This window comes from Allobosea sp. GW821-FHT03A12 (genome assembly GCF_058986765.1).
Genome location: NZ_JBYSVZ010000003.1, coordinates 55,778 through 167,705 on the forward strand (window position 1 = coordinate 55,778; position 111,928 = coordinate 167,705).

Here is a 111,928-nt window from a genome sequence, read left to right on the forward strand (position 1 = left end):
ATGGTGCAGAGCCCGCCGGCGAGAGCTGGGAGCTGCGGCACGAGGCGGAGCGCAGCCTGGTACGGGCGGCCGGCCGTTTCCGGGCCGATAGCGGCGACCTGCTGGCCGAGCTCGCCGTCAATGGCGAGGGCATCGCGCTGCTGCCGCGCTTCATCGTCGCCGACGCGCTGGCCGCGGGACGTCTCGTGCCGGTGCTGGAGGCCTGGCGGCCGGAGGAGCTCTGGCTGACGCTCTACTATCCGCCTTATGAGCGCCTACCGCTGCGGGTCGCGACCTTTTCCGATTTCTTCGAGATCCATGTGACGCAGACGCATCCGCTCTAACGCGCCTGCGACCAGGTGGGGTTTGTTACCACCCGATTTTCGAACAACCCCCTGGCGAAGCCCGCAGTATCCACATCCGATTGAGTGGTTCTCGTGTTTCGGAATACAGTGCGGGAACGAACGGAGCTTCGTGACGCTCCGGTGCAAACGATCGTGCCTTTGTCCAAGACGCTCCCCAGCAAATGCCCTGGAATCGCCCTTCGGGCGAGGGGCAGATCAAACTGCAACCGCGCCTGCGCGTTTGATCCGCGACACCGTCGAGGCGGAGGATCGCAGGGATGACCGGGCGTGGACTGCATCATGTCACCGCAATCGCCACCAATGCGTCGTGCAATCTCGACTTCTATACGGGCGTGCTCGGCCTGCGCCTGGTGAAGCGGACCGTGACCCATGAGGATCCCGGCGCCTACCACTTGATCTATGGCGACGAGGAGGGCTCGCCCGGCAGCCGCTTGTCGTTCTTCTCCTGGGTGAGCGCGGTCGCGAGCGGGCGTCCGAGCAGCTCCGAATACGTTTCCTTCGCGGTGGCGCCGGAGGCGATCGGCTGGTGGGAGGCGCGGCTCGCCGCCTGCAAGGTGCCCACTCGGCACACGCGCACGTCGGATGGGCGCCCCAAGCTGATGCTGGAGGATCCCGACCGGATGCCGCTGGCCCTCATCGGCTCGGACCTCGCTCCCGCGACGATCTGGTCGCCGCCGGATATCCCCGAGGCCTTCGCTATCCGCGCGCTCCACGGCGTGACGCTGAGCCTGCGCGGGACGGAGCTCATGGCGCGGATTCTCACGGAGGTGCTGGGCTTTGCCGAAGTCGCGAATGCTGGCGAGCAGCTGATCTTCTCGGCGCATGGCGGCCCGGGCGGGCGGCTGTGCCTGCACCGGCGGCGCGAACGCTCGCGTCCCAGGCTAGGGGCCGGGGTAATCCATCACGTCGCGTTCCGCGCCAGGGACGAGGCCGATCTCGTCGCGATGGCGGGCAAGCTGCAGGAGACCTTCGGCATCGCCGCGAGCCCGGTCAAGGACCGCCATTATTTCCGGTCGATCTATTTCCGTGGCCCGGACGGCATCCTGATCGAGATCTCGACCGACGGCCCGGGGTTCCTGATCGACGAGACTCGCGAGAATCTGGGGACGCGCCTGATTTTCCCGCCGAGCCTGCAGGACCGGCAGGACGAGCTGCTACGCATCCTGCCGCCGCTCGACCGGGTCTTGGCGAGCTGAGCTGCCCGGCGCCGAGGGCCGGATCACGGTCTCGGCCGGCCTCGGGAGCGGTCGACGTCCCAGTTCTGAAAGTGCGAATGGCGCCCGGGAGGGGCGCCATAGATCTGGAGCAGTTCCGGCAAAAGTGCGAAGCGCTTTTGCATCCGGAATTGCGAAGAACAAAGTGGTAGAGCTTTGGAGGCGAGCCTGTGTTTGCCGGAAATGCTCTGGGCGTGGCTTTCAGGCTTATTTCACGAAAGCGTCGAGCTTGCCGTAATGCTCGGCCAGCAGATAATAGAAGGTCAGGCGCGACTTGGTCTTGTCGGCCTTCATATGGTCGCAGGTCGCCTTGATGGAGGCGTCGAGGTCGGCGCTCTTCAGGCCGAGTTTCTTCTTCAGGAAGTTCTCGCGGACGCGCTCGAGTTCGGCGGGGTCGGAGCAGGCGACATAGCGCGTATCGGGCTTGCCCATCACCAGCGCATAGGCCTTGCTCATGCCGGCGAAGGCGGCCTCGTTGACCGGCTTCTTGGCGAACTTCTTGACGTCGGCGAGATGATCCATCGGGTACCCCTCTGAAGACATATCGGTTCGTAGGCGTGCTGGACTCAGCGTTACGCCTTCGGAAACGATATCCGGCTTTTTTGCCGCAGGCGAGAGGCGCAGCCGCGAAAACTCCCGCGATTCCTCGGCGTTTCCGGGTTGCATCCGCGATATGGCAGACCGGCGCCCAGGGTTGTTGAAGCCAGCGCAGGCAAGTGCTGCGATGCAGCATTCCCTCGGAGGTCTTTCAGCCATGAAGCCGACGATCCTGATGGCGCCACGCATGCCGGCGCGCCTGCTCGCGCGCCTGGAGGAGCGGTACGAGGTGCTCGGACCGATGTCTCATTCCGCACCGGATGCGCTGCCGGCGGGAGCGGCCGCGGCGCGGGTGCTCCTGACGATAGGCAGCTGGAAAACGGATGCCGCCCTGATCGAGGCCTTGCCCAATCTCGGTCTCATCGCCTGCTACGGCACGGGCAATGAAGGGATCGAGAGGCCGGCCGCCAAGGCGCGTGGCATCCTGATCAGCAATGCCGCCGACGCCAATGCGACGAGCGTCGCCGAATTCGCTGTGGGATTGATGCTGGCGAGCGCCCGACAGATCGGTGCCGCCGAACGCTTCTTGCGAGCCGGCCGCTGGCAAGGCAATGCGATCGAGCGCATGGCGCATGTGCCGGGCTTGGCAGGGCGCAAGCTTGGAATTTTCGGGCTGGGCGCTATCGGCCAGCGCATTGCGACGCGTGCCGCGGCCTTCGACATGACGATCGGCTATCACAACCGCTCGCCACGGCCGGAGTTGCCCTATCAGTATCACGACAGCCTGCTCGGCCTCGCCAACTGGGCGGACATCCTGATGGTCTCGGTCCGCGCGAGCAGCGAGACGCGGCATGCGATCGATGCCGGGGTCCTGCGCGCTCTTGGCCCACAGGGCCATCTTGTCAACATATCGCGCGGGATTGCCGTCGATGAGGCAGCCCTGATCGAGGCCCTGGAGAACGGCACGATCGCGGGCGCGGCGCTCGATGTCTACGAGCACGAGCCTCTTGTCCCGGATCGGCTCAAGGCGCTGGAGAACGCGGTGCTGACGCCCCATATCGCGGCGAACGCCGAATCGGCGCAGATCGCGCAGCAGGAGTTGCTGCTTGCCAATCTGGAGGCATTTTTTGCTGGCCGGCCGCTGCTGTCGCCGGCTGCGATCTAGTTCAGCAGCGAAGGAGGTCGCGCCCCGCTTCAGCCGTCAGGGCATCACGACCACCGGCGTGCCCATGCGGACGCGGGCGTAGAGATCGATCACGTCGCTGTTGTGCATGCGGAAGCAGCCATAGGAGGCGGCGGTGCCGACCGAGCGCGGATTGTTGGTGCCGTGGATGGCGTATTGCCCGCCGGGGCCAAGGCCGATGACGCGCGCGCCCATCGGGTTGTTGGAGGCGCCGCCGGGGATCACGTCGGGCAGGCGCGGATTGTCGCGCTTGACTTCGGCCGGCGGGCTCCAGGCCGGGTCGACCTGGAGTTCCTCGACATATTTGACGCCGCGCCACTGCTTGCCGGCCTTGCCGACGGCGATGGTGTAGCGCAGCGCCTGGCCGGGGGCGGCGATGTAGTAGAGCTTGCGCTCGGCGGTCCGGATCAGGATCGTGCCGGGCTGGTAGCGATAATCGGGGAAGTCGACGACCTCGCGCGCCTGGGCGGGACGCACCATGAGCAGCATCAGCAGCGAGAGCGCAGCCGCGAGGATGAAATCGATCGGTCCGTGCCGGCCCGCCATGGCCTTCTCCCTGAGAAACGGAATGTTTCGGGAGCGGATTTGGGCTGATCGCCGGTGAATCGAGGGTTCAGCAGCATGGTGAACCCTGGATTCAGCATGAATCCGGGCTTAACCCGCGTCAGGCGATGGCGCTGCTCAGCGCAATCGCCGCCAGCAGCAGCGACAGCAAGGCGGCGAGGGCGAGGTCGATCGGACCGTGCGCGATGCTCATGACGGGATCCTCCGCGCGGCCTGCGATCCGATATCCGGCGGCGCTGCGCCCGTCATGACGGAACCGGCGGGTACGGTCCACGAACGACGATGGCCGGCGTGAACGGCCCGTTAAGCCCTTCTGCGGGGTTTGCGAAAAATACGCGGGAGGCGAAAATCAGGCCTTCTCGACCACCAGCGTCGCGCCATCGACCCGCACGACGCGGATCTCGGTGCCGGCGAGCAGTTCCGGGCCGGTGACGCGCCAGGAGGAATCGCCGACACGAATGCGGCCTTCCCCGCCGGTCATCGTCGCCTCCAGCCGGAAGACCTTGCCGATCAGCTGGCGGCCACGATCGTTCAGGCCCATCGCGATGTCCGGCTCCTCGCTGCGGTGGCGCGAGACCGCGCGGCCGATGAGGACGCAGGCAACGGCGAGCCCCGCGAAGACCAGCCAGGCGCCTTGCCAGGCGAGGCCGGTCAGCCCGACGACGGCGCCGGTCAGCAGTGCGGCAAGCCCGAGCCAGAGCAGGAAGACTCCCGGCGCCAGCATCTCGCCGCCGACCAGGACGAGCCCGATCACGATCCAGCCCCAGCCGCCGAAGGAGGCGAACCAGTCGAGCATGCTCAGCCCTCCGTGCGGCCTGCCGTCGGCACGGAGCCGGCGCGCCGGCTCGCCGCGGCATCCTCGCCGAACACGGCCTTGGTCAGCTGGGCGATGCCGCCGACGGTGCCGGCCAGCGCCGCAGCCTCGATCGGGACGATCACCACCTTGCTGTTATGGGCGCTCGCCATCGCTTTCAGCGCCTCGGTATAGCGCTCGGCGATCAGGAAGTTCGCCGCCTGGATGTTGCCGCGGCTGATCGCTTCGCTGACCATGGCGGTCGCATTGGCTTCGGCCTGGGCCAGACGCTCGCGCGCCTCGGCGTCGCGCAAGGCCGCTTCCTTGCGACCCTCGGCGGCGAGGATCTGCGATTGCTTCTGGCCTTCCGCCTTGAGAATCTCGGCTTGGCGCTGGCCCTCGGCCTCGAGCACGGCGGCGCGCTTCTCGCGCTCGGCCTTCATCTGCCGGTTCATCGCGCCGGCGATGTCGGCTGGCGGCAGGATGTCCCGGATCTCGATGCGCGTAACCTTGACGCCCCAGGGCGAGGCGGCGGCGTCCATGACCCGCAGCAGCCGCTCGTTGATCTCGTCGCGATGCGAGAGCAGCTGGTCGAGGTCCATCGAGCCGACCACGGTGCGGATATTGGTCATAGTCAGGACCATCAGCGCCTGGGCGAGATGGGAAACCTCGTAGCAGGCCCTGGCGGCGTCGAGCACCTGGTAGAAGGCGGCGGCGTCGATGCGCACGCCGGCATTGTCCTTGGTGATCGCTTCCTGCGAGGGAATGTCGAGCACCTGCTCCATCACATTCACCTTGTGGCCGATGCGCTCGATATAGGGCACGATCAGCCCGAGGCCGGCTCCCAGCGTGCGTGAATAGCGGCCGAAACGCTCGACCGTGTAGTTGTAGCCCTGCGGGATGGTGCGTACCCCGAGCGCGATCGTCAGGATCACCAGCGCGACCAGCGCGACGACGACGATGTCGAAGCCAGTAGGATTCATCTCAGCTCTCCGGCCCAGTCGGGGCGTTCGGTTCAAGCGTGCCTTTGCGAGCGTCTGATGACGGCTCGCGCGGCGGCTTGCCTTCGAGATAGCCGACGACCCGCCACATCATCGTACCGACGGTGTTGCACTCCTCGTCGCTGAGCACACCCATCATCGCCTCGATCCGGGCGGCGTGGATCGCCAGCGCCTTGCGGGTCAGGACCTCGCCCTCGCTGGTCAGCCAGAGCCGGCGCACGCGCCGGTCGGCCTCGTCGTTGCGGCGCTCGATCAGGCCGCGCCGCTCGAGCTCGGGCAGGAGCATGCTCATGGCGCTGCGGCCGACCAGGAGCTTCTCGGCGAGCTGCTGCTGGGTCAGGCCGGGCGTGCGGAAGACGTTGGCGAGCACGTCGTAATGCGCGAGCTGGATGCCGAGCGGCGCCAGCGCCTCGGAGAAGACCTTCTTCCAGAGCTGGTGCATGCGCGCCACCGCGAGCCAGTTCTTGAAACGCGGCAGGTCCCAGGGAAGCCGCGCGGTGCTCCCGCTCTCAGCTCCGGTTGCGGAAATCGGCTCTTGCATTTTGTTCATTGCTGAACATAATTGTTCAAGGCTGAACGAACAAGGTTTCCGATCATGCCCGGCACAGCGCTTCGCGTCATTCGTCCTCTCGTCCGCATCGGCAGTTTCATCGCCCCGCATGCGGCCGGGCGCGCCGCCTTCAAGCTCTTCTGTACCCCGCCGCGCCCGCCGGGACCACAGAGCCGGACCGGCAAGGCGATCGTCGCCGCCCGTTCCCGGCTGGAGCCGGCGATCAGGCAGGCGGTGTCCTACCCGTGCGGGACCGTCAGCACCTATCTGTTCGAACCTGAGCCCCGCTTGCAAGATGGCGATGCTCCGGCGCCGACGGTGATCCTGCTGCATGGCTGGAACAGCGAGGCGGCGTTCATGACCGCTTTCGTGCAGCCCTTGCTGGCGCAGGGTTTTCGCGTCGTCGCCTTCGACATGCCGGCGCATGGCGCCTCGACCGGGGCTGAGCTCAACATTCCGCTCGGAGTCGGCGCGCTCGCTGCCGTGGCGCGGGTCTTCGCGCCGGTGCATGCGATCGTGGCGCATTCCTTCGGCGGGGCGATCGCGCTAGCGGGCCTCGCCCGCAGCGTGCCGGGCCAGCCACGGGTCAAGGCGAATCGGCTCGCTCTGGTCGCGGCACCGTCCTCGGTCACCACGATCACCCGTAATTTCGGCGCGACGATCGGGCTGGGGCGCCGCGGCCAGGCGGCGCTGGAGCGCCGCATCCACAGCGTCGCCGGCAATCCGGTCGAGGCCTTCGAGGGCCGCGATCAATTGGAGGCGATCGGCCTGCCGACCCTGGTGATCCATGATCGGCAGGATCGCGAGCTGGATTTCCACCACGCGCAGGCGCTGGCGGCGGCAGGGCCGTTCGTGGCGCTGCAGGAGACGAGCGGGCTCGGCCACCGGCGGATACTGCAGGCGAAGCAGGTCGTGGAGGGCGTGACGCGCTTCGTGGTGGGGTAGCGCCCTACCTCACACCCAGCCCATCAACTCCCGGCGCACGACTGCCTCGATCACCTGCATGCCCTCCTCGGAATCGTTGAGGCAGGGCAGGTAGGCGAAGTCCTTGCCGCCATTGTGCAGGAAGATCTCGCGGTTCTCGCCGTCGAGTTCCTCAAGTGTCTCCAGGCAATCGGCCGAGAAGCCGGGCGCGACGATGGCGAGCGACTTGGTGCCGCCCTGCGCCAGCGCCTTGACCGTTTCGTCGGTATAGGGCTGCAGCCATTCGTCCGGCCCGAAGCGCGACTGGAAGGTCAGGCGGAAGCGCTCTTCGGAGAGGCCGAGCTTGTCGCGCAGCAGCCGGGCGGTGACGGCGCACTGGCAGTAATAGGGATCGCCCTTAAGCAGGTATTCCTTGGGCATGCCGTGCAGCGAGCAGAGGATCACCTCCGGCTCGAAGGAGAGCTTGGAGAGCGAGGCGCGGATCGAGGCAGCAACCGCGTCGATATAGGTCGGATCGGCGTAATAGGGATGGGCGACCCGCACGGTCGGCTGCCAGCGCATTTCCATCAGGGCGCGGAAGGCCTGGTCGCAGGCAGTCGCCGAGGTCGGCGCGGCATATTGCGGATAGAGCGGCACCAGGAGGATGCGGTCGCAGCCTTCCGCGAGCAGGGCCTTCAGGCGGCTCTTCACATCCGGCAAACCGTAGCGCATGGCCCAGTCGACGGTGATGCGGTCTCCGCCGACGCCCTTCAGCCGCTCGGCGAGCTTCTCGGTCTGCGCGCGCGTGATCGTCTTGAGCGGGCCTTCGTCACGCTCCTTGTTCCAGATCGTGGCGTAGTCCTTGCCCTTCCGGCTCGGCCGCGTCGACAGGATGATCAGGTTGAGGATCGGCCACCATTTCCAGCGCGGTTCCTCGATGACCCGGCGGTCGGAGAGGAACTCCTTGAGATAGGCCCGCATCGGCTTGTAGCTCGTGCCCTCGGGCGTGCCGAGGTTCATCAAGAGCACGCCGATGCGGCCGCTTTTGATGGTGGCGTGGTCGGGAGGCAAACTCGGCTTGAGGTTCATCACATCCGCTTTCGTTCGGCTGTGATTTAGACGAGTTACGGTTTTCGTCCAGTCGGGCCATACGGGGTGCGACACTGCGTGAGCAGGGGTCTCGCAAGCCGGCTAGGCTCTTGCTAGTCTTCGACCAAATCAAAACCGCAGGGGTTCGCGCCGATGACCAAGATGACCCGCCGCCACGCGTTCCGCGTTCTCGGCGCTCCCGCAGCCCTTGCCGCCACCGCGCCGGTCGCGAAGGCGCAGACGCCGCCGGCGAGCTTCACGCTGCTGCTGGTCAACGACATCTACAAGATGAGTGACGACAAGGGCAAAGGCGGCTTCGCCCGGGCGGCCGGCATCGCCAAGGCCGAGCGGGCGCGCGGCGTGCCGGTCCTGTTCTGCCATGCGGGCGACTGCTACTCGCCCTCGCTGATGTCGGGCTTCGACCAAGGCGCCCATATCGTCGCGATGCAGAACAAGATGGGCATCGACGTCTTCGTGCCTGGCAATCACGAGTTCGATTTCGGCAAGGAGAATTATCTCAAGCTCGCCGCGGCCCAGACCTATCCGACCTTCGCAGCGAATCTGCGCGATGCGGCCGGCAACCCGCTGCCGGGCCACAAGGATTCGCAGGTCTTCGAACTCGGCGGCATCAAGGTCGGCGTCATCGGCACGACCTTCGACCCGACGCCGCAGCTCTCCAATCCCGGCGACCTGAAATTCTCCTCGACCATGGAGGCGCTGCGGCGCGAGGCGCGCAAGCTGAAGGGCGAAGGCGCCGACATCCTCGTCGGCGTGGTGCATGCCGACCGGGCGATGGACTACGAGATCGTGCGCTCGCGCGTGGTCGACATCCTGCTCACCGGCCACGACCACGACCTCGCCATCGCCTATGACGGCAAAGTGGTCATGGTCGAGTCGAACGAGGAGGGCAATTACGTCACCGCGATCGACATCGCCGCCAAGGCGAGTGGCGAGGGCGCCAATCGCAAGGTCGAGTGGACGCCGACCTTCCGCGTCAACGACAGTCGCGCCGCGACGCCCGATCCCGAGGTCGCCGCTATCGTCAAGGGCTACGAGACCGAACTGTCGAAGGAGCTCGACATCGAGATCGGGACGCTCGGCGCTCCGCTCGATTCCCGTACCGGCGTGATCCGTACACAGGAGACCGCGATCGGCAACCTGATCGCCGATGCGATCAAGGCCGCGACGGGCGCGCAGCTCGCCATCACCAATGCCGGCGGCATCCGCGCCAACAAGCAGTATCCCGCCGGCCACAAGCTGACGCGGCGCGACGTGCTGAGCGAGCTGCCCTTCGGCAATGCGACTTCCATGGTCGAGATCACCGGCAAGGACGTGAAGGACGCGATCGAGAACGGCCTGCGCGATGCCCCGCAGGGTTCCGGCCGCTTCCCGGTTGTGTCCGGTTTGACCTTCGAGGCCGACCTCAAGCAGCCGCAGGGCTCGCGCGTCACCTCCGTCAAGGTCGACGGCAAGGAGATCGATCCGGCCGGGAAGTACACGGTCGCCACCAACAACTTCATGCTGACGGGCGGCGACGGCTACACCGCGCTTGGCCGCGGCAAGACGCTGATCGGCCTGACCGACGGCAAGCTGATGGCCAACGAGGTGATGGTCTATATCCGCCGCCTCGGCACGGTCGAAGCCAAGGTCGAGGGGCGGGCCGTCCTGAAGTGAGCGGCTTCAGCACGGCGCTCGCCGCTTTCCTGGCTGCGCCGGCCTCCGTGTCCTGGCGCGATCTTTCGGTCTTCCTCGACGGGACGGTGGCGCGCGCCTGCGCCGCCGTCGATGCCGAGCGCGCCGCTGGTCATGTCGTGGCGCCGGTACCGGAGCGCTTCCTGGCGGCGCTCGCCTTGACGCCGCTCGACGAGGTGCGTGTCGTCATCCTCGGCCAGGACCCGTATCCGACGCCCGGCCATGCCAACGGACTCGCCTTCTCCTATGTCGGGCCGCCACCACTGCCGCGTTCGCTGGTCAACATCTATAAGGAGCGGGCCGAGGACCTTGGCCTTATCGCGCCCGCCGGCGGCGATCTCTCTGCATGGGCGAAGCAGGGCGTGCTGCTGCTGAACACGGCGCTCACCGTGCGCGAGGGCGCGAGGCAGGCCGGCTCGCATCTCAAGCTCGGCTGGCGGGCGGTGACGGACGCGATCCTTGCGGCCGTCTCGGAGCAGCGGGCGCATGCCGTCTTCATGCTTTGGGGATTGCCAGCGCAGGCCAAGCGCCCCCTGATCGACGAGAGCAGGCATCTCGTCATCGCCAGCGCCCATCCCTCGCCGCTCTCGGCGCGGCGCGGCTTCTTTGGCTCGAAGCCGTTCAGCCAGGCGAACGACTGGCTGAAGGTGAAAGGGGAGGAGCCGCTCGACTGGTAGGCGCGGGATCCCCTCTCCTGGAAGAAGAGGGGCAGGGGTGAGGTGTTCGGACTGGAAACGTTGGCTTGAACTTAAGCGTGCGGTGAGCGCTCGCGGAACTGGTCAGGCCGCCTACACCTCACCCTACCCTCTCCTTCCAGGCGAGGGTTCCCCGCGCTCGTTCCGGCGAGGGCGAACTACCCCACCGGCCGCTCGTCGGCGATGACCTTGCCGTCGTTGGGCAGGGCGCCGAGCGGCAGCACCTCGACGGACCCCTTCAGCTTCGTCACCTGCTGCAGGGTCGATGAGACCGCGTCGACGAAGCCCTTCGGCTCGGCGTAGATCTCGGCCTTCAGCGTCATCGTGTCGAGCTCGTTGGCGCGGCCGATGACAAGCCGGAGTTTGGCGATTTCGCTGTGCCGGCGGGCGATCTCGGCGACCTGCTCGGGCCGCACGAACATGCCCTTGACCTTGGCCGTCTGGTCGGCGCGGCCGAGCCAGCCCTTGATCCGCTGGTTGGTGCGCCCGCTGGCGCTCGCTCTCGGCAGGATCGCGGTGAGGTCGCCGACGGCGAGGCGGATCTGCGGATGATGCGGGTCGAGATTGGTGACGACGATCTCGCCGACCTCGCCCTCCGCGACGGGATCGCCGGTGCCGGGGCGGACAATCTCGACGATCAGGTTCTCGTTCAGGACCATGCCGTCGCGGGCGCTGGTCTCATAGGCGATCAGCCCGATATCGGCGGTGGCGTAGAGCTGGTAGGCATTGATGCCGCGTTCGCGCACCCAGGCCTGCAGCGAAGGCGGGAAGGCCGCGCCCGAGACGATCGCGCGCTTCAGGCCGGAGATGTCGACGCCGCGGCTCTCGGCCGCCTCGATCAGCAGCTTCAGGAAGTCCGGCGTGCCGAGATAGGCGCTCGGTCGGTAGGCGCCGATCACCTCCATCTGCTGCTCGATATTGCCCGGGCCGGCCGGGATGACGGCGCAGCCGATGGCGCGCGCGGCCGAATCCATGACAAAGCCGCCTGGCGTCAGATGGTAGCCGAAGGTGTTGAGCACGACGTCTCCCTTGCGGAAGCCGGCAGCGTAAAGGCCGCGCGCCGTGCCCCAGGGATCGCTGCCCGCGCCTTCCGGCTCGAAGATCGGGCCCGGCGAGGTGAAAAGCCGGCCGAAGGAGCCGAGCGGTGCGCCGACGAAACCGCCGAAGGGCGGGCTGTCCTTGTGCAGCGCCGGCAGGTCGGCCTTGCGCAGCACTGGAAGCCTGGCCAGCGCGGCGCGGTCGGTGATCCCGGCGGGGTCGACGCCCCTGAGATGCGCGGCATAGCCCGGCGTCGCCAAGGCGGCGGCGAGCACGGCCGGCAGCCGGGCGAAGAGATCGGCCTCACGCTGTTCGGGCGGCCGGGTCTCGAGATCGTCGTAGTGCTCGCTCATCGCTCTTGCCCTTGAGGTCGCCTAACGGAAGACGCGCAGGATGCGCAGGAAATCGAGCAGCCCCATCAGGGAGGCTGCGACATAGGTCATCGCCGCCGCTCGCAGCACGCCGCGTGCCGCCGGCATGTCGTCGGGGTGGAGGTACTGGTCGTAGTCGAGGATCGGCAGCGCCTTGCCGAAGCTGGCGTCGAACTCGACTGGCAGCGTCAGCAGGTGCACGACGACACCGAGGCCGAGAAGAGCGACAACGGCGCCGAACTGGAACAGGCCGATCGCCGGAACGCGGGTGAAGATCAGCACGATCGGCACCGCGACCAGCACCACCATCGCGATCTTGTCGACCGTGCCGAGCAGGCGGGCGAGGCGGGTGCGCAGCGCAAAGAGCTGGCTGCCCTGTGCATGCTGGATGGCGTGCGCGACCTCATGGGCGGCGACCGCGACCGCCGTGATCGAGCGGCCGTCATGATTGCCCGGCGAGAGCCGCACGATGCGGGCATCGGGATCGTAATGGTCGCCGCCATCAGCCGTCGTCTCGACGGCCACCTTCTCCAGCCCGTAGCGGTCGAGCAGATGGCGCGCGAGCTCGCCCCCTGTGCCGGGCAGATCGGGCCTGTCGGCGGCGTGTCTGTCCATGACGTGGCGGACCCAGAATTGCGGACCGAGGATCAGCGCGAGGATCACGAGGGCGACGATGAGGTAGAGCATGGGCGGAAGAGATGCTCTGCCGAAACGGGCCGGACTATGACAGCCAGCGCTTGCGGCGCTTGTAGCTCTTGACCTCGCGGAAGGACTTCTTGTTGCCCTCGGCGACGCCCAGATAGAACTCCTTCACGTCCTCGTTCTCGCGCAGCATCTTCGCTTCGCCGTCCATGACGACGCGGCCGGTCTCCATGATGTAGCCATAGGTGGCGTAGCGCAGCGCCATGTTGGTGTTCTGCTCGGCGACGAGGAAGGAGACATCCTCCTTGTCGTTGAGCTGGCGGACGATTTCGAAGATTTCCTCGACGATCTGCGGCGCCAGCCCCATGGAGGGCTCGTCGAGCAGGATCATCTTCGGCTTGCTCATCATGGCGCGGCCGATGGCGCACATCTGCTGCTCGCCGCCGGAGGTGTAGCCGGCCTGCGAGTTGCGGCGCTGCTTCAGCCGTGGGAAGAGCTCGTAGATCCGCTCGAGATCGCGCTTGATCGCGGCATTGCCCTCGCGCCGGGTGAAGGCGCCGGTCAGCAGATTCTCCTCGATCGAGAGATGGCCGAAGCAGTGCCGGCCTTCCATCACCTGGATGCAGCCGCGGCGTACCAGCTCGTTCGGCGACATCTTGTCGACGCGCTCGCCGTCGAAGACGATCGAGCCCTTGGTGACCTCGCCGCGCTCGGCCTTGAGCAGGTTGGAGATCGCCTTCAGCGTCGTGGTCTTGCCGGCGCCGTTGGCGCCGAGGATGGCGACGATGCCCTTGCGCGGCACGGTCAGCGAGACGCCCTTCAGCACCAGGATGACGTGATCATAGATCACCTCGATATTGTTCAGCGACAGGATGGTGTCCGTCGCCGCGGCGGTGGCGGGCTTCTCGAGGGTGGCGGTCGACATGGAGCCTCCAATCCTTCTCCCCTCGGGGGAGAAGGTGGCCCGGCGTCAGCCGGGTCGGATGAGGGACGGACGGATGAGGCGGTGCAAGACTTCCCTCATCCGTCTGCTTCGCAGACACCTTCTCCCCCGGAGGGGAGAAGGATTGGCACTCGTCAGATCAGGACGACTTCTCGCAGGGCTCGGTGCGCTTGGGCCAATTGCCGGCCTTCTCGACATAGTCCTTGGCGTTGGCCTCGATCAGCGGCCGGACCTCGTCCTTCATCGGCTCGATCCAGTCGCCCTTCTGGGTCCACTTGGTGCCGTCCCATTCGGCGACATAGGCCTTGTGGTGGCCGGAATGGTCGGTGCAGCTGACCTTCACCGGCGAAGCGAAGCCGGCCATGCCGATCTCCTTGAGCCGGGCCTCGTCGATGTTCAGGTTCTCCAGACCGCGGCGCATGTCCTCGGGCGTGATCACCTTCTTGCCGGTCAGCTTCTGGGCGGTGCGGATCGCCTCGACGACGAGCATCGAATTGTAGACGCCGCGATTATAGAGGTTCTCGCCGACCTTCTCCTTCGGCGTCGTGCTCTTCCCCTTGTCCACGACATGCTTGAGGATGTCCTGGATCACCGGGAAGTTCTGGCCGGCCGCGTTGAAGTTCAGCGAGCGGTAGCCCTTGGCTTCGGCGCCGCCGGCGCGGGCGTCGTCGTCACCGCCGGCCCACCAGACGCCGACCAGCTTGTTGATCGGGAAGTTGTTCTTGATCGCTTCCTTCACTGCGGTCGGGTTCATCGCGCCCCAGCCCTGGTTGTAGAGGAAGTCCGGCCGGTCGCGGCGGATCGAGAGCCAGAGCGAGCCCTGGTTCTGCATGTCGGCTGCAGCGACGGGATAGAGCTTGAGCTCGAAGCCGTATTTCTTGGCGAGGCTCTCGAGCACCGGGATCGGCTCCTTGCCGAAGGGCGCGTCGAGATGGATCAGGCCGAGCTTCTTGCCCTTGAGCTTGTCCAGGCCGCCGAGCTCGTTGGCCATGTGCTTCACCATCAACGAGGCGCCGTCCCAATAGGTCAGCGGCGGGATGAAGACCCAGGGGAAGTTGGTGCCGTCGGCCGAGGCCGAGAGGCCATAGGCCATCGACAGGATCGGCAGCTTGTCGACATGGGCGCGCGGGATCGCGGCGAGCGTCGCGCCGGTCGACCACGGGCTGTAGACGATGGTCTTCGACTTCACCTGCTCGTAGCACTCGATCGACTTCTTGGTGTCGTAGCCGGTCTCGCACTCCTCGTAGATGATCTTGACGCCGTTCACGCCGCCGTCGCGCTCGTTGATCATCGAGATGTAGTCGCGCATGCCGTCGCCGATCGGGATGCCGGAGCCCGAGAACGGGCCGGTGCGATAGGCGTTGTTGGAGAAGTAGATCGTCTCCTGCGCATTGGCCGGGGCGGCGATCGCACCGGCGGCAAGAAGCGCGCCGAGCGCGACGCTCCTGATGATGCTGCTCTTTGTCATAGGCCTTCCTCCGTGGTTGCCGGGTCCGGCCGAGCCGTCCCGTCTTCGCTTGCCCGCCGCTTGAAGACCGCGGCAGGTCGTTATCCTTGGGTCCTGCTCCCCCGCCTCAATAGGGGAAGGGCCACGTCCGCAATTTCTGCTTCGCGATCTGCCAGAGGCGCGCCAGGCCATGCGGCTCGACGATCAGGAAGAGGATGATTAGCGCACCGACCAGCATGAAGGTGACGTGCTCGGCCGCTGCGCCGCCGATCGGCACGCCCAGCGCCGGCAGGCCGAACTTCAGCGCCGTCGGCAAGGCCGAGAGGAAGGCGGCGCCGAAGAATGAGCCGATCAGCGAACCCAGGCCGCCGATGATCACCATGAACAGGATGGTGAAGGAGAGGCGGATGGTGAAGACGTCGTTGGCCTCGCCGCCGCCGTACCAGAGGAAGATCATCATCGCCCCGGCGACCCCGGCGAAATAGGACGACACGGCGAAGGCGGTGAGCTTGGCGTTGAGCAGCTTGATGCCCATCAGCTCGGCGGCGATGTCCATGTCGCGCACCGCCATCCAGGAGCGCCCGAGCTTGCCGTGGACGATGTTGGAGGCGAACCAGGTCAGCACCACGACGAGTCCGAGGCAGACGAAATAGCGCGTCTCGGGCGTCGCGGCCGCTCCGGTGATCGGCAGCCCGAACAATGTGCGCTGCGGCACCTCGATCGCGCCGGAGGCGTTGTAGTTGAACAGCCAGGGCACGCGGACGAAGGCCCATTGCAGGAAGAACTGCGCGGCGAGCGTGGCGACGGCGAGATAGAAACCCTTGATCCGCAGTGAAGGCAGGCCGAACAGCACGCCGATCGCGGCTGAAAACAGTCCCGAGACCAGGATCAGGACGATGATGTTCACGCCCGGGAAGAAGGTGGTCAGCTTGTAGCAGGAATAGGCGCCGACACCCATGAAGGCAGCGGTGCCGAGCGAGATCAGCCCGGTATAGCCAGTGAGGATGTTGAGCCCGATCGCCGCCAGTGAAAGCACCAGGAACGGGATCATCACCGAGGCGATGAAGAAGTCGTTGCCGGTCAGCGGGATGCCGATGAAGGCGATCGCGAGGATGACGGCGATGCCGATCCGGTCCTGCCGGAGCGGGAACACGGCCATGTCGGCGGCGTAGGTGGATTTGTATTGGCCGGCTTCGCGGTAGAACACGGGTCAGCCTCTCAGATGCGTTCGATGATCTTGTCGCCGAACAGGCCTTGCGGCCGGAACAGCAGGAAGCCCAGCGCGATGAAGTAGGCGAGCCAGCTCTCGATGCCGCCGCCGATCAGGGGGCCCCAGTAGAACTCGCCGAGCTTCTCGCCGATGCCGATGATCAGCCCGCCGACGATGGCGCCGGGGATCGAGGTGAAGCCGCCGAGGATCAGCACCGGCAGCGCCTTCAGTGCCACGATCTCGAGCGCGAAGGAGACGTCCGAGCGCGCGCCCCACATGATGCCGGTGATCAGCGCGACGATGCCGGCGGTGAACCAGACGATCACCCAGATCTGGTTGAGCGAGATGCCGACCGAGAGCGCTGCCTTGTGGCTGTCGGCGACGGCCCGCAGCGCACGGCCGATGCGGGTGTACTGGAAGAACAGCGCCAGCACCGCGATCATCAGCGAGGCGATGATCGCGGCAGCGATGTCGATCTTCTGCAGCGAGACGATGCCGCCGAGAATCTTCAGGTCGATCGCGCCTTTCGGCAGATAGAGCTGCTCGGCGATCATCTGCTTGGGGTTGCCGCCGAAGATGGCTTCGCCGAAGCCGATCAGGAAATAGGTGATGCCGAAGGTCGCCATGAACAGGATGATGTCGGGCTGGTTGACCAGCGGGCGCAGCACCACGCGCTCGATCGTCACGGCCAGCGCGAACATCACGCCGAGCGTCAGGATCACGGCGAGGAAGGCCGGCACGCCCTTCTCGTAGAGGCCGACCAGCGTCAGCGCCGCGAACACCACCATGATGCCCTGGGCGAAGTTGAAGACGCCGGACGCCTTGAAGATCAGCACGAAGCCGAGCGCGATCAGCGCGTAGAGCACGCCGGAGACCAGGCCCTCCCAGATCGTCTGGGCGAGCAGGTCCGGCGCCTGGACCATCTGGTTGAACGGGTCGACGAAGATGGCGTGGATCGTGCCAGTCGGGTCGATACGGGCGCCGATCAGCGCGGCGGCGACGAGGCCGATCACGATGACGCCGGCCTTGATCCAGCCATTGGCGAGGAGATTGGGCGCGGGCTGCGCGGCGATGTCGCTCATGCGCTCATGTCCTTTGCGCTCATGTCCTTGCTTGCGGCGGCCATCAGTGCGCCACTCCGAGATAGGCGTCGATCACGCGCTGGTCGGCCTTGACCTCGGCCGGGGTGCCGTCGGCGATCTTGCGGCCGTATTCGAGCACGACGACGCGGTCGGAGAGGTCCATGACCACCCCCATGTCGTGCTCGATCAGGGCGATGGTCGTGCCGAACTGGTTGTTCACGTCGAGGATGAAGCGGCACATGTCCTCCTTCTCCTCGAGGTTCATGCCGGCCATCGGCTCGTCGAGCAGGAGGAGCTCCGGCTCCATGGCAAGGGCTCGGCCGAGCTCGACACGCTTCTGCAGGCCATAGGGCAATTTGCCGACCGGCAGCTTGCGGATGTGCTGGATCTGCAGGAAGTCGATGATGTCCTCGACCACCTTGCGGTGCTCGATCTCCTCGCTCATCGCCGGGCCGTGGCGCAACGCCTGCCAGAAGAAGCCCTTGCGCATCTTGAGGGTGCGCCCGGTCATGATGTTGTCGAGCGTGGACATGCCCTTGAACAAAGCGACGTTCTGGAAGGTGCGGGCGATGCCGGCGGCGGCGGCCTGGTGCGGCCTGACCTTGGCGCGGCGCACGCCCTTATAGGTGATGCGGCCTTCCTGCGGATGGTAGAAGCCGTTGATGCAGTTGAGCATCGAGGTCTTGCCGGCGCCGTTCGGGCCGATGATGGCGCGGATCTCGCCCTTGCGGATGTCGAAGGAGACGTCGGTGATCGCCTTCACCCCGCCGAAGCGCAGCGAGACGTTCTCGACCGAGAGCAGCACCTCGCCCTTGTGCGTGACCGGCGTGCCGGTGACGGCCATGGAATGCGCGTTCATGCCGCCTCCTTCGTCGCAGAGGTCGCTGCTGGAGCCGTGACCGGATAGATCTTCGCATCGGCGACCTTGACCGTCGCCGAGATCACGCCCTTGCGGCCGTCCTCGAAGGTGACTTCCGTAGAAATGTCAGCTTGGGTCGAGCCATCGTACAAAGCCTCGACCAGCGGGGCGTAGCGCTCGGCGATGAAGCCGCGCCGGACCTTCTGGGTGCGGGTGAGCTCGCCATCGTCGGCGTCGAGCTCCTTGTGCAGGATCAGGAAGCGCTTGATCTGGGCGCCGCCCATCATCGGCTCGGCCGCGAGAGAGCGGTTCACCTCGTCGACATGCTTGGCCATCATCTCGTAGACCTGCGGATGGCCGGCGAGCTCCTGATAGGAGGCGTAGACGACATTGTTGCGCTCGGCCCAGTTGCCGACGGCGGTCAGGTCGATGTTGAGCGCCACCGTCGCGTAGTCGCGGCCCTGGCCGAAGGCGACGACCTCCTTGATGTTCGGATAGAACTTCAGCTTGTTCTCGATGTATTTCGGCGGGAACAGCTCACCGGAGTTGAGCTTGCCGACGTCCTTGGCGCGGTCGATGATCTTGAGGTGGCCGCTCTCGTCGAAGAAGCCGGCATCGCCCGAGCGGACATAGCCGTCCTCGGTCATCGTCTCGGCGGTCTTCTCGTCGTCCTTGTAGTAGCCGCGGAAGATCGAGGGCGAGCGGTAGAGCACCTCGCCATTGTCGGCGATGCGGATCTCGACCTGCGGCGCCGGCTTGCCGACCGTGTCGGCCTTGATCTCGCCGTCCGGCTGCATGGTGATGTAGACGCCGGCCTCGGTCTGTCCGTAGAGCTGCTTCAGGTTGACGCCGATCGAGCGGTAGAAGCGGAAGAGCTCGGGGCCGATCGCCTCGCCGGCGGTGTAGCCGACCTTGATGTTGGTCAGGCCGAAGCGGTTGCGTAAGGGGGCGTAGATCAGGATGTCGCCGAGCTTGTAGAGCAGGCGGGCGCCGAGCGGCACGTTCTCGCCGTTCAGGATCTTCTCGCCATGCTGCTTGGCGACGCCGAGGAAGTAGTGGAAGACCTTCCGCATCAGCGAGCCGGCATCCTCCATGCGCACCATGGTCAGCGTCAGCATGGTCTCGAAGACGCGCGGCGGGGCGAAGGCATAGGTGGTGCCGATCTCGCGGCGGTCGTCGACGACGGTCTCGGGGCCTTCCGGGCAGTTGACGCAGAAGCCGGCGATGATCGCCTGCGCATAGGAGAAGACGTGGTCGCCGACCCAGGCGATCGGCAGATAGGCGATGATCTCGTCGTTCTCGTTCAACCCATCGAAGCTGCAGCCAATCTCGGCGGCGGTGATGACGTTGAAATGGGTGAGCATCACGCCCTTGGGCCGCCCTGTCGTGCCGGAGGTGTAGAGGATGATGGCGAGGTCGCCACTCGCGCCCTGTTCCATCTCGCGATCATGCGCGGCTGAAACGGCGGTGTCCTTGAGCGCGGCGCGCCCGGCCTCGATCACGTCGCTGATGTCGTGGAGCTTGGCGTGGTCATAGTCGCGCAAGCCGCGCGGTTCGTCATAGAGCATGTGGCGCAGGTTCGGCAGGCGTTCGACGACCGACAAGACCTTGTCGACCTGCTCCTGATCCTGCACGCAGGCGAAGACCGCTCCGGCATGGTCGAGCACATAGGCCATCTCGTCGGCGACGCTGTCGGCATAAACCGGCACCGGGATCGCGCCGAGCCATTGCGCCGCGGCCATCGACCAATAGAGGCGCGGCCGATTGTAGCCGACGATGGCGACCTTCTCGCCGCGCTTCAGGCCGAGCTGCTCGAAACCCCTTGCATAGGCGCGGACCTGCTCGGCGACCTCGGCCCAGGTCCAGGACTGCCAGATGCCGAGGTCCTTGTGCCGGAACGCGACACGCGCGCCGCGCTCCCGTGCATTGCGCAGCACGAGCTTGGGAAAGGTGTCCGCCTGGCCGGCGGCTGCGCTTGCCACGATCGTCGTCTCCACCCTGTCGCCCCGTCTGTCGCGGGTTTGCCGGGGCCCGAGGCCCTTGTGCGATCATGCAAGCTTTGCAGGTGGCTCGGCGCTGTGCAAGAAGCCACTTGACAGACAAGACGTGTTTGAGGCGCTATTGTCCCGCCGAGGTTCGACTTGGCCTTCAGCCCCGCGATCGGCCGGGCGGCACTTCCCGACATCGCAAGGCTAGCAGGCGCCCGGTTTTCACCGGGCTGGCGCAGTGTTTTCGGCTGCGCACGCAGGTTGATGGCTCGTTGCGAGGACCGGCCGATGCGTGCGCTTGCCTCGATCACGATCGCGATGCTGCTCGCTGTGGGAGCGACGCAGACACATGCGCATCGAGCGTTCGGCGGCTGGGACTACCCGTTTGAATGCTGCTCGGAGGCGGATTGCGCGCAGATCGATGTCAGCGAGGTGCGGGAGACCCCGGCCGGCTTCGTGGTGACGATCAGGCCGGGGCGGCATCCGATGTGGGTGACGGAGCGCCGCCAAACAGTTGTGCTCGAAATCCCCTATCAGAAGGCCCGCCTCTCGCCCGACGGCTTCTTCCATCTCTGCATGAACGATGCGGGGGAGCTGCTGTGTTTCTTCTCGCCGGGTGGGGGATCGTAGGCCGCCTTCAAAGCGGAGTGACCTGCCTGCCGATAGGGGCAGGCAGGCCACATTTTTCAGGGGACGCCGGCGTGCTGCGTCGAAAGCTCAGTCCTTCGGAAGCGGGCCTACGACCGGCTTGGCGTCGCCGAACATCGCGGGATCGATGCTGAGCTGGAAACGCTTGAAGCGCCAGCCGCCCTCGGTTTGCTTGACCAGGCAGTCGGCTCCAGCCGTGGCGATCGCCACCGGCCCCACCGCGACATTGACCTTGTGGATGTAGAAGCGATGGCGCGCGCCCTCGTCATGCGCCTCGATGAGGTGATTGCTCAGGAAATGGCGGACGCTGTCTTCCTTGCCTGCAGCGATGTGCTTGGCGATGAAGTCTTCCACCGCTTCCGGGCCGACGAAGTCGCCATAGGGGGCGACGAAGGCGCCGTCATTCGCGAAGAAGGAAGCGAAGCCCGGCGCGTCCTTGCCGTCGAGGCAAATATAGATCTGCGAGGACAGTTCCTGGATTTCGATCTTGTCTGCAGTCGTCAGTGTCATCGTGATGATCTCCCTGCTTTTGGATGATGTCAGGCGGATGCGAGGTGTCGCCGCAGCAGCGTGTTGAAAGGCGCGCCGATTTTCTGGACGGCATGCCCGGCTCCCGGCAGGCAGTGGCATTCGACCTGCAGCAGATCGGCGAGGCGCTGGCTGATGCCGTCGAAGGCCTCGCTCCAGCCGCCGGTGACGACGAGTTTGGGAAAGCGCGCATCCGCGACCGCACCGATCGGCACGTCGACGCGCCAGGGGCGCTCGGTGACCAGATTGACGGCGGCGGCCGCGACCGGCGGCGGCAGTGGCCGAGGCAGGGGCATGTCCATCTCCAGGGCGGCGAGGAAGCCGGTGACGAAGCCATGTCGATTGGCCGGGTCGGCCCTGGCCCAATGCGCCTTCATGGCCTGCGAGACGCGTCGCACGGCCGGAAGATCGCTCGCGAGCGCAAAGGCGGGCGGCTCGATCACGGTGAGCGACCGCACGAGATCGGGGCGCATGCCAGCGGCGTTCATGGCGATGACGCCACCCATCGACGTCCCGACGAGATGGGCGCCATCACCCAGCAGGGCGACGATATCGCCTGCGTCCTTGTGAACATCGACCGCAACGATCGGGGCGGTGTCGCCATAGCCGCGGCGGGTCATGATCGACAGGGCGAAGCTGTCGCTCAGCTCCTTCTGCTCGAGGAAGGCGGCGGCGCCGACCCCGAGACTGCCATGGACCATGACGATCCGGTCGCCGCGGTCTCCCCATTGTTCGACTGCGTAGAGCATGAAGCGGTCCTTTCTGGTCGTGCAGATTTGATGGGCCTGATCGAAGATCCGCGGGGGCGGGCGCACAGGCGCGATCGCCCGCTTTTGGGGTGTCAAGGACCCCAGAGCCGGTACTTCAGGGTGGCGAATACGGTGGTGCCTTTGGCGACCGTCGCGCTGTCGACGCCGTAGCGCGGCGTTCCGCCGGACGTGCGGGCCGAGAGTTCCTTGGTCGCCCAGACGCTCAGCGTTGCCGGGCCGAAATTGTAGCCGACCATCGCGCCGGCGGCCCAGATATCGTAGCGATTGAGGTTGATCGCGCCGCCATAGAACGGGCTCGAGCGATCCTTGCTGACCTGGCCGACATAGTAAGCCACCGGCCCCAGCGTCCAGTTGCCGATCGTCTTGGTGGCCGTAAACTCGGCATGCAGGACGTTGCCGCTGGTATAGTCCGTGATCGAATTGGCCGTGTTCATCTCCTGCGAGATGTTGGCGGTGAGATTCCAGCCGTCCTTGACGTAGGACAGCACGAGATTGGGCTGGAACGTCCACCAGGGCGCGCCGATATTGCCGAGCCCGTTCGCGCCGCCCCGCGTGCCGGTCGGCAACCAGATGCCGAGGCCTGCCTTGAGATAGAAGTCGCTATCGCCCAGTTTCCAGCTCAGGCCGACCGGGGCGATGAAGGTGTTGTGCAGGCCGCCTGGATTGGTATGGATCGGGGCGCCGACGCCAATTCTCATGGCAGGCTGGAAGATCGTCGCGTCGTAGGTCGCCCCGAACAGCGTCCAGCCGGGAACCCACATCAGGCCCAGCGCGCCGCCGGGAATCTCGACCGATGTCCGCCCGCCGGCTGCCGTGCTCGGCGCTCCCGGACCGACGAGAGAGCCCGAATTGTTCAGGACGTTGTTGAACATGTAGAGGCCGGGCGGCGGGGTCGCGGCGGATTGGCCGAGCACGATGCCCGGCTTTTGCGCCGCCCCGATATAGCCGGCCTCGAAGGCGCTGGCCGGCCAGGCCAGCGCGGCCGCTCCCGCAATCAGCGCGGCCGAAAATGCTCTCCGGAAAACCATGTCCCCTCCCGTTGCGGCTCTGCTCTGGAGCCGCGAGGGCAACGGCAGAGTTCATCCGCCGCATCATGGAGAGGGGAGGCGCCCGGACTATCGGAAGCGCGCAGAGCGCTATCGCCGACGCGAAAATCTTGCGAGCCGGCGCTGCGATTCAGGAGGTCTGCTTGGCGAGGACTGCGGATGGCTTGTGGCCGAACCGCTCCTTGAACTGGCTCGCGAAGTCTCCCAGGTGAACGAAGCCCCATTGCAGGGCGACATCCGTGACGGACACCGTGCCGGGCGGTGCCGAGGTCAGGACGGCATGCACGCGATCGAGCCGCTCCGCCCGCAGCCAGCGGCTGGGTGATACGCCCAGTTCCCGCTGGAAGCCGGCCTGCAGGCTGCGCAAGCTCAAGCCGCAATGCCGGGCGACCTGGCTCAGGCGCATGGGTCCGCCGATATGCGCGCGCATATGCTCCATGGCCCGGCGCAGCTGCGCCGAGCGTGCAGGCTGGGTCGCCGCCGAGATCGCGGCGCTGAAATTGTTCGACTGCGTGACCAGCAGCGACTCGATGATGAGTTCCTCGAGGCGGATGAACAGCTTGGGATGCGCGAGCCCGTCGCCGAGCAGCGACAGGCTCGCGGCCGCCTCCAGCAATTTGTGCCAGAAGGTCGGCGTATCGCGCAGGCCAAGCTCGAAATTGACCGGCGCCGCCCGCTCCACTCCGGCGAGGTCTGCGCAGAGGCGTTCGACCCGCCGCCGGTCGAGGCGCAGCAGGATCTGGTCGAAGGCCCCGTCGATATCGAGCTGGCATTCCTGATAAGGGCCCACGATCGAGCCCCGGCCCGGCTTGAGCTCCGCAGTCGAGGCACCATAACGAAAGCGCGCACTGCCCCGCAGCGGCAGTGTGACCAGGAAATGCCCGCCTTGCGGGATCTCCGGGACGACGGTGACATCGCTGCCATAGGAGAGTCGGCTCATCGAGAAGGAGCCGATAGGAACATGGTGGAGACGGGCTGCGAGTGCGGCCCCCCGTCCGTTCAGGTGAAGGCGATGGGGCCGTAGAGCCTTGCTGCAGCCGTCGATGACCTCGTCGGGATCATTGCTGGCGAGGATCAGATGCTCGCCGCCGAACAGGCGCTCGGCGACATAGGAGGCGGGCATGGTCATGGCTTCACTCCCCGGCCCATAATTTTGCTGTATAAATTAGCTTTGTATAAAAGTAATTTCAAGCGGGTGGCGTACGCCTGACCGCTCCAGATTGGAGGGTCGGGTTGACCGGGCAGGCCCAGCCTAAGCAATCGGCTGCGTGGCGCCCGGCCCGAGCGATCTTTGCACCATGACGCTGTCTGACCATTTGCCATGGCGATAGGCGACACCCGGCAGCAGCCCGACCCGGGCGAAGCCGAAGCGCTCGTGCAAGGCCAGCGAGGCGCTGTTCTCGGCGTCGATATAGCCGATCATCTGGCGAAAGCCGGCGGCGGCGCAGGCGTCGATCAGCGCCTGCATCAGGAGCCTCCCGATACCGCGGCCGAGATGCTCATGATGGACATAGATCGAGTGCTTCACCGTGAAGCGGTAGGCCGGCCGCTTGCGGAACAGCACGACATAGGCGTAACCGACGACCTCGCCGCCACGGGTCGCGACCAGATGCGGCAGCTTGCGGCTGCGCAGGTTCTTGCGCCGGTCTTTCAGATCGTCGGGCTGCGGCGTGCCGGTATCCTCGACGCCGGCCTCGATGCCGTGGCGAATATGCCGGCGATAGATCGCCAGCATCGGCTCGACATCGTCATCGCGGGAAGGGCGGATGATGATCGGTAGGTCACTCTGCATGCCTCGTCGCGACCCTCAGCCCTGCGCCTGCTCGCTGACGACATAGGTGTGCAGCCGCACCCGCCCCTCGGCATCGAATTCGCGATAGACGCCCTGGATCTCGACCTCGAAGCCGGGGAAGAGATTGAAGCAGGCCTCGAACATCTTGAGATAGTCGATCATCGGCTGGGCCCGCTCGGTCAATCGCTCGCCGGGAACGATGGTGGCGATGCCCGGCGGGTAGACGACGAAGGGCGTCGTCGCGATCCGGCCGGCGATGGCGTCGATCGGCAGATAGTCGACATCGTTGCGCGTCAGGCAGCGCGCCGCATCATGCGGCGACATCGCCATCTCCGGCAGATGCTCGGGCGAGAACTGCCGGTTCTGCAGGCCGCTGACGTCATGGTCGCGGAAGAAGCGGTGCATCTGCCCGCAAAGATCGCGTAGCCTGACGCCGGCATAGCGGCCTGGCCGGCGGCGGTAGAATTCAGGGATCGCCTCTTCCAGCAAGGCGTTGTCGTCGTGCAGCTTCTTGAAGGCGACGAGCCCGCTGATCAGCGTGCCGGCCTTGCTCGCCTCGACGCCCGGCGTCAGCAGGAAGAGCAGCGAGTTGAGGTCGTTCTTCTCGGCGACGATCCGGTTCTCGCGCAGGTACTGGGCGACGATCGGGGCCGGGATGCCATGCTCGGCGTAGGCACCGGTCTCGCGGTCGAAGCCGGGGGTCAGCAGGGTCAGCTTGTTGGGGTCCGTGATGGCGAAACCCGGCTCCATGCCGGTGAAGCCATGCCAGCCCGCATCCGGTGCGAGCTGCCAGTAGCCGGGGTTGCTGGCGAGCTGGTCGGTCGCGACCATCTCCCAGGCGACATCGTGGACGGCGCCCTCGCGCGAAGCGTCGGCGATGCTGACCCGGTCCGGCACGAAGGGCTCGAAAAACCAGCGCCGCTCGGGCCTCGTCTCCTTCTCCTCGAATTCGCGGCGCACCGCCCGGATCTTTTTGCGGAGCTCGATGCCGAGCCGGATCGTGTCGTCCCAGAGCACCTCGCCGGAGCGCCCCTTCATCATCTGCGCGCCGACATCGAGCGAGGCGAACAGCGGATAGAACGGCGAGGTCGAGGCGTACTGCATGAAGCTCTCGTTGAAGCGCCGGTGCTCGACCCGGCGCTTCTGGCCCTTGATGTGCCGGTCCTTGATGTGGATCTGCGAGGCCTGGCTGAAGCTCGCGAGCTGCTTGTGGGTCGATTGCGTCGCGATGATGCCGGGCGAGTCCGGTCCGAGGCCAGTCAGCCCCATGGCGAAGCGCCCGGCATAGAGCGGATGGAACTTCATGAAGCCGGCCCAGGCTTCGTCGAAGAGGATATACTCGCAGAGGTGCCCGATCTTATCGAGGATCATCTGGGCCGAGTGGATCGTGCCGTCATAGGTGCACTGCTCGACCACGGCGACGCGGAACGGGCGCGGCTTTGTCCAGGCCTCGGGATCCTTGACCAGCGGGTTCAGGCGGATGCGCTCGCGCAGCGCCTCCTCGTCGAAGCTCTCCCAGCGCATCGGGCCGATCAGGCCCAAGGCATTGCGCGCGGTCGGGATGTAGACGGGTATGCCGCCGGCGATCAGCAGCGCACCGTGATGGGCGGCCTTGTGGTTGTTGCGGTCGAACAGGACGAGGTCGCCATCGGTGACCAATGCTGCGAGTGCGACCTTGTTCGAGGTCGAAGTGCCATTCAGGACGAAATAGGTCTTCTCCGCCCCGAAGATCTGCGCCGCTTCCTTCTGTGCCTTCAGGGCAGGGCCCTCATGGGTCAGGAGGTCGCCGAGATCGAGTACGGAATTGTCGAGGTCGTCCCGGAACACCGCCTCGCCGAGATGCTCCATGAAGACGCGGCCGATCGGGCTGCGGCTGTAGAACACGCCGCCATTGTGGCCCGGACAGGTCCAGAGATGGTTGCCTTCCTCGGCATAGTCGACGAGCGCGCCGAAGAACGGCGTCTTCAGCGTCTCGGCATATTGCTTGAGACGGCTGATCAGGCTCTTGGCGATGAAGGGCGGGGTCTCCTCGGAGAGGAAGATGTAGCCGTCGATGAAGTCGAGCACCTCGACCGGCACGTCCTCGAAGCGCTTGCGGCGGATCAGGAGGATGATCGGGAAATCGAGGCCGCGCCGGCGCATCAGGTTGATCAGCGCGGCGGTCTTGCCTTCCAGGCCCTTCTTGCCCCAGTCGACCACCATGCAGCCGATCGCGGCGTCGGTCTGGACCGCGATCTCGGCATCCTCGAGCTTGCGCGCCTTGACCACCTCGAAGCCAGACCGCTCGATCTCCTCGATGATCTGGTTGAAGCGGATGCCTTCGAGATCCTCGGCATCGAAGTTCGGCGTCGCGAACAGGAAGGTGAAGCGCCTGAAATAGTCCATGCCGGCTCCGCTGGGCGTGAACCAGCAGCATTGGGCGATTTATGCGACAATTCGGCGACCATGGAGCCGGCTAGGTTCGGGCCGCGCCATCGCTCCATCCGTTGCCGCTGCCGGGCACAACCCCCGCCTTCTTTCGAAGTGGGGTCGCGCCCGGCCTATTCGTTCCGAGGCTGCCGTGCGCAGAGGCGATCAGAGCCGTTGGAGCAGGAAGGCTTCGGCGAAGCTCAGCTCGACCATGTCGCCGCGCTTCAGGCGACCCAGCTGGCTCTGAATGTCGGGATCGGCCACGACATTGGTCCGCGGCCCGGCCGGTCCGACATAGCTGACGATGTTCGTCGCCGGATCGAAGCTCTCGAATCGCGCCGTTACAGTCAGCGCCCGCACGACGAAGCGTTCCGGCAGGTTCTGGAAGGACGAGTCGGCCGAGGCCTCGGTGTAGATGATCGCCGGCTTGGCGCCTTTGCGAGCCCGCTTGACGTCGAGGATCACGCCCTCGACGCGGCGAACCTCGACCCGGTCGCCCGGGCGGAGATTCTCCAGGCTACCGAACACCTCGGGCACCGCGACGGGCCATGTCTGGCGGCCCTGCTTGACGACGACGCGGCGCCTTGCGGGATCGACGGAGGCGACCTCGACCTCCAACCGCTCGACCTCGACCGGCCCGACGCCGGCGACGATGACCGTCTGGCTGGTGACCGTCGGAGTGGTCGCGCAGCCTGCCAGAGCGAATGAAACTGCGGCGATTGCACTGATTTTCTTCAACATTGGACGTCTCCCTTTCGAACGCTGTCCGGTCTGAGATCGACTGCCGGTTGTCGGGATTCGGTCTGAAGATCGAGAAAATTGCGAATGGATGACTTCGCGGGTCCAAGAATAAAGGCCAACTTCCGCCACACGACAATAGGTCGTCGGCAGACGAATGCGGGTGAGTGCTGCGCTCTGTCTGTTTTGCCCTAGCCTTCGTAGCGCGCGAGGCGCTCCAGATCGAGAATTGTCACCTCGTTATGGCCGACCTTGATGAAGCCGAGCTCGGCGAGCCTGGCGAGGCTCTGATTGGCCATCTGCCGGGAGATGCCGGCGAGCAGGCCGAGCTCTTCCTGCGAGATCGTCAGCGTCCGGTCGTTGTTCGGATAGAGGATCGGGTTGAACAGCCAGGCGAGGTTGCGGGCGAGGCGCCCGGTCGCGCCCAGCATGCGGTCGTATTCGGCGAGGCCGATGAACTGGGCGAGGCGCTCGTTGAACTGGTGGACCAGGAAGCGGTTGAAGGCGGCCGAATGCTCGAATAGCCAGAGGAAAGTCTGGCGCCGCATCAGTGCGACCTTGCTCTCGCGCAGCGCGACGAGATCGTAGCGCCGCGCTTCGTTCTTGATGATCGTGCCCTCGCCGAACCAGGCGCCGCCGCGCAGTCCGGCGAGCGTCGCCGATTTGCCGCTGCGCGAGGTCGTGCTCATCTTCAGCAGCCCGTCGGCGACGCCGGTCCAGGATTCGAGCCGGTCGCCGACATGGCAGACATAGGCGCCTTTGCCATAGGTCTTGATGCTGGTGCCGCGCCTGGCTTCCTCGAACTCCTCCGGCGTGAGGTCGTTCGACCAGGCGGCGATGCGGCGCAGCTCGTCCTCGGAAATCAAGATTCGCCGGCCCCTCGCATGCGCTCGTCGCGCACTATGCGGCCCGATTCATCGCAAACTCAAGTCAAGCCGGCCATTGTGCCGCTTGCATCGATCCCCAGGCGCGCCGTGCGCCGCTGCTGCGAGGTGACCCTCGATTCCGGGCTCAGAACCGGATCGCCGCGGCGAGCGAGGCGAGCAGCAGGACGGCGAAGATCAGGTTGACGATGCGGTTGCTCCGGGGATCGCGGAACAGCCCCGTCAGGCCTGAGCCTGCGAGCAGCCAGGCGATATTAACGATGGCGATGACGAGGAAGAGCAGGCCGATCTTGAGGCCTGCATCAACAGCCGGTTGCTGCGGCAGCAGCGCGAAGCCGGAGAACAGTGCCGCCATCGCCGCATAGCCCTTGGGATTCACCAGCGAGAGCGCGAAGCCGGCGGCGAATGAGGGCGCGGCGGCATCGCCGTCCGCCTCGGCGAGCGGCGGTGCCGTCGCGATGCGGAAGGCGAGGTAGAGGAAGTAGAGCGCAGCCAGAATCGTGACGACCGGCGCCAAACCGGGCAGCGCCAGCACGACGGCGACGACGCCGCTCGCGGTCAGTGCCATCACCGCGAGCATGCCGAGCGTGATGCCGGTGCCATAGCCGAGGCCGCGGCGGATGCCGAAGGCGGCGCCGGTCGCGGTCAGGCTCAGGGTCGCCGGGCCGGGGCTGCCGGTGAGAGCGATGCCGGCGAGGAGAAAGCCAGCCAACCCATCCATGATCGTTCTCCGCGCACCGCTTGGCAGCGAGCGCGAAGAAAAGCGGGAGAAGCGCTGCGGGTCTTGAACGTTCGTGCGGGCCTTGTGCTCACGCCTCGCAGGTTGGCCGCGACGGACCATGCCAGTGCGAGCAGCGGATCACCGAGCAGAAATTACCCCGCTTGAACTGTGGGTCCTTGTCGGCGAGCACGTCGGCCTTGACGTTGCCGAAGGTCGTCTCCGGCTTGTGCTTGATGCCGTCGAAGAAGGCCTGGATGATTTCTTCCTTGAAACTCTCGTCGCGTGGATGGGCGGCGACGACGGCCTCGCGCTCGGCATCGCTGTATTCGCCATAGGTCAGGCCGAGCACATCCATCTCGACGCCGGCCGTGACCAGCGCGACGACCGGATGCATGTGCTTGGGGATGCCGGGCGTGGTGTGCAGCGCGATCGCTGTCCAGACCGTGTCGATATCCGTCTGGGCGATGCCGTGCCCGCGCAGGAAATCGCGCGCGGCATTGGCGCCATCGACCTCGAAGCGCTCATCGGCGCTGCTGTGCTGCTTCATCAGCCCCATGTCGTGGAACATCGCGCCGACATAGAGCAGCTCGCGATCGAAGCTCAGCTTGCGCTTCAGCCCGGCCAGCGCGCCGAAATAATAGACCCGGCTGGAATGGTGGAACAGCAGCGGCGTCTCGGTGTCACGCACCAGCTCGGTCGCGGCGCGCGCCAGCCTGCTGTCGGGGATGCTCACGCCATGGATCGTCGTCATCAGGGCCTCCTGCGGATGAGTTCGGCCGCAGGCTAGTCAGAGGATGGCTTGTCCTCAATTGACGTCTTACGTCGATTTCTGCCAAAAGCGGATTCAGGGAGACATGGAGCTTCACCATCCCGTCGATCAGGACGATCGCCATTCTCGCCGTGCCCGGCGTCCAGCTGCTGGACGTCTCCGGCCCGCTCGACGTCTTCGCCGAAGCAAACCGGCAGGCCGGCAGAGCGCACTATCGTCTGCTCGTCATTGCGGCTGATTCAGGCACGCTCGCCAGCTCATCCGGCGTCAGGCTCCTGCCCGATCTGTCGATCGCCGATGCCCATGCCGAGGAGATCGACACGCTGCTCGTCGCCGGCGCGCCGCAAGCGGCGGAGATGATGCCCGCGCCCGACCTTCTCGCTTGGCTCCACGAGCGAGCGCCGCGCACTCGCCGCTATGGCTCGGTCTGCAGCGGTGCCTTCATCCTCGCAGCTGCTGGAGTGCTCGACGGCCATCGCGTCACCACGCATTGGGCTGTGGCCGAGCAGCTCACGCGGAGCTATCCGGCGGTGACGGTCGACGCGGATGCGATCCATGTCCGCGATGGCCGCTTGCGCACCGCCGCTGGCGTCACCGCCGGGCTTGATCTGGCTCTGGCGCTGGTCGAGGAGGATCTCGGCCGCGAGGTCGCGCTCAAGGTGGCGAGCCAGCTGGTGATGTTCTTCAAGCGACCAGGCGGCCAGCTCCAGTTCAGCCGCAAGGGCGAGGCCGAGCCGGCCGGGCGCTCGGCGCTGCAGGAGGTACAGCGCTGGGTCGCGGCCAATCCGGCCGAGGATCACAGCGTCGCCAGCCTGGCGCGACGCATGGAGTTGAGCCCGCGCCATTTCGCCCGGCTGTTCCGCAGCGAGGTCGGACTGACGCCGGCCGCCTGGGTCGAGGCGGCACGCGTCTCCGCCGCGCGGCACTTGCTGGAAGGTGGGAAGGAGGCGCCCAAGCAGGTCGCCGCGCTTTGCGGCTTTGCCGATGCCGATACGCTGCGGCGGGCCTTTGCCCGCCATGTCGGCGTGACCCCGGCCGAATACCGCAAGCGTCACGCCCGGATCGGTTGAGCTATTCCGCCGCCCGCGGCATCGCCAGCGCCTCGGCCAAGCCGTCGCGCAGGCGCTTCAGCAGTTCGGCTTCCTCGGCCTTGGCGGCGGTGAGATGGCGTTCCTTGACGTGGCCGAAGCCGCGGATCTTCTCCGGAACCGCGGCCAGCGCAACGCAGAGCGCATGGTTCTGCGGCGAGAGCTTGCCCAGGATCTCGGCGACCAGCGCCTCGTAATCGGCGATCAACCGGCGCTCGGTCCGGCGCTCCTGCGTGTAGCCGAAGATGTCGAAGGCGGTGCCGCGCAGGCCTTTCAGCTTCGCCAGCAGGCCGAAGGCGCCCAGCATCCACGGACCGAAGCTCATCTTGCGCGGCAGGCCGGTATTGGGATCGCGCTTCGCCAGCAGCGGCGGAGCGAGGTGGAATTCGAGACGGAGCTTCTGGCCGGTCGCGCTGTCCTTCTCGAAGGTTGCGGCGAGCTGCTTGCGGAAGGCGCCGTCGCTGTAGAGCCGGGCGACCTCGTACTCGTCCTTGTAGGCCATCAGCTTGAAGAGATAGCGCGCGACAGCCTCGGCCAGCGCACTCTGGCCGGGAAGCACGCTCGCTTCCTTGGCGCGAACCTTCTCGACGAGGTCGCGATAGCGCGCCGCATAGGCGGCGTTCTGGTAGCTGGTCAGGAAGTCGACGCGGCGGGCGACGATCTCGTCGAGGCTCCGCGAGAGCTGGCGCGCTTCCGTCGGCGCCTTGGCCTCGGCGAGGGCGGCGGCGAGCGCAGCCGGATCGTGCGCGGCGCGGCGGCCGAGCTCGAAAGCCTGCTTGTTCATCGCCACGGCTTCGCCGTTGAGCTCGATGGCGCGCAGCAGCGAGGCCCGCGACAGCGGCACCGCGCCGAACTGCCAAGCGTAGCCGAGCATGAACATGTTGGCGGCGATGGCATTGCCGAGGAAGGTCGTCGCCGCCGCAGTCGCATCGACGAGATGGGTCGCGTCGCGCCCGGCGGTGGAGACGATCGAGCGCTTCAGGCGCTCGGTCGGCAGTGAGAAATCGGCGTTGCGGGTGAAGTCGCCGGGCATGGATTCGGCGGTGTTGACGACGACGGCCGAGCGGCCCTGGCGGATCGCGCCCAGCACCTTCTTCGAGCCGGTGACGGTGAGGTCGCAGCCGAGCACGAGATCGGCCTGGCCGGCGGCGACGCGGATGGCGTGGATTTCCTCCGGCGTCGGGGCGAGGCGGACATGGCTGAACACGGCGCCGCCCTTCTGGGCGAGGCCGGCCATATCGATCATGCCGCAGCCCTTGCCTTCCAGATGCGCGGCCATGCCGAGGATCGCGCCGATGGTGACGACGCCGGTGCCGCCGACGCCTGTGACGACGATCGCGAAGTTGCGGTCGAGCGCCGGGACCTTCGGCTCGGGCAGTTCGCCGGCGCCGAGCGCGGAGGCATCCATCGTGCGCGGCTCCGCCTTCTTCGGCCGGGCGCCATGCACGGTGACGAAGGAGGGGCAAAAACCCTTCACGCAGGAAAAGTCCTTGTTGCAGTTCGACTGGTCGATCTGGCGCTTGCGGCCGAATTCGGTCTCGAGCGGCTGCACCGAGACGCAGTTCGACTTGACGCCGCAATCGCCGCAGCCTTCGCAGACGAGCTCGTTGACGATGACGCGCTTGTCCGGATCGGGATAGGCGCCGCGCTTGCGCCTACGACGCTTCTCGGTGGCGCAGGTCTGGTCGTAGAGCAGCAGCGAGACGCCGCTGGCGGTGGCCAGCTCGCGCTGGACGGCGTCGAGATCGTCGCGATGGTGCAGAGTGGTGCCGGGTGGCCAGAGCGTGCCGGCCGGATACTTGTCGGGATCGTCGGAGACCACCGCGATGCGCGAGACGCCCTCGGCCGCGACCTGGCGGGCCATCTGGTCGGGCGAGAGATGCCCTTCGGCCTGCTGGCCGCCGGTCATCGCGACGGCATCGTTGTAGAGCAGCTTGTAGGTGATGTTGACGCCCGAGGCGACGGCCCAGCGGATCGCGAGCGAGCCGGAATGGGTGTAGGTGCCGTCGCCGAGATTCTGGAAGACATGGCCGCGTGTCGAGAACGGCGCTTCGCCGACCCAGTTGGCGCCTTCGCCACCCATCTGGGTGAAGCCGGTGGTGTCGCGGTCCATCCACTGCACCATGTAATGGCAGCCGATGCCGGCATAGGCGCGCGAGCCCTCGGGCACGACGGTCGAGGAGTTGTGCGGGCAGCCCGAGCAGAAATAGGGGGTGCGCTTGGCGACTTCCTGCGCCTCGGCGAGTCGGCCCTGCGCGGCAGCGATCTCCTCGAGGCGTGCTCTCAGCGCCGGATCGTCGTGATACTGCAGCAGGCGGGCGCCGAGCGCGATGGCGATGTCGTTGGGATCGAGCGCGCCATGGACGGGGAAGAGCCACTCGCCCTGTTCGTCCTTCTTGCCGATCACCATGGGCTGGTGGGCGGTGCCGTAAAGCTCTTCGCGCAGCTGGACCTCGATCAGCGAGCGCTTCTCCTCGACGACCATGACGAGGTCGAGGCCTTCAGCAAAACCCTTCAAATCCTGCGGATCGAGCGGCCAGGGGCAGGCGATCTTGAACAGGCGGATGCCGAGGTCATTGGCGCGGACCTCGTCGAGGCCGAGTTCCTCCAGCGCCTGGCGCACGTCGAGATAGGATTTGCCGACGGTGATGATGCCGATGCGCGGTGCTTGCCCGCCGGAGAGGATGGTCTGGTTGAGCTTGTTGGCGCGCAGATAGGCGAGGATCGCGGCGCGCTTGTGCAGATGCAGGCGCTTTTCCTGGTCGAGGAAATCGAGCTCGCGGCGGATGCTGAGGCCACCTGGCGGCATGACGAAATCGTCGGGGATCGCGATGCTGACCCGGTCGATCGAGCCGTCAACCGAGGCGGTCGATTCGATGTTGTCCTTGACGCATTTCAGGCCGACCCAGACGCTGGCGAAGCGCGAGAGCGCAAAGCCGTGCAGGGAATAGTCCATGATCTCCTGGACGCCGGCCGGATTGAGGATCGGCATCATCCGGTCGACCAGGACGAACTCGGTCTGGTGGGCGTTGGTCGAGGATTCCGCGGTGTGGTCGTCGCCGAGCAGGCAGAGCACGCCGCCATGGCGGGAGGTGCCGGCCATGTTGCCATGGCGGAAGACGTCGCCGGTGCGGTCGACGCCGGGACCCTTGCCGTACCAGAGCGCGAAGACGCCGTCATACTTGCCCTCGCCGGAGAGCTCGGCCTGCTGCGTGCCCCAGATCGCGGTGGCGGCGAGATCTTCGTTGAGGCCGGGCTGGAAGACGATGTTGGCGGGCTTGAGCTGCTTGCCGGCGCGGGCGAGCTGCTGGTCGAGCCCGCCGAGCGGCGAGCCGCGATAGCCGGAGACGAAGCCGGCGGTGTTGAGCCCGGCGCGCCGATCGCGTTCATGCTGGACCAGCAGCATGCGGGCGATGGCCTGCGTGCCGGTCAGGAAGATCTGCTGCTTGGAGAGGTCGTATTTGTCGTCGAGCGCGACGGCTCTGAGCTCCGGCTCGGTCGCCGCGGTGCCCTGCGAAGTCTGCTGCGTACCGGCCATGGCCGACCTCCCGACGATCGCACTCAAGTCGACTATAGGGACCGGTAGCGCCGGTCTCCAATGCGTTATTACGTCAGCAAGGCTGTCATAACTGACGTGATATCGTCAAATCACCCTGGGGTGATTCCAGAGTGGCGGAGGCCGCCTGCGCCGCGATTTGGCCGCCTTTGCGGGCGATGCCGGCAGGGCTCACGGCACGGGATTGCAAGGGTAGGCGCGCAAGGCGCGTTTTTGTATGAAGGCTCGGCCGGATTCGCCGCAGATTCGAGGAAATTGCCGCGTGCCGCGATACTCGACGCTCCTGACGCTGCTTGCCGCTGCCGTGAGCTTGCTCGGCCTCGCCTTGCCGGCGCTGGCGCATCCGCACGTCTTCGTGACCTCTCGCACCGAAATCCTCTACGACGCCAGCGGCGCGGTGAAGGCGCTGCGCCATCGCTGGAGTTTCGACGAGGCCTATTCGGCCTATATGGTCCAGGGCCTCGACAAGAACGGCGACGGCAAGATCACCCCGGACGAATTGACCGAGCTCGCCAAGGTCAACATGGAATCGCTGCCGGATGTCGGCTTCTTCACCATCGCCAAGGCGAACGGCAAGGTGCAGGAGTTCGGCACGCCGAGCGAGGCCTCGCTCGCCTACGAAAACAAGATCCTGACGCTGACCTATACGTTGCCGCTGAAGACGCCGGCCACGGCCAACCGCTCCTTCGGCATCGAGGTCGGCGATCCCACCTATTTCGTCGCCTTCGAGATTGGCGAGGAGGCCGATGCGGTGGCGGCCCGCGACGCGCCGAAGGGCTGCATCGTCCGGATCATGCGCCCGCCCAAGCTCGATGCGGCGACGCAGCAGCGCCTGGCGCAGGAGGACATCACCGCGACGCCGGACATGAGTGCCTATCAGGTCACCACACGGGCGCTGGTGGCATGTCCCTGAGCTCTCCCGCCGCACTGGGCCTGCCGCTCTGGCCGCGCCGGCTGCTCGTCGCCTTGCTGGCGCTTGCCCTAGTCGCCGGCGCGCTCGGGCTGATCGCCTGGCTGGCCAGTCTTTATTTCCCGCCGCCACCCCCGCCGCCACGCAATCCGTTCGGCACGGCCTTGCCGCGCGAGGCGCTGCCGGCGACGACGGGCATCGGCGCGGTCATCCTCGCCTGGCAATCGAGCTTCTACCGTGAGCTGACCGCGACGCTGAAGGCGATCGCGCAGTCGCCGGCGGCGCTGCCCGGCCTGCTCGGGCTCGCCTTCGCCTACGGTGTCTTCCACGCTGCGGGGCCCGGCCATGGCAAGGCGGTGATCTCCGGCTACATCGTCGCCGATAATCGCAGCCTGAAGCGCGGGCTGGCGCTCTCCTTCGCGGCGGCACTGGTGCAGGCGCTGGTGGCGATCGGGCTGGTCGGCGCGTTGACGCTGGCGCTGAACGCGACGGCGAAGACGATGACCTCGACGACCTGGGTGATCGAGCAGGGCAGCTTTGCGCTGGTGGCGCTGGTCGGGCTCTACGTGCTCTGGCGCAAGGCCGGCAATCTCGTCGCGCTCGGCGGCGGCGCGGTGCACGACGCTGCAAGCTGCGATCATGTCCACATGCCCGGTGCCGAGGAAGTCTCGCGCCTGCGCTCGGTCCGCGAGATGGCCGGCGTCGTGCTGGCGGCGGGCCTGCGTCCCTGCGCGGGGGCGCTGATCGTCCTCGTCTTCGCCAATGCGCAGGGTCTGCTCTGGGCCGGCATCGCCGCGACCTTCGCCATGGCGCTCGGCACGGCGCTGACCACCGGCGCGCTCGCGGCGCTGGCAGTGTTCTTCAAGTTCGCGGCCCTGCGCTTCGCCGGCGGCGGTTCGCTCCGGGGAGCCCGGATCATCGCCGGGCTCGAAATGCTGGCGGCCGCCTTCGTCGCGGTACTGGGCGCGGCGTTGTTCTTCGGCCTCTGGGCCGCCGGGCAGGGGAGCTGATCCCTACTTCGCCGCCGCCTCGTAGACGAACAGCGTCGACTTGTCGTCATCCGGCATGAAATAGGCGCGCACGCCTTCAGCCATCGGCTCGACCCAGAACGGGTTCTGCGTCATCGGCAGGCCTGACGGCGACCACAGCTCGACCGGCAGCTGGAAGACGGGGCGATTGTCCTTGAGATCGACGATCTCGAAGCCGCCGAGGCGGAAGACCGGGCCGTCCTTGCTGGCGCGGTAGTTGTTGAGCCCGGAGCAGAGCATCCGGCCCATGCCGATATAGTGGCAGTCCTGATAGTCGATATAGAGCGCCGGATTCGCGACGCGCAGGCTCTCCGGCGCGGCATCGGCGTTGGTGACCTTGCCGTCGGCGCCGAGCGGCCAGGCGTAGAAGCGGCGCGAGCCCCAGCTGACGCCGTGCAGCGACTTGCCGTCGGTGTTGTGGACGATGCCGCCGACATGGTCCTTGAAGCGGAAGACCTCGGTCGCCTTCAGCGTCTGCGGATCGACCTTGTAGATGATCGACTGGCTGTTCGGGCGGTACTCGGCGACCGGGATCCAAAGGTCCTTGCCGTCGAAATCGATGCCGCCGGGATGATAGACCGAGCCTTCGCCGAGCGTGATCTCAGCCAGCAGCTTGCCCTGCGCATCGACCTTGAAGAGATGGCCCGTGCCTTCGCCGGTGTCGCGATCATAGCCGTCCTTCGGCTCGGTGAAGCGCGTCGTCGGCTTCTTGATCTCGACCGAGGAGATGAAGAAGGCGTCGCCGATCTTGACCATGCCCTGCGGATGGTGCGTCGGGAACTGCAGCTCGATCGCGGCCTTCTGCGTCCATTGCGTCGACCGCGTCAGCTTCGGGAGCAGCGTGTTGAGCGCGGGATCGGCGGCCTGCGCCATCGTCGCCAGCGCCGTCGCGGCAAACACCATCACTGCGGTCTTCATCGCGATCCTCCTGCGGCAGCCCCGTTATCGGGCGTTGCCGGCATAGTCGCGCTTCGTGACGAGGATGCAAAGCCGCGTTCAGCGCAGTGGGTCGTTCTCCAGCAGGATCGGCTTGCCATGCGGCGTCGCCTCGGCGGCGCGTTCCCAGGCGGCGGCGCGGGCATCGACGCCGTCATGCGAGGCGAGGCCTTTCTCGATCAGCAGGTGCTCGAGCGCCTCGCACCAGCGCTCGTAATAATCGGAACCGTCGCGGCAGCCGCCATTGGCCAGCGCCTCGCGGATCTCGGCGCCGAGCGCTTGCGCCCATTCATCGGCGCTGAAGACGCCGCGGTTCTGCAAGGCGACGACGAGGGCAAAGGCCTGCGCCTGCCAGGGCTCGGCGAAGACCGGCCCCTCGGCATCGCGCGGGATCGGTGTCCCGGCCGCGAGGGCCTCCGCGAGGGCAGCGTCAGGCCGGCTCAAGATAGCTCTCCCAGGCCTCGATGCTGACGCTCGTCGTCGGATCGGCGTCGCGACCCCAGAGCTCCGGCCCGGTGAAGACGACGGTGTAGAGCCATTGCGCCGTCTCGGGCGCGCCATGGGCGCCGGTATCGGGGAAGACATGGCAGCCGGTGACCACTTCGATGACGCCCTGCTTGCCGCGGGCATAGCGCGGCAGGCGAGTATGGTGCTGTGGATGCATCACGATGGTGCGGACCTTGTCTCCGACCTTGAAGCGGGCCGGCGCCGGCGCCTCGCGCTCATAAGGGAAACCGCGGCGCAGGACGGTCGGAACCTCCTCGCCTTTCAGAACGCGCTTGGGCTCCCGGCGCGTGCTGCCGGCGACACCGGAGGCCAGCTCCTCCTTGCTCAGGAAGCCCTGCTCGACCAGCACCTTGTCGAGCGCCGCCAGCCAGATCTGGTAATAGCTCGACGACAAATACTGTGCCGGCGGCAGGCTCTCTCTCGCATGGCGGATACCGTCGATCGTCCAGGCGCCCATCGCGCCGGCAGCGACGTTGATCGCCAGGACCTTCTTCTCCCAATCGGCATGGAAGATCGGCTCGTCCTTCTCCGGCACGACCGGGCCGAAGCCCATCTGGCCGCCGAGGTCGTGGGCGCTGTTCATGGCCTGTCCTCCCAAGTTTCTTTGCTCTGGCGCAGCTTCGGACGCAGAACCGCTTACACTTTTGCTGAAGCTGCGCTGGGCAGGCCGACGCCGATCATCGAGTCGCGGCTGACGATCGACGCCAGCTCGTCCTCGCTCAAGCCTTCCGTGCCCTTAGGGCGCATCGGAATGACGATGAAGCGGGTTTCGGCGGTCGAATCCCAGACGCGGATGCGTTGGCCTTCCGGCAGGGTCACGCCGAAATCGGCGAGGGTGCCGCGCGGGTCGATCACCGCCTTGGCGCGATAGGGCGGTGATTTGTACCAAACCGGCGGCAATCCCAGCACCGGCCACGGATAGCAGGAGCACAAAGTGCAGACGATGAGGTTGTGTTCTTCCGGCGTATTGAAGCAGGCGACGATGTGCTCGCCGCCGCGCCCGCCATAGCCGAGCTCGGCGACGGCGGCGCTGCCGTCCGCCTTCAGGCGCGCGGCATAGGCCGGGTCGCTCCAGGCCTTGGCGACGACGCGGGCGCCGTTGCGTGGGCCGATCTTGGTCTCATAGGTGTCGATGATCGCGTCGAGCGCGCTGGGGTCGACGTAGCCCTTCTCGACCATCAGCGATTCCAGCGCCTTCACCCGCGCTTCGATCGGCGTGAAATGGTTGTCATGGTCATGGTCATGGTCATGATGATGGTGATGGTCGTGGCCGCTCATGGCAGTCTCCTTGGCGCCCTCTCGGTCATGCCAGCCTGATCCGCGCCGCCCGCTCGAACCTCACCGCGAAGGCCGCGAGCGATTTGTCGGAACCCTTCGGACCGATCAGCGACAAGCCCAGCGGCGCATCGTCGCGATGGGCGACAGGGATCGAAATCTGCGGGAAGCCCGACAGGCCCGCAAGGCAGAGCAGACGCAGAGCACGGTTGCGGAAATCCTCGAGCTCGGGCTCGCCGGCGCTGACCAGCGGCGCGACATCGGGCACGGTCGGCAGCATCAGCACGCCGTCCTTGCCGAGCAGCTTGGCGAGCTTCGTGCGGAAGGCTTTTCGCACGCTATCGCCACGCGCGACTTCCGCATCGCTGACCGCCTTGCCGAAAGCGAAGCGCTCGGCGACCCCTGGCCCGAGCGGCATGGCATGACGCTCGATCATCGCGCCGTCCGAAGCCCAGGCCTCGCGGCCCTGAATCCAGCGGAAAGCCCAGTAGAGCGCGTCCATGTCGCTGACCGCGCGAACCGTCTCGGGCTGGCCGAGGATCGGCACGATGCGTTGCACGACATTGCGCAGGATGCGCTCGGCCTCTGGCACGGCCTGGGCGAAGAGGTCATCGGCGAGGAGGAGGCGGGGCATCTCCGGCAGGCTCAGCCTGTCCTTGCCGAGAACGGCATTGGCGGCGCGAGCGAAGACCTCGCCATCCCGGGCGAAGAAGCCGGCAGTGTCGAGGCTCTCGGCCAGCGGCCAGGCCCGCTTCAGCGAAAGCCGGCCATGGGTCGGGCGGATGCCGAACAGGCCGCCATAGCTCGCCGGTGCGCGGACCGAGCCGCCGGTGTCGGAGCCAAGGCCGATATCGGCGAGCCGTCCGGCGACCGCCGCCATCGAGCCGGAGGAGGAGCCGCCGGTGATGCGGTCAGGCGCTGCCGGATTCACCGGCGAGCCGAAATGGGCATTCTTGCCGTTGAGCGAGAAGGCGAGCTCGTCGGTGTGGGTCTTGCCGACAAAGCGGGCTCCGGCCTCCAGGAAAGCCTTCACGATCGGCGCCGTCTTGGTCTTGATCCCCGACAGCGCCAGCACGGTCGGCGAGCCCGCCCCCGTCGGGTAGCCCTTGACGTCGTAGAGGTCCTTGACCGCGAGCGTCAGCCCGGAGAGCGGACCGGAGGAAGCATGCTTCACCGGCGCTTCGGGATAAGGCACGAAGCAGCGGAACGGGTCGTTCTCGATCATGGTCGTCTCAGATCTCCCCCAAGATCCCAATCAGATGCCGCGGGCGTCGCCGTCGGAGCGCGGATCATGCGTCGCCTCGATATGACCCTTCTGGTGCTTTACCAGCATGCCGGCATGGCCGAACTGGTCGGAATAGGCCTCGCTGTATTCCTCGACCGGATGACCGGCGGCGGTGAGCCTTGCGAGCAGCATCGGGTCGAAGCGGTTCTCCAGCTTGAGCGAGATCGAGCCGGCGCCCCAGGTGCGGCCGAAGAGCCAGCGCGGCGCATCGACGGCATCGGCGACACCCTGGCCGAAGCGATAGCGCGACAGGATCTGCGCCTGGAACTGCGGCTGGCCGTCGCCGCCCATCGCGCCATAGCTCATGATCCGGCCGTCGTCGAAGCGGGCGAGCGGCGGATTGAGCGTATGGAACGGCTTACGGCCGGGCGTCAGCGGGTTGAGCGCATTCGCATCCAGTGAGAACGAGACGCCGCGGTTCTGCCAGTTGACCCCGGTCTTCGGCAGGATGCAGCCGGAGCCGTACTCCCAGTAGAGCGACTGGATATAGGAAACGGCAAGGCCGGAGCCGTCGATCGCGCCCATCCAGATCGTGTCGCCCTCGCCGGGCCGGAACGGCCAGCTCGCCGCCCGCTTGCGGTCGATCTTCGCGGCCTCGCGCTCCAGCGCCGCTTCGGTCAGCAGGCTCGCCGGATCGACCGTCATGAAGGCCGGGTCGGTGACGACCTTGTCGCGGATGGCGAGCGCCCGCTTCACCGCCTCGACCAGCCCGTGATGATGGTCGAAGCTCTCCGGCCGGGTGACGCCGAGCTTCTCGAAGATGCCGAGGATCATCAGCGCGGTGAGGCCCTGCGTCGGCGGCGGGAAATTGTAGACGGTCAGCCCCGGCAGCTTCAGCGACAGCGCCTGCACGGCGCGGGCGCGGAAGGCTTCGAGATCGGAGCGGGTGATCGGTGCGCCGAGACGCCCGAGGTCCTCGGCGAGCTCGCGGCCGATGTCGCCGCGATAGAAATCGTCGAGCCCGGCATGGGCGAGCTGCTCCAGCGTCGCGCCGAGCGCCGTGGGCTTGCGGCGGTCGCCCGCCTTGGGGCGCTCGCCGCCCGGCCAGAAGAACTCGCTGAAGCCGGGCGCTGCCTTCACCGCATCGACCTCTTGCGGCCAGGTGCGCAGCTCCGACTCCGAGATGTCATAGCCCTCGGCGCAATGGCGGATGGCGTCGGCTAGAAGGTCCTTCAGCGGCAGCCTGCCGCCGAGGCTGGTCGACAAGGCGAGCGCCGCCTGCCAGCCGCCGATCGCGCCGGCGACGGTGATCGCCGCGTCGGGGCCGCGGGCCGGCAGCACGTCATGGCCCTTCTCGCGATAGCGTTCGATCGTGGCGAGGTTCCCCGCCGGGCCGCAGGCCTCGATGGCGTGGACCTGGCCGCCGGGCTCATGCACCAGCCAGAAGCCGTCGCCGCCGATCGCGTTCATATGGGGATAGACGACCGCGATTGTCGCGGCCATGGCGACCATCGCCTCGATCGCATTGCCGCCCTCGGCGAGGATGGCGCGCCCGGCCTCGGAGGCGAGGCGGTGGGGCGCTGCGACGGCGGCGGAGGCGAAAACCGGAGAATCGGGCATCAGGTTCTTTTCATTCAGGCAGGCGGGACCATATGCCGGGAGGCGCGATTTTGTTGCATGCCGCCGCCGCCTAGGCTAGGCGGTCCATGCATGGGTTCTGAGGGTAAAAGCATGGCGGCTGGCCGCACCAACTGGCGCAACGTGATCATGGTGGTCTCGCTCGCCATCCTGATCGCGGTCGAGATCTTTGGCGTCGCGCTCGCGTCCGGCTGGGCGCTTGCCGGCCTGTTCGAGCTTGGCCACGCCGTCGCCTATGTGCTGATGGGCCTGTTCTCGGTGCTCGCCGCCTATGGGCTGGTGAACTTCATGCGCCGGGTCGTGAAGATCGAGCGCCTGACCCACCGCAGCTGAGTTCAGCTACAGGGCTTCATCACGACCGGATCGGCTTCGGCCGGCAGCATCTCGTCGAGCGCCCGGCAGCGGCTCTCCACGCAGACCCGCCAGTCGGCGGTCGCGCCGGAACGGCGCATCACGACTTCTGGCAGCGCGGGCAGGTTCGGCTTCCACCGCCAGAACCCGTCTACTAGCTTGGCGCCATCAGGCGGGTCCATGCCGGCGCCGGAGCCCTGGATGCGCGCTTCGGCCAGGACGAGGCCATCGGAGCCTTGCCGCCAAACCTCCTCCCACAGCGACTTCTGCACCGAATGCCGCCAGGACAGCGTGATCTCGCTCGCGCCGAGCGGGATCAGCAATGCGCCGGCGGCAAGGCAGATCATGCGGCCTTGGTCGCTGCCGCCCCGCGGCTGGCCCACCAATGGCGGGCGACGAGCGCGGCGGTCAGCACATAGCCGAGCGGGTCGCTATAGGGGAATTCGCCGAACAGCATCACCGCGGCGCCGAAGGCGGCGACGCGCTCGAACAGAGTGAGCCGCCCGAACAGGAAGCCGATCGCGACCATGCCGAACAGGCCGATGGCGACGCTCGCCTTGAGCACCGCATAGACCACGGACGGCCAGAAGCCGATCAGGTTCGACATCGGGTCGCCCGGCTGCAGCATCAGCGCCGGCGAATAGACGGCGATGAAGGGGATGACGTAGCCGGCGAGCGCGACGCGCATCGCCTCCCAGCCGATCTTGTCCGGGTTCTCCCTGGCGATCGGCGCCGCTGCCAGCGCCGCCAGCGCCACCGGCGGCGAGAGGTCGGCCATGATGCCGTAGTAGAAGGCGAACATGTGGCTGACGATCAGCGGCACGCCGAGCTTCTCCAGCGCCGGGGCGGCCAATGCTGCGACGATGATGTAGGTCGGGATCGTCGGGATGCCGGTGCCGAGCAGGATCGACAGCACCATCGTCAGGATCAGCGCCAGGAACAGGCTGTGCTTGCCGAGGCCGATGATCCAGGCGCCGAAGGTGGTGCCGATGCCGGTCTGCGTCATCAGGCCGATGATGGTGCCGACGATGGCGCAGGCGATGCCGACCGGCAGCGCCGTCTTGGCGGCGTCGGCGAGGGCGTTGCGGCAGATCGCGAGCGTCGCCCGGCCGCCGGCGGTGAGGGCATTGAGCAGGACGAGCGCCAGGATCAGCCCGGCGACGACACGGACATCCATGCCCTCGCGCAGCAAGGCGCCGGCGATCAGCCCGAGGCCGATCCAGAAGATCACCCGCAGCGTCGTCGTCTTGAAGCCGAGCGCGATGCCGGCGCCGAGCAGCAGGCCGACGGTGAGCGCCAGCCCGATCGTTCCGGCGAACAGCGGCGTGAAGCCGTGGAACAGCATGGCGACGAGCACGGCGAGCGGCAGCGCCAGATACCAGCGCTCCCGCAGCGCCTTCAGCGGGCTCGGCAGCAAGGCGCGCTCGATGCCCTTGAGGCCGTATTTGCCGGCCTCCAGATGCACCATCCAGAAGGCCGAGGCGAAATAGAGCACGGCGGGAATCGCGGCCGCCTTGACGATCTCGGAATAGTCGACGCCGAGCGTCTCGGCCATGATGAAGGCGGCGGCGCCCATCACCGGCGGCATGATCTGGCCGCCCATCGAGGCGGTGGCCTCGACGCCGGCGGCGAAGGCGCGCCGATAGCCGAACTTGATCATCAGCGGAATGGTGAACTGACCGACGGTGACGACATTGGCGACGCCTGAGCCCGAGATCGTGCCCATCAGGCCCGACGAGAACACCGCGACCTTGGCGGGGCCGCCGCGCGAGCCGCCGAACAGGCCGAGCGAGACGTCGTTGAAGAGGTGGATCATCCCGGCCTTCTCCAGGAAGGAGCCGAAGACGATGAACAGGAAGATGTAGGTTGCCGAGACATAGGTCGGCACGCCGTAGAGGCCTTCGGTGCCGAAGGAGAGATGGCCGATGATCTGGTCGAAGCCATAGCCGCGATGGTTGAATGGCGACGGCAGGTACTGGCCGAAGAACCAGTAGAGCAGGCAGGCGCCGCACATGATCGGCAGCGCGTTGCCCATCAGGCGCCGGGCGGCTTCGAAGACGAGGATGGCGAGGGCCGAGCCGACGACGAGGTCGAGCGTGGTCGGGTCGCCGTCGCGGGCGATCAGGTCGGCATAGAAGATCAGCTGGTAGAGGCCGACGAGGAAGCCGGCGAGGCCGATCGCCCAGCCGAGCCAGCGCCCGGCCTCGGTCTTCGCCTTGAAATTGGCGACGAGGCCGAAGGAAAGCAGCAGCAGGAAACCGACATGGACGCCGCGCACCGCCTGGCTCGGCAGGAAATGCCAGGCCGAGATCAGGATCTGGAAGGAGGCGAAGGCGAGGGCGACCGCATAGGCGAGCAGCCCCCATCTGCCGGGGCCGAAGCCCGGCGGAAAGCCGTGCTCGAAATTGTCGAGCGCCTCGTTCTCGACCGGCGCTCCGGTCGCGCCGGAGAGCTCGTGCAGCCGGTCAGTATCGGCCCCCGCCACTGTGGTCTGCTGCGCCATGGTTCCGCTACCCTCAAAAAGCCAACGGCCGTCATGCTCGGGTCAAGCCCGAGAATGGCGCCCTAAGGCAACGACGCTCTACGACCCGACCTTCAGGCCCTTTTCCTTGAGATAGCGCGCCGCGCCCGGGTGCAGCGGCACGGGCATGCCGTCGAGCGCGTTCTCGAGCTTGATCGACTTGCCGGCCGAGTGCGAGGCGGCGAGATCGCCGAGGTTTTCGAAGATGTTCTTGGTCATCTGGTAGACCAGCTCCTCCTTCACCCCTTCATGGGTGACGAGGTAGTTGACCACGGCCGCGGTGTTCACGTCGGCGGTCTGGCCGCCATAGGTGTTGGCCGGAATCGGTGCGCTGATGAAGGGCGGGCCGGCCTTGTCGATCACCGCCTTGGGCACCTCGACCACGACGATATCGACGGAGGTGGCGAGGTCGCGGATCGAGGCGACGCCGAGACCGGCCGATTGCAGGGTGGCGTCGAGCTGGCGGTTCTTCATCAGCTCGACGGACTCGGCGAAGGGCAGATACTCGATCTTGCCGAGATCCTTGTAGGACAGGCCGGCGGCGGCGACGATGGCGCGGGCGTTGAGCTCGGTGCCGGATTTCGGCGCGCCGACCGAGAGGCGCTTGCCCTTGAGATCGCCCAGCGTCTTGATGCCGCTCTCCTTCGAGGCGACGATCTGGACATAGTTCGGATAGATCGCGGTGATGCCGCGCAGCTTCTTCAGCGGGCTCTTGAAGCCGGCATCCTCGTCGCCCTTCCAGGCGGCGTCGAGGGAATCGCCGAGGGTGAAGGCGATCTCGCCGCGACCCTGCTGCAGCAGCACGAGATTCTCGACCGAGGCCTTGGTCGCCTGCACGGAGGGGCGGGTGTTGGCGATCTTGTCGCCATAGATCTTCGAGAGCGCGACGCCCATCGGATAGTAGACGCCGGAGGTGCCGCCGGTCAGCACGTTGATGAAGTCCTGCGCCTTGGCAGCGACCGGCGTCACGGCGATGATCACGGCAGTCATGAGCCCGGCAAAGCGGCGGCCGGCGAGCAGCGTCGTCATGGTTCCTCCCGAAACAGATTCCGGCTCGGACGGCCGGACTTTGCCTGTTGTAGGCTGGTCATGATGCAAAAGAAAAGTTGTTCCAAAGCTCTAGGAGGACGTCGTGCCGCGATTGCGTGCGATTTCCGCCCTGCTGCGGTCAGGAAGCTCAGGAGATTGCCCTCGCCGGCTGGACAGGCTAGCCGGAAACACCATCTTCCAGCTGACCTTTCCCGATGGAGACCCCCGCCCGATGCAGCCGCGACAGCCGACCAAGCCCCTGATCGACCGCCGCACCTTGCTTGCGGGAGCCGCCGGCACGGCTGCCCTCGCTGCGGCGGGCTTCTCCGGCCCGGCCTTGGCGCAGCAGGGGTTGAAGCTCGGCACGGCCGAGGCCTTCTCCTTCGAGGGGCTGAAGGCGCGCGCCCGCGATCTCGCCGGCAAGCCCTATGAGCCGCCGCCGAACCCCAAGCCCGACGTGCTCGAGAAGATCGACTACGACGCCCATGGCAAGATCAGGTTCAAGCCGGAGCTGGCGCTCTGGGCCAATGGCCCGTCGCCCTGGCCGGTGACCTTCTTCCATCTCGGCCGCTACTTCCAGAAGCCCGTGCGCATGTTCGTGCTCGACGACAGCAAGGCGCGCGAGATCGTCTACGACGAGAGCTATTTCGAGATGCCGTCCGATTCCCCGGCCAAGCAATTGCCGCCGGGCGCCGGTTTCGCCGGCTTCCGCTTCCAGGAAAGCCGCTCCGGCCATCCCGGTCGCAAGGGCGAGAAGCTCGACTGGCAGAAGAACGACTGGGTCGCCTTCCTCGGCGCCTCCTATTTCCGTGCCATCGGCGAGCTCTATCAGTACGGGCTCTCGGCCCGCGGCCTCGCCGTCAATCCCGCGGTCGCCGACCAGCCGGAGGAGTTCCCCGACTTCACCCATGTCTGGTTGGAGACGCCCGGCGAAGCGGCGGAGCATGTCGTCGTCTACGCCCTGCTCTCGGGACCGAGCGTTGCGGGGGCTTTCCGGTTCCGCATGCATCGCGGCAAGGGTGTCGACATGGAGATCGAGAAGGAGCTGCATCTGCGCAAGGATGTCGCCCGGCTCGGCATCGCGCCGCTGACCTCGATGTACTGGTATTCCGAGACCGGCAAGGCGACCATGGTCGACTGGCGGCCGGAGGTGCACGATTCCGACGGGCTCGCGCTCTGGACCGGCAGCGGCGAGCGGGCCTGGCGTCCGCTCAACAATCCCCGGCGCACGGTCGCCTCGTCCTTCGTCGACGAGAATCCGCGCGGCTTCGGCCTGATGCAGCGCGACCGCGCCTTCGACCACTACATGGACGGCGTCTACTATGAGCGCCGGCCGAGCCTTTGGATCGAGACGCTCGGTCAATGGGGCAAGGGCGCGGTCCAGCTGATCGAGATCCCGACCGACGACGAGATCCACGACAACATCGTCGCCATGTGGGTGCCGGAAGCCCCGGCCAAGGCCGGCAATTCCTATAATTTCCGCTATCGCCTGCATTGGCTCGCCGACGAGCCTTTCCCGCCGGCGCTCGGCCGCGTCGTCGCGACGAGGCTCGGCAATGGTGGCCAGCCTGGCACGGTCCGGCCCAAGGGCGTGCGCAAGTTCATGCTCGAGTTCAGGGGGCCGGCGCTCGAGGACATTCCGTTCGGGGTCAAGCCCGAGGTCGTGCTCTCGGCCTCGCGCGGCTCGTTCTCCTACATCTTCGCCGAGGCCGTGCCGAACGACGTCCCCGGCCATTGGCGGGCGCAGTTCGACCTCACCGTCGACGGCACCGACCCGGTCGAGATGCGCTGCTTCCTGCGCGGCGGCGACAAGGTGCTGACCGAGACCTGGCTGTATCAGTACTGGCCTGCCTGAGGCCGAGCCGTCATTGCGAGGAGCGCAGCGACGAAGCAATCCATGAGCGGAAGAGCTCTACGAGACTGGATTGCTTCGCTTACGCTCGCAATGACGGAGCAAGCTAGCCCTCGATCTGGCGCTTCTGGGCCCGGTCGACGGAGATGAACAGCGTATTGGCCGCGCCGGGCTCGATGCAGAACACGTCGAAGCTCGGCGCCTGCGGATCATCGGCCGGCATGTGCAGGGTGGCGGCGCCCTTGCGGCCGGCGAAGGCCATGATCCGGAAGCTCAGCCCGTCAGGCAGGCAAATCTCGATCGCGTCGGCCTTGATCTCGGTCGCGACGCCATTGCGTATCGCTTTGAAGGTCACTCGCTCGGCGCTCACCGACCTACTCCCGCCTGATTGCAATCGAAACAGACGATAACGCCGATACCGAGCGGGTGTGGCAAGCACGATTGTGCCCAGCACAAACAGGGACCGGCCGTGGCTGCCGGCTGAGACGACGGAGGGCTCGTCCTCACCGGTGTTTTCCTCCCGGAAACCACTCACGGGGCATAAGGAGGGATCGACTGCCCAGGGTGCCGCATGGAAACCTCGCTCTACCTCCCGGTCAAACGCTTCCTCGAAGGGCTGGGCTATAGTGTGAAAGGCGAGATCGGGCATTGCGACCTCGTCGCGCTCCGGGACGACGATCCCGCCGTGGTGGTGATCGGCGAGCTGAAGCTGAGCTTCAATCTCGAACTCATCCTGCAGGGCGTCGACCGGATGCGCGTCGGCGACGAGATCTGGCTCGCCGCGCAGCTCTCGGCCAGGGGCAAGGGACGCGAGAGCGATCCGCGATATCGCAATCTCTGCCGGCGCCTCGGCTTCGGGCTGCTGGGAGTCGGCCGGGCAGGCGACGTCGAAATCCTGGTCTCCCCCACTGCGCCGGCGCCGCGAAAGGACCCGCGGCGGCGCTCGCGACTGGTCGACGAGCACCGACGGCGCCGCGGCGACCCGGCCGCGGGCGGAAGCACGCGCCAGCCGATCATGACGGCCTACCGCCAGCAGGCGTTGGCTTGCGCCGCCGCCATGGCAACGGCACCGCAAAGACCGCGCGATCTCAAGCCGTCCTGTCCCGATGCACAGAAGATCCTGCATCGCAATGTCTATGGCTGGTTCGAGCGCTCCGAGCGCGGGGTCTATACGCTCACCGCGACAGGGCGCAGCGCCGTGGCAGCGTGGATTCCGTCGCCGCTTCCCGGCACTGCCGAGCACGATCGGGCGCCCGCCGCCTTGCGATAGATATTGCACACAAGGGAATGGCGGGGTTGCTTGCCTTCAAGTGATCGTAACATTATATCATTCTGTATGGCTCATGATGACGCCCACCATCGCCCGCCGGCCGCCGAGGCTCCTGGCTGGTCGCTTCTGCGGCTCTCGGCCGGGCAGCGGCTCGGCCTCGCGCTTGGCGTGATCCTGATGCTCTGGGCGGCGACCCTCGCCGTCATTGCGTGATTTGAGAGTATCGAACCCGTGCCCGCCATCCGCTTCAGCGATCTGACGCTCGGCTATGACCGCCACCCGGCGGTGCATCACCTCTCGGGCGAGATTGCGCCGGGCAGCCTGATCGCGATCGTCGGGCCGAACGGCGCCGGCAAGTCGACCCTGCTCAAGGCCATCGCCGGGGCGCTGTCGCCGCTCGACGGGACCGTGACGCTCGCCAAGGGCAAGCGGCTCGCCTATCTCCCGCAATCGGCCGAGCTCGACCGTTCCTTCCCGATCCATGTCTACGACCTCGTCGCCATGGGCCTGTGGGGCGCGGCAGGCATCTTCGGCAAGATCGGCTTCGGCCAGCGCAGCAAGATCGAGGCAGCGATCGCCGCGGTCGGCCTCACCGGCTTCGAGAGCCGCAGCATCGGCACGCTCTCCGGCGGCCAGATGCAGCGCGCTTTGTTCGCCCGGCTGTTGCTGCAGGACGCCGACATCATCCTGCTCGACGAGCCCTTCACCGCGATCGATGCGCGCACCAGTGCCGATCTGCTGGCGCTCGTCCAGCGCTGGCATGGCGAGAGCCGCACTGTCGTCGCCGTACTGCACGACATCGAGACGGTGAAGCGCGCCTTCCCGCAGACGCTGCTCCTGGCGCGCGAGGCGATCGCCTGGGGCGAGACTGGCGAGGTGCTGACGGCGAACAACCTGCTCAAGGCGCGGCGCATGGTCGAGGCCTTCGACAGCCACGCCGCGCCCTGCGCCGCCTGAGGCTTTCCACTTTTCTTTTCGATTGAACCGTCCTGAGCCGGGTCATCCCGGGCGACCGAAGGGAGACCCGGGATCCATTCCTGAACCGTTCCGGAATGGATCCCGGGTCTTCGCTTCGCTCCGCCCGGGACGACGGCGTATTTGAACCGAACGCAATGCTCTACGACCTCCTGATCGGCCCCTTCGCCGAATTCGATTTCATGCGCCGCGCTCTGGTCGGCGTGATCGCGCTCTCGGTCTCCGGCGCCCCCGTCGGTGTCTTCCTGATGCTGCGGCGGATGAGCCTGACCGGCGATGCCATGGCGCATGCGATCCTGCCCGGTGCGGCGCTCGGCTACCTCGTCGCCGGTTTCTCGCTGCCGGCGATGACGCTGGGGGGGCTCGTCGCCGGCTTCACCGTGGCCCTCGCGGCCGGCGCCGTGGCGCGCCTGACCGTGCTCAAGGAAGACGCCTCGCTCGCCGCCTTCTACCTGATCTCGCTGGCGCTGGGCGTCACCCTGGTCTCGCTGCGCGGCTCGGCGGTCGATCTCTTCCATGTCCTGTTCGGCAATGTGCTGGCGCTCGACGACGACGTGCTGGTCCTGCTCTCCGGCGTCGCCAGTTTGACCCTCGGCGTGCTGGCGCTGGCCTACCGGCCGCTGGTGCTCGAATGCGTCGATCCCGGCTTCCTGCGCTCGGTCAGCCGCTCCGGCGGCGTCGTGCATCTCACCTTCCTTGGGCTCGTCGTGATCAACCTCGTCGCCGGCTTCCACGCGCTCGGCACGTTGCTCGCCGTCGGGCTGATGATGCTTCCGGCTGCCGCGGCGCGCTTCTGGACCGCCGACATCACCCGGTTGATCCTGCTCGCTTCGGGCTTCGGCATGGCCTCTGGGTATATTGGCCTCGTCGCCTCCTATGCCGCCGGCAGCAATCTCCCGGCCGGGCCGGCGATCATTCTGTCGGCCGGCGCGCTCTATCTCGGCTCGCTCCTGCTGGGATCGCAGGGCGGGCTTGCGCGGCGGCTCTTGCCGAGGGCTCATCTCCAGCGCTAGTAATGTTATAGTGTTTCAATAGCGCGAGAGTCATCATGCTGAACCGTCGCTCCGTCCTCCTCGGCCTTGCCGCCGGCGTCGCCCTGCCATTGCCGGCCTTCGCCCAGGAGAAACTGCCCGTCGTCGCCAGCTTCTCGATCCTTGGCGATTTCGTGCGCGAGATCGGTGGCGAGCGCGTCGCGGTGAGCACCCTTGTCGGGCCCGATGGCGACGCCCACGTCTATTCGCCAACGCCCGCCGATGCGAAGACGGTGGCAGGCGCCAAGCTCGTCGTCGTCAACGGGCTGAAGTTCGAGGGCTGGCTGACCCGGCTGGTGAAATCGTCGGGCACCAAGGCGACGGTCGCCACCGCAACCGCCGGCATCACGCCGCTCAAGATGGCCGACGACCATGGCCACGGCCATGGCGGCGAGGACCCGCACGCCTGGCAGAGCGTCGCCGACGCCAGGCTCTATGTCGGCAATGTCAGGGATGCGCTGGTTGCAGCCGATCCGGCCGGCAAGGCCATCTACGAAGCCAATGCCGCCGCCTATCTGACCAAGCTCGATGCGCTCGAAACCGAGATCAAGGCCGCGGTCGCGCGCATTCCGGCCGACCGGCGCAAGGCGATCACCTCGCATGACGCCTTCGGCTATTTCGTGAAGGCCTACGGCATCGCCTTCATCGCGCCGCAGGGCGTCTCGACCGAGGCCGAGGCCTCAGCCAAGGACGTCGCCCGCATCATCCGCCAGATCAAGGCGGAGAAGGTGCCGGCCGTCTTCCTCGAGAACATCACCAATCCGCGCCTGGCCGAGCAAATCGCCAAAGAGAGCGGCGCGAAGATCGGCGGGCGGCTCTATTCCGATGCGCTTTCGGCCGAGAACGGTCCGGCCGGGACTTACATCGCGATGATGAAACACAATATAAGCCAGATCGAGAAGGCGCTCGTCGCCGGCCCGGCCTGACCGGATCGCGATCATCGCAGCGCCACCAACCAGGTCGTTTCCCATGTCCGAGAAGATTCCCGTCACGGTGCTCACCGGCTATCTGGGCGCCGGCAAGACCACGCTCCTCAATCGCATCCTCACCGAGGACCACGGCAAGAAATTCGCCGTGATCGTCAACGAGTTCGGCGAGACCGGCATCGATGGCGATCTCGTCGTCGGCGCCGACGAGGAAGTGTTCGAGATGAACAATGGCTGCATCTGCTGCACGGTGCGCGGCGACCTGATCCGCATCCTCGACGGCCTTATGAAGCGCAAGGGCAAGTTCGACGCGATCATCGTCGAGACCACGGGTCTCGCCGATCCCGCCCCGGTCGCCCAGACCTTCTTCGTCGACCAGGATGTCGGCGACGCCACCAAGCTCGACGCGGTCGTGACCGTGACCGATGCCAAGTGGCTGAAGGACCGGCTCAAGGACGCGCCGGAGGCCAAGAACCAGATCGCCTTCGCCGACGTGATCATCCTGAACAAGACCGATCTCGTCAGCCCTGAGGAGCTCGCTGAGGTCGAGGCGACGATCCGCGCGATCAACCCCTATGCCAAGCTGCACAAGACGACGCGCTGCGACCTGCCGATCGCCGATCTGCTCGATCGCAACGCCTTCGATCTCGACCGCATCCTCGACATCGAGCCCGATTTTCTCGAAGCGGGCCACCATCATCATCACTCGGAGGACGTCCGCTCGATGTCCTTCACCATCCCCGGCGATGTCGATCCCGAGAAGTTCATGCCCTGGATCAACGACATCAGCCAGGTGCAGGGGCCGAACATCCTGCGCTCCAAGGGCATCCTCGCTTTCAAGGACGAGCCGCGCCGCTTCGTCTTCCAGGGCGTGCACATGATCCTCGACGGCGATCTGCAGCGCGACTGGAAGTCCGGCGAGAAGCGGGAATCGCGTCTCGTCTTCATCGGCCGCGATCTCGACGAGGCGGCGCTGCGCAAGGGGTTCATGGCCTGCGCCGCTTAAGCGTCCCGGCAGTCCCGAGGAGGCCGAAGGCTTAGGCCCGGCCTCGGCCGTTACGATGGAGAGCCGGGGCGAGCCCCCGGCTGCAGGGCTTGCCTCTCGCCCTCGGCATTCAGGATCCGTTCAAGTCGGCAGGCGCGGAATCGCGCCGTCCGACAGTCGGCCCGGAGTCTGCCGGATCCAATCATCCGGGCCAGTCAGGGGCCCAGCATGACCTTTTCACGCGTCCTGTTACCCTTTGCGGCGTTCGCACTATTGAGCGGGCAGGTCTTTGCCCAGACCGCAGCACCACCTGCAACCGCCGCCAGACCGGCGTCTCCGGTTACGGCCCCTGCCGCCAAGCCGGCGTCCCCGGCGGCGCAGCCGGCCACGATGACCGCGGAAGCCAAGGCGGCGAAATCGAAAGCCTGCTCGGCCGAGGCCGACAAGCAAGGCCTCCACGGCAAGGCTCGCAAGACGTTTCGCAGCGATTGCAGGCGGCGTTGACCGTTTGAGACGCCTGTAGAGCGGCGGACGACGAGCGTTCGCTCGCCCCGCGTGCAACTGGCCAGCGGCCGAACCTGGGCCGGATATCGCATTCTCGCGAGCCGGCCTGGAGTCGCTGCGCCCAGGCGAGGAAACTTGCCGACGGGAACCGAGCGCTGCTCCAGTTTCTGGAGGGACCCCCGTATTTTCGTGCAATGTTCGCGTTGTATCGCGGCTGCGAAGCGGCATCGAACCCGCCCAGCCCGCGCCTCGCGAGGTCCTGCAGCTCTGGCACGGCCCTTGCCAAGCGTGTCGCCTGACGGGCCGAAGAGCCGCCTCATCGGCTTCCGCACTTCGAGCTCTTCGATGCGTCGGAGCGCCCACGTTCCGGATGTCACCGGCCACGCGCACGGTCTTGCGCGGCACAGAGAAGGAGCCGGCATGCAGACCGCCCGCAATCGGGTCTTGATGATCTATCCGGCCTTCAACGCCAACTCTTTCTGGAATTACAAGGCGACATGTGCGCTCGCTGGGGCCCGCCATCCTGCCGCTCCACTGGGATTGATCACCGTCGCCGCCCTGCTCCCGACGACATGGGAGGTCCGCCTCGTCGACCTGAACACGGAGGAGCTCGGCACACAGGACCTCGACTGGGCCGATCTCGTCATGACCGGAGGCATGCTGCCCCAGCAGGACGGCGCGCTCGCGGTGATCGAGATGTGCCGATCGCGCGGCAAACCCGTCGTGGTCGGAGGTCCTGACGCGACCTCCACGCCGGAGATCTACGCCGCCGCTGATTTTCAGGTGCTCGGGGAGGCCGAGGAGATCATGGCCGATTTCGTCGCTGCCTGGACGGGTGGCGCCAGAAGCGGTGTTTTCCGCGCCGAAATGGGCAAGACCGACGTCACCAAGAGTCCGACGCCGCGTTTCGATCTTCTGACCTTCGAGAACTATCTGCATGTCGGCGTGCAGTTCTCCCGCGGCTGCCCGTTCAATTGCGAGTTCTGCGACATCATCGAGCTCTACGGGCGTGTGCCGCGCACCAAGACCAACGCGCAGGTCATGACCGAGCTCGATACCCTGTACGCGCTTGGCTATCGCGGCCATGTCGATTTCGTCGACGACAACCTGATCGGCAACAAGAAGGCGCTCAGGCAGTTCCTGCCGGCTCTCACGGACTGGATGAGGGAGAAAAACTCCCCGTTCGAATTCTCGACCGAGGCCTCGATCAATCTTGCCGATGACCCCGCCTTGATGGAGGCGATGAGCGAAGCCAATTTCTTCACGATTTTCGTCGGAATCGAGAGCCCCGACGCCGATACGCTGGTCTTGACGCAAAAGAAGCAGAACACCCGCCGCAGCCTGGCGGAGAGCGTTCACAAGATCTATCGGGCCGGGCTCTTCGTGAACGCCGGCTTCATCCTCGGCTTCGACAGCGAAAAAGGCAGCGTCGCCCGCGGCATGATCGACTGCATCGAGGATACGGCGATCCCGGTCTGCATGGTCGGCCTGCTCTATGCCCTGCCGAATACCCAGCTGACGCGGCGCCTGGACCGGGAAGGCCGCCTCGTCCTTCCTGATGATGCCGATCGTACGCAAGGGCTTGGCGACCAATGCACCGCCGGCCTCAACTTCGTGACCAGCCGCCCGCGTCGCGCCATCCTGTCGGACTACAAGGCCGTCCTGGAAGCCGTCTATGCGCCTAGCGCCTTCTTCGGCCGCGTTCGGCGGGTCGGTCGGATGCTCGACTGCACTCATCGCCGCCTGGAGCTGCCCCGATCGATGGAATGGCAGGAGCTGAAATCGTCCTGGCGCCTGTTCTGGCAGATGACGGTCGCCAAGGGCGGCGTGCGCCGCGAGTTCTGGAAGACCGTGCTCGACTGCCTCGTCCATAATCGTCAGGCACTGCCCTATGTGCTGATGATGATGGCGCTCTATCTGCATCTCGGGCCGTTTTCCCGGCATGTTATCGCCCAGCTGCAGCGGCAGATCGACAATCTGGCTGACGTTCAACCCGCAGCCTTTCCGGTGCGATTGGATCGACCGAAGGCAGCCGCGGTTGCTGTGTAGAATTGGCATCGCTGATGACAGCGCCGCGCAGGCACGCCTTGTCGGCTGACGCACGTTCGGTTGGGCCGGGATCAACTGAACGGAGCGTGCACGAAAACCGACAGGTGAGCATGGTCCGGTCGCAAAAGTGGGTCCCACTTTTGCCGAACATGTTCTAGACCGGCATCCATGGATTCGATCAGCAAACCGGTCTCGCTGCGCGAGCATGTCGTTCCCGTCGAAGCCGGCGAGCATGTCGTCGGCGCTATCTGGCTGAAGCAGACGCTGGCGCTCGCCCTCGCCGATGGCCGGGTGCTGCGCTGGCAGGGCGGCGAGACCGAGAGCGTCGAGGCGCATGGCGGTGGGTTGCTCTGCATCGCCTCGGATAGCGTGCGCCTGATCAGCGGCGGCGATGACGGCCGCGTCGTTGCGACTTCGGCCGAAGGCGAGCCGGAAGAGATCGCGCGCGATCCGAAGCGCCGCTGGATCGATGCCGTCACCATGTCGTCCTCCGGCAGCATCGCCTGGAACAGCGGCCGCGACGTCCACGCCCGCGACGACAAGAGCAAGCTCAGGTCGATCGAGGTCGCCTCGACGCCGCAGGGGCTCGCCTTCGCGCCGAAGGGCTATCGCCTCGCCATCGCCCAGATGAACGGCGTGCTGCTCTGGTATCCGAACACCGAGGCCAAGCCCGATTTCCTGGAATGGAAGGGCTCGCATCTCGACGTGACCTGGTCGCCCGACGGGCGCTTCGTCGTCACAGCGATGCAGGAGAATGCGCTGCATGGCTGGCGCCTCGGCGAGAAGCCGAGCCATATGCGGATGACCGGCTATCCGGCCAAGCCCCGCTCGCTGTCCTGGTCGCATGACGGGCTCTGGCTCGCCTCCAGCGGCGCGGATGCCGCGATCGTCTGGCCCTTCCAGGGCGAGGGACCGACCGGCAAGGCCCCGCGCGAATGTGGCGCGCGCCACGCCAAGGTCACCCGCGTCGCCTTCCATCCCAAGGCGCTGGTGCTGGCGATCGGCTACGATGACGGCTGCATCCTGCTGGTTCGCCTGACCGACGCTTCCGAACTGCTGGTGCGGCCGGCGCAGCGCGGCAGCGGCATCACCGCTTTCGCCTGGGACAAGCTCGGCAAGCGCCTCGCCTTCGGCACCGAGGACGGCGAAGCCGGCGTGCTGACGCTGCCGGGCGGCTGAGGACGCGATGCGCTTCGGCCTGTTCGGCAAGGACAAGCGCGACGCCGCCGGGGCCGATGCCGCGGCGCAGGTCAAACGACAGGTGCGCGAGCTGCTCGGCCTGCCCGAGAATGCCGTGATCGCCGTCAACGAGATCCTCTGCGCCGATCCCGCCTGCCCCGGCACCGAGACGGTGATCCTGGTGATGAAGCCCGGCGAGAAGACCAGGGCGTTCAAGGTCCAGATGGGGCTGGCGGAGCTGACTCCGGAGGCGCTGGCGGGGGCACTGTCTGCGGCGCAATAGGCCCAGTCTTTTCTCATCCTGCCTGCCGTGCTAGGTTACATGTAACCAATGTGAGGGTTATGGCATGACCTCTCCGGGCAGCAAGCTGAAGGTCCGCCGTCATCGCGAGCGTCTGCGTGAGCAGGGGCTGCGGCCGATCCAGATCTGGGTTCCGGACGTCCGATCCACCGGTTTCCGGGCGGAAGCACATCGCCAGTCGCAGGCGGTCGCGCGGAGCCCGCAGGCGGCGGAAGACCAGGCCTTCATCGACGCAATCTCGGTAGGCGAAGCCGAATGAAGCGCGGCGAAGTCTGGACCGTTTCTGGCGGCCCGGACTATGCTGGAAAGCCGCGGCCGGTGGTGATCGTCCAGGACGACAATTTCGACGCCACCGCCTCAATCACCGTCTGTGCTTTCACCACCGACGAGACCGACGCACCGTTGTTCCGGCTGCCGATAACACCTGAAGCCCGCAATGGCTTGCGCTCGCCGAGCCGGCTCATGGTCGACAAGCTCACCACGGTCCCGAAGAGCAAGCTCGGCGAGTGCATTGGAAAGCTCGACGATGAGGACATGGTGCGGCTCAACCGGGCGATTGCGGTGTTCCTGGGACTGGGAGCGTCGTCGCGGACGAGCGGTGGCGAATGACGTGGTCAGTGACGCGCCTCTCGCAGCCGACAACCCCTGTCAGGAATGAGGGGGGTCGCCACTTATCGATACTTCCACTTGCAACTAGCTTGCTGCCATGGCGACGCGACCGCGAAAGATTCTGAAACTCGACAAGGCGGAGGCGCGCCGGATCTGGCTCAAGGCTCAGAAGCTCGACGCGCGTGAGCCCTTCGGCTCCGGCCCGGAGGCGACGACCGCCGCCGTCGCCCATCTCGGCTATGTCCAGATCGACACGATCAATGTGGTCGAGCGCTGCCACCACCACATCCTCTACAGCCGGATCCCGGACTATCGCCGCGACGATCTCGCGCAGGCGCAGTCGCAGGACAAGGCGGTGTTCGAGTACTGGACGCATGCGCTGTCCTATGTGCCGACTGTCGACCTGCGCTATTTCCTGCCGGCGATGAAGGCGCATCGCGCCGAGCCCAAGCGCTGGGCCTCGGTCGGCAGCCGCGAGGAGACGCGCAAGCTGCTGCGCCGCATCCGCAAGGACGGGGCCCTCACCATCCGCGACATCGACACCGACGTGCTGGTCGAGAAGACGCATCTCTGGGCGAGCAAGAAGCCGTCGAAAGGACTGCTCGAACGCGCCTTCTACGATGGCGAGCTCGCGATCTCCGCCCGTTCCGGCATGCTCAAGACCTATGAGCTGATCGACCGCCATTTCGGCTGGGAGAAGCAGCCGGCGCCGGCATCGGAACGCCAGGTTGCGGCCTACAAGCTCGACCGCGCCCTGCGCGCCCAGGGCATCGTCAGCCTCGATTCGATCTGCCATCTCGATGCGCCCAGCAAGAAGGGCGTCGCCGAGCTGATCGCCGCGCGCGTCAGGCGCAAGGAGTTGGTGCCGTTAGCGATCGAGGGTGCGGACAAGGCGCCGCATTGGGCCGCGCCGGAGGTGCTCGAACCATCCGCGCCGGCGGACGGCAGCCTCGTCCACATTCTCTCGCCCTTCGATCCGCTGATCATCCAGCGCAAGCGGCTGAAGCTGTTCTTCGGCTATGACCATCTCTTCGAGGCCTATCTGCCGAAGGAGAAGCGCGTCTTCGGCTATTTCGGCCTGCCGGTGCTGGCGGGGGATCGCATCGTCGCCGTCGCGGATCTCAAGGCCGACCGGGCGGCACGCAAGCTGCTGGTACAGCAATGGACCTGGCTGGAGCCGGAGCCGTCGGCAGACCTGCGGCGGCAGGTTGACGAGGAGATGGGGCGCTTCGAACGCTTTCAGCTTGGGTGAGTGGCGCTCAAGCGCCAGTTTTAAGTTTGTCTGTACCTTTTCGTTGTTTAGACCAAATTAATAAATGCAAAATTGCTAGTGGAAAAACAACTGTAGCAGCGCCAATTAGATTATAATCTAAATAAAATGAAATAATTCCCATAAAAATAATTGACAAAGATGAGATTATTTTTCGTTTTAAGCCGATTTCTGTTAGAAATGTGCCAACAGAGGCGACTATTGTAACCAATATTGGATTCCCAAGAAAATTTACGATATTTTCGAAGAACAAGCTCATACCTTTCGATCTTTCCCGTGATAGAGCTCATTGAAATTCGCTGTCAGCAGACAACTTGAGACTTTTGCTAATTTCGCGGCCAGCGGAAATCGTCGGCGCGACCGGGGCGCGGCTCGGGTGCGATGCCCTGGCCGAAGACGCGGTCGAGACCTGCTGCGACGTCGCCGCGGCCGCGCGCTTCCTGGATCGAGGCGATCAGCGCTGCATCCCCGCCAGGGGAGACCGCCCCGGTCAGGGGCAGGATCGGGCCGGCGAGGGGTCTGGGCGGGACCACCGGCAGGAGAGGAAGGTCGGTCGGCATGCCGCTGACCATGCGGTCGATCAGGCGCTCGACATCCATAGGCTGCGCGGGCGCCGCCGGCGTGCCCTCTGCTTCCGGAGGAACAGGCAAGGCTATGACATTCTGCGTCGGCGTCTTCTCCAGGATCCGGCGGATGACGACGTCGACGAAATGCGCCGCCTTGCGGGCGCCGGCCTTGGTGAAATGCACGCCGTCGCCGAGCCTCAACCGCGCGGTCTGGCCGTTCACATCCGGCCCGATGGCGGCGTAGCGGTTCTCGCCGTCGACATAGGCGCCCCAGAGATCGACGAACTCGCCGCCGGCCGCCTCGGCGCCCTTGCGGAAGAGATCGTTCAGCGTGGTCAGGTCGGCCGAGAGGCGGGCGTTCTGCATCGGCGGCGCGCCGACCCAGATCAGCGGCACGCGCTTAGCGCTGAAGGCCGAGGCGACGGCCTCGATCCGGGCTTTGTAGAGCTGGAGCCAGCGCTCGCTCAGCGGCTCATGGGTGATCTCGCCCTCGCGGATCACCTGGCGGTCGTTCGGCCCGAGCACCACGACGCCGACCATGACCTTGGCGTCGGCCGCCAGGAGCTCGCCGGCCGCTTTCGGCCAGTCGTAAAAATCGGTGCGGACCAGCCCGCTATCGGCCTTGGCCTTGTTCTCGACGGCGACGTCGGCACGATCCTGCAGGCTGTCCTCCAGCCCCTCGGCGATCTGCCCGGCGAGCGTGTCGCCGATGACCAGGACATGGTGGTTGACGTCGACCTTGGGGATGACCGGATCGTCGCGGACGACGACGCGCGTCGGTGCCCGGCGCTGCTGGACCGGAGCGACACGCTGGCGCTGCGGCCGCGGCTGCGCCACAGGCCGCTCCGGGATCTGCCAGAACATGTTGAACAGGCTGCGGCCCTGCGGCGGCGCCTGCGGTATCCGGCCGGGCGGCACCGGATTCTGGGCGATCGAGACCGGTCCGCCGGTGACGAGCACGAGCAGGGCCGCTGCCAGGACCATGAAGAGCGAACGCAGGCGCATCATGCTCTCGATCGGCGTCGGTCAGAGGGTGACGCCGCCGGCAATATAGTCGCGATCGCCCGCTTCGTCAGCGGGGCGCCTTCATCCGTGCCAGCAGCGCCGGAGTCGGATAGCCGTCGGCGAGCAGGCCGACGCGCAGCTGGTACTGCCGGACCGCATCGCGCGTACCGGTGCCGATGCGCCCGTCGGCGTCGTGATTGTAGAGGCCTAAGCCCTTCAGCCGGTGCTGGACGTCGGTGATCCCTGCCTTGTCGAGGCGCGGCGCCTTCACCGGCCAGTCGCTCTGCAGGGCAGGGCGGCCCATGATCCGGTCGCCGAGATGGCCGACGGCCAGCGCATAGGCGTCGGAGGAATTGTACTTCTTGATGACGTCGAAATTCGCGGTCAGCAGCAGGGCAGGGCCGGTATGGCCGGCCGGATAGAACAGCCTGGCCTCGCCGGAGGAGGGCAGCGAGCCGCCATCCGCCCGGCGCACCCCGGCGGCGCGGAAGGACGAGAAGCTGGCGCGGTAGAGATTATGGTCGAAGCCCTCGGGCACCACGACCTCGATGCCCCAGGGCAGGCCGGGGGTCCAGCCATAGCCCTTGAGGTAGTTGGCGGTCGAGGCGATGGCGTCGCTGGTCGAGGTCCAGATGTCGGCATGGCCGTCGCCGGTCTGGTCGACCGCGTATTTCATGTAGCTCGACGGCATGAACTGGGTGTGGCCCATCGCGCCGGCCCAGGAGCCGCGCAGCTCGCTGCGCTCGACATAGCCCTTCTCGATCAGCTCCAGCGCAGTCAGGAGTTCGTCACGGAAGAAGTCGCCGCGATAGCGGATGTTCGCCAGCGTCGCGAGCGAGCGGATCACGTCCTTGTCGCCCTTGAACGAGCCGTAATTGGTTTCCATCCCCCAGATGCCGAGGATGATCTCCTTGGGCACGCCATAGCGGGATTCGGCCTGGGCGAGCACGCTCGCATGGGCGTCGAGCATCTCGCGGCCGCGCGAGATCCGGCCGCCGCCGACGGCGCTGTTGAGATAGCTCCAGATCGGCGCGGTGAATTCCGACTGCTTGCGTGTCAGCGCCACGATGGAGGGATCGGGCGTCACGCCCTGGAAGGCGAGGTCGAAGGTCTTGCGCGAAATGCCGCGCGCCTGCGCCATCGGCCAGAGCGTCTTCAGGAAGCCGTCGAGGCCCGGTGCGGCCGGCCGTGCCTCGGGCCTGGGAGCTTGCGCCCGCGCCGGATTGATCGAACCCGTCGTCTGCGCGAGCGCCGGCCCGAGGCCGAGCGCCACGGCGAAGGCGAGAACGGTGACGGGGCGCATGGTTGCTCCTCTGGCTCGGTCGCAGTGTCTTTCCACCACAGCGCCCGATCGAGGTTAACCATGGGTTAACGCCGCGCCAAATCCCGTTGTTCAGCTCGCATTGCGCTTGCGCAGGCTCTCCTCCCAGGCGAGCGCCTGGGTGACGATCTGCGTGAGGTCGTCATGCTGCGGCTGCCAACCGAGCTCGGCGCGGATGCGATCGGCCTTGGCGACCAGCGCGGCCGGGTCGCCCGGGCGGCGCGGCGAGAGCCGGACCGGGAAATCGACGCCCGAGACCTCTTTCACCACCTCGACGACTTCCTTGACCGAATAGCCGCGGCCATAACCGCAATTCAGCGTCAGACTGCCGCCGCCGGTGCGCAGATGGTCGAGCGCGGCGAGATGGGCGCGGGCGAGGTCGGTGACGTGGATGTAGTCGCGGATGCAGGTGCCGTCCGGCGTCGCATAGTCGGTGCCGAAGATGTCGAGCCCGGCGCGCTGGCCGAGCGCCGCCTGGCTCGCGACCTTGATCAGATGGGTGGCGTTGGTGCTGGACTGGCCTGAACGCCCCTTGGGATCGGCGCCGGCGACGTTGAAATAGCGCAAGGCAACATAGGTCAGGCCGTGGGCGCGGGCGACGTCGCCGAGCATCCATTCGCTCATCAGCTTGGAGCGGCCATAGGGGTTGATCGGGTTGAGCGCGATCTCCTCCGGCACCGGCGAGACCGGTGGCTCGCCATAGACGGCGGCGGTCGAGGAAAAGATCACATGCTTGACGCCGCCGCGCACGGCGCTCTCCAGCAAAGCGCGCGTCTTGACGGTGTTGTTGTGGTAGTAGCCGAGCGGATCCGATACCGAATCCGGCACGACGATCTTCGCGGCAAAATGCGCGATCTCGCTGATGCCGTGCTCGGCGATGGTGCGCGCGACCAGGGCCTGGTCGCCCATGTCGCCGCGCACGAGCGTTGCTTCCTGCGGCACCGCCCACCAGAAGCCGGTCGAGAGATCGTCGAGCACGACCACCTTCTCGCCGCGGTCCAGCAGTTCGAGGACCATGTGGCTGCCGATATAGCCGGCGCCGCCCGAAACCAGAATCGCCATCTTCGTCTCCTCGTCACGTGACCGGCATAATCCGGAATCACGACAGTTCGATCCAGCCTCTCCGGCGCACATGGCTAATCTCGGGCGCCGCTCGGGTGAAGCCATGCAAGAATGATGGCCAGGGCGGCAGAACCGGCAGAATGCCGGAAAAGCATTGACGTATCGGCAAGGCCCTACTGGTATTCGAAGATGGGGCCGGCCCGGCTTTCGCCAGAATCGCGGGCCAGCCTTTAGCAGCCGGCATGAATGGGGCGAAGCCGGCCCTCCAGAAGCCCTCCGACCTCAGCAGGCGCGCGCCGCAGGGCGTGCGAGATGGACGCGCATGATCAAGAAAATCCGCAAGGCGGTCTTCCCCGTCGCTGGTCTCGGCACCCGCTTCCTGCCCGCCACCAAGGCGATCCCGAAGGAGATGCTGACCATCGTCGACCGGCCGGTGGTCCAGCATGTCGTCGACGAGGCGCGCGCCGCCGGCATCGAGCATTTCGTCTTCGTCACCGGCCGCAACAAGGCCGTGATCGAGGACCATTTCGACATGGCCTATGAGCTCGACGACACGCTGGCCAAGCGTGGCAAGACCAAGGAGCTCGAGGCGCTCAAGCACGACCTGCCGGCCGCCGGCACGGCGAGCTTCACCCGCCAGCAGGCGCCGCTCGGTCTCGGCCATGCCGTCTGGTGCGCCCGCGACATCGTCGGCGACGAGCCTTTCGCGCTGCTGCTGCCCGACATGCTGCATCACGGGGCCGGCAAGGGCTGCCTCGCCGAGATGATCGCAGCCTATGAGGAGCATGGTGGCAACCACATCGCGGTGGCGCCGGTCCCGGAGGACCAGACCCACCAATACGGCATTGTCGGCGTCGCCGACGCCAAGGCCAAGGTCTCGCAGATCAGCAAGATGGTCGAGAAGCCGCCGAAGGGCACGGCCCCATCGAACCTGCACATCACCGGCCGCTACATCCTGCAGCCGACGATCTTCGATCTGCTCGCCAAGCAGGAGAAGGGCGCCGGCAATGAGATCCAGCTGACCGATTCGATGATCGCGCTGGCGCAGCAGGAAAAATTCTTCGCCGTGCGTTTCGACGGCGACATCTACGACACCGGCTCGAAGATCGGCTTCCTCAGCGCCAATGTCGCCTATGCGCTGGAGCGCGGCGATCTCGGCCCGCAACTGCGGGCTGAGATCGAGCGGCTGCTGAAGAAATAGCAAACGCTGAACGCCATGGTCGGGACGAGCCCGACCATGGCTGGTTTCTCAATGACAGGGATCAGCCCGCCTTGGCCTTCTTGGCCCGCTCGATCGCCTCGACGATCAGCTGCTTGGCCTTGGCGGCGTCGCCCCAGCCGGTGAGCTTGACCCACTTGCCGGGCTCCAGATCCTTGTAGTGCTCGAAGAAGTGCTGGATCTGGTCGAGCGTGATCTGCGGCAGATCGGTGTAGTTCGTCACGTTCTCGTAGCGCTTGGTCAGCTTGGGGACCGGCACGGCGATGATCTTCTCGTCGCCGCCGCCCTCGTCCTCCATCATCATCACGCCGATCGGGCGGACTGCGATGTAGGAGCCCGGCACCAGCGGGCGCGTATTGGCGACGAGGACGTCGCAGGGATCGCCGTCTTCCGAGAGCGTATGCGGGATGAAGCCGTAGTTCCCGGGATAGCGCATCGGCGTATAGAGGAAGCGGTCGACGAAGAGCGTGCCGGCTTCCTTGTCCATCTCGTACTTGATCGGTTCGCCGCCGATGGCGACCTCGATCACGACGTTGACCTCTTCGGGGGGATTCTTGCCGATGGCGATGGCGTCGAGCCGCATGTACCTGACCTGTCGATGGTAAAACTTCCGCGGCGTTATGCGCGGTTGCGGCGCAAAGGCCAAGCCCGGCTTTTAGTCGGAGTTACCGATTTGCGCAGCAGGGCTCCCGCTGCTATCGGGCCGGCATGACAGGTGCGATCCCATGCTGAACCGCTGGCGGCGGCCGGAAGACCGTTATGCGAGGCGCATGGCGCGGATTGCACGCTGGGACCGCCCCTTGCGCGGCCGGCTCGACCGCGCCCGCGCCTGGGCCAACATGCTCCTGGCCGATCATGGCATCTTCCGGCTCGCCTATCTCAACGCCCATCGCGTCACGCCGCAGCTCTGGCGCGCCGCCCAGCCGGCCCCGACCGACATCGCCTGGTTTGCGCGCCAGGGCGTGAAGACCATCGTCAACCTGCGCGGCGGCCGCGAGCACGGCGCCTGGCCGCTGCAGAAGGAGGCCTGCGAGCGCCATGGCATCGCGCTGGTCGAGTTCATCCTGCGTTCGCGCGGCGCGCCCGACCGCGACACCATCCTCGCCGCGCCGGCCTTCTTCGCCGGGCTCGAGACGCCGGCGCTGGTGCACTGCAAGTCCGGCGCCGACCGGGCCGGCTTCTTCGCCGCGCTCTATCTGCTGGTCCACGAGAAGCGACCTCTGGCCGAGGCGATGGCCGAGCTCTCGCTGCGCTATGGCCATTTTCGCTTCGCCAAGACCGGCATCCTCGACGCCTTCTTCGATGCCTATGCCCGCGAGGGCGCCAGCAAGGGCACGCCGTTCCTCGACTGGGTGGCGAAGGACTACGATCCAGAGCGCCTTGAGCGCGAGTTCAAGCCGGGCTTCTTCTCGTCGCTGCTCGCCGACCGGCTGATCCGGCGAGAATAGTCGGGTTTAGGCGACGCCGACTGCCCGCTGCTCGCCGATCGCGGTCCATGTCAGGCGCAGGTGCAGGAGCAGGCGCCCGAGCGAGATCAGGCCGATCACCGCGAGCACCGCCGGGGACAGGCTGCCGAAGCCCCAGATCACGATCGCCGCGGCGGCCAGCGCGATCGCATTGGCCGTCATCTGGCTCTGCGGGCGCGACGAGAACGCGCCCATCTCCTGCAAGGGCCCGACCAGCGCGCCGCAGCCATAGAACAGCGCCATGATCGCCATCACCTCGCCGATGCCGCCCCATTTGGTGCCGCTCAGGAGGAATTCGTCGGTACCGACGGCGACGAAGGCGATCGTGGTGAAGAGCGCTCCCACGATCACCACCATGCCCAGGGTGAGCAGCCGAGCCCGCTTCTGCTGATCGAGGCCGCGATGCTTGCGCAGGTCGCTCATCACCAGCGGGGTCGTCACGGCGCCGAACATCTGCGCCGGCATGTCGAGCAGGCGCGTCGCCAGTGCGACATGGGCGGCCAGGACCGGATTGCTCGATAGCGGCAAGGCCAGCAGCGGAGCCGCCGAGAAGCCGAAGGAGAGCAGCGCCGAGGGCAGGAGGAAGGTCGGCGAGCTGCGCCATTGCCATCCCGCCGCGACCAATTCGGTCAGCGACCAGCGCGATGGGTGCATCAGGCGCAGCAGCGAGCCGCGCCGCCGCCAGGCGAGATAGCAGGCGGTGGCGGCATGGCCGAAGGCGTCCGCCGCGAAGAGGGCCAGCGCGGTCGGCCCAAGCGGCCAGATCAGCAGGATCATCATCCCCGGCTGGAGGAGCGCCTGGACGATGTTGCTGTTGCCGATCGTGGCGAAATCGCCTTCCGCCGTGGCTTCCGCCAGCAGCAGCCGGATTGCCGCCCGACTCGCCAGCGAGATCAGGAAGAGCGCGCCGAAGCCGCGCAGGACCCAGCCCTGCGCCGCCGCGAACAGGATCGCGAGAGCGGCGACGGCGAGAAAAACGACGCCGGTGGCCACGGCCAGGCGGAAGGCCCGGCCCAGACGCAGCCGGTCGTTGTTCTGGAAGAACACCGCCTCGAACCGCAGCAGCACGGCGATCGACATGAAATTGGCCAGAGCCGCGAAGATCGCGAAATCGGCGAAGACCTTGGGCGGGCAAAGGGCAGCGGCCAGCAGCAGCCCCCACACCGACAGCAGGCGCGCCTGCACGAAGCGCAGCGCCAGCATGGCGCCGTCGCGGAAGCCGGTCTTCTGGGTGAGCGACGACAGCGCAGCCCTGGGAGTGGCCGCGGTCGATGCCGGTCCGATCAGGTCCTTGGCGAGACTGACCCGGGTCAGAGCGAGCTGTGCCGCCATCTCAGCGTCCTCAGCCGGGGCCATGGGCAGGTCGTCCGCGCCGGCCGGCTGGCCATGGCGCTTGCCTGTCGGAGCTCGCACGCGATCAATGGGATCGATCACGTCGCTTCGCTCCGCGGGTGGAAGGCTGCGCCTCTATGGTTAACGCTTGGTAAATTCTCGGTCTTTCGCGATGTCGCTGCAGTCACTTGACCGGTATGATGGTGCGTATGGCGGAAAAGTGGCGATTGACGTCATTTATCAGTGATCCACCTGCGGCCATGCGCCTGACGCCTGACAAGAAAGCCTCCGCCGGCGGACGGCGGAGGCTTCGATTGATGTGTCCGGCAGCCCGAGCCGGTTGGTCTCAGGCGAAGTCGCGCTTCAGCGCCTCGAAGCGGGCGACCTGGTCGGGCAGCAATTCGCGCGCCGCGTCGCGGCGGACGAAGACCTTGAACATGGCTTCGCCCGCACCGTTGAAGAACTGCACGGAGCAGGAGCGGCGGCCGTGGAAGGCACGGTCGACCAGATAGATCGCCTTGCAGTTGCCGGCCTTGATGTGTCCGCCGATCGGGCTGTCGCCATGGATGTTGTAGTAGCCATGGCCGAAGGAGCCGACCGGCAGCGCGCCCTCGCATTCGAGCACGATGTCGGGCGTGTGCACGATGAAGAGCACCGTGCCCCAGGTCGCAAGCTCCTGCCAGAGCGCCTCGAAGCGCTCCGCGGCGATGAAGCGGCGCTGGTCGTCCGGGGTCGCCTCCAGCACGGCGAGCGTCGAGACGCCGTGCTCACGCGCGACGGCCTCGATCACGCCGTCCGGCTTGGCGGCGAGCGCCGCCCGGACCTTCTCCATCGCCTCGGCCGGGGCGGGCGGGGCCAATGTCTCAGCAAGCGACATCGTGATCAGCCTCTCACTCGGCCGCCTGGCGCGGCAGATGCGGGTTGTGCTCGGTCAGGATCGTCTCGAAGCCCTCGAACTCGGGGTGGCCGAGATAGAGCGGCGTCGGCCGGGGCTGGCCCGCATTGCGATGCGACTCGCGGAACTGGTCCGACTTGGTCCAGGCGGTGAAGTCGTCCTTCGAGGCCCAGGTCGTGTGCGAGGAGTAGAGGGTGTGGTCCTCCTTCTCCGGGCCCTTGAGCAGATGGAAGGCGATGAAGCCCTTCATCTCGTCGAGGCGGGTCTTGCGCGAGGACCAGACCGTCTCGAAGGCCTCCTCCTCCCCCTTGACGACCTTGAAGCGGTTCATGGCGATGAACATCGGGAAATCCTCGGCGGTTTGGAAAAACGTGATGGTCCGGCAGCTTCCGCCGCTCTTGACCCTCCTTAGTAAAGCTGCATATCACCGTCAATAACGGCTCCAATAATCGTTGTTTTGAACGATTGTAAAAGAGCTATTACTTTGTAATGACTTTAGTGTAGCTGGGCGTCGCAGGCGCTTCTGCTGCGCGCGGTCGCATGCACGAGATCGATCATGGGTACGCTGCAAGCGCCTTCATCCGCTCCGCTCGCGGGCCTCAGGGCCAAGCGCCTCGGTCGCGAGGTCGCGGCCGCTGCCGTCATTTCGCTGTTGGCGATGGGCGGCCTTGCCGGGTCGCTCGAACCGCTGGCCGTCGTCGCGCCTGCCCAGGCGCAGACCGCCGAGCGCATCGTCGCAGCCGGTGGCGTCGTCACCGAGGTGCTCTACGCGCTAGGCCAGCAGGACAAAGTCGTCGGCGTCGACACCACGAGCCAGTGGCCGCCGGAAGCGCTGAAGGACAAGAAGAGCGTCGGCTATGTCCGGGCGCTCTCGGCCGAGGGCGTGCTGTCGCTGAAACCCTCGCAGGTCATCGCCGTGGAGGGCGCCGGCCCGCCCGACGCGCTCGCCTTGCTCAAGGAATCCGGCACGCCGATCACGATGATCCCGGAGGCGCTTTCTCCGGAGGCCGTCGTCGGCAAGATCGCCGCGATCGGTAAGGCCGCCGGCGTCGCCGAGCCGGCGCAGCAGCTCGCCGCCACGGTGAAGGGGCGTTTCGACGAGCTCGACAAGCTGCGTGCCAGCCTGCCCAGGCAGAAGCGCGTCCTGTTCGTGCTCTCCCTGCAGAACGGGCGCATCATGGTTGGCGGCCGGGCTACCACGGCCGATGCGATCATCACGCTCGCCGGCGGCGTCAACGCCGCGGATGCGGTCGAGGGCTTCAAGCCGATGACCGACGAGGCGATCATCACTGCGGCGCCCGACGTCATCCTGATGATGCGCTTCAGCAGCGCCCATAATGCTTCGCCGGAGGAGGTCTTCGCCATGCCGGCCTTCTCGGAGACGCCGGCGGCCAAGCAGAAATCGCTGATCCGGATGGACGGGCTCTATCTGCTCGGCTTTGGCCCGCGCACCCCGAACGCGGCGCGCGACCTGATGGCCGAGCTCTATCCCGAAGCCAAGATCGCGCAGCTTTCCACCGCCAAATGACTCTCGCCGTGAAGCAGGCCCCGAATGCGAGTGCTGCGGCGCTGGCCGTGCTCACCGCTGGCCATCGCCGCAAGGGCATGATCGCCATCGCAGCGCTGGTCGGGATCTGCCTGCTGCTGATGCTGCTCTCGCTCGGGGCAGGCGCTTTCGCCATCGCGCCCGGCCGCGTCGCCGACATCCTGCTGGCGAAGCTCGGCTTCGGCTCTGCCGATCTCCTCGGCAGCCGCGAGGCGCTGGTCGTGCTCAATATCCGCATGCCGCGCCTGCTGCTCGGGGCGCTGGTCGGGGCCGCTCTCGCCATTTCCGGCGCGCTGATGCAGGGGCTGTTCCGCAATCCGCTCGCCGATCCCGGCCTGGTCGGCGTCTCCGCCGGCGCCGGCCTTGCCGCCGCAGCGACCATCGTCCTCGGCGACCGCCTGTTCCTGTCGGCCTTCGCGATGAAGCTGCCCTTCGCGGTGCTGCCCTTCGGCGCCTTCTTCGGCGGTCTCGTCTCGACGCTGGCGCTCTATCTGATCGCGACCCGCCAGGGCCGCACCTCGGTCGCGACCATGCTGCTCGCCGGCGTCGCGCTCGGCGCGCTCGCCGGTTCGCTCACCGGCCTGCTCGCCTTCGTCTCCGATGACCGGCAATTGCGCGACCTGACCTTCTGGTCGCTCGGCAGCCTCGGCGGCGCGAGCTGGACCAAGCTCTCGGCAGTGGCGCCGATCGTGCTCCCGCTGCTCCTCGCCGTGCCGCTGCTGGCGCGCGGGCTTAATGCGCTGATGCTGGGCGAGGCCGAGGCCTATCATCTCGGCATCCCCGTCCAGCGCATCAAGGCACTCGCGATCCTGCTTGTCGCGCTCGCCGTCGGTGCCAGCGTCGCCGCAGCCGGCGTGATCGGCTTCGTCGGCATCGTCGTGCCGCATCTGATCCGGCTCTCGATCGGCCCCGATCATCGCCTGCTGCTGCCGCTTTCGGCTGTCGGCGGCGCGGCCCTGCTGGTCGGTGCCGACATCGTCGCCCGCCTCGTCGTCGTGCCTGCGGAATTGCCGATCGGCATCGTCACCGCCTTCATCGGCGCGCCCTTCTTCCTCTGGCTGCTGCTGCGCCGCGGCCGGATCGCGGAGCTCTGAGCATGGCTGCGCTGCTTGAAGCCGACGGCCTCTCCTTCTCCGTGCGCGGCAGCACACTGGTGCGCGGCGCTTCGCTCGCGCTCGAAGAAGGCGCCACCACCATCGTTGTCGGCCCCAACGGCGCCGGCAAATCGACCCTGCTCAAGCTGCTCACCGGCGAACTTTCACCGTCGCAGGGCGCGATCCGCATCGATGGCGCGACCTTGCCTCAGATCCCGGCCTGGGAACTCGCATGCCGCCGCGCTGTGATGGTGCAGAACCAGCGCCTCGCCTTCCCGTTCAGCGTTTACGAGGTCGCCCGCCTCGGTCTGGAAGGGGTCGGCCGGGCACAATCGCGTGCCCGCAAGGGTGAGATCATCGCCCAGGCGCTGGAGACCGCCGGCGTGATCGGCCTCGCCGGCAGGCAATACCAGACCCTCTCCGGCGGCGAGCAGCAGCGTGTCCAGTTCGCCAGGGCACTTTGCCAGTTGGAGGCTGGCCGCAGTGTGGCGCCGCGCCAGATCCTCTTCCTCGACGAGCCGATCGCCAGCCTCGACCTCTGCCACCAGCTCTCTCTGCTCGACGCCGCCCGCAGCATCGCCGCGCAAGGCGCCGCCGTGCTGGTCGTGCTGCATGACCTCAACCTCGCCGTGACCTATGCCGACCGGCTGGTGGTGATGCATGAGGGCGCGATCGTCGCCCAGGGCGAGCCGTCTGCTATTCTCGACGACAATCTGCTGCGCGGCGTCTTCCGCGTCTCGCTGTCCTTCAGCCGCCTGCCGCCGGCCGGCCAGCCGTTCCTGCTGCCGCAGCAGCACCTGACGCCGGTGCCGCCGGGCGGCGTCGTGCCGCTGCGCGCGGCAAGCGCCTAACGCGAACCCGGCGCGACAACTTTGCGGTTGTGCGCTGCGACAACAGGTCTATAGCGGGCGCTCCGGCGCCTTCCGCCCGATCAGGCGGGCGGGCGCATCGCTGGACCGTCGAGCGCGCCATGAACCTCCCCACCGACCGGCTTTCCTTCCCGAAGGACCGCCTCCGCGTCCTTCTGCTCGAGGGGATCAACGATTCTGCCGTCGCCGCCCTGCAGCAGGCCGGCTACACCAATCTGACCCGTCTGCCGAAGGCGCTCGACGAGGCCCAGCTGGTCGAGGCGATCGAGAAGACGCATATCCTCGGCATCCGCTCGCGCACCCAGCTGACCGAGCCGGTCTTTTCCGCCGCCAAGCGCCTCTTCGCCGTCGGCTGCTTCTCGGTTGGCACCAACCAGGTCGATCTCGACGCCGCCCGCCTGCGCGGCATCCCGGTCTTCAACGCGCCCTTCTCCAACACCCGCAGCGTCGCCGAATTGACTATCGGCGAGATCGTCATGCTGCTGCGCCGGATTCCCGATCGCTCGCGCTCGGCGCATGAGGGCGGCTGGGACAAGTCGGCGAACGGCTCTTTCGAGGTTCGCGGCAAGGTGCTCGGCATCGTCGGCTACGGCAATATCGGCAGCCAGCTCTCCAACATCGCCGAGGCGATGGGCATGCGTGTGATCTATTACGATCACACCGACCGTCTGCGCCACGGCAATACCGAACCGGTCGAGAGCCTGAAGGCGCTGCTGGCGAACAGCGACGTCGTCTCGCTGCACGTGCCTGAGACGCCCGCCACGCACAACATGATCGGCAAGGCCGAGATCGCGGCGATGAAGCAGGGCGCTTATCTCATCAACAATTCGCGCGGCACAGTGGTCGATCTCGACGCGCTCGCCGAGGGGCTGAAAAGCGGCCATCTTGCCGGCGCCGCCGTCGACGTCTTCCCGAAGGAGCCGGCCTCGAACAGCGAGCGCTTCGTCACTCCCATCCAGGGCCTGCCCAACGTCATACTGACCCCGCATGTCGGCGGCTCGACGGAAGAGGCGCAGGAGCGCATCGGCGCCGAGGTGGCGCGCAAGCTGGTCGACTATTCCGATGTCGGCTCGACCGTCGGCGCGGTCAATTTCCCGCAGGTGCAGTTGCCGGCGCGCCCGGCCGGCACCCGCTTCATCCAGGTCCAGCGCAATGCGCCGGGCATGCTGCGCCGCCTCAACGACGTCTTTGCCAGCCGCAACATCAACATCGCTGCCCAGAATTTCCAGACCGACGGCGAGATCGGCTATGTCGTGATGGAGGCCGATCCGGTCGGTGAGGTCGCGCGCGAGATCATCGAGGAGATCCGGGCGCTGGACGGCACGATCCGCGCCCGCCTGCTCTACGAACGCGGCTGATCCGGGCTATCCTTTTCGTCATTGCGAGCGTAGCGAAGCAACCCAGGGGCAGCAGCGCTCGACGTCCCCCTGGATTGCTTCGTCGCTGCGCTCCTCGCAATGACGTTTTCGGCGCCTCGGTTGATCGGAAAGCGCGTCAATCCCCGAAAGGCTCGACCACCATCTCCATCCGCTCGCCGGCGAAGACGCTGTTGACGATGTGGATCGGCGTCAGGTCGGGCAGCGCATCGATGGCATCCGACGTCAGCACCGCCGCCCCCGGCTCGATCTTGAGCAGGGCCGCCTCGCGTTCGCTGGCGAGGCGCGCCGCCAGCCGGGTCGAACGGCGGACATAATCGGGAATGCCGCAGGCCTTGAAGGCGGCGGTGATCGATGATCCCGCCTCGGTCAGGATCTCGTCGAAGCGTGGGAAGCGCTCGACGCTGAGATAATGGATGCCGGTGCCGACCGGCGTGCCGCCCGCCCGGCTCAGGGTCTCGATCGCCCAGAGCGGTGTGCCGGCAGGCAGGCCAAGCAGCGCGCAATGCTCCGCCTCGCCGGCGACCACCTCCGAAGCCAGCACCGCGCCCGACACCGCGATCCCCGCCGCGCCAAAGTTGGTGCGCATGCTGACGCGGCGGCCGAGCTTGTAGGGGAAGCGCGGCGCCGTCACCTGCGTGCCACGGCCGCGTGAGACTGTGACCAACCCACGCTCGGCCAGATGCCGGAAGGCTTGGCGCACCGTGTGCCGGTGCACGCCATAGCGCTCAGCGAGAGTGACCGATGCCGGCAGCGTGTCGCCGGGCTCGTACTCGCCCTGCTCGATCGAGGCCGCCAGCGCGTCGGCGATCCGCCGCCAGGCAGTGCCGCCATCGCCGCCCTGATTGTCCGGCGTTCCCGTCATCAAAATTTCATCCAAAATGTATAGACCTTTTTCGGCGACAGACTTATCTTAGTCTAGACATTAGCGCTTGGCGAGAGGCCGACACGGCATGACGGACATCGCGACACGCCAGCATTGGATGGCAGTGCTGGCACGAGCCACGCAAGGCGAGATCGACGCTTTGCTGCAGCAGGCCGGGCCGCTGCCGACGCATGAACTGCTCAAGGCGCCCGGGACCGGCACCATCATGGTCGAAGGCCGCGCCGGCGGCGCCGGCCGCCGCTTCAATCTCGGCGAGGCCACGGTCACGCGCTGCGTCGTCCGCCTCGACAGCGGTGCCATGGGCTTCTCCTACGCACTCGGCCGGGACGGTCGCAAGGCGCGGCTGGCGGCGATCACTGACGCGCTCCTGCAGGGCGAAATCGAGACCGGCCCGTTGCGGCGCGGCGTCTTCGCTCTCGCTCAGCAGCAGCAGGCGGCTCGCGAGCTCGCCTCGCGCAAGGCCGCGGCCACCAAGGTCGATTTCTTCACGCTGGTCAGGGGCGGCTGATGGCTCACGACGACACTCTCATCGGCGCCGGCTTCGCCGATCCGGTTTTCCAGTCGCAAGGCGCCTTCCGCGCTCTGCTGGCCACGCTCTCGGAGCCTGGCCTCGCCTGCGATCTCGGCGATGCGATCGTGCCGCCCGCCGGGCTTGAAGCCGCGACCGCCATCGCGCTGCTGACGCTCGCCGATTACGAGACCCCGATCTGGCTCCCGGCCGCCCTGCGCGACGGCCCGGCCGGCGGCTGGCTGCGTTTCCATTGCGGTGCCGCCCTCGTCGATGATCCCGCCCGCGCGGCCTTCGCCGTGATCGACGGCGCCGCGGCCGAGCCGACGCTCGCCGCCTTCAACGCCGGCGACGACCAGTTCCCCGATCGCTCCACCACCGTGCTCGTCCAGTGCGCCGGGTTTGACGATGGCGAGGCCGTCACCCTCGAAGGCCCCGGGATCGCCGGCCAGCGCAGCATCGCCCCGACTGGCCTGCGCCCCGGCTTCTGGGCCGAGGTCGAAGACAATGCTGCGGTCTATCCGCTCGGTGTCGACCTTCTGCTGGTCCATGGCGCGCAGGTGCTCGGCCTGCCGCGCTCGACGCAAATCGTGGAGGCCCGCTGATGCCCCGCCGGGAGCTTTACTGATGTATGTCGCGGTCAAAGGCGGCGAAGCCGCCATCCTCGCCACCCATGATCTCGTCGCCGAGGCACGGCGCGGCGATGACAGTGTGCCGGAGCTCGGCGTCGCGCAGATCCGTGAGCAGATGGGCCTCGCCTGTGGCCGTGTTATGAACGAGGGCTCGCTCTACGATCCCGATCTCGCCGCGCTGGCGCTGAAGCAGGCGCAGGGCGACGCGATCGAGGCCGCCTTCCTGATGCGCGCCTATCGCACGACGCTGCCGCGCTTCGGCTCCTCCGAGCCGCTCGACACCGCGAAGATGGCGATCCGCCGCCGCATCTCCGCCACCTACAAGGACCTCCCGGGCGGCCAGGTGCTCGGCCCGACCTATGACTACACCCACCGGCTCTTCGACTTCGCCCTGATGGGCGAGGCGACTTCGGGCGAGGCGCAGGCCCGTCCGGCCGCGCAGCCGCTCGACGCCTCGATGCCGCGCGTGCCGGATATCCTCGGCGCCGAGGGGCTGATGGAGGAGGAGGCGCCTCCCGCCGGCGATCCGCGCCCCTTCGACCTCACTCGCGAGCCCGTCACCTTCCCGGCCGACCGCGATGTCCGCCTGCAGGCGATGGCGCGCGGCGACGAGGGCTTCATGCTCGGCCTCGGCTACTCCGTGCAGCGCGGCTACGGCAACACCCATCCCTTCGTCGGCGAGGTCAGAGTCGGCGAGGTCGCGGTCGAGTACGTGCCGGAGGAGCTCGGCTTCGCCGTCGACCTCGGCGACGTTACCCTGACCGAATGCCAGATGGTCAACCAGTTTGCCGGCTCGAAGGAAGTGCCGCCGCAATTCACGCGCGGCTACGGGCTCTCCTTCGGCCATAGCGAGCGCAAGGCGATGTCGATGTCGTTGGTCGACCGGGCGCTGAAGGCGCGCGAATTCGGCGAGGCGACGACCTATCCTGCGCAGCAGGACGAGTTCGTCCTCTACCACTCCGACAATGTCGAGGCGGCCGGCTTCGTCGAGCATCTGAAGCTGCCGCACTATGTCGATTTCCAGGGCGAACTTGAACTGATCCGCCGCATCCGCAAGGAGCGCGAGCAGCGTCTCGCCGATCAACAGGAAGCCCTGCCGGAGGCCGCGGAATGACCGTGCACCAGAGCATCAGCGACGAGACTAGGCCGGCCTACAACTACGCCTATCTCGACGAGCAGACCAAGCGGATGATCCGCCGCGCCTTGCTCAAGGCGGTCGCGGTTCCCGGCTATCAGGTGCCGTTCGGCTCGCGCGAGATGCCGCTCGCCCGCGGCTGGGGCACAGGCGGCATCCAGGTCACCGCCGCGATCATCGGCCCGGACGATACGCTGAAAGTCATCGACCAGGGTGCCGACGACACCACCAACGCCGTCTCGATTCGCCGCTTCTTCGAGCGCACCGCCGATGCCCGCACGACCGAGGCGACCGACGAGGCGACGATCATCCAGACCCGCCACCGTATCCCGGAGGCGCCGCTGAAGGCCGGCCAGATCATGGTCTATCAGGTGCCGCAGCCCGAGCCGCTGCGGAAGCTCGAGCCGCACGAGGCCGAGACGCGCAAGATGCACGCCTGGGCCGAATACGGGCTGATGCAGGTCAAGCTCTATGAGAACATCGCCCGCTTCGGCGAGGTGACGACGACCTATGACTACCCGGTCATGGTCAATGGCCGCTATGTCATGGCGCCGTCGCCGATCCCGAAATTCGACAATCCGAAGATGCAGATGTCGCCGGCCCTGCAGCTCTTCGGCGCCGGGCGCGAGAAGCGCATCTATGCGGTGCCGCCGCATACCAGCGTGCGTAGCCTCGATTTCGAGGACCATCCCTTCCGCATCCAGAGCTGGGAGCAGCCCTGCGCGCTCTGCGGCGCCGCCGATTCCTATCTCGACGAGGTCGTGATCGACGACCAGGGCGGGCGCATGTTCGTCTGTTCCGACAGCCATCATTGCGAGACGCGGCGGGCCGAAGGCCATCGCGGCGCCATGCTCGCCGACGCCTCGGCGCTGCATCTGGTCGAAGACGAGGCCAAGCCATGAACATGCAGGTCAATCCGCAGGAGCTGGCGCTCGACCCTGCCCCGCTGCTCTCAGTCGCTGGCGTCTCCCGCTTCTATGGCGAGCGCATCGGCTGCGCCGAGGTCTCCTTCGACCTCTGGCCGGGCGAGGTGCTGGGGATCGTCGGCGAATCCGGCTCGGGCAAGTCGACCCTGCTGCGTTGCCTAGCCGGCATCGACAAGCCCGACGAAGGGCAGGTGCTGTTCCGGGGCGGAATCGAACCGCTCGACATCTATTCCGTCGCCGAGCAGGAGCGACGCCGACTGATGCGCACCGCCTGGGGCATCGTCCACCAGAATCCGCGCGACGGACTGCGCATGGACGTCTCGGCCGGCGGCAATGTCGGCGAGCGCCTGATGGACAATGGCGCGCGCCATTACGGCAAGATCCGCGAGACCGCGCTCGACTGGCTGCAGCGTGTCGAGATCGCCGGTAACCGCATCGATGACCGGCCGCGCCAATTCTCCGGCGGCATGCAGCAGCGCCTGCAGATCGCCCGGGTGCTGGTCTCCGAACCCAAGCTTGTCTTCATGGACGAGCCGACCGGCGGCCTCGACGTCTCCGTCCAGGCCCGCCTGCTCGACCTGCTGCGTGTGCTGGTGCGCGATCTCGGCCTCGCCGCGATCATCGTCACCCACGATCTTGCCGTCGCGCGCCTGCTCACCGACCGCCTGATGGTGATGAAGGATGGCCGCGTCGTCGAGCAAGGCCTGACCGACCAGGTCCTCGATGATCCCCATCACGCCTACACGCAACTCCTGACATCGGCGGTGCTCACCGTATGAGCGCCGTCACAACCGCGTCACTCCGAACCCGCAAGGCATCTCGATCATGACAACGATGATTCACGTCGAGAACGTCGCCAAGGAATTCACCCTGCACAACCAGGGCGGCGTGCGCCTGCCGGTGTTCGACAACGTCAATTTCTCGGTCGCGGCCGGCGAGGCTCTGGTACTCGCTGGCGCGTCCGGCGCCGGCAAATCGAGCCTGCTCCGCATCCTCTACGGCAATTACCGGCCGACCTCCGGCACCATCGCCATCACCCATGGCGGCCGGCAGATCGACATCGTCTCGGCCGTGCCGCGCACGGTGCTCGACATCCGCCGTCGCACGCTCGGCTTCGTCTCGCAGTTCCTGCGGGTGATCCCGCGTGTCACGGCGCTCGACATCGTCCGCGACCCGCTGCTCGCCCGCGGCGCCTCTCCTGAAGAGGCGAGCGAGCGCGCTAAGGCGATGCTGGCCCGCCTCAACCTGCCGCAGCGCCTCTGGGAGCTCGCCCCGGCGACCTTCTCCGGTGGCGAGCAGCAGCGCGTCAACATCGCCCGCTCCTTCGTTGATCCCTCGCCGATCATGCTGATCGACGAGCCGACCGCCTCGCTCGACGCCAATAACCGCAATGTCGTGGTCAAGCTCATCGCCGAAGCGCGCGAACAGGGCTCCGCCATCGTCGGTATCTTCCATGACGAAGCCGTGCGAGAGGCTGTCGCGACCCGTTATCTCGACATCACCGATTTCCGGAAGGCCGCCTGATGTCCACCATCCTGACCAATGCCCGCCTGATCCTCGAGGACGAGGTCGTCACCGGGACCATCGCCTTCGACGAGAGCGGCATCCGCTCGGTCGACCAGGGCCGTTCCTCCTTGCCGGAAGCGATCGACGTCCAGGGCGATTATGTCGCGCCCGGCCTCGTCGAGATGCACACCGACAACATGGAAAAGCATTTCATGCCGCGCCCCAAGGTCTTCTGGCCGAACGGGCTCGCGGCGGCTTTGGTCCATGACGCGCAGATGGCGGCGGCCGGTGTCACCACCGTCTACGACGCGATCTGTGCCGGCACGCCCTTCTCGGCCAAGGACTACCGCAAGGACATTTTCTCCGACGTGATGGATGCGCTGCGGCTCGGCACGGCCGAGAATGTCTTCCGCATCGACCACCGCATCCATATGCGCTGCGAACTGACCAGTCCCGACCTGCTCCGCGACATCGAGCCCTATCAGGACGATGCCCTGGTCCAGCTGGTCTCGCTGATGGATCACACCCCTGGCCAGCGGCAGTGGCGCGATCTCGCCCATTTGCGTACCTATGCGCTCGGCAATGGCAAGACCGAAGCCGAGTTCGAGGAGGACGTCGTCGTCCGCCAGCGCGAGGGAACGGCCAATGTCGGGCGCAACTGGAGCGCCGTGGTCGAGATGTTCCAGGCCCGCGGCATCCCGATCGCGACCCATGACGACACTACGATCGAGCATGTCGAGGCCGGCATCGCCTCGGGCGCGGTGATCTCGGAGTTCCCGACCACGGTCGAGGCCGCCGAGGCCGCCAAGCAGCGCGGTCTCGCCACCATTGCCGGCGCGCCGAACGTCGTCCGCGGCGGCTCGCATTCCGGCGGTGTCTCGGTCGCGGAGCTGGCCGAGAAGGACCTGCTCGACGGGCTCTCCTCCGACTATGTCCCGGCGAGCCTGCTGCAGGCCGTGCTCAAGCTCCACGACAAGCATGGCATTACTCTGCCGGCGGCGATGGCCAAGGTGACCTGGAAGGTCGCCGACATCCTCGGTCTCAAGGATCGCGGTCATCTCAAGCCCGGCCTGCGTGCCGATATCGTGCGCTTCAAGGCGCTTGGCGCGACGCCGGTGATCGCCACCGTCTGGTCGCAGGGACGCCGGGCCTTCTGAGCGCAGCATGACCGAGACCGCGCCGCGCTACGCGCTCTACTACGCTCCCGCCGCCGACAGCGCCCTCTGGCGCTTCGGCAGCGCGACGTTGGGCTATGACGCCGTCACCGGCGCGGATGTCGATTTCGCCGTCCCGCTGGGCTGCGAGGGCCTCGACTGGTCGGACGTGACCGCCGAGCCGCGGCGCTATGGCTTCCACGCCACGCTGAAGGCGCCGTTCGAGCTCGCCAATGGCCGCAATGAGGGCGCCTTGCGCGCCTTCGCGCGCAATTATGTCGCCGGGCGTCCGCCGGTCCGGCTCGCCGGGCTCAGCGTCAACGCGCTCGGCCGCTTCATCGCGCTGACGCCGTCGGAACCGAGCGAGGATTTGCAGCGCTTCGCCTTCGACATTGTCCAGGCCTTCGAGCCGTTCCGCGCCCCGCTCTCGCAGGCCGATCTGGCGCGGCGCCTGCAGAGTCCGCTGACCCCGGCGCACCGCGCCTATCTCGAAGCCTATGGCTACCCCTATGTCGGTGACGCCTTCCGTTTCCACATGACCCTGACCGGCTCGCTGCCGGACGAGCAAGTCAAGCCCGTCGCGGCGCTGCTGGCCTTGGCTTACAGGGACGCCGTGCCCGCCCAACCTGTCACGATCGACCGCGTCGGCATCTTCAAACAGCAGAGCCGCAGCAGCCGCTTCGTGCTGCTCGACAGCTTCCCTTTCGGCTGAAGCCGGGCAGCCACCATATCGCGAGGAGCCCGTCATGGCAGGCAAGAAGCTCGGGCTCGCGCCCGTGATCGACCCGACCGCGAATGTCCGCGACGCCGTGCTCGGCCGCTATACCGAGATCGGCGCCCGCACCGTCTTCGCGGAGTCGACGCTCGGCGACTACTCCTATGTCGTGAACGACTCCAACATCATCTACACGACCATCGGCAAGTTCTGCTCGATCGCGGCCCATACCCGCATCAACCCCGGCAACCACCCGATGCAGCGGGCGAGCCAGGCGCATTTCACCTACCGCGCCAGCGCTTATTTCGAGGATGCGCAGGACGAGGCTGCCTTCTTCGACTGGCGCCGTATGAGCCCAGTGACGATCGGCCATGACGTTTGGATCGGCCATGGCGCCATCGTGCTCGCCGGCCGCAGCATCGGCACCGGCGCGGTCGTCGCGGGCGGTGCGGTCGTGACCAAGGACGTGCCCGACTACACCATCGTCGCCGGCAATCCCGCCCGCATCATCCGCCGGCGCTTCCCGGAGGAGATCGCCGGGCGGCTGATGGCGCTTGCCTGGTGGGATTGGGAGCATGCGCAGCTGCGCATTGCGCTCGATGACTTCCGGGCGTTGAGCGTCGAGGCGTTCCTGGAGAAGTACGAGGGCTGAGGGCGCCGAGCCCTAGAACTGCACCCGCAAGCCGACCAGCGCGACGTTCGCGGTGTAGTCCGAGCCCTGATTGGTCGAGTTCAGCCGCTCATGGGTGAAGCTGGCGCGGACCGCGAAGGTCCGGGTCAGCTTGTATTCGATCCTGGCACCGATGGTCGACAGGTTCTCGCGCAGGTCCTGGCCGTCATATTCGGTGCGGCTGAAGGTGGTGAAGCCGGTGACGGTGAGGTTGCGGCGCAGCGCGTGCGCCACTTCGAGGCCGACGCGGCGCGCCGTGGTGCCGCTCGAGCCGGGGATGGTGGTGTCGCCGAGCTCGGCGGAGCCGCGCAGCGTCACCGTGGTCAGCGGCGTTGGCGTCCACAGGATCGCGGCATCACCGACGAAGCCACGCAGGTTCCGCAGCCGGCCATCCTCGTATTTGCGGTCCTGATAGCCGCCCGAGACCTCGCCGGTGAGCATGCGGCTGATCTCGAAGGTCGAGCCGAGGCGGACCGTATAGCCGTCGGAGGAGCGCATATAGCCGCTGGAATCGACCTTCTGGTCGAATTGGCGGGTGTCGATCTCGGCCTGGACGAAGGGCTTGAAGCCCGGCGTCACCTCATAGGCCGCGCGCAGGCGCAGGCCATACTGCGTCTGGTTACGATCGGCCTGGCTGAGGATGCGGCCATTGCCGAGACTGGCGTCCTCGTAGTCCTGCCGGTCGACCGAGCCGCGCAGGGTCAATTGCAGGCGGTTGAAATCGTGGGTGACGCCGGCAGCGCCGCCATAGTTCCAGGTGATCGGCCGCCCCTGCACCGCCGAGGTCAGGTCGGGCGAGCCCGGGCGCTGCGTGTCGAGCCGCAGGCGCGATTCGAGCAGGATGCGGGTGTCGCGGGTTGCGTCGAGGCGCAGCGACATGTTGCCTTCCGCGTCCGGGCGCGAGGCGTTGTCGTTGCGGTAATAGCGGCTGTAGCCGCCGCGCAGCATGCCGGTGAGCTCGTGCACGTTCCAGTCGGACTGGACGCCGAGCTCGCCCTCGGTGCGGGTGAACAGCGAGCCCTTGCTCGGCCCGGAAATGCGCTCGGGATTGCTGTCATAGCCGACCGAGCCGGTGATCGCCGGGCGCAGGATGACGTTGCCGAGCCGCAGGCCGAGCGGTGCGTAGGGGTCTTCCTCCGGCCGCTTGCGCTTGCGCGGTTCGGGCGGTGGCGGGAGCGCCGGCGGCAGGTTGGAAACCACCGGCTGCGGTTGGCGGAACTCGCGCTGGGTCACGCCGCGCAGGCGCGAGGCCCGGATCGGCTGGCTGGCGCGCGCGGGCTGGCCGCTCGAGATCGCGCTGGAGCGGCCGCGCGGTGCAGGAGCGGCATCGTCGACACCATCAGGCAGGACGGATGCAGTCCCGGGAGCCGGGCTCGGCCGTTGCGCGACATAGTCGGGCGTGCCGGTCCTCAAGGCCGGAGTCCGCGGACGCGCGGGCATGTCGGCGGGCTGCGTCTGCGCCAAGGCCAGTTCCGGCCAGCTCGTCAGCCCGGCGACGCCGCAGCAGCCTGCGACGCCGGCCAGCCAGCAAATCTGGGCGAAACGGGACACGGGCGCGACGGTGCTCCGGCGAGGCAAAGACTTATCCGCGCCGGCTCGGCGCGCATGGTTAATGGAGTTAGAACGAAGAGGGTTAATGCCCCGTCAATGCGGTGCCGCCGGTGGCCAGGCGGGCCTGCGCCGTGCTAGAGGCGCGCTCCATGACCGCGACCATCAGCGCTTCCGCCCTTCGCACCATCGCCACCGAACGCGCCGGGCTCGACGCCTTGCATCAGGCGATCGGCAACGGCCTCGCCCAACCCTTCGCCGCTGCCGTCGAGATGATCCGTGCCGCTTCCGGCCGGGTGATCGTCACCGGCATGGGCAAATCCGGCCATGTCGGCCGCAAGATTGCGGCGACGCTCGCCTCGACCGGCACGCCCTCCTATTTCGTCCACCCGGCCGAGGCCAGCCATGGCGATCTCGGCATGGTCCAGCCCGAGGACGTGGTCATTGCCCTGTCCTGGTCGGGCGAGGCGGTCGAGCTCTCGGCGATCGTCGGCTACACCCGTCGCTTCCGCGTCGGCCTGATCGCGATCACCGCCAATCGCGACAGCGCGCTCGGTCGCGAGGCCGATATCCCGCTCGTCCTGCCCAAGGCGGAGGAAGCCTGCCCGAACGGGCTCGCGCCGACGACCTCGACGACGATGCAGATGGCGCTCGGCGATGCGCTCGCGGTCGCTCTGCTGGAAGCGCGTGGCTTCTCGCGCCAGGATTTCTACGTCTACCACCCCGGCGGCAAGCTCGGGGCGCAGCTCAAGACCGTTGCGACCATCATGCATTCGGGCGAGCGCCTGCCGGTCGTCGGCGAGACCGCGGCGATGGCCGATGTCGTCTCGATGATTACCGCCAAGGGTTTTGGCTGCGCCGTCGTCGTCGACGTCGACGGCAAGCTCACCGGTGTCGTCACCGATGGCGACCTGCGCCGCAAGCACGGCGCCGGCTGGGGAGGGCGGCTGGCGCGCGACGTGATGACAAGGGATCCGCGCAAGATCGCGCCGGATGCGCTCACCGCCGAGGCGCTGGAGATGGTCAACCGTCTGCGCGTCACTGCGCTGATCGTCGCCGATGCGCAGGACAGGCCGGTCGGCCTCGTCCATGTCCACGATCTGCTGGCGCTCGGCGTCGCCTGATTCATAGCATCTGGCGAGGGGGCTCATGGCCGCGCTCGAATGGGATGATCTGCGCTATGTCCTCGCCGTCGCCGAGGCCGGCTCGCTCGCCGGCGCGGCGCGCGAACTGCGCGTCAACCATTCGACCGTGCTCAGGCGCATCGCCGCCTTCGAGCAGCAATTGGGCCTTCGTCTCTTCGAGCGCCTGCCGACCGGCTATCTGCTGACGGCCGGCGGCGAGGAACTGGTCGCGGCGGCACGCAGCATCTCCGGCACCGTCACCGAGCTCGAACGCAGGATCGCGGGGCAGGATTTGCGCCTTTCCGGCACGCTCCGGATCACCGCGACCGACACGCTGATGGGCTCGGTCCTGCCGGAGATCCTGGCCGAGTTCAGCGAAGCGCATCCCGGCATCGCCCTGGAGGTCGCGGTCTCCAACCTGATGTTCAACCTGACCAAGCGCGATGCCGATGTCGCCTTGCGTACCGCCGACAATCCCCCAGTGACGCTGGTCGGACGCCGGGTCGGCAAGATCGCCTTCGCGATCTACGCCGCGCCTGCCTATCTCGCGCGCCACGATCATGCCGACCTCGCCGAGCATCGCTGGGTCGGGCCGGACGACACGCTCGGCGGCACCTCGGTGGCGCGCTGGATGCAGGCGAAGCTGCCGAAGAGCGAGATCATACTCAGGGCCGACTCGCTGCTGGCGATGCAGCAGGCGGCGGTGGCTGGCCTCGGGCTGGTGGCGCTGCCCTGCTATCTCGGCGACAGCGTCCCGGCCCTTACTTGCGTGCGCCGTCCTATACCGGAGATGGAGACGGCGCTCTGGATCCTGACCCATGAGGATCTGCGCGCCGCGGCGCGGGTCCGCGCCTTCACCGATTTCGCCTATGGCGCCTTCAGGAAGCGCCGCGCCTTGCTGGAAGGGGAGGGCTCACCCTCCGCATAAGAGGCTTAAGCCTCGACCAGCTTGAGGCCGATCACACCGATCAGGATCAGCGCGAGCAGGCCAAGGCGTATGGGCGAGGCGCTCTCGCCGAGGGCGACGATGCCGGCGAGGGCGACGCCGAGCGCGCCGATGCCGACCCAGACCGCATAGGCGGTCCCGACCGGCAATTGCTTCAGCGCCAGCGACAGCATGACGAAGCTGACGATGGCCGAGACGATGCCGATCACACTCGGCCAGAAGCGGGTGAAGCCGCCGGCCTGCTTCAGAGCGATTGCCCAGACGATCTCGAGCAGGCCTGCTCCGGTGAGCAGCAACCAGGACATGGGATATCTCCGTAAAGAGTGAGGCCGTGTAAGGCTGATCGCCCTGGCTCGTCCCTTCCCCCTTATGGGGAAGGGTTTGGGGATGGGGGGCGAACGACTGGGTGAGCGGGGGCTTGTAGAAGCAGATCGGCCCGATCTTGGGTGAGTTTGCCTCGACTTTCCGCCCCCCACCCCTTCCCCTCCCCACAAGGGGGAGGGGTTTCCGTTGAGGATCAGAAGACCTTGATCGCGGCGACGCCGAGCAGCAGGGCCACGACGCCGGCAAAGCGCAGGGTCGAGATCTCGCGCTGGGGCAGGCGGAACCAGCCGTAACGATCGACGAAGAGCGAGACGATCTGCTGGCCGGCGACGGTCAGGCCGACGGTCGCGGCGGTGCCGATGGCGGGGATCGCGACGAAGACGGTGGTGACATAGGTCGCGCCGCAGACCGCGCCGATCCAGCCCCACCAGGGCATGGTCCTGAGGCCGCCGAGCTGGGGCTTGGCGCCACCTGTCAGCAGGGTCAGCAGCAGCACCGCGAGCATCGACAGCGTCGCGACCACGAAGCTGATCGTGCCGACGACGAAGGGCGCACCGAGATCGTGCCGCAGCAGGCCGTTGATCGCGCCCTGGACTGGCAGCACGGCGCCGGCAATGAGGGCGAGCAGCATCCAGCCGAGCTTGGAGCCGGAGAGTTCCTTGGTCGCGCCCTTCTGGCCGAAGACGATCGCGATCACACCGACGAGCACTGCGGCGGTTCCGATCAGCGTGGCGGGCTTCGGCGCCTGCTGTGGCACGCCGAGCACGCCGAAGCTGTCGAGGCCGAGCGAGGCCAGCATCTGGCCGGCGATGAACAGGCCGACCGCGACGACGGCGCCGAGCCGCGGGAAGACCAGGATGGTCGAGGCGACATAGAGCGCCGTCGCGATGCCGCCGATCGCATGCCACCAGGGCACGGCCCGCAGCCCGCCGAACGCAGCGGCCGTGCCGGTCGCGATCGCGACGATCAGCAGGAGGAGGGCGGCGAGCACGACCTGGATCGTGGTTGCGGCGAAGGGGCTGCCGGTCGCCTTCGACAATTGCGCATTGGCGCCGGCCTGCACCGCCAGCAGGCCACCGGCGGCCAGGGAGAGGGGAATAAAGAGGGTATCCATGACGAGGTGTCCTATGGGTCTGGCCGAGCGCGCTCAGGCGTCGGCGTGCGCGAGCGCCGGCACGGCAAGGCCGCGCTGCACGGCGGGGCGGGCCGCGATCGTCTCGTGCCAGCGCTTGAGATGGGGGGTGTCGGTCAGGCTCAGCCCGAGCTTGGGCAGGGCGTTGATCCAGGGCCAGACCATGATGTCGGCGATGCCGTAACTGGCCTCGACCAGATAAGGCCGCAGCGCCAGCTCGCCGTCGAGGACACGCAGGATGCGGGCGGTCTCGCGCTCATAGCGCTCGATCGCATAGGGCAGCTTCTCCTTGGCGAAGACCTTGAAATGCCAGAGCTGGCCGATCATCGGCCCGACATGCGCCGCCTGGAAGAAGCTCCATTGCAGCGTCTTGCTCAGCGCCTGCGGGCCGTTCGGCTGCAGCACGCCGGAGTGCTCGGCGAGGTAGAGCAGGATCGCGCCGGACTCGAAGATCGTCCGGTCATGGTCGTGGTCGACGATGACGGGGATCTTGTTGTTCGGGTTGAGCGCCAGGAAGCTCGGCCGGTGCTGCTCGCCCGCCTCGATGTCGATGACGGTGACGGCATAGGGCAGGCCGGTTTCCTCGAGCATGATCGAGGCCTTGTGGCCGTTCGGGGTCTGGTAGGTGTAGAGGTCGATCGGGGTCATCGGCTTGCTCCGAGGTGTGGATGCCGATGAGATAGCTTGTGCGCTGGTGCATCACGATGTGTGATGTGGCCTTGCGATTATGCGGAATCGCACATGCCTTCGCGGAGGGCTGAGCATTGTGCGCGGGATCCCCTCTCCTAAAAGGAGAGGGGTAGGGGTGAGGTGTTCGGACTGAAAACGTTGGCTTGAACCTCACCGCGCGGTCGGCGCTCACGGAACTGGTCAGGCAGCCCACACCTCACCCTGCCCTCTCCTTCCAGGAGAGGGTTCCCCGCGCCTCGATCGTCCCAGATCGGTCGAGCCTGGCAGGTGTGGTATCGCGAGGGCCTCAGATCGCCCGCTTGCCGATGATCGCGAAACGCAGCTTGCTCGAGAGGAAGTCGATCGCGGTCACCGCCGCCAGGACCAGCAGGATCAGGAACGAGACCTGCTGCCATTCGAGCGTGCGGATGGTCTCGGCGAGGTAGAGGCCGATGCCGCCGGCGCCGACGATGCCGATGATGGTCGAGGAGCGGGTGTTGGATTCGATATAGTAGAGCACCTGGCTGGCAATCACCGGCAGCACCTGCGGGATCAAGCCGAAGCGGATTTCGTGGAACTTGCCGCCGCCGACCGAGGCGACGCCCTCGACAGGCTTGCGGTCGGCGGATTCGATCGCTTCGGAAAACAATTTGCCGAAGGCGCCGAGGTCGCTGGTCATGATCGCGAGCATGCCGGCGAAGGGGCCGAGGCCAACGACATTGACCCAGATCAGCGCCCAGATCAGCGCGTCGACGCCGCGCACCGTGTCCATCGAGCGGCGCGCCAGGAAATGCACGACGCGGTTGGCGACGACGTTCTTGGCGGCGAGGAAGCCGAGCGGGAAGGCGAGGATCGCCGCCAGGATCGTGCCAAGGAAGGCGATGGCGATGGTCTCGAACAGCGCCTTGACGAAGATGATGGCGCGCGCGAACGAGCCTGGATCGGGCGGCAGCATCAGCACGACGAAGGTGCCGAGATTGGAAAAGCCGGCGATGATCTTCCAGATCGAGGTCTCGAGCGTCGTCAGCCCGTAGAGGAAGAGCCCGACGAGGCCGCCGACGACGGCGATGGTCGTGAGCTTCGTCTTCAGGGAGCCGTCGATCGCGGCCTTGTGGCGGGCGATCAGCGCGGCGCGGTCGCTTGGTGAGAGGGCGAGCGTCATTTGCCGTGCTCCAGGCTGAGCAGCGCATGGCGCAGGCGCTCGGTGCCGTAGTCGATCATCATCACCGTGAGGATGATCAGCAGCAGGATGGCGCTGACATCGGTGAAGTAGAATTTGCGGATCGCCTCGATCAGGTCCTGGCCGATGCCGCCGGCGCCGACGAAGCCCATGATCGAGGCGCCGCGGACATTGATCTCGAAGCGCAGCAGCGCGTAGCTGGCGAAGTTCGACAGAACCTGCGGCACCACCGCGAAGCGGATGGTCTGCCACCAGCCGGCGCCGGTCGCGGTCAGGCCGTCGACCGGCTTCATGTCGATGTTCTCGACCACCTCGGAGAAGAGCTTGCCCATCGCACCCATGGTGTGGATGGCGATGGCGAGCACGCCGGGCAGCGGTCCCAGCCCGAAGGCGATGACGAAGATCAGCGCGAAGACGATCTCGGGGACGGTGCGGCAGAATTCGAGGAAGCGGCGCGTGCCCCAGCGCAGCCAGGGCGAACGGCCGAGATTGCTGGCGGCGGTGAAGCAGAGCAGGAAGCCGCCGACGGCACCGAGCACGGTGCCGATATAGGCGATCAGCAAGGTCTGCCAGAGCAGCTTCAACCAGCCGTTCAGGCCCCAGTACCATTCCTTGAGATCGGCGCCGAACGTCGCCAGGCGCAGCGTCGGCATGGTCTCGAGGATGTATTTGGGGAAGCGCCAGGCATTCGCGGCGAATTTCGCAAGATCGACCTCGGCGCCGATCGCGGCGAGGACGACGCAGGCGACGAAGATTGCCGCGCCCAGCAGGGTCTGGAGCCGTTTCGCCGCCATTTCGCGCCGATAGAGCTCGGCATGGGCCGCGATGGCCGGGTCGTTGCGATCGATCGCGAGTGTCATGATGGGTCCGTCGCCGGAGGAGGGGGCGGCGAGTACGCGCCGCGGCCGTCATGCTCGCCCTTGTGGCAAGCATCCACGTCTTGAACACCGCACGCGATCAGTGAAGCGAAGACGTGGATGGTCGGGACAAGCCCGACCATGACGGGTAGCGGGTGTAAAGGCTTACGACGACTTCTTCTTGCGCAGCGCGTCGACGAACTTGTTCAGCTCGATGATCGGGTCGTAGGCCTTGTTGTCGACGGCGACGAGCGGGCCCTGCTTGCCTTCATAGATCTTGTCGAAGGCGGCCTTGTCCTTGGTGGCGAGGTTCAGCACCGCGTCACGGATCTTGGTCTTCAGCTCCTCCGGCAAGTCGGAGAGATAGGCCATCGGCGAGTTCACGATCTGCTCGGACTTGTAGATGATCCGGAAATCGTCGGCCTTGACCATCTTCTTGCGGTCCATGCGCAGCAGGTTCGATTCCTGCTCGTCGTTCCACCAGTTGGCGGCGATGTCGACGGTGCCCTGCTGCAGGGCGATGATCGCGTTCTCGTGGCTGCCGGTGTAGACGACCTTGCCGAAATAGGCCTCGGGTTCGATCTTCATGCCGTCGAGCGCGAAGCGCGGGACGTTGTTGCCGGAGGTCGAGTTCGGGTCGACCAGGCCGAGGTTCTTGCCCTTCAGGTCTTCGATCTTCTGGTAGGGCGAGTCCTTCTTCACGTAGAAGACCGAGTAGTAGCCCTTGGTGCCGTCGATATTGGTCTCGATCGCGAAGGCATCGACCTTGGCGCCGGTCATCAGCGCGCGGGCGAAGGAAGCCGGGCCGTACATGCCGATATGGATGTTGCCGGCGCGCTGGCCCTCGATGATCGCGGCGTAGTCGTTGGCGATGCGCAGCGTGACCTTGGTGCCGAGCTCCTTGGCGAGATAGTTCACGAAGGGGGTGTAGCGCTCGACGACGCCCGAGGCGTTCTCGGACGGGATGATGGCGAAGACGAGCTCGGGATATTTCGCCTTCCAGTCCTGCGCGAAGGCCGGCGCAGCGAGCGTCGCGGCGAGGCCGGCTGCGGCGAGCGTGAGGGTATGACGACGGGTCAGCATGGTGGTGCTCCTTTGGAAAAATCGGTGGTGAAAGGTCAGGCGTAAGGGCAGGCCCGCGGGCACGCCGCCGGCTGTCTCAGGCGGCGTTCTGCTTGGCGCGCTTGGCTTCCTGGCTGGCGATGGCTTCGAGCGCGTCGAGCGCCTCGGCACCGGCGTCCTTGGCCTCGATGCCGTAGAGCTCGGCGGCGAGCTCGCTGGTCAGCGCATGCGGCGGGCCGTCGAACACGACCTTGCCGCCGGCCATGCCGATCAGCCGGTCGCAATACTTCGCGGCGATGTCGAGGTGGTGGAGATTGCAGATCACCGTGATGCCGTCCTCGCGATTGATGCGAAACAGCGCGTCCATGACGACCTGGGTGTTGCGCGGGTCGAGCGAGGCAATCGGCTCGTCGGCCAGGATGATCTTGGGTTCCTGCACCAGCGCGCGGGCGATGGCGACGCGCTGCTGCTGGCCGCCGGAGAGGGTTTCGGCGCGCTGGGCGAGCAGATGGCCCATGTCGAGGCGCTCGAGTGCGGCGATGGCGCGGACCTTGTCGTCCTGCGAGAAGCTCTTGACTAGCGTCAGCGCCGCCGAACGATGGTTGAGGCGGCCGAGCAGCACATTGGTCAGCACGTCGAGGCGGCCGACCAGATTGAACTGCTGGAAGATCATCGCGGTGTCGCGCCGCCAGGCCCGGAGCGCCGCGCCGCGCAGGGCGGTGACATCACGTTCCTCGCTGAGGATGCGGCCTTCGCTGGCGTCGGCAAGGCGGTTGAGCATGCGCAGCAGCGTCGACTTGCCGGCGCCCGAGCGGCCGATCACGCCGACCATCTCGCCGCGCGGAATCGACAGGGTGACGTTGTCGACGGCGGCCTTGCCGCCGAAACGCTTGGTCAGACCCTCGATCCGCAGCATCAACACTCTCCCGCGATTGCGGGATGATGCGGTATCGGCGGCAGATGACAGCGCCGTGACAGGAGGCGCATTCCGGGACGATCGCGGTGGAAGGCCGGTCATCGATCGTCAACCATACCACCCGCGCTCGCGGGCGAGGCCGGAACGTCAGTCCGCCCGCAGCAGCAGGTCGACGCAAGCCGCGACATACGTCCTGCGCTCGGCCTCGGCAACGGGATCGATGCCAAGCAGGCCGCGGACCTGATGGAAGCCGCGCAGCATGCCGATGAACTGCTCGGCGAGCCTGTCGGCTTCCGCGCGGGCGAGCGGCCGCGACAGGCCATCACCCGATCGTGAACGTTGCGCGAGCAGAGTGGAGAGTTCCGTGATCATCCGCCCGGCGCCGGCCTCGTAGGCAGCCTGTCCCAATTCGGGAAAGCGGCTGGCGGCCCCAACGATCAGGCGATGCAGATCGAGCGAGGCGGGATGCAGCATCATCGCCAGGGCGTCCTCGCCCAGGCGCAGCAGGATGGCGCGCAGATCGCCGGTCTCGCTCGCCGGCCGGCGCAGCGGAATCGTCAGCTTTTCAGTGAGTTCGGAGCAGATCACCAGGAACAGCGCCTGCTTGTCGGCGAAGTGGCTGTAGATCGTCTGCTTGGAGACGCCGGCGCGCTGGGCGATCTGGTCGAGGCTGGCGCGATCGAAGCCCTCGGCCAGGAACGTCTCCGACGCGGCCCGGGTGATCGCGTCGTGTTTATCCGGCCGTGATTTTTCTGCCGGCATCGGTCTTGCTTCTGCAGCGGTGGCGCTACCGCGTCCGTGCATTGATCATTCCGTCACGCTTCCGCCCTTAAAGGGTGCTTATCAAACTAGACCGTCCAGTCTAGAATATGTCCGTACTACCGGAGCGTCCAGCCTGATGAAGCGTTTTCTCCTCCTTATCCTTGTCGCCGGGCTGGCGGGCGGCGGGTATTATGGCTACCGCAACCACTTCAAGGGCAGCGGCCAGCAAGCGCAGGCGCAAGCGACGGGACCCGGGCAGGGTGCTGGCGTGCCGGTCGAGGTCGGCACGATCGAGCTCGCCTCGGTCAACGAGGAGGTCGAGGCGCTCGGCACGCTCGCCGCGGACGAATCCGTGGTGATCGCTCCCGAGATCGCCGGCCGAGTCGTCGCGCTCGGCTTCAAGGAGGGCGAGAAGGTCGCCAAGGACCAGAAGTTGGTCATGCTCGACACCGCCATGCTCGACGCCGAGCTGAAGCAGGCCCAAGCCGATCTCTCCCTCGCCCGCGATACCCATGACCGCAACCGCTCGCTGGTGCAGCGCGGCTCGGGGACGCAGGTCGCGCTGGAGCAGGCGACGGCGCAACTCGCCTCGCAGGAGGCAAAGATCCAGCTCGTCCAGGCCAAGCTCGCTCTGGCGACCATCAAGGCGCCGTTCACCGGCGTGGTCGGCCTGCGGGCGGTCGGCGTCGGCGATTTCGTCTCGATCGGCAAGCCGCTGATCACCCTGACCAATATCGACCCGATCAAGGTCGACTTCCGCGTGCCCGAGATCTTCCTGACCCAGGTCAAGGTCGGCCAGCCGATCCAGCTCAAGGTCGATGCGGTGCCCGACCGGCCCTTCACCGGCCAGGTCTTCGCGATCGACCCGGTGGTCGACGTCAACGGCCGCGCTGTCAAGCTGCGCGCCACCATCCCCAATGGCGACCTCGTGCTGAAGCCCGGCCTGTTCGCCCGCGTCACCGTGGTGGTCGACAAGCGCGACAACGCCCTGCTCGTGCCCGAGACCGCGGTCGTGCCGGATGGCGTCGGCAAGGCGGTCTTCGTCGTCGAGGGCGGCAAGGCGCGGCGCATGCCGGTCGAGCTTGGCAAGCGCCTGCTCGGCAAGGTCGAGGTGGTGAAGGGGCTGAAAGCCGGCCAGCAGATCGTCACCGCCGGCCAGATGCGCCTGCGCGACGGCTCGACCGTGGCGATCAAGGAGAAGGCCTCGGTCCAGACCAGCTCGCTGCCGGGCGTCGTGCAGCCGGGTGTCGCGCAGCAATGAGCCTGTTCGAGCTCTTCGTCCGCCGGCCGGTCCTCTCGACCGTCCTCAGCCTGCTCGTCGTCCTGATCGGCTTCGTCTCCTATACGCGCCTGACGGTGCGCGAATACCCGAACATCGACGAGCCGATCGTCTCGGTGCAGACCGTCTATCGCGGCGCCAGCGCCGAGATCATCGAGACGCAGGTCACGCAGATCCTGGAGAACTCGATCGCTGGCATCGAGGGCATCGAGATCATCAACTCGACCAGCCGCCAGGAGCGCAGCCAGATCTCGGTGCGCTTCCGCCCGGATGTCGATCCCGATGTCGCGGCGTCCGACGTGCGCGACCGCGTCAGCCGCGTGCGTGGCCGCATGCCCGACGAGATCGACGAGCCGATCATCGCGAAGGTCGAGGCCGACGCCCAGCCGGTGATGTATCTGTCGCTGACCAGCAAGCGCCATTCGCCGCTGGAGCTGACCGACTTCGCCGACCGTTTCATCTCCGACCGGGTCCAGAACATCACCGGCGTCGCCGAGGTCCGCATCCTCGGCCAGCGCCAGTTCGCCATGCGCATCTGGCTCGATCGCGCCCGCATGGCCGCCTACAACATCACCGTGCAGGAGATCGAGGGCGCGCTGCGCTCTCAGAACATCGAGATCCCGTCGGGCCGGATCGAGAGCAACGACCGCGAATTCACCGTGCTCTCGCAGACCAGCCTGATCACGCCGGAGCAGTTCCGCGAGATCACGGTCAAGGACGCGAGCGGCTTCCCGGTCAAGCTGCGCGACGTCGCCAAGGTCGAGCTCGGCGCGCGTGAGGAGCGCAACGCCGCCTGGTTCGGCGGCGAGCCCTCGGTGACGATCGGCATCGTCAAGCAGGCGACGGCCAATCCGCTCGACGTCTCCTCGGGCGTCGTCGCGGCGCTGCCGGGCATCCGGGACGACCTGCCCGACGGCATGTCGATCGCGACCTCCTACGACACCTCGATCTTCATCGACCGCTCGATCAAGGCGGTCTATTCGACGATCGGCGAGGCGGTCGTCCTCGTCGTGCTGATCATCTTCCTGTTCCTGCGCTCGCTCAGGGCGACGCTGATCCCGCTCGTCACGATTCCCGTCTCGCTGATCGGCGCCTTCGCGTTGATGTATGCGATGGGTTTCACCGTCAACACGCTGACCCTGCTCTCGATGGTGCTCGCCATCGGCCTCGTCGTCGACGACGCCATCGTCGTGCTCGAGAACGTCCACCGTCACATCGAGGACGGGATGGAGCCGAACAAGGCGGCGATCAAGGGCATCAACGAGATCGCCTTCGCCGTCGTTGCGATGACGCTGACGCTGGTTGCGGTCTATGCGCCGATGGCGTTCTCGACCGGGCGCACCGGCAAGCTCTTCGTCGAGTTCGCGCTGACGCTCGCCGGCGCGGTGCTGGTCTCGGGCTTCGTCGCGCTGACGCTGACGCCGATGATGTGCGCCAAGCTGCTGCGCCATGAGAACAAGCACAACTTCCTCTACAATGCACTGGAGCGCTTCTTCGAGGCGCTCTCGAGCGGCTATCGCCGCTCGCTGCGCTTTGCGCTCAGGGTCCGGCCGGTGATCGTGCTGCTGGCGCTCGGCGTCGCCGGCGGCAGCTATTTCTTCCTGACCAATCTGCGTTCCGAGCTGGCGCCGGTCGAGGATCGCGGCACCATCACCGCGATCGGCGTCGCGCCCGAAGGTGCGACCATGGCCTTCACCGCCGACTATGCCCGGCGGGTCGAGGACTATTTCAGCAAGATCCAGGAAGTCGACAGCTATCTCGTCATCGTCGGCTTCCCCGACGTGACGCGGGCGATCGCTTTCGCGCGCCTGAAGCCCTGGGAAGAGCGCCACCGCAAGCAGCAGGATCTCGTCGCCGAGATCAACAAGGGGCTGTCGCAGATCCCCGGCATCCGCCTGTTCGCGACCAACCCGCCCTCGCTCGGCCAGGGCGGCGCCAACAGCAAGCCGGTCGAGTTCGTGCTGCGCTCCTCCGACAGCTATGCCGAGATCAAGCAGAACGTCGATCGCCTGATCGCCGAGGTGCAGGGTAATCCGGCGCTGACCAACATCGAGAGCAACCTCATCCTCGACAAGCCGCAGATCAAGGTCTCGATCGATCGCCAGCGCGCCGCCGATCTCGGCGTAGGCGTCGACGTGATCGGGCGCACCATGGAGACCTTGCTGGGCGGGCGCCAGGTCACCCGCTTCAACATGAACAGCAAGCAGTACGACGTGATGCTGCAGGTCGCGGGCGAGGACCGCAACACGCCGCAGGCCTTGCAGTCGATCTATCTGATCGGCCGCGGCGGCCAGGTCGTGCAGCTCTCCAGCCTGGTCCAGGTCGAGGAGAACGTCGCGCCCAAGGAGCTGATCCGCTTCAACCAGCTGCGCTCGGCGACGATCACCGCCGTGCCGGGGCCGGGCTATTCGCTCGGCGATGCCCTGAGCGTGCTGGAGCAGGGGGCGGCCAAGGTGCTGCCGACCTCGTTCCAGACCGACTATTCCGGCCAGAGCCGCGAGTTTAAGCAGTCGGGCTCCTCGATCCTGCTGGTCTTCCTGCTGGCGCTCGGCTTCATCTATCTGGTGCTGGCGGCGCAGTTCGAGAGCTTCGTCGATCCCGTCGTGATCATGGTCTCCGTGCCGCTGTCGATCACCGGCGCGCTCGCCGCGCTCTACTTCTCCGGCGGCACGCTCAACGTCTACAGCCAGATCGGTCTGATCACCCTGGTTGGCCTGATCACCAAGCACGGCATCCTGATCCTCGAATTCACCAATCAGCTGCGCGAGGAGGGCCGGGAGCTCGTCGACGCCCTGGTCGAGGCAGCGGAATTGCGCCTGCGGCCGATCCTGATGACCACCGGCGCGATGGTGCTCGGCGCCGTGCCGCTGGCGCTGGCGGAAGGCGCCGGCGCCGAGAGCCGCTCGCAGATCGGCTGGGTCATCGTCGGCGGCATGACCTTCGGCACGCTGCTCACGCTCTATGTCGTGCCGGTGGCCTACAGCTATATGGCGCGCAGCAAGCACGGCTCGCGTCATGCCCCGGCCGAGGCGCATCCGCAGCCGGCGGAATGATCGGCGATCCGGGTAGAGGATATCCGGATAGCCCTTAGCGGAAACGTCTATTCGCTTTCACCGCCGCCCGACGCTACCTCGTCCGGCGGCGGCGCCCAATGAGCGAGAACTCAGGTGCCGCCCGTGACATAAACGGGAGGAACGGCATGAAGATTGGTTTCTGGCTCAAGGCTGCGGCGTTCGCCGGCTGCACGGCGAGCCCGATCGCGCAGGCGCAAGTCTTCCCGAGCAAGCCAATCACCATGCTGATCCCGTTCGCGGCGGGTGGACCGACCGACGTGGTCGGGCGCCTGGTCGGCGAGCATATGAGCCGCACGCTCGGTCAGCCGGTGATCATCGAGAACGCGGTCGGCGCCGCCGGCACGCTCGCCGGGCAGCGCCTGATGGCCGCGCCCGCCGACGGCCATGTCATCCTGATCGGCCATACCGGCACGCATGCCGCGGCCGTCTCGTTCAACCCGAACCTGAAATACCGCCCGGTCGAGGATTTCGCCGCGGTCGGACTGGTCAACACCAACCCGATCTTCCTGACGGTCCGCAAGACCCATCCGAGCGCGACGCTCTCGGAATTCGTCGCCTGGGTGAAGGCGAACGAGAAGGCCGCGAGCAACGCCCATGCTGGCGTCGGCTCGGTCAGCCACACCACCTGCCTGCTGTTCAACACCGTCGTCGGGGTCAAGCCGAACGGCGTGCCCTATCGCGGCACCGGCCCGGCGATGAACGATCTCGTCGCCGGCCAGGTCGACTATCTCTGCGACCAGGCGGTGAATGTCGCCCCGCAGCACCGCGCCGGCACGATCAAGACGCTCGCCGTCGCCTCGGTGAATCGGGCCACTGCGTTGCCGGATGTGCCGACCAGCACCGAGGCCGGCGTGCCCGGCTTCAAGGTCGAGGTCTGGAACGCGATGTTCGCACCGAAGGACACGCCCGCCCCGGTCGTCGCCAAGCTGAACGGAGCGCTGAAGGCGGCACTCGCCGATGCGACGGTGAAGGCCAAGCTCAACGAGCTCGGCGCCGAGATCCCCTCGGCCGAACTGCAGGAGTCCGCTGGCCTGCGCGCCTTCGTCGGGGCGGAGATCGAGCGCTGGGCGCCGATCATCAAGGCAAGCGGCGTCAAGATCGAGTGAGGCTGAACTTTTCTCTTATCGCATTTTCTTCACGCGAACCGGTATCCACTTCGCTCGAAAATGCGTTGGCTATTGCAGCCTGACCGAGACGCTCTCGCTCGCCCCGGCTGCATCGATCACCGAGATCCGGACGAAGCCCTTGCCGGGCGGCTGCCAGGCGGCTTCCCGGCGCTTCACCGCCGACATTACCGGCGCGCCGTCGACCAGCCAGGTGAAGGGGGCGACGCCGCCAGAGACCTTGAGGTTGAGCTGCGGGGCGCCGTCGAGAGCCGAGGCGGCGAGATCGATCTTCGCGCCTTCGGGTGGGAAAGCGAGCTTGAGGCCCGGCGTCGCCAGCGCGGCGACGGTCTTCGGCACGTCCTGGCGCAGATGCCGGAGCGGCGGCGGCAGGGTCGCGCTGCTGGCGGCGATCGTGCCGGACGGCTGGACGAAGGGATGGGGATCGAGGCCGATGCGGGCAAAGGCGTCGAACAGGATCGGCGCGGCGACGACGCGTCCGACCAGTCCGGGCACCGCGCCATTGTCCGGCCTTCCGACCCAGACGCCGATCGTGTGCTTGCGATCGAAGCCGACGGCCCAGGCATCGCGATAGCCATAGGAGGTGCCGGTCTTGTAGGCGATCCTGCCGGGCGGCGCATTGAGCGGCGGCGGCGCCCCGAGCAGCGTATCAGCGACGTACCAGGCGGCGACCGGCTCGACGAGGCGCAAAGGCGGCTCGGTGGCGCCGCTCGCCGGCTTCACATGCAGCGGCACGACCTCGCCGCCGCGGGCGAGGCCGACATAGAGCCGGGTGAGGTCGGAGAGGGTGATGCCGAGGCCGCCGAGGCCGATGGCGAGGCCGGGCGCGCCGCCATCCTTGGGCATGGCGATGGCGGCGCCGGCATCCTTCAGGCGGGACAGGAAACGCTGTGGCCCCACAGCTGAGAGCAACTCGACCGCCGGCAAGTTGAGCGAAAGCTGCAGCGCCTTGCGGGCGCTGACCATACCCTGGAAGCCGAGGTCGAAATTCTCGGGAACGTAGAGGCCGTAGCGGGTCGGCCGGTCCTCCAGCATGGTCTCGGGATGGGCGAGGCCATTGTCGAAGGCGAGCGCGTAGATGAAGGGCTTCAGCGCCGAGCCGGGCGAGCGCAGCGCCTGCGTCAGGTCGAGCGAGCCGGCGCGCCCGGCGTCGAAATAATCGACGCCGCCGACCGAGGCGCGGATCTCGCCGGTCTCGTTGTCGGCGACCAGGATGGCGATCGAGAGCTGTGGCCCCTGACCGATGGCGCGCTCGCGGGCGAGCTGCTCCAGGCTCGCCTGCCAGCGCGCATCGATGGTCAGACGCTGGCTGCGCTGCTCCGGCGCCTCGGCGACGACCTGCTCGGCCGTATGCGGGGCGAGATTCGGGAATGGCTTGCGCGCCGTCGGCACCGGCTCGTCGCGCGCGGCGGCGACCTCGTCGGGCGTCGCGAGGCCAGCGGCTTCGACGCGAGCGAGGACGCGCTCGCGGGCCTTGCGCGCCGCTTCCGGGAAGCGGTCGGGCCGGCGCGTCTCGGGCGATTGCGGCAGGGCGACGAGCAGCGCCGCCTCGGCGGTCGAGAGCCGCTTCGGCTCCTTGCCGAAATAGGCGAAGCTCGCGGCACGCACCCCTTCGAGATTGCCGCCGAACGGGGCGAGGGTGAGATAGAGGTCGAGAATCTCGATCTTGCTGAAGCGGCGCTCCAATTCGACCGCGCGCACCGCCTGCCTGAGCTTGGCCGAGAGTGAGCGCTCCTGGCGCGGTTCGAGCAGGCGCGCGACCTGCATGGTCAGGGTCGAGCCGCCGGAGACGATGCGGCCGTTGCCCAGCATCTGCCCCGCAGCACGCAGGGCGCCGAGCGGATCGATGCCGGCATGGTCGTCGAAGCGCTTGTCCTCGAAGGCCTTGAGCATGGCGAGGTAACGCGGATCGACGTCGTCAGCACCGACCGGCAGCTTCCAGCGCCCGTCATTGGTGACGAAGGGGCGCAGCAGCTTGCCCTCGCGGTCGAGCACCACGGTCGAGCGGTCGCGCGCGGCGGCGAAGTCGATCGGGGGGAGGGTCGAAGCATACCAGTAGAGGGAGGCGGCGGTGGCCGCGGCCAGCGCAACGACGCCGAGGCCGGCATAGGCAAGCCGGCGCGGCCAGACGCGCTTCCCTTCTCCCCTTGCGGGAGAAGGTGGCCCGAAGGGCCGGATGAGGGGTCTCGCGACGCTTCCAATGGCTTTTGCAATGAGACGCCAGCGATCACGCGCGGCGCGACCCCTCACCCCAACCCTCTCCCGCAAGGGGAGAGGGGGTGGTGTCGCGTCCCGCTCATCCGGCCTCGGCTTCACGAGGTCACCGTGCCGACGTGATCTCGATCGTGCCGAACCCCGTCCGGCCGAAGCGATCCGGCCGGTACATGTCCTCGATCACTGCCGCTGGCGCGACATAGCGGCCGGGCGAGACGGCCCGGGCGATATAGGCGACCGTGTAGCTCAGCGGATCGTTCTTGCCGCCGCTGCGCTCGAAGGCGGCGACGAAGCGGTCGTCGCGCGCCTCGGTATGAACGGGCGAAACCTCCTGCTTCAGCCAGCCCAGGCCCTCGACCGAGGCCCCCTCGGTCAGCTTGGCGTTCTCGATCTCCAGCCCGGCCGGGACGGGGTCGACCAGCAGCAGCCGGCCATAGCGCGCCGCCGGTTCGGTGACCTTGAGCGCGACGACATAGCGCTCGTTCTGGCGCAGGCGCGAGGGATCGACGCGCTCGCCCTTCATGGTGAAGAGCGTGCGCTCCAGCCCGAAGCCCTGGTTCAGCGCCGGCTCAGGCGTCGACGGGATGCCGGAGACGGTGATCACCGCATTGGCCGAGGCGGTGCCGGGATTGCCGATGACCAGCGGCTTGGCCTCCAGCGACGCCTGCGGGACCGTGCGGTAAAAGGCGCCCTTGCGCTCGGCGCCGTCAACCGTCAGCGCCATGCCCTCGGCGTCCTTGGCCATCGCCGCGGCAGCCATCGCCATCCACATGTTCTCCTGCGTCGAGGTGTAGCGCGCATTCTGGCGCGCATTCTGGACGACGTCGGCGGCGCGGGAGAGGTCGGCGCGCTCACCATTGCTCTCGGCGATCAGGGTCAGGATGCCGGCGCCGTCGCGCAGCCGCGAGCCGTAGTCGGCACGCGACAGGCCGTCATCGCTTGCCTGCTGCAGCGTTCCCAGTGCGCTGGTGAAGGCGGCGCGGCCGCGGGTGCGGTCGCCGAGCAGCGAGAGCGCGGCGCCGATCTGGGCGCGGGCCAAGGCTGAGCCGAAATCGCCGAGCTTGTTGTCGGCGAGATAGCGCAGATCCCCCATCACCGGCCGGCCGTTGCGGGCGAGCACGTAGAGGGCATAGGCGATGCCGGCCGCTTCCTCCTTGTTGATCTCGCTGGTGTTGACGACCTGGTTGCGCAGGCGGTCGAGCGCCATGTTGAAGGCGGTCTGCGGCACCGCGAACTGGCGCTCGCGGGCGCGGGTCAGGAAGTCGGTGACGAAGGCGTCGAGCCAGAGATCCTCGCCGCCGACGCCCCAGAGGCCGAAAGAGCCGTTATTGCCCTGGCGGGCGAGCACGCGCTCGATCGCGGCATTGACGCGTTCGTCGGCATTGCCGTCGAGTGCCAGCTGCTCCATCGAGGCGAGCCGGTTGACGACGAGCAGCGGCAGCGCCCGGCTGATCGTCTGCTCGGTGCAGCCATAGGGGTAGCGGTCGAGCGCCTTCAGCACCGCCGCGACATCGAGCGCCGCGACCGGCGAGACCGAGACGGAGACCGCGCCGGAATCGGGCACGAGATCGGCCATCAGGTCGGAGGAGACGGTGAGCGAGCCGCCGCCCGGGATCGGGCGGACGATCCGGCGCGCGATCGTCTGGGTCGAGGGCTGCACGCGCACGGCGAGGTTCTGCACCGTGCCGATGCCGTTCGGGCCGGTGACCTTGACGTCGAAGCTGGCGCGGCCGAGCCCGGCGGCGGTCACCGGGATCGTCAACGAGCTCTTGGCGCCGGCGGCCATGGTCATGCTGCGGCGGGTCGCGTCGGCAGCGACCACGACCGGGCCCTTGACGTCGAGATCGACGAGATAGGAGCCGGCCGGCCCCTCGACATTGTCGATCTGCAGGTGGAAGCGCGACTGGTCGCCGAGCGCCAGGAAGCGCGGCAATGTCGCCTGCGCCACGATCTGGTCGCGCACGAAGACGTCGGCGCTGGCCTGGCCGGTGCGGCCTGCGCTCCAGGCGACGGCCATGACGCGGACCGAGCCGTTGAAGGCCGGCAGTTCGAAGTCGACCTTGGCAGTGCCGTCCGGCCCGAGCTTGACCACGCCGGAATAGCGCGCCAGCGGCTCCTGCGTCGGCGCCTCGCCATTGAGCTGCGGAGCGGCGTCGCCGCCGGAGCGGATCGCGCCGCGCGCGCCTTGCATGCCGTCGATCAGATAGCCATAGAGATCGCGCAGTTCATGGCCGAGCTGGCGCTGGCCGAAGAAGTACTTGCTCGGATCGGGGCTCTCGAAGCGGGTCAGGTTGAGAATGCCGATATCGACCGCCGCGACGGTGACGAAGGCTTCTTCACCGGCCTTGGCGCCGGTCACCCTGACCGGGAGCGACAGCGTCGAGAGCGGACGCACGAGGTTGGGCGCGCCGAGATCGATGGCGAGGTTGCGTTCGTCCTTGCCGACGCTGAACCAGGCGAGGCCGATGGCGCGGCCCGGCATGCGCTGGGCAGCCGTGTCCATCGGGCGATGGGCGAGCACGACGAGATAGGCGCTGGCGCCCCAGTCGGACTTCGCCGGGATCGTCACGGTCGTGCCGTTGGCCGGCACGTCGACGGTGCGGATCTCGGCGACGCGGTCGCTCATCACCGCCAGCGTCGCCTTGCCGGCGAAGCGCGGGGTGAGGCGGACCTGCATGCTCTCGCCATTGGCGTAGGATGGCTTGTCCAGCGCGACGTCGAGCACGTCGGGCTGGTCCGCGGTCTTCTCGGTCTCGTAGCCGACATTGAAGGAGACGCTGGTCTCGGTCGCCTCGCTGCCATCGGCGCTGACATCGAGCCGGTAATTGCCCCATTGCACAGGGGCGGAGATGCGGGCCGGGGCGTTCTCGGCGACGGCGATCTCGCCATCGGCGACGCGGCGGGTCGTCTTGACGCCCTCATAGTTCCAGCGGCCGTCCTGATAGAACCACTGATAGTTGCGGGTGACCTTGGACAGCGTCCATTTCACGCCCTGACGAGCGATACGGCGGCCGTCGCCCTGGGCCATGATCACGTCGAAGGTCGCGGTCTGGCCGTTGCCGAGCTCGCCCTCCTTGAAGGCCTTGCGCACGCCGATGGCGGCGCCCTTGGGCACGATCGGCATGGTGACGGAACGGGCGATGGCGCGCCCGCCGGGCTCGCCGACGCGCACAGTCAATTCGACTTCGAGCGGCCGGTTGGTCTCGGGCTGGGCGACCGGATTGGCGATGGTGACCTTGCCGTCAGCGCCGGTCTTGGCGGCGTCCTCGAACTCGGCCTGCTGCGGCTCGAAGGCCTCGTCGGTCAGGCCGACCTCGTAGCCGGCGAAGCCGGGGATCGCGGTCTGCGCCGCCGAGCGCACGGTCATCGAGCCGGTGACGTCGAGATCGGAGCCGGGCGCGCCATAGAGATAGCGGGCGTTAACGTCGATCTCGGCCGGCTCGCCGGCCTGCAGCATCTGCTTCTTCGGCGACAGCGTCAGTTCCAGCCGCTCGGGGACGTAATCCTCGACCAGGAAGGAGATCTCGCCGATCGCGGCGCCCTTCGGGTCGGAATAGGCCTGGACGCGCCAGGTGCCGGTCTGGGCGCCGGAGATCAGCGGGATCGAGTGGGCACGGCCGCCGGCGCCCTGATCCTCGACCTGGCGGCGGCGATATTCGACGCCGTCCGGCCGTCTGACGACGAGCGTCAGCGGCAGGCCGGAGACGGCGGCGCCCTTGGCGTCGCGCAGCAGCGTCGTCAGGTAGACCGTCTCGCCGGAGCGATAGACGCCGCGCTCGGTATAGAGGAAGGCGTCGAGCCCGGCCGGGGCGACGCGGCCCTTCACGCCTCGATCGGAGAGATCGAACGCGGTCTGCTTCAGGTCGAGGAAGCCGTAATCCTCACCGACGCTGGCGGTGACGAGGCCCGGCGCATTGCCGCCCTGGCCCTTGCCGAGGGCGGCGTCGAAGCGGGCATAGCCGTCGCGGTCGGAGCGGACGGTCGCCAGCACCTCGTTGTTGCGGGCGATCAGGCGCAGCTCGGCATTGGCGACGGGCGAGGCGTCGGCGAGCGAGCGCACCAGCACATGCACGCCGTCCGGCCCGGAGAAGGAGGTCAGGCCGAGGTCGGAGACGACGAACCACTGTGTCGCGCGGGTGGTGCCGTCGTCATAGTCGCCGTCGCTGTCCGAGGAACTCGCCGTCTTGGTGGTGCCGGTCGGCTTGGCGAACATGACGTAGACGCCGGGCTGGAGCCGTCCGACGGCCTCGAGCACCGGGAAGGCGGTGGTGACGTCCTTGTTGAGCTCGGATTTCACCGCCATCGTGCCCTTCCAGACGCTCGAACCCTTGTCCGAGGCGATCTGGCTGGCGTTGTAGCTGCCGAGCTGGCTGAGGAAGTCGTCGGAATGGACCGAGCCGATCAGGTTGCGGTCGCCGATGCGCATCACCTCGAGATCGAGGCTGTCGGCATTGACCGAGACGACCGGCACGCCCTGCTGGCCGGTGCGCGGCAGCACGTAGTTCTTGCCGGTGAAGCGCACGGACGGGGCGCGATCGCGGACATAGACCTCGTAATCGGCCGATTTCAGCAGCTTCTCGTCGGGGATGGCCGAGGGGACGCCCTGGCGGATGACGAAGCTGTAGCGTTCGCCATGGCGCAATCCGTCGACGCAGAGCTGGCGCTCCTCGCCGGTGACGGCGAAATCGCCCTTGCCGGTGATGGCGACGTAGGGCGTGAAGTCGACGCGGCCGCGCGAGAGCGGCTCGGAGAATTCGAAGCAGGCGCGCGGGCTCGCCGCGTCGGAATCGACCTTGTTGGAAGTCAGGCGGAAGCCGCGCTGGGCCCTGAGCGCCTCGTAATCGGTGCGCAGCGAGGCATTGTCGGCGAGGTCGAGGCTGAGACGATAGGTGGTCAGCGCCGGGCGCCAGAGCTCGTGCTTCTCGAAGACGCGGGCGAGCACGCCGAGCGAGGAGGCTTCGTCCGGGCGCGAGGTCGAGCGCTGATAGGCGAGATAGGCGGCGCTGATCGCGCGCTCGCGCAACTCATAGCGTTCGCGATAATCGCGCGGCTCGATGCCGCTCGCCGCCTGCGCCATCAGGCGCCAGCCCCCGGGATTGGTGGGATCGGCGACTGCCGCGGCGTTGGCGAGCGGCAGGGCGGCGCGGGCATCGCCGCGGCCGAGGGCGGCGGTGCCGTCGCGCAGCAGGGTGGCGAAGGGGCGCTGGCCGACCGAGACCTCGCGCTTCAAGCGCTCCTCCAGACGCTGGCCGTCGCTGGCGAGATCGGGCCGGACATAGGCCTTCTGAGCGAAAGCGGGTCCGGCGGCGACAGTCAGGCCGAGCAGGAGGGCGAGACGGACGAGATGGCGCATGGCTCGGTCTCCGAAAAGGCGGGCGGCCTGAGTGTTGCCGCGGCAGGCGTCGACGCGATGACGGATCATCGCATCGGGCCACGCGAAGCTAGCACCGGGCGCGTCGGGCGCAACTCGACTTGCGATCGATTGAGCCCTTCTCGCCTCTTGCCTCTGCGCCGAGGCTGACGCTGAATGGCGCCGCGTCGCGGCGCGACCTTTAGAAAGACGGAGATGCTCGTGTTCAAGGTTCCCGCGCTGATCGGCATGACCGCAATCTTGGCCTGCCTTGGCGCCGCGCAGGCGCAGCAGCCGGCTGATCCGCGCCTGGCCGTGGCGACGCAGGCCTATGCTGCTCTGCCGGAAGCCGAGCGCAAGGCGATCCAGGCCGATTTGATCTGGACAGGCCATCTCAACAGCGCCGCGACCGGCAATTTCGGGGCGCTGACTTTCCGGGCCGTGAACAGCTTCAAGGCAGGGCGCGGCGAGCCGAATGGGCAATTGACGCCGGCCGAGCGGCAGGAGCTGGCGCGCCTCGCCAAGACTGCGCGCGACGCGGCGGGCTTTGCCGTGATCACCGACCAGCCGACCGGCGTGCGCATCGGCATCCCGCAAAAGCTCCTGCCGAAGCGCGAGGCGACGCCGGCCGGCGGCAGCCGCTGGCAGAGCGGCGACGGCAAGATCACGCTCGACGTCAGCGCGGGGCCTGCGACCGAGCCGCTCCAGGCGATCTTCGACCGGGCGATCGCGGTCAATCCGAACATCCAGCGCAAGGTCACCTACAAGCTGCTGCAGCCGAGTTTCTTCGTCGTCGCCGGCGAGACGCCGACCGGAAAGTTCTTCCGGCGGCAGGCGTTGGGACCCTCGGGCCTGCGCGGCTTCTCGGTCGGCTACGACAAGGGCATCTCCGCGACCTTCGACAAGGTGGTGACCGCGATCGCCGACAGTTTCGAGCCGTTCCCGAGCGGAGCGGCACCGGCTCCCGCGCCGACGCCGGCGGCTCCCGGTGCACCTGCGGTCGCGGCCACCCCGGCCCAGCCGGCGACCGAGCGCTTCGGTGTCGGCCTCGTCGTCGGCAAGGAGCTGGTGCTGACGGCGCGTGCCGTGGTCGATCCCTGCAAGGGGCTCAGGGTAGGGACGCGCCCGGCGAAACTACGCGCGCAGGACCAGGCGAGCGGGCTCGCATTGCTCGACGTGCCTGGGATGGCATCGGGCGTTGCGCCGGGGCTGCGCGATGCCGCGCCAGCGGCGAAGGAGGCGGTGGTCGTGCTCGCCTATGACGGAACCGCCGCTGCGCGGACCGCGGTCGCGCTGCCAGGAGAGGTGATGAGCGACGCCGTGCTGGCGCCCCTGCAGCCCGGCGGCGCCGGCAGCCCGGTCTTCGACCGGCAGGGGCGTCTTGCCGGGGTGGTCACGGCGAATCCTTCTGACAAGGCGCTGATCGCCGGGGTCGCGCCGCAGCGCAACTACGCCATCGCGGGCGTCGTGCAGCTCAAGGCGATGCTGGAGAAGGCCGATGCCAAGCCGGCTACTGCGGCAGCCGGTGGCGAGTTGAGCACCGGCGCGATCGCCGAAGCGGCGGGCAAGAGCGTCGTGCCGGTCGCCTGCGGGCTTTGATGCCCGTCAGCGTGATCGTGCATACAGCATACGAAGATGGTTGCCTGATCGGCGGCAATCGGTTCTGATAGCGGGATTACCAAGAAGGCCGCGCCATGGGGCGAAGAAGCTTTCAAAATTTAAATCGATTGAACGGGAGGATATTGACATGAGCAGAATCAGCAGACGTTCGGTCCTGGCTGGCGCGGCAGCGGCCGGTGCGACGGGATTAATCGCACGCCCGGCGATCGGCCAGGCGCAATGGCCGAACCGACCGGTGACCCTGGTCTGCCCCTGGGGCGCGGGCGGCGGCACCGACGCGACGGCGCGCATCATCGGCTCGCTGCTGGAGAGGAGCCTGGGCCAGCCCGTCAACGTCGTGAACCGCACCGGCGGCTCGGGCGTGGTCGGCCATTCGGCGATCGCGACAGCCGCACCCGACGGCTACACGATCGGGATGATCACTGTCGAAATCTCGATGATGCACCATCAGGGTCTGACCGACCTCAATCCGACCAGCTACACGCCGCTGGCGCTGATGAACGAGGATCCGCCGGGGGTGCAGGTCTCGGCATCGAGCCCGTACAAGGATATCAAGGCACTGGCCGAGGCGATCAAGGCCTCGCCGGCCGGCAAGCTCAAGGCGTCGGGCACTGGTCAGGGCGGTATCTGGCACCTCGCGCTGATCGGCTGGCTCGTCGCCATGGGCCTGAAGCCCGACCATGTCGCCTGGGCGCCATCGAACGGCGCCGCCCCGGCGATGCAGGACCTCGCCGCCGGAGGCGTCGACATCGTCACCTGTTCGGTGCCCGAAGGCAGGGCGATGATCGATGCCGGCAAGGCCAAGTCGCTCGCCATCATGGCCAAGGAGCGCAACCCGCAGTTCAAGGACGTGCCGACGCTCAACGAATCGCTCGGCATCAACTACTCGGTCGGCGCCTGGCGCGGCATCGCCGGGCCGAAGGGGCTGCCGGAGGCCGTGCAGACCAGGCTGATCGCCGAGCTGAAGAAGGCCTACGAGTCCAAGGAGTTCCAGGACTTCATGAACGCCCGCGGCTTCGGCATGACCTTTGCCGACCAGGCCGGCTTCACCAAGTTCATGGCCGAAGGCGACAAGGCGATGGGGGCTGCGATGACCGCGGCCGGCCTCGCCAAGAAGGCCTGACCAGACCTGTCATTTGTGAAGGGCCGGCCTCGCGCCGGCCCTGTACCGTGCGGACAAGCCGTGCGGGCGCATGGAGAGATTGCCGATGCGTTTCAACGACGCCGTGGTCGGAGCCGCGTTCATCCTGATCGCCGCCGCGATGATCGCGATGACCTTTTCGTTCCCCGCCTTTCCGGGCCAGCAATACGGGCCGAGCCTGTTTCCGCGCATCATCGGCGCCGGGATCATCGGCTGCTCGGCGCTGCTGATCGTTCGCGGTGTCCGGGAGCGCGCGACCGGCGGGCGCTGGCTCGCGCTCGATGACTGGACCGGCGTGCCCCGCCGCGTCGCCTCCTTCGCGCTGATGCTTGGCGCCATGGCGTTCTATGTCCTGGCCTCCGAGCCGCTCGGCTTCATTCCCTGCGCCTTCCTGATCCAGCTCGTGCTGTTCCTCTGGTTCGGCGTCAGGCCGATCACGGCGGTGGTGGTCGCGGTCGCCATGACCGGGCTGGTGCACTGGTTCTTCTCGTCGCTGATGCGTGTGCCACTGCCGCGCGGCGTCCTCGACAGCGTCCTTTGAGGAGCCGGTCATGAACGCGATCGCAACCGCTTTCGGCCTGGTCTTCGACCCCTATGTGCTGGCCGTTATCATGGGCTCGGCCGTCTTCGGCATGTTCGTCGGAGCGATGCCGGGCCTGACCGCGACCATGGCGACGGCCCTGCTGGTGCCGGTCACCTTCTTCATGTCGCCGGTGCCGGCGCTCGGCGCCATCGTCACCGCCACCGCCATGGCGATCTTCGCCGGCGACATCCCGGCGGCGATGCTGCGCATGCCCGGCACGCCCGCCTCGGCCGCCTATGCCGACGAGAGCTACGAGATGACCAAGAAGGGTCAGCTCGACCTGTGCATGGGCGTCAACCTCGTGTTTTCCGTGCTCGGCGGCATCTTCGGCGTGATCATCCTGATCGTGCTCGCGCCGGTCCTGGCCGAGGTCGCGATCAACTTCTCCTCCTTCGAGTATTTCTGGCTCGCCTGCCTCGGCCTGACCTGCGCGGTCTTCATCGGCACCGGCGATCCGCTGAAGGGTCTGCTCTCGCTGTTCATCGGCCTCGCCATCGGTTGCATCGGCATCGATCCCGCCGCCGGCCAGCCGCGCTTCACCTTTGGCAATGTCGACCTGCTCTCCGGCATCAACTTCATACCGACCTTGATCGGCATGTTCGCCGTCTCGGAACTGCTGCGCGGCGCCGTGACCATGGAAAAGGCCGGCATGATGGTGAAGCAGAGCGTCGGCAACATGTTCGCCGGCCTCGGCGAGGTGACGCGCAAATACTGGAAGAACTTCATCCGCGGCTCGGTGATCGGCACGGTGATCGGTGCCTTGCCGGGCGCCGGCGCCGACATCGCCGCCTGGGTCTCCTATGCGGTGTCGAAGAAGCTCTCGAAGGAGCCGGAGAAGTTCGGCACCGGCCATATCGAGGGCATCGTCGATTCGACCTCGGCCAACAATTCCGCGCTCGGCGGCGCCTGGATTCCGGCGCTGGTCTTCGGCATCCCTGGCGATTCGATCACTGCGATCGTCATCGGCGTGCTCTACATGAAGGGCATGAACCCCGGGCCGACGGTCTTCCTGCAGACGCCGGAGCTGATCTACGCCGTCTTCATCATCTTCATCCTCGCCAACCTGCTGATGTTCCCGCTCGGCTGGGCGGCGATCAAATCGGCCAAGCAGATCCTGCGGGTGCCGCGCAACATCCTGCTGCCGATCATCCTGATCTTCTGCATGGTCGGCTCCTTCGCCATGACCAACTCGCTCTACGGCGTCGTGCTGATGGTGGTGATGGGCCTGTTCGGCTGGCTGCTCGAGGAACACGGCATCCCGGTCGCGCCGCTGATCCTCGGCCTCGTGCTCGGCGAGATGCTGGAGCAGAACTTCATGACCTCGATGATCAAGTCGAACGGTTCGTTCATCGGCTTCCTCGACCGGCCGATCGCCGGCACCCTCGGCGTGCTGACGCTGCTGCTCTGGGGCGCGATGGTCTGGAAGGCGCTGCCCTTCGGCCGGCGGCAGCCGGCGGCGGCATGACATTGCAGCCGGCAGCGACTGCTGCCGGCCATGATCCCGAATCAGTGCTAGAGACGGGCGCATGGACGATGCGCTCGACGAAGGGCAGGGCGGTGGCGGCACGGTCGAGGTGCTGATTCCGCTCGGCCTCGACCAGGCCTATAGCTATGCCGTGCCGCCGGGGCTGACGCTTGCGCCGGGCGATGTCGTGCAGGTGCCGCTCGGGCCGCGCGAGACGGTCGGCGTCGTCTGGGAAGCGGGCTCGGGCCGCGGCGGCAATCTGAAGAAGGTCGCGGCCAAGCTCGACATGCCGCCGCTCGATCCGGCCCTGCGCAAGCTGGTCGACTGGGTCGCCTGGTACACGCTCGCCGCCAAGGGCTCGGTGCTGGCGCTGGCCTTGCGCCGTCCGCCCGACGATACGCCGGAGCGACCGAAGCTCGGCGTGAGATTGGTCGGCGCGCCGCCGGCACGGATGACGCCGGCTCGCGCTCGCGCCATCGCCGCCGCCGAGGGTGGGCTGCTGATCGGCAAGTCGGCACTGGCCGAGGCGGCTTCGGTCAGCGCCGCGGTGATCGATTCCCTGGTCGATGCCGGTACCTTCAGCGTCGAGCCCTTGCCGCAGGAGGCGATCGCAGCGCGGCCCGATCCCGACCATGCCAGGCCGCAGCTATCCGACGACCAGCGCGCGGTCGGCGATGCGCTCGCCGAGCTTGTCCGCAAGCAGGCCTGGCAGGTCGCGCTGCTCGAAGGCGTCACCGGCTCCGGCAAGACCGAGGTCTATTTCGAGGCCGTCGCCGAGGCGATCCGGCTTGGGCGGCAGAGCGTCATCCTGATGCCGGAGATCGCGCTGACCGCGCAGTTCATCGACCGCTTCGAGGCGCGCTTTGGGGTCCGTCCGGGACTGTGGCACTCGGCGGTGAGCGGGCGCCGGCGCGAGCGCCTGCAGGCGGCGATCGCCAAGGGCGAGGCGCTGGTGGTCGCGGGCGCGCGCTCGGCGCTGTTTCTACCCTACCGCGATCTCGGCCTGATCGTCATCGATGAGGAGCACGAGGCCGCCTACAAGCAGGAGGACGGCGTCGCCTACCACGCCCGCGACATGGCGGTGGTGCGTGGGCGCATCGAGAACGCGCCCGTTATCCTCGCCTCGGCGACTCCGTCGCTGGAGACAAGGGTCAATGCCGAGCGCGGCCGCTATCTCCATCTCAAGCTGCCCGAGCGCTTTGGCGGGCGCGAGCTGCCGACGCTCGGCCTGGTCGACCTGCGCAGGGACAAGCCGGAGCGCGGGCGCTGGCTCTCATCCGGGCTGATCAAGGCGGTCGAAGCCAATCTCGAGGCGAAGGAGCAGTCGCTGCTCTTCCTCAACCGGCGTGGCTATGCACCTTTGACGCTCTGCCGCGATTGTGGCCACCGTTTCCAGTGCCCGAACTGCTCGGCCTGGCTGGTCGACCATCGCTTCCGCCGGGCGCTGGTCTGCCATCATTGCGGCCATGTCGAACGCCGGCCGCATGAATGCCCGGCCTGCCACCAACCGGAGAGTCTTGTCGCCTGCGGGCCGGGCGTCGAGCGCCTCGCCGAGGAGGTCGCGACCCTGTTCCCGCAGGCGCGCTCGATCGTGCTGTCGAGCGATTTCCCGGGAGGGACCGAGCGCCTGAAGCAGGAATTGATGGCGGTGGCCGAGGGCGAGTTCGACATCGTCATCGGCACCCAGCTCGTCGCCAAGGGCCACAACTTCCCGGGCATGACGCTGGTCGGGGTGATCGATGCCGATCTCGGCCTGACCTCCGGGGATCCGCGCGCCGCCGAGCGCACGTTCCAGGTGCTGCGGCAGGTCACCGGCCGGGCCGGGCGCGGCGAGAAGCCGGGGCGGGCGCTCCTCCAGACCCATGACCCGAACCATCCCGTGCTGAAGGCACTGATCTCCGGCGACCCCGAGCGCTTCTATGCCGCCGAGACCGCGGCGCGCGAGGCGGCCGGCCTGCCGCCCTTCGGGAGGCTCGCCGGGCTGATCGTCTCGGCGAACTCGCAGGGCGAGGCCGAGACGCATGCGCGGGCGCTGGCGCGCTGCGCCGAAGCACCGGCCGGCGTCGCCGTGCTCGGCCCGGCCGAGGCGCCGCTCGCCATCCTGCGCGGGCGCCACCGCATGCGGCTGATCGTGCGCACCGCGCGCGAGATCAATCTGCAGGATTACCTGCGCGCCTGGCTGAAGCGGGCGCCGCGACCGAAGGGTTCGG

General features: G+C 67.1%; 105 protein-coding genes (2 of these 105 cut by a window edge). 50 read left to right on the forward strand and 55 right to left on the reverse strand.

The features are described from left to right. Together AC3WLC_RS08065 and AC3WLC_RS08070 are read left to right on the forward strand one after the other, a co-directional pair. Positions 1–323 carry the 3' portion of a LysR family transcriptional regulator gene (locus AC3WLC_RS08065; protein ID WP_493684514.1) on the forward strand. The gene continues 577 nt to the left of window position 1, outside the view, so 323 of the gene's 900 nt are visible here — the last part of the coding sequence; its start codon lies off the left edge, out of view; the stop codon is at positions 321–323. A 278-nt stretch (positions 324–601) separates the two neighbouring features. Then, a complete protein-coding gene (locus AC3WLC_RS08070; RefSeq protein WP_493683416.1) occupies positions 602–1,540 on the forward strand; it encodes a VOC family protein in 939 nt (312 codons plus the stop codon). 225 nt (positions 1,541–1,765) lie between these two features. Here the strand turns inward: AC3WLC_RS08070 and AC3WLC_RS08075 are convergent, their stop codons facing one another. Beyond that, positions 1,766–2,080: a DUF2853 family protein gene (locus AC3WLC_RS08075; RefSeq protein ID WP_493683417.1), complete on the reverse strand. Its 315-nt coding sequence runs from the start codon at positions 2,078–2,080 to the stop codon at positions 1,766–1,768. Positions 2,081–2,312: 232 nt separating this feature from the next. On the opposite strand from AC3WLC_RS08075, the gene AC3WLC_RS08080 reads away from it, so the two are divergent. Further along, on the forward strand, positions 2,313–3,260 hold the full coding sequence (locus AC3WLC_RS08080; protein ID WP_493683418.1) for a 2-hydroxyacid dehydrogenase: 948 nt from the start codon (positions 2,313–2,315) through the stop codon (positions 3,258–3,260). Between the two features lie 36 nt (positions 3,261–3,296). Here the strand turns inward: AC3WLC_RS08080 and AC3WLC_RS08085 are convergent, their stop codons facing one another. From AC3WLC_RS08085 to AC3WLC_RS08100, 4 genes are all read right to left on the reverse strand, one after another. Continuing rightward, the gene (locus AC3WLC_RS08085) at positions 3,297–3,824 is read right to left on the reverse strand and encodes a L,D-transpeptidase (protein ID WP_377006630.1); all 528 of its coding nucleotides are present in this window, start codon (positions 3,822–3,824) and stop codon (positions 3,297–3,299) included. Positions 3,825–4,191: 367 nt separating this feature from the next. Continuing rightward, a complete protein-coding gene (locus AC3WLC_RS08090; RefSeq protein WP_493683419.1) occupies positions 4,192–4,638 on the reverse strand; it encodes an NfeD family protein in 447 nt (148 codons plus the stop codon). Positions 4,639–4,640: 2 nt separating this feature from the next. Continuing rightward, positions 4,641–5,618 (reverse strand): SPFH domain-containing protein, encoded by a 978-nt coding sequence (locus AC3WLC_RS08095; protein ID WP_493683420.1) that lies wholly within the window; start codon positions 5,616–5,618, stop codon positions 4,641–4,643. Between the two features lies 1 nt (position 5,619). Further along, entirely contained in the window at positions 5,620–6,186 is a 567-nt protein-coding gene (locus AC3WLC_RS08100; RefSeq protein WP_493683421.1) for a MarR family winged helix-turn-helix transcriptional regulator, read from the reverse strand. Positions 6,187–6,231: 45 nt separating this feature from the next. Here AC3WLC_RS08100 and AC3WLC_RS08105 point away from each other — a divergent pair, with 45 nt between their 5' ends. Further along, positions 6,232–7,131, forward strand: coding sequence for an alpha/beta fold hydrolase (locus AC3WLC_RS08105; protein WP_493683422.1), 900 nt, complete (start codon positions 6,232–6,234; stop codon positions 7,129–7,131). Positions 7,132–7,140: 9 nt separating this feature from the next. Here AC3WLC_RS08105 and hemH read toward each other — a convergent pair whose 3' ends face one another. Continuing rightward, the gene (hemH, locus tag AC3WLC_RS08110) at positions 7,141–8,178 is read right to left on the reverse strand and encodes a ferrochelatase (protein WP_493683423.1); all 1,038 of its coding nucleotides are present in this window, start codon (positions 8,176–8,178) and stop codon (positions 7,141–7,143) included. Positions 8,179–8,331: 153 nt separating this feature from the next. On the opposite strand from hemH, the gene AC3WLC_RS08115 reads away from it, so the two are divergent. Together AC3WLC_RS08115 and ung are read left to right on the forward strand one after the other, a co-directional pair. Beyond that, on the forward strand, positions 8,332–9,852 hold the full coding sequence (locus AC3WLC_RS08115) for a bifunctional metallophosphatase/5'-nucleotidase (RefSeq protein WP_493683424.1): 1,521 nt from the start codon (positions 8,332–8,334) through the stop codon (positions 9,850–9,852). Beyond that, entirely contained in the window at positions 9,849–10,547 is a 699-nt protein-coding gene (gene ung / locus AC3WLC_RS08120; protein WP_493683425.1) for a uracil-DNA glycosylase, read from the forward strand. The genes AC3WLC_RS08115 and ung overlap by 4 nt, the downstream gene beginning before the upstream one ends. Before the next feature lie 176 nt (positions 10,548–10,723). On the opposite strand, the gene AC3WLC_RS08125 is transcribed toward ung, so the two are convergent. The 8 genes from AC3WLC_RS08125 to AC3WLC_RS08160 all read right to left on the reverse strand — a co-directional run bounded on the left by AC3WLC_RS08125 (position 10,724) and on the right by AC3WLC_RS08160 (position 20,142). Further along, the gene (locus tag AC3WLC_RS08125) at positions 10,724–11,956 is read right to left on the reverse strand and encodes a phenylacetate--CoA ligase family protein (RefSeq protein WP_493683426.1); all 1,233 of its coding nucleotides are present in this window, start codon (positions 11,954–11,956) and stop codon (positions 10,724–10,726) included. 21 nt (positions 11,957–11,977) lie between these two features. Continuing rightward, the gene (locus tag AC3WLC_RS08130) at positions 11,978–12,661 is read right to left on the reverse strand and encodes a zinc metallopeptidase (RefSeq protein WP_493683427.1); all 684 of its coding nucleotides are present in this window, start codon (positions 12,659–12,661) and stop codon (positions 11,978–11,980) included. Positions 12,662–12,695: 34 nt separating this feature from the next. After that, positions 12,696–13,541: an ABC transporter ATP-binding protein gene (locus AC3WLC_RS08135; RefSeq protein ID WP_493683428.1), complete on the reverse strand. Its 846-nt coding sequence runs from the start codon at positions 13,539–13,541 to the stop codon at positions 12,696–12,698. A gap of 157 nt (positions 13,542–13,698) precedes the next feature. Next, positions 13,699–15,027 carry an ABC transporter substrate-binding protein gene (locus AC3WLC_RS08140; RefSeq protein ID WP_493683429.1) on the reverse strand — a complete coding sequence of 443 codons (1,329 nt, stop codon included), beginning with the start codon at positions 15,025–15,027 and terminating at the stop codon, positions 13,699–13,701. 106 nt (positions 15,028–15,133) lie between these two features. Continuing rightward, positions 15,134–16,213, reverse strand: a complete 1,080-nt coding sequence (locus AC3WLC_RS08145; protein WP_493683430.1) for a branched-chain amino acid ABC transporter permease — start codon at positions 16,211–16,213, stop codon at positions 15,134–15,136. A gap of 11 nt (positions 16,214–16,224) precedes the next feature. Then, on the reverse strand, positions 16,225–17,139 hold the full coding sequence (locus tag AC3WLC_RS08150; RefSeq protein ID WP_091834258.1) for a branched-chain amino acid ABC transporter permease: 915 nt from the start codon (positions 17,137–17,139) through the stop codon (positions 16,225–16,227). A 202-nt stretch (positions 17,140–17,341) separates the two neighbouring features. Beyond that, positions 17,342–18,157 carry an ABC transporter ATP-binding protein gene (locus AC3WLC_RS08155; RefSeq protein WP_493683431.1) on the reverse strand — a complete coding sequence of 272 codons (816 nt, stop codon included), beginning with the start codon at positions 18,155–18,157 and terminating at the stop codon, positions 17,342–17,344. Beyond that, positions 18,154–20,142, reverse strand: coding sequence for an AMP-dependent synthetase/ligase (locus tag AC3WLC_RS08160; RefSeq protein ID WP_493684515.1), 1,989 nt, complete (start codon positions 20,140–20,142; stop codon positions 18,154–18,156). Before AC3WLC_RS08160 ends, AC3WLC_RS08155 begins: the two co-directional genes overlap by 4 nt. Positions 20,143–20,433: 291 nt before the next feature. On the opposite strand from AC3WLC_RS08160, the gene AC3WLC_RS08165 reads away from it, so the two are divergent. Further along, positions 20,434–20,775, forward strand: a complete 342-nt coding sequence (locus tag AC3WLC_RS08165) for a hypothetical protein (RefSeq protein ID WP_493683432.1) — start codon at positions 20,434–20,436, stop codon at positions 20,773–20,775. A gap of 87 nt (positions 20,776–20,862) precedes the next feature. Here the strand turns inward: AC3WLC_RS08165 and AC3WLC_RS08170 are convergent, their stop codons facing one another. The 10 genes from AC3WLC_RS08170 to AC3WLC_RS08215 all read right to left on the reverse strand — a co-directional run bounded on the left by AC3WLC_RS08170 (position 20,863) and on the right by AC3WLC_RS08215 (position 30,432). Continuing rightward, positions 20,863–21,303 carry a nuclear transport factor 2 family protein gene (locus AC3WLC_RS08170; protein ID WP_493683433.1) on the reverse strand — a complete coding sequence of 147 codons (441 nt, stop codon included), beginning with the start codon at positions 21,301–21,303 and terminating at the stop codon, positions 20,863–20,865. 29 nt (positions 21,304–21,332) lie between these two features. Further along, positions 21,333–22,070 (reverse strand): alpha/beta fold hydrolase, encoded by a 738-nt coding sequence (locus tag AC3WLC_RS08175; RefSeq protein ID WP_493683434.1) that lies wholly within the window; start codon positions 22,068–22,070, stop codon positions 21,333–21,335. A gap of 92 nt (positions 22,071–22,162) precedes the next feature. After that, the gene (locus AC3WLC_RS08180) at positions 22,163–23,119 is read right to left on the reverse strand and encodes a SphA family protein (protein WP_493683435.1); all 957 of its coding nucleotides are present in this window, start codon (positions 23,117–23,119) and stop codon (positions 22,163–22,165) included. 148 nt (positions 23,120–23,267) lie between these two features. Then, on the reverse strand, positions 23,268–24,266 hold the full coding sequence (locus tag AC3WLC_RS08185; RefSeq protein ID WP_493683436.1) for a cupin domain-containing protein: 999 nt from the start codon (positions 24,264–24,266) through the stop codon (positions 23,268–23,270). A gap of 123 nt (positions 24,267–24,389) precedes the next feature. Continuing rightward, positions 24,390–24,929, reverse strand: a complete 540-nt coding sequence (locus tag AC3WLC_RS08190; RefSeq protein WP_493683437.1) for a GNAT family N-acetyltransferase — start codon at positions 24,927–24,929, stop codon at positions 24,390–24,392. Positions 24,930–24,944: 15 nt separating this feature from the next. Beyond that, complete coding sequence (locus tag AC3WLC_RS08195) at positions 24,945–27,314, reverse strand: Orn/Lys/Arg family decarboxylase (RefSeq protein ID WP_493683438.1); 2,370 nt, start codon at positions 27,312–27,314, stop codon at positions 24,945–24,947. Positions 27,315–27,503: 189 nt separating this feature from the next. Further along, positions 27,504–28,079 carry a hypothetical protein gene (locus AC3WLC_RS08200; protein ID WP_493683439.1) on the reverse strand — a complete coding sequence of 192 codons (576 nt, stop codon included), beginning with the start codon at positions 28,077–28,079 and terminating at the stop codon, positions 27,504–27,506. Positions 28,080–28,267: 188 nt separating this feature from the next. After that, complete coding sequence (locus AC3WLC_RS08205) at positions 28,268–28,942, reverse strand: Crp/Fnr family transcriptional regulator (RefSeq protein ID WP_493683440.1); 675 nt, start codon at positions 28,940–28,942, stop codon at positions 28,268–28,270. A 145-nt stretch (positions 28,943–29,087) separates the two neighbouring features. Beyond that, complete coding sequence (locus AC3WLC_RS08210; protein WP_493683441.1) at positions 29,088–29,681, reverse strand: LysE family translocator; 594 nt, start codon at positions 29,679–29,681, stop codon at positions 29,088–29,090. Positions 29,682–29,769: 88 nt separating this feature from the next. Then, positions 29,770–30,432, reverse strand: coding sequence for an HD domain-containing protein (locus AC3WLC_RS08215; RefSeq protein WP_493683442.1), 663 nt, complete (start codon positions 30,430–30,432; stop codon positions 29,770–29,772). 125 nt (positions 30,433–30,557) lie between these two features. On the opposite strand from AC3WLC_RS08215, the gene AC3WLC_RS08220 reads away from it, so the two are divergent. Then, the gene (locus AC3WLC_RS08220) at positions 30,558–31,520 is read left to right on the forward strand and encodes a GlxA family transcriptional regulator (protein WP_493684516.1); all 963 of its coding nucleotides are present in this window, start codon (positions 30,558–30,560) and stop codon (positions 31,518–31,520) included. 1 nt (position 31,521) lies between these two features. On the opposite strand, the gene AC3WLC_RS08225 is transcribed toward AC3WLC_RS08220, so the two are convergent. Beyond that, a complete protein-coding gene (locus AC3WLC_RS08225; RefSeq protein WP_493683443.1) occupies positions 31,522–35,076 on the reverse strand; it encodes an indolepyruvate ferredoxin oxidoreductase family protein in 3,555 nt (1,184 codons plus the stop codon). Positions 35,077–35,356: 280 nt separating this feature from the next. On the opposite strand from AC3WLC_RS08225, the gene AC3WLC_RS08230 reads away from it, so the two are divergent. Further along, on the forward strand, positions 35,357–36,007 hold the full coding sequence (locus AC3WLC_RS08230; RefSeq protein WP_493683444.1) for a DUF1007 family protein: 651 nt from the start codon (positions 35,357–35,359) through the stop codon (positions 36,005–36,007). Further along, positions 35,998–37,014, forward strand: coding sequence for a nickel/cobalt transporter (locus tag AC3WLC_RS08235; protein ID WP_493683445.1), 1,017 nt, complete (start codon positions 35,998–36,000; stop codon positions 37,012–37,014). The genes AC3WLC_RS08230 and AC3WLC_RS08235 overlap by 10 nt, the downstream gene beginning before the upstream one ends. Positions 37,015–37,017: 3 nt before the next feature. Here the strand turns inward: AC3WLC_RS08235 and AC3WLC_RS08240 are convergent, their stop codons facing one another. The 6 genes from AC3WLC_RS08240 to AC3WLC_RS08265 form a co-directional block, all read right to left on the reverse strand. Further along, entirely contained in the window at positions 37,018–37,950 is a 933-nt protein-coding gene (locus AC3WLC_RS08240; protein WP_493683446.1) for a DUF6454 family protein, read from the reverse strand. A 78-nt stretch (positions 37,951–38,028) separates the two neighbouring features. Further along, positions 38,029–38,412: a nitrile hydratase accessory protein gene (locus AC3WLC_RS08245; protein ID WP_493683447.1), complete on the reverse strand. Its 384-nt coding sequence runs from the start codon at positions 38,410–38,412 to the stop codon at positions 38,029–38,031. Beyond that, complete coding sequence (nthB, locus tag AC3WLC_RS08250; RefSeq protein ID WP_493683448.1) at positions 38,399–39,058, reverse strand: nitrile hydratase subunit beta; 660 nt, start codon at positions 39,056–39,058, stop codon at positions 38,399–38,401. The genes AC3WLC_RS08245 and nthB overlap by 14 nt, the downstream gene beginning before the upstream one ends. A 53-nt stretch (positions 39,059–39,111) precedes the next feature. After that, positions 39,112–39,753, reverse strand: a complete 642-nt coding sequence (gene nthA / locus AC3WLC_RS08255) for a nitrile hydratase subunit alpha (RefSeq protein ID WP_493683449.1) — start codon at positions 39,751–39,753, stop codon at positions 39,112–39,114. 25 nt (positions 39,754–39,778) lie between these two features. Beyond that, positions 39,779–40,975 carry an amidase gene (locus tag AC3WLC_RS08260; RefSeq protein ID WP_493683450.1) on the reverse strand — a complete coding sequence of 399 codons (1,197 nt, stop codon included), beginning with the start codon at positions 40,973–40,975 and terminating at the stop codon, positions 39,779–39,781. A gap of 30 nt (positions 40,976–41,005) precedes the next feature. Continuing rightward, positions 41,006–42,595 carry a gamma-glutamyltransferase family protein gene (locus tag AC3WLC_RS08265; protein ID WP_493683451.1) on the reverse strand — a complete coding sequence of 530 codons (1,590 nt, stop codon included), beginning with the start codon at positions 42,593–42,595 and terminating at the stop codon, positions 41,006–41,008. Between the two features lie 111 nt (positions 42,596–42,706). On the opposite strand from AC3WLC_RS08265, the gene AC3WLC_RS08270 reads away from it, so the two are divergent. Next, positions 42,707–42,946 (forward strand): hypothetical protein, encoded by a 240-nt coding sequence (locus AC3WLC_RS08270; protein WP_326872485.1) that lies wholly within the window; start codon positions 42,707–42,709, stop codon positions 42,944–42,946. A gap of 2 nt (positions 42,947–42,948) precedes the next feature. On the opposite strand, the gene AC3WLC_RS08275 is transcribed toward AC3WLC_RS08270, so the two are convergent. From AC3WLC_RS08275 to AC3WLC_RS08285, 3 genes are all read right to left on the reverse strand, one after another. Continuing rightward, positions 42,949–43,311, reverse strand: a complete 363-nt coding sequence (locus tag AC3WLC_RS08275; protein WP_493683452.1) for a DUF1850 domain-containing protein — start codon at positions 43,309–43,311, stop codon at positions 42,949–42,951. Beyond that, a complete protein-coding gene (locus tag AC3WLC_RS08280) occupies positions 43,308–45,467 on the reverse strand; it encodes a TRAP transporter permease (protein WP_493683453.1) in 2,160 nt (719 codons plus the stop codon). Before AC3WLC_RS08280 ends, AC3WLC_RS08275 begins: the two co-directional genes overlap by 4 nt. A 78-nt stretch (positions 45,468–45,545) precedes the next feature. Next, positions 45,546–46,475, reverse strand: coding sequence for a TAXI family TRAP transporter solute-binding subunit (locus tag AC3WLC_RS08285; protein ID WP_493684517.1), 930 nt, complete (start codon positions 46,473–46,475; stop codon positions 45,546–45,548). A 271-nt stretch (positions 46,476–46,746) separates the two neighbouring features. Between AC3WLC_RS08285 and AC3WLC_RS08290 the strand changes: the two genes are divergently transcribed. Further along, a complete protein-coding gene (locus AC3WLC_RS08290; protein WP_493683454.1) occupies positions 46,747–48,369 on the forward strand; it encodes an OpgD/OpgG family glucan biosynthesis protein in 1,623 nt (540 codons plus the stop codon). Positions 48,370–48,472: 103 nt separating this feature from the next. Here AC3WLC_RS08290 and AC3WLC_RS08295 read toward each other — a convergent pair whose 3' ends face one another. After that, complete coding sequence (locus AC3WLC_RS08295; RefSeq protein ID WP_346357676.1) at positions 48,473–48,736, reverse strand: hypothetical protein; 264 nt, start codon at positions 48,734–48,736, stop codon at positions 48,473–48,475. A gap of 201 nt (positions 48,737–48,937) precedes the next feature. Here AC3WLC_RS08295 and AC3WLC_RS08300 point away from each other — a divergent pair, with 201 nt between their 5' ends. The 13 genes from AC3WLC_RS08300 to AC3WLC_RS08360 all read left to right on the forward strand — a co-directional run bounded on the left by AC3WLC_RS08300 (position 48,938) and on the right by AC3WLC_RS08360 (position 59,447). Beyond that, entirely contained in the window at positions 48,938–49,636 is a 699-nt protein-coding gene (locus AC3WLC_RS08300) for a DUF2161 domain-containing phosphodiesterase (protein WP_493683455.1), read from the forward strand. Between the two features lie 66 nt (positions 49,637–49,702). Then, positions 49,703–49,849, forward strand: a complete 147-nt coding sequence (locus tag AC3WLC_RS08305) for a hypothetical protein (protein WP_493683456.1) — start codon at positions 49,703–49,705, stop codon at positions 49,847–49,849. Positions 49,850–49,867: 18 nt separating this feature from the next. Next, complete coding sequence (gene aztA, locus AC3WLC_RS08310) at positions 49,868–50,593, forward strand: zinc ABC transporter ATP-binding protein AztA (protein ID WP_493683457.1); 726 nt, start codon at positions 49,868–49,870, stop codon at positions 50,591–50,593. Positions 50,594–50,748: 155 nt separating this feature from the next. Continuing rightward, the gene (locus AC3WLC_RS08315) at positions 50,749–51,624 is read left to right on the forward strand and encodes a metal ABC transporter permease (protein WP_493683458.1); all 876 of its coding nucleotides are present in this window, start codon (positions 50,749–50,751) and stop codon (positions 51,622–51,624) included. Positions 51,625–51,659: 35 nt separating this feature from the next. Next, positions 51,660–52,568 (forward strand): metal ABC transporter substrate-binding protein, encoded by a 909-nt coding sequence (locus AC3WLC_RS08320; RefSeq protein WP_493683459.1) that lies wholly within the window; start codon positions 51,660–51,662, stop codon positions 52,566–52,568. 43 nt (positions 52,569–52,611) lie between these two features. Beyond that, entirely contained in the window at positions 52,612–53,574 is a 963-nt protein-coding gene (locus tag AC3WLC_RS08325) for a CobW family GTP-binding protein (protein ID WP_493683460.1), read from the forward strand. A gap of 207 nt (positions 53,575–53,781) precedes the next feature. Then, positions 53,782–54,057 (forward strand): PsiF family protein, encoded by a 276-nt coding sequence (locus AC3WLC_RS08330; RefSeq protein ID WP_493683461.1) that lies wholly within the window; start codon positions 53,782–53,784, stop codon positions 54,055–54,057. 420 nt (positions 54,058–54,477) lie between these two features. Then, on the forward strand, positions 54,478–56,106 hold the full coding sequence (locus tag AC3WLC_RS08335) for a B12-binding domain-containing radical SAM protein (RefSeq protein WP_493684518.1): 1,629 nt from the start codon (positions 54,478–54,480) through the stop codon (positions 56,104–56,106). A 168-nt stretch (positions 56,107–56,274) separates the two neighbouring features. Then, positions 56,275–57,285 (forward strand): WD40 repeat domain-containing protein, encoded by a 1,011-nt coding sequence (locus AC3WLC_RS08340; protein WP_493683462.1) that lies wholly within the window; start codon positions 56,275–56,277, stop codon positions 57,283–57,285. A 7-nt stretch (positions 57,286–57,292) separates the two neighbouring features. Then, positions 57,293–57,568 (forward strand): hypothetical protein, encoded by a 276-nt coding sequence (locus AC3WLC_RS08345; RefSeq protein WP_493683463.1) that lies wholly within the window; start codon positions 57,293–57,295, stop codon positions 57,566–57,568. 64 nt (positions 57,569–57,632) lie between these two features. Further along, positions 57,633–57,845: an antitoxin MazE family protein gene (locus AC3WLC_RS08350; protein ID WP_493683464.1), complete on the forward strand. Its 213-nt coding sequence runs from the start codon at positions 57,633–57,635 to the stop codon at positions 57,843–57,845. Further along, complete coding sequence (locus AC3WLC_RS08355) at positions 57,842–58,195, forward strand: type II toxin-antitoxin system PemK/MazF family toxin (protein WP_493683465.1); 354 nt, start codon at positions 57,842–57,844, stop codon at positions 58,193–58,195. Before AC3WLC_RS08350 ends, AC3WLC_RS08355 begins: the two co-directional genes overlap by 4 nt. Before the next feature lie 97 nt (positions 58,196–58,292). Beyond that, positions 58,293–59,447 (forward strand): winged helix-turn-helix domain-containing protein, encoded by a 1,155-nt coding sequence (locus AC3WLC_RS08360; protein WP_493683466.1) that lies wholly within the window; start codon positions 58,293–58,295, stop codon positions 59,445–59,447. A 7-nt stretch (positions 59,448–59,454) separates the two neighbouring features. Here AC3WLC_RS08360 and AC3WLC_RS08365 read toward each other — a convergent pair whose 3' ends face one another. The 4 genes from AC3WLC_RS08365 to galE form a co-directional block, all read right to left on the reverse strand. Then, on the reverse strand, positions 59,455–59,724 hold the full coding sequence (locus AC3WLC_RS08365; protein ID WP_493683467.1) for a hypothetical protein: 270 nt from the start codon (positions 59,722–59,724) through the stop codon (positions 59,455–59,457). 67 nt (positions 59,725–59,791) lie between these two features. After that, positions 59,792–61,036 (reverse strand): SGNH/GDSL hydrolase family protein, encoded by a 1,245-nt coding sequence (locus tag AC3WLC_RS08370; protein WP_493683468.1) that lies wholly within the window; start codon positions 61,034–61,036, stop codon positions 59,792–59,794. Positions 61,037–61,103: 67 nt separating this feature from the next. Next, the gene (locus tag AC3WLC_RS08375; RefSeq protein WP_493683469.1) at positions 61,104–62,339 is read right to left on the reverse strand and encodes a lytic murein transglycosylase; all 1,236 of its coding nucleotides are present in this window, start codon (positions 62,337–62,339) and stop codon (positions 61,104–61,106) included. A gap of 90 nt (positions 62,340–62,429) precedes the next feature. Continuing rightward, positions 62,430–63,419, reverse strand: coding sequence for a UDP-glucose 4-epimerase GalE (gene galE / locus AC3WLC_RS08380; RefSeq protein WP_493683470.1), 990 nt, complete (start codon positions 63,417–63,419; stop codon positions 62,430–62,432). 322 nt (positions 63,420–63,741) lie between these two features. On the opposite strand from galE, the gene galU reads away from it, so the two are divergent. Further along, positions 63,742–64,620, forward strand: coding sequence for a UTP--glucose-1-phosphate uridylyltransferase GalU (gene galU, locus AC3WLC_RS08385; RefSeq protein WP_493683471.1), 879 nt, complete (start codon positions 63,742–63,744; stop codon positions 64,618–64,620). A gap of 61 nt (positions 64,621–64,681) precedes the next feature. Here the strand turns inward: galU and ppa are convergent, their stop codons facing one another. Continuing rightward, positions 64,682–65,221, reverse strand: a complete 540-nt coding sequence (gene ppa / locus AC3WLC_RS08390; protein WP_493683472.1) for an inorganic diphosphatase — start codon at positions 65,219–65,221, stop codon at positions 64,682–64,684. A gap of 142 nt (positions 65,222–65,363) precedes the next feature. Between ppa and AC3WLC_RS08395 the strand changes: the two genes are divergently transcribed. Further along, positions 65,364–66,086 (forward strand): fused DSP-PTPase phosphatase/NAD kinase-like protein, encoded by a 723-nt coding sequence (locus tag AC3WLC_RS08395; protein ID WP_493683473.1) that lies wholly within the window; start codon positions 65,364–65,366, stop codon positions 66,084–66,086. Between the two features lie 6 nt (positions 66,087–66,092). Here AC3WLC_RS08395 and AC3WLC_RS08400 read toward each other — a convergent pair whose 3' ends face one another. From AC3WLC_RS08400 to hmuQ, 3 genes are all read right to left on the reverse strand, one after another. Continuing rightward, complete coding sequence (locus tag AC3WLC_RS08400) at positions 66,093–67,538, reverse strand: hypothetical protein (protein ID WP_493683474.1); 1,446 nt, start codon at positions 67,536–67,538, stop codon at positions 66,093–66,095. 244 nt (positions 67,539–67,782) lie between these two features. Next, complete coding sequence (gene hutX / locus AC3WLC_RS08405; RefSeq protein WP_493683475.1) at positions 67,783–68,313, reverse strand: heme utilization cystosolic carrier protein HutX; 531 nt, start codon at positions 68,311–68,313, stop codon at positions 67,783–67,785. A gap of 13 nt (positions 68,314–68,326) precedes the next feature. Continuing rightward, complete coding sequence (gene hmuQ, locus AC3WLC_RS08410; RefSeq protein WP_091832719.1) at positions 68,327–68,674, reverse strand: heme-degrading protein HmuQ; 348 nt, start codon at positions 68,672–68,674, stop codon at positions 68,327–68,329. Positions 68,675–68,887: 213 nt separating this feature from the next. On the opposite strand from hmuQ, the gene AC3WLC_RS08415 reads away from it, so the two are divergent. The 4 genes from AC3WLC_RS08415 to serA all read left to right on the forward strand — a co-directional run bounded on the left by AC3WLC_RS08415 (position 68,888) and on the right by serA (position 73,198). Continuing rightward, on the forward strand, positions 68,888–69,859 hold the full coding sequence (locus AC3WLC_RS08415; protein WP_493683476.1) for a heme/hemin ABC transporter substrate-binding protein: 972 nt from the start codon (positions 68,888–68,890) through the stop codon (positions 69,857–69,859). 77 nt (positions 69,860–69,936) lie between these two features. Next, positions 69,937–70,971 (forward strand): FecCD family ABC transporter permease, encoded by a 1,035-nt coding sequence (locus AC3WLC_RS08420; protein WP_493684519.1) that lies wholly within the window; start codon positions 69,937–69,939, stop codon positions 70,969–70,971. A gap of 2 nt (positions 70,972–70,973) precedes the next feature. Further along, the gene (locus AC3WLC_RS08425) at positions 70,974–71,822 is read left to right on the forward strand and encodes a heme ABC transporter ATP-binding protein (RefSeq protein WP_493683477.1); all 849 of its coding nucleotides are present in this window, start codon (positions 70,974–70,976) and stop codon (positions 71,820–71,822) included. A gap of 119 nt (positions 71,823–71,941) precedes the next feature. Next, positions 71,942–73,198 (forward strand): phosphoglycerate dehydrogenase, encoded by a 1,257-nt coding sequence (gene serA / locus AC3WLC_RS08430; RefSeq protein ID WP_493683478.1) that lies wholly within the window; start codon positions 71,942–71,944, stop codon positions 73,196–73,198. Between the two features lie 136 nt (positions 73,199–73,334). Here the strand turns inward: serA and phnF are convergent, their stop codons facing one another. After that, a complete protein-coding gene (gene phnF, locus AC3WLC_RS08435) occupies positions 73,335–74,081 on the reverse strand; it encodes a phosphonate metabolism transcriptional regulator PhnF (RefSeq protein WP_493683479.1) in 747 nt (248 codons plus the stop codon). Positions 74,082–74,169: 88 nt separating this feature from the next. Between phnF and phnG the strand changes: the two genes are divergently transcribed. Genes phnG through AC3WLC_RS08480 form a run of 9 tightly spaced genes read left to right on the forward strand, consistent with a single transcriptional unit; the run spans position 74,170 to position 81,330 of the window. Continuing rightward, entirely contained in the window at positions 74,170–74,610 is a 441-nt protein-coding gene (gene phnG, locus AC3WLC_RS08440) for a phosphonate C-P lyase system protein PhnG (RefSeq protein ID WP_493683480.1), read from the forward strand. Beyond that, positions 74,610–75,215 carry a phosphonate C-P lyase system protein PhnH gene (phnH, locus tag AC3WLC_RS08445; RefSeq protein WP_493683481.1) on the forward strand — a complete coding sequence of 202 codons (606 nt, stop codon included), beginning with the start codon at positions 74,610–74,612 and terminating at the stop codon, positions 75,213–75,215. Before phnG ends, phnH begins: the two co-directional genes overlap by 1 nt. Positions 75,216–75,237: 22 nt before the next feature. Next, positions 75,238–76,356: a carbon-phosphorus lyase complex subunit gene (locus AC3WLC_RS08450; protein ID WP_493683482.1), complete on the forward strand. Its 1,119-nt coding sequence runs from the start codon at positions 75,238–75,240 to the stop codon at positions 76,354–76,356. Next, positions 76,353–77,279 (forward strand): alpha-D-ribose 1-methylphosphonate 5-phosphate C-P-lyase PhnJ, encoded by a 927-nt coding sequence (locus AC3WLC_RS08455; RefSeq protein WP_493683483.1) that lies wholly within the window; start codon positions 76,353–76,355, stop codon positions 77,277–77,279. The genes AC3WLC_RS08450 and AC3WLC_RS08455 overlap by 4 nt, the downstream gene beginning before the upstream one ends. 2 nt (positions 77,280–77,281) lie before the next feature. Continuing rightward, on the forward strand, positions 77,282–78,082 hold the full coding sequence (gene phnK, locus AC3WLC_RS08460) for a phosphonate C-P lyase system protein PhnK (protein WP_493684520.1): 801 nt from the start codon (positions 77,282–77,284) through the stop codon (positions 78,080–78,082). Positions 78,083–78,128: 46 nt separating this feature from the next. After that, entirely contained in the window at positions 78,129–78,827 is a 699-nt protein-coding gene (gene phnL / locus AC3WLC_RS08465; protein WP_493683484.1) for a phosphonate C-P lyase system protein PhnL, read from the forward strand. Further along, a complete protein-coding gene (locus AC3WLC_RS08470) occupies positions 78,827–79,966 on the forward strand; it encodes an alpha-D-ribose 1-methylphosphonate 5-triphosphate diphosphatase (RefSeq protein WP_493683485.1) in 1,140 nt (379 codons plus the stop codon). Before phnL ends, AC3WLC_RS08470 begins: the two co-directional genes overlap by 1 nt. Positions 79,967–79,973: 7 nt before the next feature. Further along, the gene (locus tag AC3WLC_RS08475; protein WP_493683486.1) at positions 79,974–80,675 is read left to right on the forward strand and encodes a DUF1045 domain-containing protein; all 702 of its coding nucleotides are present in this window, start codon (positions 79,974–79,976) and stop codon (positions 80,673–80,675) included. A 34-nt stretch (positions 80,676–80,709) separates the two neighbouring features. Then, a complete protein-coding gene (locus AC3WLC_RS08480) occupies positions 80,710–81,330 on the forward strand; it encodes an LbetaH domain-containing protein (protein ID WP_493683487.1) in 621 nt (206 codons plus the stop codon). Between the two features lie 12 nt (positions 81,331–81,342). On the opposite strand, the gene AC3WLC_RS08485 is transcribed toward AC3WLC_RS08480, so the two are convergent. After that, positions 81,343–82,899, reverse strand: coding sequence for an outer membrane beta-barrel protein (locus AC3WLC_RS08485; protein ID WP_493683488.1), 1,557 nt, complete (start codon positions 82,897–82,899; stop codon positions 81,343–81,345). A 149-nt stretch (positions 82,900–83,048) separates the two neighbouring features. Here AC3WLC_RS08485 and AC3WLC_RS08490 point away from each other — a divergent pair, with 149 nt between their 5' ends. Together AC3WLC_RS08490 and AC3WLC_RS08495 are read left to right on the forward strand one after the other, a co-directional pair. Next, positions 83,049–84,020 (forward strand): KpsF/GutQ family sugar-phosphate isomerase, encoded by a 972-nt coding sequence (locus AC3WLC_RS08490; RefSeq protein WP_493683489.1) that lies wholly within the window; start codon positions 83,049–83,051, stop codon positions 84,018–84,020. A 25-nt stretch (positions 84,021–84,045) separates the two neighbouring features. Then, the gene (locus AC3WLC_RS08495; protein WP_493683490.1) at positions 84,046–84,948 is read left to right on the forward strand and encodes a LysR family transcriptional regulator; all 903 of its coding nucleotides are present in this window, start codon (positions 84,046–84,048) and stop codon (positions 84,946–84,948) included. 5 nt (positions 84,949–84,953) lie between these two features. Here the strand turns inward: AC3WLC_RS08495 and AC3WLC_RS08500 are convergent, their stop codons facing one another. The 8 genes from AC3WLC_RS08500 to AC3WLC_RS08535 form a co-directional block, all read right to left on the reverse strand. Further along, complete coding sequence (locus AC3WLC_RS08500; RefSeq protein WP_493683491.1) at positions 84,954–85,271, reverse strand: DMT family transporter; 318 nt, start codon at positions 85,269–85,271, stop codon at positions 84,954–84,956. Between the two features lie 212 nt (positions 85,272–85,483). Beyond that, positions 85,484–86,404 (reverse strand): DMT family transporter, encoded by a 921-nt coding sequence (locus AC3WLC_RS08505; RefSeq protein ID WP_493683492.1) that lies wholly within the window; start codon positions 86,402–86,404, stop codon positions 85,484–85,486. Between the two features lie 33 nt (positions 86,405–86,437). Then, positions 86,438–87,070, reverse strand: coding sequence for a glutathione S-transferase family protein (locus tag AC3WLC_RS08510; protein ID WP_493683493.1), 633 nt, complete (start codon positions 87,068–87,070; stop codon positions 86,438–86,440). A gap of 328 nt (positions 87,071–87,398) precedes the next feature. Then, complete coding sequence (gene phnE / locus AC3WLC_RS08515; RefSeq protein ID WP_493683494.1) at positions 87,399–88,253, reverse strand: phosphonate ABC transporter, permease protein PhnE; 855 nt, start codon at positions 88,251–88,253, stop codon at positions 87,399–87,401. Next, the gene (phnE, locus tag AC3WLC_RS08520; protein ID WP_493683495.1) at positions 88,250–89,131 is read right to left on the reverse strand and encodes a phosphonate ABC transporter, permease protein PhnE; all 882 of its coding nucleotides are present in this window, start codon (positions 89,129–89,131) and stop codon (positions 88,250–88,252) included. Before phnE (AC3WLC_RS08520) ends, phnE (AC3WLC_RS08515) begins: the two co-directional genes overlap by 4 nt. A 162-nt stretch (positions 89,132–89,293) precedes the next feature. Next, positions 89,294–90,211, reverse strand: a complete 918-nt coding sequence (phnD, locus tag AC3WLC_RS08525) for a phosphonate ABC transporter substrate-binding protein (RefSeq protein WP_493683496.1) — start codon at positions 90,209–90,211, stop codon at positions 89,294–89,296. Between the two features lie 76 nt (positions 90,212–90,287). Next, positions 90,288–91,106, reverse strand: a complete 819-nt coding sequence (phnC, locus tag AC3WLC_RS08530) for a phosphonate ABC transporter ATP-binding protein (protein WP_493683497.1) — start codon at positions 91,104–91,106, stop codon at positions 90,288–90,290. Positions 91,107–91,253: 147 nt separating this feature from the next. Next, the gene (locus tag AC3WLC_RS08535) at positions 91,254–91,868 is read right to left on the reverse strand and encodes a TetR/AcrR family transcriptional regulator (RefSeq protein WP_493683498.1); all 615 of its coding nucleotides are present in this window, start codon (positions 91,866–91,868) and stop codon (positions 91,254–91,256) included. A gap of 136 nt (positions 91,869–92,004) precedes the next feature. On the opposite strand from AC3WLC_RS08535, the gene AC3WLC_RS08540 reads away from it, so the two are divergent. The 3 genes from AC3WLC_RS08540 (at position 92,005) to AC3WLC_RS08550 (ending at position 97,327) form a co-directional block, all read left to right on the forward strand. After that, positions 92,005–93,129 carry an efflux RND transporter periplasmic adaptor subunit gene (locus tag AC3WLC_RS08540; RefSeq protein ID WP_493683499.1) on the forward strand — a complete coding sequence of 375 codons (1,125 nt, stop codon included), beginning with the start codon at positions 92,005–92,007 and terminating at the stop codon, positions 93,127–93,129. Further along, the gene (locus tag AC3WLC_RS08545; RefSeq protein WP_493683500.1) at positions 93,126–96,200 is read left to right on the forward strand and encodes an efflux RND transporter permease subunit; all 3,075 of its coding nucleotides are present in this window, start codon (positions 93,126–93,128) and stop codon (positions 96,198–96,200) included. Before AC3WLC_RS08540 ends, AC3WLC_RS08545 begins: the two co-directional genes overlap by 4 nt. A 146-nt stretch (positions 96,201–96,346) precedes the next feature. Beyond that, positions 96,347–97,327 (forward strand): tripartite tricarboxylate transporter substrate-binding protein, encoded by a 981-nt coding sequence (locus AC3WLC_RS08550; RefSeq protein ID WP_493683501.1) that lies wholly within the window; start codon positions 96,347–96,349, stop codon positions 97,325–97,327. A gap of 69 nt (positions 97,328–97,396) precedes the next feature. Here AC3WLC_RS08550 and pbpC read toward each other — a convergent pair whose 3' ends face one another. Continuing rightward, the gene (gene pbpC, locus AC3WLC_RS08555; protein WP_493684521.1) at positions 97,397–99,523 is read right to left on the reverse strand and encodes a penicillin-binding protein 1C; all 2,127 of its coding nucleotides are present in this window, start codon (positions 99,521–99,523) and stop codon (positions 97,397–97,399) included. Positions 99,524–99,665: 142 nt separating this feature from the next. After that, complete coding sequence (locus tag AC3WLC_RS08560) at positions 99,666–104,912, reverse strand: alpha-2-macroglobulin family protein (protein ID WP_493683502.1); 5,247 nt, start codon at positions 104,910–104,912, stop codon at positions 99,666–99,668. Between the two features lie 219 nt (positions 104,913–105,131). On the opposite strand from AC3WLC_RS08560, the gene AC3WLC_RS08565 reads away from it, so the two are divergent. From AC3WLC_RS08565 to AC3WLC_RS08585, 5 genes are all read left to right on the forward strand, one after another. After that, positions 105,132–106,508 (forward strand): S1 family peptidase, encoded by a 1,377-nt coding sequence (locus AC3WLC_RS08565; RefSeq protein WP_493683503.1) that lies wholly within the window; start codon positions 105,132–105,134, stop codon positions 106,506–106,508. Between the two features lie 148 nt (positions 106,509–106,656). Beyond that, positions 106,657–107,652, forward strand: coding sequence for a tripartite tricarboxylate transporter substrate binding protein (locus tag AC3WLC_RS08570; protein ID WP_493683504.1), 996 nt, complete (start codon positions 106,657–106,659; stop codon positions 107,650–107,652). 85 nt (positions 107,653–107,737) lie between these two features. Further along, the gene (locus AC3WLC_RS08575; protein WP_493683505.1) at positions 107,738–108,211 is read left to right on the forward strand and encodes a tripartite tricarboxylate transporter TctB family protein; all 474 of its coding nucleotides are present in this window, start codon (positions 107,738–107,740) and stop codon (positions 108,209–108,211) included. Positions 108,212–108,221: 10 nt separating this feature from the next. Next, complete coding sequence (locus tag AC3WLC_RS08580) at positions 108,222–109,718, forward strand: tripartite tricarboxylate transporter permease (protein ID WP_493683506.1); 1,497 nt, start codon at positions 108,222–108,224, stop codon at positions 109,716–109,718. Between the two features lie 61 nt (positions 109,719–109,779). After that, positions 109,780–111,928, forward strand: the 5' portion of a protein-coding gene (locus AC3WLC_RS08585; protein ID WP_493683507.1) for a primosomal protein N'. 41 nt of this gene lie beyond the right edge of the window; the window shows 2,149 of its 2,190 coding nt (coding positions 1–2,149); the start codon lies at positions 109,780–109,782; its stop codon lies off the right edge, out of view.

Bases quoted from the DNA above. Each gene is read 5' to 3' on its own strand.
- AC3WLC_RS08480 (WP_493683487.1), top strand. From the start codon at position 80,710: ATGGCAGGCAAGAAGCTCGGGCTCGCGCCCGTGATCGACCCGACCGCG.
- phnK (WP_493684520.1), top strand. From the start codon at position 77,282: ATGCAGGTCAATCCGCAGGAGCTGGCGCTCGACCCTGCCCCGCTGCTC.
- phnD (WP_493683496.1), bottom strand. From the start codon at position 90,211: ATGCTGACCCGTCGTCATACCCTCACGCTCGCCGCAGCCGGCCTCGCC.
- phnE (WP_493683495.1), bottom strand. From the start codon at position 89,131: ATGACACTCGCGATCGATCGCAACGACCCGGCCATCGCGGCCCATGCC.
- AC3WLC_RS08130 (WP_493683427.1), bottom strand. From the start codon at position 12,661: ATGCTCTACCTCATCGTCGCCCTCGTGATCCTCGCGCTGATCCTCGGT.
- AC3WLC_RS08165 (WP_493683432.1), top strand. From the start codon at position 20,434: ATGCGTGCGCTTGCCTCGATCACGATCGCGATGCTGCTCGCTGTGGGA.
- AC3WLC_RS08315 (WP_493683458.1), top strand. From the start codon at position 50,749: ATGCTCTACGACCTCCTGATCGGCCCCTTCGCCGAATTCGATTTCATG.
- AC3WLC_RS08415 (WP_493683476.1), top strand. From the start codon at position 68,888: ATGGGTACGCTGCAAGCGCCTTCATCCGCTCCGCTCGCGGGCCTCAGG.
- phnG (WP_493683480.1), top strand. From the start codon at position 74,170: ATGACGGACATCGCGACACGCCAGCATTGGATGGCAGTGCTGGCACGA.
- AC3WLC_RS08540 (WP_493683499.1), top strand. From the start codon at position 92,005: ATGAAGCGTTTTCTCCTCCTTATCCTTGTCGCCGGGCTGGCGGGCGGC.
- AC3WLC_RS08240 (WP_493683446.1), bottom strand. From the start codon at position 37,950: ATGAAGACCGCAGTGATGGTGTTTGCCGCGACGGCGCTGGCGACGATG.
- AC3WLC_RS08350 (WP_493683464.1), top strand. From the start codon at position 57,633: ATGACCTCTCCGGGCAGCAAGCTGAAGGTCCGCCGTCATCGCGAGCGT.
- AC3WLC_RS08470 (WP_493683485.1), top strand. From the start codon at position 78,827: ATGTCCACCATCCTGACCAATGCCCGCCTGATCCTCGAGGACGAGGTC.
- AC3WLC_RS08235 (WP_493683445.1), top strand. From the start codon at position 35,998: ATGTCCCTGAGCTCTCCCGCCGCACTGGGCCTGCCGCTCTGGCCGCGC.
- AC3WLC_RS08320 (WP_493683459.1), top strand. From the start codon at position 51,660: ATGCTGAACCGTCGCTCCGTCCTCCTCGGCCTTGCCGCCGGCGTCGCC.
- galU (WP_493683471.1), top strand. From the start codon at position 63,742: ATGATCAAGAAAATCCGCAAGGCGGTCTTCCCCGTCGCTGGTCTCGGC.
- AC3WLC_RS08345 (WP_493683463.1), top strand. From the start codon at position 57,293: ATGCGCTTCGGCCTGTTCGGCAAGGACAAGCGCGACGCCGCCGGGGCC.
- AC3WLC_RS08505 (WP_493683492.1), bottom strand. From the start codon at position 86,404: ATGGATACCCTCTTTATTCCCCTCTCCCTGGCCGCCGGTGGCCTGCTG.
- AC3WLC_RS08070 (WP_493683416.1), top strand. From the start codon at position 602: ATGACCGGGCGTGGACTGCATCATGTCACCGCAATCGCCACCAATGCG.
- AC3WLC_RS08100 (WP_493683421.1), bottom strand. From the start codon at position 6,186: ATGAACAAAATGCAAGAGCCGATTTCCGCAACCGGAGCTGAGAGCGGG.
- AC3WLC_RS08370 (WP_493683468.1), bottom strand. From the start codon at position 61,036: ATGCGCCTGCGTTCGCTCTTCATGGTCCTGGCAGCGGCCCTGCTCGTG.
- AC3WLC_RS08500 (WP_493683491.1), bottom strand. From the start codon at position 85,271: ATGTCCTGGTTGCTGCTCACCGGAGCAGGCCTGCTCGAGATCGTCTGG.
- AC3WLC_RS08290 (WP_493683454.1), top strand. From the start codon at position 46,747: ATGCAGCCGCGACAGCCGACCAAGCCCCTGATCGACCGCCGCACCTTG.
- AC3WLC_RS08085 (WP_377006630.1), bottom strand. From the start codon at position 3,824: ATGGCGGGCCGGCACGGACCGATCGATTTCATCCTCGCGGCTGCGCTC.
- nthA (WP_493683449.1), bottom strand. From the start codon at position 39,753: ATGAGCGGCCACGACCATCACCATCATCATGACCATGACCATGACCAT.
- AC3WLC_RS08095 (WP_493683420.1), bottom strand. From the start codon at position 5,618: ATGAATCCTACTGGCTTCGACATCGTCGTCGTCGCGCTGGTCGCGCTG.
- phnE (WP_493683494.1), bottom strand. From the start codon at position 88,253: ATGACGCTCGCCCTCTCACCAAGCGACCGCGCCGCGCTGATCGCCCGC.
- AC3WLC_RS08580 (WP_493683506.1), top strand. From the start codon at position 108,222: ATGAACGCGATCGCAACCGCTTTCGGCCTGGTCTTCGACCCCTATGTG.
- AC3WLC_RS08355 (WP_493683465.1), top strand. From the start codon at position 57,842: ATGAAGCGCGGCGAAGTCTGGACCGTTTCTGGCGGCCCGGACTATGCT.
- AC3WLC_RS08125 (WP_493683426.1), bottom strand. From the start codon at position 11,956: ATGAGCGAGCACTACGACGATCTCGAGACCCGGCCGCCCGAACAGCGT.
- AC3WLC_RS08280 (WP_493683453.1), bottom strand. From the start codon at position 45,467: ATGGCGCAGCAGACCACAGTGGCGGGGGCCGATACTGACCGGCTGCAC.
- AC3WLC_RS08215 (WP_493683442.1), bottom strand. From the start codon at position 30,432: ATGACGACGATCCATGGCGTGAGCATCCCCGACAGCAGGCTGGCGCGC.
- AC3WLC_RS08570 (WP_493683504.1), top strand. From the start codon at position 106,657: ATGAGCAGAATCAGCAGACGTTCGGTCCTGGCTGGCGCGGCAGCGGCC.
- AC3WLC_RS08080 (WP_493683418.1), top strand. From the start codon at position 2,313: ATGAAGCCGACGATCCTGATGGCGCCACGCATGCCGGCGCGCCTGCTC.
- AC3WLC_RS08455 (WP_493683483.1), top strand. From the start codon at position 76,353: ATGACCGTGCACCAGAGCATCAGCGACGAGACTAGGCCGGCCTACAAC.
- AC3WLC_RS08545 (WP_493683500.1), top strand. From the start codon at position 93,126: ATGAGCCTGTTCGAGCTCTTCGTCCGCCGGCCGGTCCTCTCGACCGTC.
- AC3WLC_RS08340 (WP_493683462.1), top strand. From the start codon at position 56,275: ATGGATTCGATCAGCAAACCGGTCTCGCTGCGCGAGCATGTCGTTCCC.
- AC3WLC_RS08325 (WP_493683460.1), top strand. From the start codon at position 52,612: ATGTCCGAGAAGATTCCCGTCACGGTGCTCACCGGCTATCTGGGCGCC.
- AC3WLC_RS08475 (WP_493683486.1), top strand. From the start codon at position 79,974: ATGACCGAGACCGCGCCGCGCTACGCGCTCTACTACGCTCCCGCCGCC.
- AC3WLC_RS08185 (WP_493683436.1), bottom strand. From the start codon at position 24,266: ATGACCATGCCCGCCTCCTATGTCGCCGAGCGCCTGTTCGGCGGCGAG.
- AC3WLC_RS08550 (WP_493683501.1), top strand. From the start codon at position 96,347: ATGAAGATTGGTTTCTGGCTCAAGGCTGCGGCGTTCGCCGGCTGCACG.
- AC3WLC_RS08365 (WP_493683467.1), bottom strand. From the start codon at position 59,724: ATGAGCTTGTTCTTCGAAAATATCGTAAATTTTCTTGGGAATCCAATA.
- AC3WLC_RS08275 (WP_493683452.1), bottom strand. From the start codon at position 43,311: ATGATCTGCCTTGCCGCCGGCGCATTGCTGATCCCGCTCGGCGCGAGC.
- AC3WLC_RS08300 (WP_493683455.1), top strand. From the start codon at position 48,938: ATGGAAACCTCGCTCTACCTCCCGGTCAAACGCTTCCTCGAAGGGCTG.
- AC3WLC_RS08210 (WP_493683441.1), bottom strand. From the start codon at position 29,681: ATGGATGGGTTGGCTGGCTTTCTCCTCGCCGGCATCGCTCTCACCGGC.
- serA (WP_493683478.1), top strand. From the start codon at position 71,942: ATGAACCTCCCCACCGACCGGCTTTCCTTCCCGAAGGACCGCCTCCGC.
- AC3WLC_RS08135 (WP_493683428.1), bottom strand. From the start codon at position 13,541: ATGTCGACCGCCACCCTCGAGAAGCCCGCCACCGCCGCGGCGACGGAC.
- AC3WLC_RS08270 (WP_326872485.1), top strand. From the start codon at position 42,707: ATGGCGGCTGGCCGCACCAACTGGCGCAACGTGATCATGGTGGTCTCG.
- hmuQ (WP_091832719.1), bottom strand. From the start codon at position 68,674: ATGTTCATCGCCATGAACCGCTTCAAGGTCGTCAAGGGGGAGGAGGAG.
- nthB (WP_493683448.1), bottom strand. From the start codon at position 39,058: ATGAACAGCGCCCACGACCTCGGCGGCCAGATGGGCTTCGGCCCGGTC.
- AC3WLC_RS08495 (WP_493683490.1), top strand. From the start codon at position 84,046: ATGGCCGCGCTCGAATGGGATGATCTGCGCTATGTCCTCGCCGTCGCC.
- ppa (WP_493683472.1), bottom strand. From the start codon at position 65,221: ATGCGGCTCGACGCCATCGCCATCGGCAAGAATCCCCCCGAAGAGGTC.
- AC3WLC_RS08560 (WP_493683502.1), bottom strand. From the start codon at position 104,912: ATGCGCCATCTCGTCCGTCTCGCCCTCCTGCTCGGCCTGACTGTCGCC.
- AC3WLC_RS08395 (WP_493683473.1), top strand. From the start codon at position 65,364: ATGCTGAACCGCTGGCGGCGGCCGGAAGACCGTTATGCGAGGCGCATG.
- AC3WLC_RS08450 (WP_493683482.1), top strand. From the start codon at position 75,238: ATGTATGTCGCGGTCAAAGGCGGCGAAGCCGCCATCCTCGCCACCCAT.
- AC3WLC_RS08360 (WP_493683466.1), top strand. From the start codon at position 58,293: ATGGCGACGCGACCGCGAAAGATTCTGAAACTCGACAAGGCGGAGGCG.
- hemH (WP_493683423.1), bottom strand. From the start codon at position 8,178: ATGAACCTCAAGCCGAGTTTGCCTCCCGACCACGCCACCATCAAAAGC.
- AC3WLC_RS08510 (WP_493683493.1), bottom strand. From the start codon at position 87,070: ATGACCCCGATCGACCTCTACACCTACCAGACCCCGAACGGCCACAAG.
- AC3WLC_RS08175 (WP_493683434.1), bottom strand. From the start codon at position 22,070: ATGCTCTACGCAGTCGAACAATGGGGAGACCGCGGCGACCGGATCGTC.
- AC3WLC_RS08190 (WP_493683437.1), bottom strand. From the start codon at position 24,929: ATGCAGAGTGACCTACCGATCATCATCCGCCCTTCCCGCGATGACGAT.
- AC3WLC_RS08490 (WP_493683489.1), top strand. From the start codon at position 83,049: ATGACCGCGACCATCAGCGCTTCCGCCCTTCGCACCATCGCCACCGAA.
- phnH (WP_493683481.1), top strand. From the start codon at position 74,610: ATGGCTCACGACGACACTCTCATCGGCGCCGGCTTCGCCGATCCGGTT.
- AC3WLC_RS08335 (WP_493684518.1), top strand. From the start codon at position 54,478: ATGCAGACCGCCCGCAATCGGGTCTTGATGATCTATCCGGCCTTCAAC.
- AC3WLC_RS08285 (WP_493684517.1), bottom strand. From the start codon at position 46,475: ATGACTGCCGTGATCATCGCCGTGACGCCGGTCGCTGCCAAGGCGCAG.
- AC3WLC_RS08075 (WP_493683417.1), bottom strand. From the start codon at position 2,080: ATGGATCATCTCGCCGACGTCAAGAAGTTCGCCAAGAAGCCGGTCAAC.
- galE (WP_493683470.1), bottom strand. From the start codon at position 63,419: ATGGCGATTCTGGTTTCGGGCGGCGCCGGCTATATCGGCAGCCACATG.
- AC3WLC_RS08105 (WP_493683422.1), top strand. From the start codon at position 6,232: ATGCCCGGCACAGCGCTTCGCGTCATTCGTCCTCTCGTCCGCATCGGC.
- AC3WLC_RS08195 (WP_493683438.1), bottom strand. From the start codon at position 27,314: ATGGACTATTTCAGGCGCTTCACCTTCCTGTTCGCGACGCCGAACTTC.
- AC3WLC_RS08535 (WP_493683498.1), bottom strand. From the start codon at position 91,868: ATGCCGGCAGAAAAATCACGGCCGGATAAACACGACGCGATCACCCGG.
- AC3WLC_RS08170 (WP_493683433.1), bottom strand. From the start codon at position 21,303: ATGACACTGACGACTGCAGACAAGATCGAAATCCAGGAACTGTCCTCG.
- AC3WLC_RS08155 (WP_493683431.1), bottom strand. From the start codon at position 18,157: ATGAACGCGCATTCCATGGCCGTCACCGGCACGCCGGTCACGCACAAG.
- AC3WLC_RS08150 (WP_091834258.1), bottom strand. From the start codon at position 17,139: ATGGTCCAGGCGCCGGACCTGCTCGCCCAGACGATCTGGGAGGGCCTG.
- phnL (WP_493683484.1), top strand. From the start codon at position 78,129: ATGACAACGATGATTCACGTCGAGAACGTCGCCAAGGAATTCACCCTG.
- AC3WLC_RS08305 (WP_493683456.1), top strand. From the start codon at position 49,703: ATGGCTCATGATGACGCCCACCATCGCCCGCCGGCCGCCGAGGCTCCT.
- AC3WLC_RS08200 (WP_493683439.1), bottom strand. From the start codon at position 28,079: ATGTTGAAGAAAATCAGTGCAATCGCCGCAGTTTCATTCGCTCTGGCA.
- AC3WLC_RS08180 (WP_493683435.1), bottom strand. From the start codon at position 23,119: ATGGTTTTCCGGAGAGCATTTTCGGCCGCGCTGATTGCGGGAGCGGCC.
- AC3WLC_RS08115 (WP_493683424.1), top strand. From the start codon at position 8,332: ATGACCAAGATGACCCGCCGCCACGCGTTCCGCGTTCTCGGCGCTCCC.
- phnC (WP_493683497.1), bottom strand. From the start codon at position 91,106: ATGCTGCGGATCGAGGGTCTGACCAAGCGTTTCGGCGGCAAGGCCGCC.
- phnF (WP_493683479.1), bottom strand. From the start codon at position 74,081: ATGACGGGAACGCCGGACAATCAGGGCGGCGATGGCGGCACTGCCTGG.
- hutX (WP_493683475.1), bottom strand. From the start codon at position 68,313: ATGTCGCTTGCTGAGACATTGGCCCCGCCCGCCCCGGCCGAGGCGATG.
- AC3WLC_RS08140 (WP_493683429.1), bottom strand. From the start codon at position 15,027: ATGACAAAGAGCAGCATCATCAGGAGCGTCGCGCTCGGCGCGCTTCTT.
- AC3WLC_RS08375 (WP_493683469.1), bottom strand. From the start codon at position 62,339: ATGCGCCCCGTCACCGTTCTCGCCTTCGCCGTGGCGCTCGGCCTCGGG.
- AC3WLC_RS08090 (WP_493683419.1), bottom strand. From the start codon at position 4,638: ATGCTCGACTGGTTCGCCTCCTTCGGCGGCTGGGGCTGGATCGTGATC.
- AC3WLC_RS08425 (WP_493683477.1), top strand. From the start codon at position 70,974: ATGGCTGCGCTGCTTGAAGCCGACGGCCTCTCCTTCTCCGTGCGCGGC.
- AC3WLC_RS08265 (WP_493683451.1), bottom strand. From the start codon at position 42,595: ATGCCCGATTCTCCGGTTTTCGCCTCCGCCGCCGTCGCAGCGCCCCAC.
- AC3WLC_RS08260 (WP_493683450.1), bottom strand. From the start codon at position 40,975: ATGATCGAGAACGACCCGTTCCGCTGCTTCGTGCCTTATCCCGAAGCG.
- AC3WLC_RS08575 (WP_493683505.1), top strand. From the start codon at position 107,738: ATGCGTTTCAACGACGCCGTGGTCGGAGCCGCGTTCATCCTGATCGCC.
- AC3WLC_RS08420 (WP_493684519.1), top strand. From the start codon at position 69,937: ATGATCGCCATCGCAGCGCTGGTCGGGATCTGCCTGCTGCTGATGCTG.
- AC3WLC_RS08330 (WP_493683461.1), top strand. From the start codon at position 53,782: ATGACCTTTTCACGCGTCCTGTTACCCTTTGCGGCGTTCGCACTATTG.
- AC3WLC_RS08225 (WP_493683443.1), bottom strand. From the start codon at position 35,076: ATGGCCGGTACGCAGCAGACTTCGCAGGGCACCGCGGCGACCGAGCCG.